The 111621-nt window shown below is 72.0% G+C and carries 106 protein-coding genes and 7 tRNA genes (1 of these 113 only partly in view); 40 read left to right on the top strand and 73 right to left on the bottom strand.

The genetic code is table 11. The features are described 5' to 3' along the window. Nucleotides 1–37: the end of a TetR/AcrR family transcriptional regulator gene (locus ACIP89_RS32555; RefSeq protein WP_401930138.1), read on the top strand. 572 nt of this gene lie to the left of the window's left edge; the window shows 37 of its 609 coding nt (coding positions 573–609); its start codon lies off the left edge, out of view; its stop codon occupies nt 35–37. Nucleotides 38–338: 301 nt separating this feature from the next. Then, nucleotides 339–578 carry a hypothetical protein gene (locus tag ACIP89_RS32550; protein ID WP_401930136.1) on the top strand — a complete coding sequence of 80 codons (240 nt, stop codon included), beginning with the start codon at nt 339–341 and terminating at the stop codon, nt 576–578. Nucleotides 579–702: 124 nt separating this feature from the next. On the opposite strand, the gene ACIP89_RS32545 is transcribed toward ACIP89_RS32550, so the two are convergent. From ACIP89_RS32545 to pgsA, 3 genes are read right to left on the bottom strand one after another with little or no spacing between them, the layout of a single operon-like run. Further along, nucleotides 703–1863 carry a glycosyltransferase family 4 protein gene (locus ACIP89_RS32545; protein WP_401930364.1) on the bottom strand — a complete coding sequence of 387 codons (1161 nt, stop codon included), beginning with the start codon at nt 1861–1863 and terminating at the stop codon, nt 703–705. Between the two features lies 1 nt (nt 1864). Next, nucleotides 1865–2794: a phosphatidylinositol mannoside acyltransferase gene (locus ACIP89_RS32540; RefSeq protein ID WP_401930132.1), complete on the bottom strand. Its 930-nt coding sequence runs from the start codon at nt 2792–2794 to the stop codon at nt 1865–1867. Further along, entirely contained in the window at nt 2794–3444 is a 651-nt protein-coding gene (gene pgsA / locus ACIP89_RS32535; protein WP_401930130.1) for a phosphatidylinositol phosphate synthase, read from the bottom strand. The genes ACIP89_RS32540 and pgsA overlap by 1 nt, the downstream gene beginning before the upstream one ends. Before the next feature lie 290 nt (nt 3445–3734). Between pgsA and ACIP89_RS32530 the strand changes: the two genes are divergently transcribed. Both ACIP89_RS32530 and ACIP89_RS32525 read left to right on the top strand, forming a co-directional pair. Next, entirely contained in the window at nt 3735–5975 is a 2241-nt protein-coding gene (locus ACIP89_RS32530) for an elongation factor G-like protein EF-G2 (protein ID WP_402117987.1), read from the top strand. 142 nt (nt 5976–6117) lie between these two features. Then, a complete protein-coding gene (locus ACIP89_RS32525) occupies nt 6118–7788 on the top strand; it encodes a hypothetical protein (protein ID WP_401930126.1) in 1671 nt (556 codons plus the stop codon). Nucleotides 7789–7842: 54 nt separating this feature from the next. Here ACIP89_RS32525 and ACIP89_RS32520 read toward each other — a convergent pair whose 3' ends face one another. After that, a complete protein-coding gene (locus ACIP89_RS32520; protein ID WP_311306748.1) occupies nt 7843–8400 on the bottom strand; it encodes an HIT domain-containing protein in 558 nt (185 codons plus the stop codon). A gap of 66 nt (nt 8401–8466) precedes the next feature. Between ACIP89_RS32520 and ACIP89_RS32515 the strand changes: the two genes are divergently transcribed. Next, the gene (locus tag ACIP89_RS32515; protein ID WP_401930124.1) at nt 8467–9156 is read left to right on the top strand and encodes a potassium channel family protein; all 690 of its coding nucleotides are present in this window, start codon (nt 8467–8469) and stop codon (nt 9154–9156) included. A gap of 28 nt (nt 9157–9184) precedes the next feature. Here the strand turns inward: ACIP89_RS32515 and thrS are convergent, their stop codons facing one another. From thrS to ACIP89_RS32500, 3 genes are all read right to left on the bottom strand, one after another. Further along, nucleotides 9185–11161, bottom strand: coding sequence for a threonine--tRNA ligase (thrS, locus tag ACIP89_RS32510; RefSeq protein ID WP_401930122.1), 1977 nt, complete (start codon nt 11159–11161; stop codon nt 9185–9187). A gap of 104 nt (nt 11162–11265) precedes the next feature. Continuing rightward, a complete protein-coding gene (locus ACIP89_RS32505) occupies nt 11266–12540 on the bottom strand; it encodes a hypothetical protein (protein ID WP_402117985.1) in 1275 nt (424 codons plus the stop codon). Continuing rightward, entirely contained in the window at nt 12540–13106 is a 567-nt protein-coding gene (locus ACIP89_RS32500) for a DUF4365 domain-containing protein (protein WP_401930361.1), read from the bottom strand. The genes ACIP89_RS32505 and ACIP89_RS32500 overlap by 1 nt, the downstream gene beginning before the upstream one ends. 191 nt (nt 13107–13297) lie before the next feature. On the opposite strand from ACIP89_RS32500, the gene ACIP89_RS32495 reads away from it, so the two are divergent. Next, a complete protein-coding gene (locus tag ACIP89_RS32495; RefSeq protein WP_401930117.1) occupies nt 13298–14023 on the top strand; it encodes a 3'-5' exonuclease in 726 nt (241 codons plus the stop codon). A gap of 67 nt (nt 14024–14090) precedes the next feature. Here the strand turns inward: ACIP89_RS32495 and ACIP89_RS32490 are convergent. Beyond that, nucleotides 14091–14162 (bottom strand) — tRNA-Val (locus tag ACIP89_RS32490). Between the two features lie 39 nt (nt 14163–14201). Beyond that, complete coding sequence (locus ACIP89_RS32485; protein WP_402117983.1) at nt 14202–14648, bottom strand: SRPBCC family protein; 447 nt, start codon at nt 14646–14648, stop codon at nt 14202–14204. A gap of 83 nt (nt 14649–14731) precedes the next feature. Between ACIP89_RS32485 and ACIP89_RS32480 the strand changes: the two genes are divergently transcribed. Then, complete coding sequence (locus ACIP89_RS32480; RefSeq protein ID WP_402118008.1) at nt 14732–17263, top strand: SCO7613 C-terminal domain-containing membrane protein; 2532 nt, start codon at nt 14732–14734, stop codon at nt 17261–17263. Between the two features lie 74 nt (nt 17264–17337). Here the strand turns inward: ACIP89_RS32480 and ACIP89_RS32475 are convergent, their stop codons facing one another. Next, a complete protein-coding gene (locus tag ACIP89_RS32475; RefSeq protein WP_402117981.1) occupies nt 17338–18366 on the bottom strand; it encodes a hypothetical protein in 1029 nt (342 codons plus the stop codon). Nucleotides 18367–18460: 94 nt separating this feature from the next. On the opposite strand from ACIP89_RS32475, the gene ACIP89_RS32470 reads away from it, so the two are divergent. Further along, on the top strand, nt 18461–19147 hold the full coding sequence (locus ACIP89_RS32470; protein ID WP_402117979.1) for a TetR/AcrR family transcriptional regulator: 687 nt from the start codon (nt 18461–18463) through the stop codon (nt 19145–19147). A 202-nt stretch (nt 19148–19349) separates the two neighbouring features. On the opposite strand, the gene ACIP89_RS32465 is transcribed toward ACIP89_RS32470, so the two are convergent. Both ACIP89_RS32465 and ACIP89_RS32460 read right to left on the bottom strand, forming a co-directional pair. Next, nucleotides 19350–19421, bottom strand: a tRNA-Val gene (locus tag ACIP89_RS32465). Nucleotides 19422–19476: 55 nt separating this feature from the next. Then, complete coding sequence (locus ACIP89_RS32460) at nt 19477–19968, bottom strand: TIGR02611 family protein (protein WP_401930109.1); 492 nt, start codon at nt 19966–19968, stop codon at nt 19477–19479. A 190-nt stretch (nt 19969–20158) separates the two neighbouring features. Here ACIP89_RS32460 and ACIP89_RS32455 point away from each other — a divergent pair, with 190 nt between their 5' ends. After that, the gene (locus ACIP89_RS32455) at nt 20159–20572 is read left to right on the top strand and encodes an SsgA family sporulation/cell division regulator (RefSeq protein WP_003959770.1); all 414 of its coding nucleotides are present in this window, start codon (nt 20159–20161) and stop codon (nt 20570–20572) included. Nucleotides 20573–20783: 211 nt separating this feature from the next. After that, nucleotides 20784–21359 carry a CGNR zinc finger domain-containing protein gene (locus tag ACIP89_RS32450; protein ID WP_401930107.1) on the top strand — a complete coding sequence of 192 codons (576 nt, stop codon included), beginning with the start codon at nt 20784–20786 and terminating at the stop codon, nt 21357–21359. 4 nt (nt 21360–21363) lie between these two features. Here the strand turns inward: ACIP89_RS32450 and ACIP89_RS32445 are convergent, their stop codons facing one another. The 4 genes from ACIP89_RS32445 to ACIP89_RS32430 all read right to left on the bottom strand — a co-directional run bounded on the left by ACIP89_RS32445 (nt 21364) and on the right by ACIP89_RS32430 (nt 24438). Further along, nucleotides 21364–21564, bottom strand: coding sequence for a hypothetical protein (locus ACIP89_RS32445; RefSeq protein WP_401930422.1), 201 nt, complete (start codon nt 21562–21564; stop codon nt 21364–21366). Nucleotides 21565–21673: 109 nt separating this feature from the next. Further along, nucleotides 21674–22645 (bottom strand): acetylxylan esterase, encoded by a 972-nt coding sequence (locus ACIP89_RS32440; RefSeq protein WP_402117978.1) that lies wholly within the window; start codon nt 22643–22645, stop codon nt 21674–21676. 102 nt (nt 22646–22747) lie between these two features. Then, nucleotides 22748–23764: a LacI family DNA-binding transcriptional regulator gene (locus ACIP89_RS32435; protein ID WP_024490670.1), complete on the bottom strand. Its 1017-nt coding sequence runs from the start codon at nt 23762–23764 to the stop codon at nt 22748–22750. Nucleotides 23765–23976: 212 nt separating this feature from the next. After that, complete coding sequence (locus tag ACIP89_RS32430) at nt 23977–24438, bottom strand: hypothetical protein (protein WP_401930103.1); 462 nt, start codon at nt 24436–24438, stop codon at nt 23977–23979. A 192-nt stretch (nt 24439–24630) separates the two neighbouring features. Between ACIP89_RS32430 and ACIP89_RS32425 the strand changes: the two genes are divergently transcribed. Beyond that, nucleotides 24631–25146, top strand: a complete 516-nt coding sequence (locus ACIP89_RS32425) for a DsbA family protein (RefSeq protein WP_401930101.1) — start codon at nt 24631–24633, stop codon at nt 25144–25146. A gap of 127 nt (nt 25147–25273) precedes the next feature. Here ACIP89_RS32425 and ACIP89_RS32420 read toward each other — a convergent pair whose 3' ends face one another. The 3 genes from ACIP89_RS32420 to ACIP89_RS32410 all read right to left on the bottom strand — a co-directional run bounded on the left by ACIP89_RS32420 (nt 25274) and on the right by ACIP89_RS32410 (nt 28078). Then, complete coding sequence (locus ACIP89_RS32420) at nt 25274–26110, bottom strand: GNAT family N-acetyltransferase (protein WP_401930350.1); 837 nt, start codon at nt 26108–26110, stop codon at nt 25274–25276. Between the two features lie 112 nt (nt 26111–26222). Then, nucleotides 26223–27044: an aminotransferase class IV gene (locus ACIP89_RS32415; RefSeq protein ID WP_402117976.1), complete on the bottom strand. Its 822-nt coding sequence runs from the start codon at nt 27042–27044 to the stop codon at nt 26223–26225. Continuing rightward, nucleotides 27041–28078 (bottom strand): chorismate-binding protein, encoded by a 1038-nt coding sequence (locus ACIP89_RS32410; RefSeq protein WP_402118007.1) that lies wholly within the window; start codon nt 28076–28078, stop codon nt 27041–27043. Before ACIP89_RS32410 ends, ACIP89_RS32415 begins: the two co-directional genes overlap by 4 nt. A gap of 162 nt (nt 28079–28240) precedes the next feature. On the opposite strand from ACIP89_RS32410, the gene ACIP89_RS32405 reads away from it, so the two are divergent. The 5 genes from ACIP89_RS32405 to ACIP89_RS32385 all read left to right on the top strand — a co-directional run bounded on the left by ACIP89_RS32405 (nt 28241) and on the right by ACIP89_RS32385 (nt 28683). Beyond that, nucleotides 28241–28313: transfer RNA gene (locus tag ACIP89_RS32405), tRNA-Gly, on the top strand. A gap of 37 nt (nt 28314–28350) precedes the next feature. Further along, nucleotides 28351–28424: transfer RNA gene (locus ACIP89_RS32400), tRNA-Cys, on the top strand. Between the two features lies 1 nt (nt 28425). Continuing rightward, a tRNA-Val gene (locus ACIP89_RS32395) sits at nt 28426–28497 on the top strand. Between the two features lie 19 nt (nt 28498–28516). After that, nucleotides 28517–28588: transfer RNA gene (locus ACIP89_RS32390), tRNA-Val, on the top strand. Between the two features lie 23 nt (nt 28589–28611). Continuing rightward, nucleotides 28612–28683: transfer RNA gene (locus ACIP89_RS32385), tRNA-Val, on the top strand. Nucleotides 28684–28793: 110 nt separating this feature from the next. Here ACIP89_RS32385 and ACIP89_RS32380 read toward each other — a convergent pair. The 4 genes from ACIP89_RS32380 to ACIP89_RS32365 all read right to left on the bottom strand — a co-directional run bounded on the left by ACIP89_RS32380 (nt 28794) and on the right by ACIP89_RS32365 (nt 31144). Continuing rightward, nucleotides 28794–29081: a zf-TFIIB domain-containing protein gene (locus ACIP89_RS32380; RefSeq protein ID WP_024490664.1), complete on the bottom strand. Its 288-nt coding sequence runs from the start codon at nt 29079–29081 to the stop codon at nt 28794–28796. 68 nt (nt 29082–29149) lie between these two features. Then, a complete protein-coding gene (locus ACIP89_RS32375) occupies nt 29150–30208 on the bottom strand; it encodes an aminoglycoside phosphotransferase family protein (protein ID WP_402117975.1) in 1059 nt (352 codons plus the stop codon). A 280-nt stretch (nt 30209–30488) separates the two neighbouring features. After that, nucleotides 30489–30698 carry a hypothetical protein gene (locus ACIP89_RS32370; protein WP_073737491.1) on the bottom strand — a complete coding sequence of 70 codons (210 nt, stop codon included), beginning with the start codon at nt 30696–30698 and terminating at the stop codon, nt 30489–30491. Between the two features lie 161 nt (nt 30699–30859). Then, nucleotides 30860–31144: a hypothetical protein gene (locus ACIP89_RS32365; RefSeq protein WP_402117973.1), complete on the bottom strand. Its 285-nt coding sequence runs from the start codon at nt 31142–31144 to the stop codon at nt 30860–30862. Between the two features lie 205 nt (nt 31145–31349). Between ACIP89_RS32365 and ACIP89_RS32360 the strand changes: the two genes are divergently transcribed. Further along, a complete protein-coding gene (locus ACIP89_RS32360; protein ID WP_402117972.1) occupies nt 31350–32636 on the top strand; it encodes a serine/threonine-protein kinase in 1287 nt (428 codons plus the stop codon). Nucleotides 32637–32707: 71 nt separating this feature from the next. On the opposite strand, the gene ACIP89_RS32355 is transcribed toward ACIP89_RS32360, so the two are convergent. The 8 genes from ACIP89_RS32355 to ACIP89_RS32320 all read right to left on the bottom strand — a co-directional run bounded on the left by ACIP89_RS32355 (nt 32708) and on the right by ACIP89_RS32320 (nt 43692). After that, on the bottom strand, nt 32708–33526 hold the full coding sequence (locus tag ACIP89_RS32355; RefSeq protein WP_401930088.1) for a TrmH family RNA methyltransferase: 819 nt from the start codon (nt 33524–33526) through the stop codon (nt 32708–32710). A gap of 64 nt (nt 33527–33590) precedes the next feature. After that, a complete protein-coding gene (cobA, locus tag ACIP89_RS32350; protein WP_401930086.1) occupies nt 33591–34847 on the bottom strand; it encodes a uroporphyrinogen-III C-methyltransferase in 1257 nt (418 codons plus the stop codon). A gap of 233 nt (nt 34848–35080) precedes the next feature. Further along, on the bottom strand, nt 35081–38572 hold the full coding sequence (gene cobT / locus ACIP89_RS32345; protein WP_402117970.1) for a nicotinate-nucleotide--dimethylbenzimidazole phosphoribosyltransferase: 3492 nt from the start codon (nt 38570–38572) through the stop codon (nt 35081–35083). A gap of 333 nt (nt 38573–38905) precedes the next feature. Next, nucleotides 38906–40144 (bottom strand): precorrin-6y C5,15-methyltransferase (decarboxylating) subunit CbiE, encoded by a 1239-nt coding sequence (gene cbiE, locus ACIP89_RS32340; RefSeq protein WP_402117969.1) that lies wholly within the window; start codon nt 40142–40144, stop codon nt 38906–38908. Between the two features lie 104 nt (nt 40145–40248). After that, nucleotides 40249–40926 (bottom strand): GNAT family N-acetyltransferase, encoded by a 678-nt coding sequence (locus ACIP89_RS32335; protein WP_401930080.1) that lies wholly within the window; start codon nt 40924–40926, stop codon nt 40249–40251. A 101-nt stretch (nt 40927–41027) separates the two neighbouring features. Beyond that, nucleotides 41028–41894, bottom strand: coding sequence for a MetQ/NlpA family ABC transporter substrate-binding protein (locus ACIP89_RS32330; protein WP_401930078.1), 867 nt, complete (start codon nt 41892–41894; stop codon nt 41028–41030). A 71-nt stretch (nt 41895–41965) separates the two neighbouring features. Beyond that, the gene (locus ACIP89_RS32325) at nt 41966–42637 is read right to left on the bottom strand and encodes a methionine ABC transporter permease (protein WP_024488849.1); all 672 of its coding nucleotides are present in this window, start codon (nt 42635–42637) and stop codon (nt 41966–41968) included. Beyond that, on the bottom strand, nt 42634–43692 hold the full coding sequence (locus tag ACIP89_RS32320; RefSeq protein WP_402117967.1) for a methionine ABC transporter ATP-binding protein: 1059 nt from the start codon (nt 43690–43692) through the stop codon (nt 42634–42636). Before ACIP89_RS32320 ends, ACIP89_RS32325 begins: the two co-directional genes overlap by 4 nt. Nucleotides 43693–44266: 574 nt before the next feature. Between ACIP89_RS32320 and ACIP89_RS32315 the strand changes: the two genes are divergently transcribed. Then, nucleotides 44267–44626, top strand: a complete 360-nt coding sequence (locus ACIP89_RS32315; RefSeq protein WP_073737483.1) for a hypothetical protein — start codon at nt 44267–44269, stop codon at nt 44624–44626. Between the two features lie 2 nt (nt 44627–44628). Further along, nucleotides 44629–45066, top strand: coding sequence for a hypothetical protein (locus tag ACIP89_RS32310; protein WP_024488852.1), 438 nt, complete (start codon nt 44629–44631; stop codon nt 45064–45066). A 34-nt stretch (nt 45067–45100) separates the two neighbouring features. Here ACIP89_RS32310 and ACIP89_RS32305 read toward each other — a convergent pair whose 3' ends face one another. The 3 genes from ACIP89_RS32305 to ACIP89_RS32295 form a co-directional block, all read right to left on the bottom strand. Continuing rightward, on the bottom strand, nt 45101–45604 hold the full coding sequence (locus tag ACIP89_RS32305) for a GNAT family N-acetyltransferase (RefSeq protein ID WP_401930270.1): 504 nt from the start codon (nt 45602–45604) through the stop codon (nt 45101–45103). A 37-nt stretch (nt 45605–45641) separates the two neighbouring features. Further along, nucleotides 45642–46208, bottom strand: coding sequence for a sigma-70 family RNA polymerase sigma factor (locus tag ACIP89_RS32300; protein WP_401930336.1), 567 nt, complete (start codon nt 46206–46208; stop codon nt 45642–45644). A 129-nt stretch (nt 46209–46337) separates the two neighbouring features. After that, nucleotides 46338–47510, bottom strand: a complete 1173-nt coding sequence (locus ACIP89_RS32295) for a glycerophosphodiester phosphodiesterase (protein WP_402117965.1) — start codon at nt 47508–47510, stop codon at nt 46338–46340. A gap of 232 nt (nt 47511–47742) precedes the next feature. Between ACIP89_RS32295 and ACIP89_RS32290 the strand changes: the two genes are divergently transcribed. Next, nucleotides 47743–48414, top strand: coding sequence for a lysophospholipid acyltransferase family protein (locus ACIP89_RS32290; protein ID WP_311306720.1), 672 nt, complete (start codon nt 47743–47745; stop codon nt 48412–48414). A 131-nt stretch (nt 48415–48545) separates the two neighbouring features. On the opposite strand, the gene ACIP89_RS32285 is transcribed toward ACIP89_RS32290, so the two are convergent. Both ACIP89_RS32285 and ACIP89_RS32280 read right to left on the bottom strand, forming a co-directional pair. Beyond that, nucleotides 48546–50090, bottom strand: a complete 1545-nt coding sequence (locus ACIP89_RS32285; protein ID WP_401930069.1) for an MFS transporter — start codon at nt 50088–50090, stop codon at nt 48546–48548. After that, entirely contained in the window at nt 50087–50638 is a 552-nt protein-coding gene (locus ACIP89_RS32280) for a TetR/AcrR family transcriptional regulator (protein WP_401930067.1), read from the bottom strand. The genes ACIP89_RS32285 and ACIP89_RS32280 overlap by 4 nt, the downstream gene beginning before the upstream one ends. A gap of 545 nt (nt 50639–51183) precedes the next feature. On the opposite strand from ACIP89_RS32280, the gene helR reads away from it, so the two are divergent. Next, complete coding sequence (gene helR, locus ACIP89_RS32275) at nt 51184–53331, top strand: RNA polymerase recycling motor ATPase HelR (RefSeq protein WP_402117963.1); 2148 nt, start codon at nt 51184–51186, stop codon at nt 53329–53331. 48 nt (nt 53332–53379) lie between these two features. On the opposite strand, the gene ACIP89_RS32270 is transcribed toward helR, so the two are convergent. From ACIP89_RS32270 to ACIP89_RS32255, 4 genes are all read right to left on the bottom strand, one after another. Then, nucleotides 53380–54270 (bottom strand): sigma-70 family RNA polymerase sigma factor, encoded by an 891-nt coding sequence (locus ACIP89_RS32270; RefSeq protein WP_402117962.1) that lies wholly within the window; start codon nt 54268–54270, stop codon nt 53380–53382. 125 nt (nt 54271–54395) lie between these two features. Further along, complete coding sequence (locus tag ACIP89_RS32265; protein WP_401930061.1) at nt 54396–55367, bottom strand: aldo/keto reductase; 972 nt, start codon at nt 55365–55367, stop codon at nt 54396–54398. 141 nt (nt 55368–55508) lie between these two features. Beyond that, the gene (gene argH, locus ACIP89_RS32260) at nt 55509–56942 is read right to left on the bottom strand and encodes an argininosuccinate lyase (protein ID WP_401930059.1); all 1434 of its coding nucleotides are present in this window, start codon (nt 56940–56942) and stop codon (nt 55509–55511) included. Between the two features lie 88 nt (nt 56943–57030). Next, nucleotides 57031–58224, bottom strand: a complete 1194-nt coding sequence (locus tag ACIP89_RS32255; RefSeq protein ID WP_402117961.1) for an argininosuccinate synthase — start codon at nt 58222–58224, stop codon at nt 57031–57033. Between the two features lie 58 nt (nt 58225–58282). Between ACIP89_RS32255 and ACIP89_RS32250 the strand changes: the two genes are divergently transcribed. The 3 genes from ACIP89_RS32250 to ACIP89_RS32240 all read left to right on the top strand — a co-directional run bounded on the left by ACIP89_RS32250 (nt 58283) and on the right by ACIP89_RS32240 (nt 59949). Next, nucleotides 58283–58546 carry a hypothetical protein gene (locus tag ACIP89_RS32250; protein WP_402117959.1) on the top strand — a complete coding sequence of 88 codons (264 nt, stop codon included), beginning with the start codon at nt 58283–58285 and terminating at the stop codon, nt 58544–58546. Nucleotides 58547–58589: 43 nt separating this feature from the next. Then, nucleotides 58590–59183 (top strand): pyridoxamine 5'-phosphate oxidase family protein, encoded by a 594-nt coding sequence (locus ACIP89_RS32245; RefSeq protein WP_401930053.1) that lies wholly within the window; start codon nt 58590–58592, stop codon nt 59181–59183. A gap of 64 nt (nt 59184–59247) precedes the next feature. Continuing rightward, nucleotides 59248–59949: a L,D-transpeptidase gene (locus ACIP89_RS32240; RefSeq protein ID WP_402117958.1), complete on the top strand. Its 702-nt coding sequence runs from the start codon at nt 59248–59250 to the stop codon at nt 59947–59949. A 3-nt stretch (nt 59950–59952) separates the two neighbouring features. Here the strand turns inward: ACIP89_RS32240 and ACIP89_RS32235 are convergent, their stop codons facing one another. From ACIP89_RS32235 to ACIP89_RS32210, 6 genes are all read right to left on the bottom strand, one after another. After that, complete coding sequence (locus tag ACIP89_RS32235) at nt 59953–60489, bottom strand: arginine repressor (RefSeq protein ID WP_311306710.1); 537 nt, start codon at nt 60487–60489, stop codon at nt 59953–59955. A 25-nt stretch (nt 60490–60514) separates the two neighbouring features. Then, a complete protein-coding gene (locus tag ACIP89_RS32230; RefSeq protein WP_402117956.1) occupies nt 60515–61705 on the bottom strand; it encodes an acetylornithine transaminase in 1191 nt (396 codons plus the stop codon). Further along, nucleotides 61702–62604, bottom strand: a complete 903-nt coding sequence (gene argB, locus ACIP89_RS32225; RefSeq protein WP_401930047.1) for an acetylglutamate kinase — start codon at nt 62602–62604, stop codon at nt 61702–61704. Before argB ends, ACIP89_RS32230 begins: the two co-directional genes overlap by 4 nt. Further along, nucleotides 62601–63755: a bifunctional glutamate N-acetyltransferase/amino-acid acetyltransferase ArgJ gene (gene argJ / locus ACIP89_RS32220; RefSeq protein WP_401930045.1), complete on the bottom strand. Its 1155-nt coding sequence runs from the start codon at nt 63753–63755 to the stop codon at nt 62601–62603. The genes argB and argJ overlap by 4 nt, the downstream gene beginning before the upstream one ends. Continuing rightward, complete coding sequence (gene argC, locus ACIP89_RS32215) at nt 63752–64780, bottom strand: N-acetyl-gamma-glutamyl-phosphate reductase (protein WP_401930316.1); 1029 nt, start codon at nt 64778–64780, stop codon at nt 63752–63754. Before argC ends, argJ begins: the two co-directional genes overlap by 4 nt. 168 nt (nt 64781–64948) lie before the next feature. Further along, on the bottom strand, nt 64949–65779 hold the full coding sequence (locus tag ACIP89_RS32210; protein ID WP_402117954.1) for a helix-turn-helix transcriptional regulator: 831 nt from the start codon (nt 65777–65779) through the stop codon (nt 64949–64951). Between the two features lie 172 nt (nt 65780–65951). Between ACIP89_RS32210 and ACIP89_RS32205 the strand changes: the two genes are divergently transcribed. Next, complete coding sequence (locus ACIP89_RS32205) at nt 65952–66731, top strand: SDR family NAD(P)-dependent oxidoreductase (RefSeq protein ID WP_401930039.1); 780 nt, start codon at nt 65952–65954, stop codon at nt 66729–66731. A 54-nt stretch (nt 66732–66785) separates the two neighbouring features. Here the strand turns inward: ACIP89_RS32205 and ACIP89_RS32200 are convergent, their stop codons facing one another. Then, complete coding sequence (locus ACIP89_RS32200) at nt 66786–67700, bottom strand: GNAT family N-acetyltransferase (RefSeq protein ID WP_402117953.1); 915 nt, start codon at nt 67698–67700, stop codon at nt 66786–66788. A gap of 9 nt (nt 67701–67709) precedes the next feature. Then, nucleotides 67710–68108 carry a winged helix-turn-helix transcriptional regulator gene (locus ACIP89_RS32195; protein WP_402117951.1) on the bottom strand — a complete coding sequence of 133 codons (399 nt, stop codon included), beginning with the start codon at nt 68106–68108 and terminating at the stop codon, nt 67710–67712. A 75-nt stretch (nt 68109–68183) separates the two neighbouring features. On the opposite strand from ACIP89_RS32195, the gene ACIP89_RS32190 reads away from it, so the two are divergent. The 3 genes from ACIP89_RS32190 (at nt 68184) to gap (ending at nt 71309) form a co-directional block, all read left to right on the top strand. Then, the gene (locus ACIP89_RS32190; RefSeq protein WP_402117950.1) at nt 68184–69140 is read left to right on the top strand and encodes an alpha/beta fold hydrolase; all 957 of its coding nucleotides are present in this window, start codon (nt 68184–68186) and stop codon (nt 69138–69140) included. Between the two features lie 84 nt (nt 69141–69224). After that, nucleotides 69225–70181 carry a GlxA family transcriptional regulator gene (locus ACIP89_RS32185; protein WP_401930031.1) on the top strand — a complete coding sequence of 319 codons (957 nt, stop codon included), beginning with the start codon at nt 69225–69227 and terminating at the stop codon, nt 70179–70181. A gap of 129 nt (nt 70182–70310) precedes the next feature. Next, nucleotides 70311–71309 (top strand): type I glyceraldehyde-3-phosphate dehydrogenase, encoded by a 999-nt coding sequence (gene gap, locus ACIP89_RS32180; protein ID WP_401930029.1) that lies wholly within the window; start codon nt 70311–70313, stop codon nt 71307–71309. Nucleotides 71310–71421: 112 nt separating this feature from the next. Here the strand turns inward: gap and ACIP89_RS32175 are convergent, their stop codons facing one another. Continuing rightward, the gene (locus ACIP89_RS32175; protein WP_402117949.1) at nt 71422–71823 is read right to left on the bottom strand and encodes a DUF5997 family protein; all 402 of its coding nucleotides are present in this window, start codon (nt 71821–71823) and stop codon (nt 71422–71424) included. 58 nt (nt 71824–71881) lie between these two features. Between ACIP89_RS32175 and ACIP89_RS32170 the strand changes: the two genes are divergently transcribed. The 4 genes from ACIP89_RS32170 (at nt 71882) to ACIP89_RS32155 (ending at nt 74804) form a co-directional block, all read left to right on the top strand. Next, complete coding sequence (locus tag ACIP89_RS32170; protein WP_402117947.1) at nt 71882–72685, top strand: LysR family substrate-binding domain-containing protein; 804 nt, start codon at nt 71882–71884, stop codon at nt 72683–72685. A gap of 39 nt (nt 72686–72724) precedes the next feature. Then, nucleotides 72725–73237 (top strand): DinB family protein, encoded by a 513-nt coding sequence (locus ACIP89_RS32165; protein WP_402117946.1) that lies wholly within the window; start codon nt 72725–72727, stop codon nt 73235–73237. 142 nt (nt 73238–73379) lie between these two features. Then, nucleotides 73380–73877: a peptidylprolyl isomerase gene (locus ACIP89_RS32160; RefSeq protein WP_390091572.1), complete on the top strand. Its 498-nt coding sequence runs from the start codon at nt 73380–73382 to the stop codon at nt 73875–73877. A gap of 183 nt (nt 73878–74060) precedes the next feature. Then, entirely contained in the window at nt 74061–74804 is a 744-nt protein-coding gene (locus ACIP89_RS32155) for a Clp protease N-terminal domain-containing protein (protein ID WP_402117945.1), read from the top strand. Nucleotides 74805–74949: 145 nt separating this feature from the next. Here the strand turns inward: ACIP89_RS32155 and ACIP89_RS32150 are convergent, their stop codons facing one another. From ACIP89_RS32150 to ACIP89_RS32135, 4 genes are all read right to left on the bottom strand, one after another. Then, complete coding sequence (locus ACIP89_RS32150; protein ID WP_401930297.1) at nt 74950–76101, bottom strand: serine hydrolase domain-containing protein; 1152 nt, start codon at nt 76099–76101, stop codon at nt 74950–74952. 118 nt (nt 76102–76219) lie between these two features. Continuing rightward, a complete protein-coding gene (locus tag ACIP89_RS32145) occupies nt 76220–76795 on the bottom strand; it encodes a histidine phosphatase family protein (protein WP_401930017.1) in 576 nt (191 codons plus the stop codon). Between the two features lie 61 nt (nt 76796–76856). After that, nucleotides 76857–77288, bottom strand: coding sequence for a GNAT family N-acetyltransferase (locus ACIP89_RS32140; RefSeq protein WP_401930295.1), 432 nt, complete (start codon nt 77286–77288; stop codon nt 76857–76859). After that, a complete protein-coding gene (locus ACIP89_RS32135; RefSeq protein ID WP_402117944.1) occupies nt 77285–78754 on the bottom strand; it encodes a PLP-dependent aminotransferase family protein in 1470 nt (489 codons plus the stop codon). The genes ACIP89_RS32140 and ACIP89_RS32135 overlap by 4 nt, the downstream gene beginning before the upstream one ends. On the opposite strand from ACIP89_RS32135, the gene ACIP89_RS32130 reads away from it, so the two are divergent. Both ACIP89_RS32130 and ACIP89_RS32125 read left to right on the top strand, forming a co-directional pair. After that, nucleotides 78753–79742, top strand: a complete 990-nt coding sequence (locus ACIP89_RS32130) for a DMT family transporter (protein WP_402117942.1) — start codon at nt 78753–78755, stop codon at nt 79740–79742. The two genes, ACIP89_RS32135 and ACIP89_RS32130, sit on opposite strands and share 2 nt — an antisense overlap. A gap of 85 nt (nt 79743–79827) precedes the next feature. Continuing rightward, the gene (locus ACIP89_RS32125) at nt 79828–80049 is read left to right on the top strand and encodes a DUF1918 domain-containing protein (RefSeq protein WP_402117940.1); all 222 of its coding nucleotides are present in this window, start codon (nt 79828–79830) and stop codon (nt 80047–80049) included. A 1-nt stretch (nt 80050) separates the two neighbouring features. Here the strand turns inward: ACIP89_RS32125 and ACIP89_RS32120 are convergent, their stop codons facing one another. Then, a complete protein-coding gene (locus ACIP89_RS32120; RefSeq protein ID WP_401930268.1) occupies nt 80051–81292 on the bottom strand; it encodes a glycoside hydrolase family 10 protein in 1242 nt (413 codons plus the stop codon). A 214-nt stretch (nt 81293–81506) separates the two neighbouring features. Here ACIP89_RS32120 and ACIP89_RS32115 point away from each other — a divergent pair, with 214 nt between their 5' ends. Both ACIP89_RS32115 and ACIP89_RS32110 read left to right on the top strand, forming a co-directional pair. Next, on the top strand, nt 81507–82364 hold the full coding sequence (locus ACIP89_RS32115) for a 3-hydroxybutyryl-CoA dehydrogenase (protein ID WP_401930007.1): 858 nt from the start codon (nt 81507–81509) through the stop codon (nt 82362–82364). A 320-nt stretch (nt 82365–82684) separates the two neighbouring features. Next, complete coding sequence (locus ACIP89_RS32110; protein ID WP_401930265.1) at nt 82685–83515, top strand: SigB/SigF/SigG family RNA polymerase sigma factor; 831 nt, start codon at nt 82685–82687, stop codon at nt 83513–83515. Nucleotides 83516–83891: 376 nt separating this feature from the next. On the opposite strand, the gene ACIP89_RS32105 is transcribed toward ACIP89_RS32110, so the two are convergent. Both ACIP89_RS32105 and ACIP89_RS32100 read right to left on the bottom strand, forming a co-directional pair. Further along, entirely contained in the window at nt 83892–86639 is a 2748-nt protein-coding gene (locus ACIP89_RS32105; RefSeq protein WP_401930287.1) for a CDP-glycerol glycerophosphotransferase family protein, read from the bottom strand. A 1083-nt stretch (nt 86640–87722) separates the two neighbouring features. After that, nucleotides 87723–88913 carry an MFS transporter gene (locus ACIP89_RS32100; RefSeq protein ID WP_402117938.1) on the bottom strand — a complete coding sequence of 397 codons (1191 nt, stop codon included), beginning with the start codon at nt 88911–88913 and terminating at the stop codon, nt 87723–87725. Nucleotides 88914–88990: 77 nt separating this feature from the next. On the opposite strand from ACIP89_RS32100, the gene ACIP89_RS32095 reads away from it, so the two are divergent. Beyond that, complete coding sequence (locus ACIP89_RS32095; RefSeq protein ID WP_401929966.1) at nt 88991–89380, top strand: MerR family transcriptional regulator; 390 nt, start codon at nt 88991–88993, stop codon at nt 89378–89380. Between the two features lie 363 nt (nt 89381–89743). On the opposite strand, the gene ACIP89_RS32090 is transcribed toward ACIP89_RS32095, so the two are convergent. The 9 genes from ACIP89_RS32090 to infC form a co-directional block, all read right to left on the bottom strand. After that, nucleotides 89744–90274, bottom strand: coding sequence for an NUDIX domain-containing protein (locus ACIP89_RS32090; protein ID WP_073737434.1), 531 nt, complete (start codon nt 90272–90274; stop codon nt 89744–89746). A gap of 51 nt (nt 90275–90325) precedes the next feature. Further along, nucleotides 90326–91666, bottom strand: a complete 1341-nt coding sequence (locus ACIP89_RS32085; protein ID WP_402117937.1) for a transcriptional regulator — start codon at nt 91664–91666, stop codon at nt 90326–90328. Nucleotides 91667–92095: 429 nt separating this feature from the next. Beyond that, nucleotides 92096–94606: a phenylalanine--tRNA ligase subunit beta gene (gene pheT, locus ACIP89_RS32080; RefSeq protein WP_402117936.1), complete on the bottom strand. Its 2511-nt coding sequence runs from the start codon at nt 94604–94606 to the stop codon at nt 92096–92098. Continuing rightward, nucleotides 94606–95733, bottom strand: a complete 1128-nt coding sequence (gene pheS / locus ACIP89_RS32075; RefSeq protein ID WP_401929960.1) for a phenylalanine--tRNA ligase subunit alpha — start codon at nt 95731–95733, stop codon at nt 94606–94608. Before pheS ends, pheT begins: the two co-directional genes overlap by 1 nt. Before the next feature lie 123 nt (nt 95734–95856). Continuing rightward, on the bottom strand, nt 95857–96978 hold the full coding sequence (locus ACIP89_RS32070) for an ATP-binding protein (protein ID WP_401929958.1): 1122 nt from the start codon (nt 96976–96978) through the stop codon (nt 95857–95859). Between the two features lie 124 nt (nt 96979–97102). Next, entirely contained in the window at nt 97103–97945 is an 843-nt protein-coding gene (locus ACIP89_RS32065; protein ID WP_401929956.1) for a TrmH family RNA methyltransferase, read from the bottom strand. A gap of 130 nt (nt 97946–98075) precedes the next feature. After that, nucleotides 98076–98459: a 50S ribosomal protein L20 gene (gene rplT, locus ACIP89_RS32060; protein ID WP_073737428.1), complete on the bottom strand. Its 384-nt coding sequence runs from the start codon at nt 98457–98459 to the stop codon at nt 98076–98078. A gap of 108 nt (nt 98460–98567) precedes the next feature. Further along, on the bottom strand, nt 98568–98762 hold the full coding sequence (gene rpmI / locus ACIP89_RS32055; RefSeq protein WP_003970213.1) for a 50S ribosomal protein L35: 195 nt from the start codon (nt 98760–98762) through the stop codon (nt 98568–98570). Between the two features lie 120 nt (nt 98763–98882). Continuing rightward, nucleotides 98883–99596 carry a translation initiation factor IF-3 gene (gene infC, locus ACIP89_RS32050; RefSeq protein ID WP_389213882.1) on the bottom strand — a complete coding sequence of 238 codons (714 nt, stop codon included), beginning with the start codon at nt 99594–99596 and terminating at the stop codon, nt 98883–98885. 366 nt (nt 99597–99962) lie between these two features. Between infC and ACIP89_RS32045 the strand changes: the two genes are divergently transcribed. Then, nucleotides 99963–100325: a DUF1844 domain-containing protein gene (locus ACIP89_RS32045; RefSeq protein WP_401929953.1), complete on the top strand. Its 363-nt coding sequence runs from the start codon at nt 99963–99965 to the stop codon at nt 100323–100325. An 80-nt stretch (nt 100326–100405) separates the two neighbouring features. Here ACIP89_RS32045 and ACIP89_RS32040 read toward each other — a convergent pair whose 3' ends face one another. From ACIP89_RS32040 to ACIP89_RS32025, 4 genes are all read right to left on the bottom strand, one after another. Then, nucleotides 100406–101122, bottom strand: coding sequence for an MIP family channel protein (locus tag ACIP89_RS32040; protein ID WP_402117934.1), 717 nt, complete (start codon nt 101120–101122; stop codon nt 100406–100408). Between the two features lie 83 nt (nt 101123–101205). Continuing rightward, nucleotides 101206–101934 carry an SseB family protein gene (locus ACIP89_RS32035; RefSeq protein WP_401930277.1) on the bottom strand — a complete coding sequence of 243 codons (729 nt, stop codon included), beginning with the start codon at nt 101932–101934 and terminating at the stop codon, nt 101206–101208. Nucleotides 101935–102006: 72 nt separating this feature from the next. Beyond that, nucleotides 102007–103212 carry a type VII secretion-associated serine protease mycosin gene (gene mycP, locus ACIP89_RS32030; protein ID WP_402117932.1) on the bottom strand — a complete coding sequence of 402 codons (1206 nt, stop codon included), beginning with the start codon at nt 103210–103212 and terminating at the stop codon, nt 102007–102009. A 23-nt stretch (nt 103213–103235) separates the two neighbouring features. Continuing rightward, nucleotides 103236–104147, bottom strand: coding sequence for a hypothetical protein (locus tag ACIP89_RS32025; protein ID WP_402117931.1), 912 nt, complete (start codon nt 104145–104147; stop codon nt 103236–103238). A gap of 668 nt (nt 104148–104815) precedes the next feature. Here ACIP89_RS32025 and ACIP89_RS32020 point away from each other — a divergent pair. Beyond that, nucleotides 104816–106018 carry an amino acid deaminase/aldolase gene (locus tag ACIP89_RS32020; protein WP_401929944.1) on the top strand — a complete coding sequence of 401 codons (1203 nt, stop codon included), beginning with the start codon at nt 104816–104818 and terminating at the stop codon, nt 106016–106018. Nucleotides 106019–106031: 13 nt separating this feature from the next. Here ACIP89_RS32020 and ACIP89_RS32015 read toward each other — a convergent pair whose 3' ends face one another. The 4 genes from ACIP89_RS32015 to ACIP89_RS32000 form a co-directional block, all read right to left on the bottom strand. Continuing rightward, nucleotides 106032–106973, bottom strand: coding sequence for a DUF2510 domain-containing protein (locus ACIP89_RS32015; protein WP_402117929.1), 942 nt, complete (start codon nt 106971–106973; stop codon nt 106032–106034). Between the two features lie 91 nt (nt 106974–107064). Next, nucleotides 107065–107853 carry a 3-oxoacyl-ACP reductase gene (locus ACIP89_RS32010; RefSeq protein WP_401929940.1) on the bottom strand — a complete coding sequence of 263 codons (789 nt, stop codon included), beginning with the start codon at nt 107851–107853 and terminating at the stop codon, nt 107065–107067. Between the two features lie 6 nt (nt 107854–107859). Beyond that, nucleotides 107860–109224, bottom strand: a complete 1365-nt coding sequence (locus ACIP89_RS32005; RefSeq protein ID WP_402117928.1) for an aldehyde dehydrogenase family protein — start codon at nt 109222–109224, stop codon at nt 107860–107862. Nucleotides 109225–109232: 8 nt separating this feature from the next. Then, nucleotides 109233–110600: a glutamine synthetase family protein gene (locus ACIP89_RS32000; RefSeq protein WP_402117926.1), complete on the bottom strand. Its 1368-nt coding sequence runs from the start codon at nt 110598–110600 to the stop codon at nt 109233–109235. 130 nt (nt 110601–110730) lie between these two features. On the opposite strand from ACIP89_RS32000, the gene ACIP89_RS31995 reads away from it, so the two are divergent. Next, nucleotides 110731–111465, top strand: coding sequence for a gamma-glutamyl-gamma-aminobutyrate hydrolase family protein (locus ACIP89_RS31995; RefSeq protein ID WP_401929934.1), 735 nt, complete (start codon nt 110731–110733; stop codon nt 111463–111465). Nucleotides 111466–111621 lie beyond the last annotated feature (156 nt).

The following is a 111621-nucleotide window of genomic DNA, read 5'->3' as shown; positions in this document are numbered from 1 at the left end:
CACGACGACACCCCGGAACGCCGGCCCCCTGCGGTAGGTCCCTGCGGTAGACCCCTGCGTTCACCTGCCCCGGAGCCGCGGCGCCGAGCGCGGTAGCGCGGACCGGGTCGGGAGCGGCGCCTGCGGGCGGCCCCGGACGGCGTGTCGCGCGGACAGGATCGGAGGGCGGCCTCTCCGACCGCCAAACTCATTGGCCTAGACCTGTTGTGCGAGCGGTGGGTGGCCGCTAGGTTCGTCCCGGCTGCGCAGCCGGTATCACCGGAAAGGCCAGCACGACCCGTACATCACGAAGCGACATGCTCTGCGTCGGAAGTCCGGCGCCTTTAGGAGGGCTTGCCATGTACCGTCGTATCGCCGCAGCCGCCGCCACCGTAGTGGCCGCATCCGCGCTCGCGCTCGGGGGCGCGGCCACCGCGGAAGCCGCCCCGCCCGGGTTCTACGCCCGCAGCCACCACGCCTCCCTCGCCGAGTGCAACGCGGCAGGCCAGGCGGGCCACAACGTCTGGGGCGCCCTCTACTTCTGCGAGCCGTTCGGCCCGTCGCGTCCGGACGTCTACGTCCTGTGGGTCCGCCCCTGACGTCCGGTCCCGCGCGCACCCGGAGTCCGCGAGGCGGGCTCCGGGTCCCGGACCGGCCGGTGAGCCGTCAGCAGGTGCGGCGAGAGCGCGTGCACGGCGTCGCCCGGCAGACGGCAGTTCGACGCTAGTCCCGCGCCAGCCCGAACCTGGCCCGCAGCCCCGTGCGTTCGTCCGCGGCCACCGACGCCGCGCCGTCCGCCACCGTCTCGTACACCGCGAGGATGTCCGCGCCCACCGTCGACCAGTCGAAGCGCCGCACGTGCGCGCTGCCGCGCTCCCGCAGCTCCGCGCGCCGCTCCGGGTTGCCCAGCAGCCGGACCGCCGCCTCCGCCAGCGCGTCCGCGTCCTCGTTGGCGAACAGTTCGCCGGCCCCACCCAGGTCCAGGACCTGCGCGAACGCGTCCAGGTCGCTGGCCAGGACCGGCGCGCCCGCCGACATGGCCTCGACCAGGATGATGCCGAAGCTCTCGCCGCCGGTGTTGGGCGCGATGTACACGTCGACGCTGCGCAGCAGCCGCGCCTTGTCCTCGTCGCTGACCATGCCGAGGAACTCGACGCGCTCGCGCATCTCCTTCGGCAGCGAGGCGACGGCCTCCTCCTCGTCGCCCCGGCCGGCCACCAGGAGCCTGGTGTCCGGGCGGGCGGCCAGGATCGCAGGCAGCGCCCGCATCAGGACGGGCAGGCCCTTGCGGGGCTCGTCGATGCGCCCGATGAAACCGATCGTGCCGCCCTGCCACTCGGGCCTGGGCTCGGCCGAGGCGAAGAAGTCGACGTCGACACCGTTGGGAATGACCACCGCGTCGCCGCCCAGGTGCTCGACCAGGGTGCGGCGCGCGTACTCGCTGACCGCGATGCGCGCGCTGATCTTCTCCAGCGCCGGCTGGAGGATCGGGTACGCGGCGATCATCGCCCGGGAGCGCGGATTGGACGTGTGGAAGGTGGCGACGATCGGCCCCTGCGCCGCCCAGCAGGTCAGCAGCCCCAGCGACGGGGAGGTCGGCTCGTGGATGTGGATCACGTCGAACGTGCCGTCGTGCAGCCACCGCCGCACCCGTGCCGCGGACAGGAACCCGAAGTTCAGCCGGGCCACCGAGCCGTTGTACCGGACGGGCACGGCCCGGCCGGCGGAGACCACGTACGGAGGGAGCGGGGTCTCGTCGTCCGCCGGGGCGAGCACGGACACCTGGTGGCCGAGCCGGATCAGATGCTCGGCCAGATCGCGGATGTGGAACTGCACGCCGCCCGGTACGTCCCAGGAGTACGGGCAGACGATGCCGATTTTCACCCTATTCTCCAAGGGGTTCGAGGTCGGCGAGCCAGAGTCGTTGCAGCATGTGCCAGTCCTCCGGGTGCTCGGCGATGCCCAGGGCGAACGCGTCGGCCAGGGCCTGTGTCATCACAGACGTCCTTTCCGCGCGGTTGCCTGAGCCCGGAACCTCGACGGGCGGATGGATCCGCGCCTTCATCACCGGCGTGTCGTCGTAGTTGAGCGTGACCGGCAGCAGCAGCGCCCCGGTCTGCTGGGCGAGAAGCGCCGGGCCGGCCGGCATCCGGGCCGTGTCACCGAAGAACGAGACCTCGACGCCGGAGGCCGACAGATCGCGGTCCGCGACCAGGCAGACCAGGCCGCCCGCCCGCAGCCGCTGGGCCAGCGTGCCGAAGGCGGTCCCGCCGTTGTGCGCCAGGACCTCCATACCCAGCCCCTCGCGGTACGCGACGAACCGGTCGTACAGCGACTCCGGCTTGAGCCGTTCCGCGACCGTGGTGAACGGGACCTTCAGATCCGTGGTGACCCAGGCGCCCGCCAGGTCCCAGTTCCCCAGGTGCGGCAGGGCGAGGATGACGCCGCGGCCGGCGTCGAGCCCCTCGGTCAGCCGGTGGGCGTCCGTCACGTCGATGGAGTCCTTGATCCGCCGCGCACTCCAGGTGGGCAGCCGGAACGACTCCATCCAGTACCGCATGTACGAGCGCATCCCGGCCTTGGACAGTGCGGCGAGGCGGGCGGGGCTCGCGTCCGGCACGACCCGCGCCAGATTCGACTCCAGCCGCAGCACGCTCTTGCCACGACGCTTCCACACCTGGTCCGCGATGGTCCGGAAGAGGGCCCGTGCGGCCGGTTCCGGAAGCGTCTTGACCGCGGTCCAGCCGAGTCCGTACAGGGCGTCGCTGACCCGCTCCCCGGCGCCGGGCTTCGGGTCCCCGGTGGCGCGGCTCACTAAACGGCCTCGCTCCCGGCCGCGTCGGCGGCCGCGGACTCGCGGCGCACCGTGACCACCCGCTGCACCAGCGTCACCAGGCTGCCCGCCGCGACGATCCACAGCGCGATCGGCAGGAGTACCTGGATGCCGGGCACCCCGAACGTGTGCAGACCCGCCAGACCGGCCGCCACCAGCGAGATCACCAGCCGCTCCGCACGTTCCACGAGCCCGTTGACCGCGACCGGCAGACCGATCGACTCACCGCGCGCCTTGGTGTACGAGACGACCTGGCCGCTCGCGAGACAGAAGATCGCGACGGCGCACAGGACGTTGTCGTCGCCGCTGCCCGCGTACCAGAGGGCGAAGCCGGCGAAGATCGCGCCGTCGGCCACCCGGTCGAGCGTCGAGTCGAGGAACGCGCCCCACCGGCTGGAGATGCCGGCCTGCCGCGCCATGTTCCCGTCGACGAGGTCGGAGAAGACGAAGATCGTGATGACGATCGTGCCCCAGAAGAACTCCCCCATCGGGAAGAAGACCAGCGCACCTGCCATCACCCCGGCCGTGCCGATCAGAGTGACCGCGTCCGGGCTCACGCCGAGACGGAGCAGCAGTGCGGCGAACGGTGTGAGGACACGCGTGAAGAATGCACGCGCGTACTTGTTCAGCATGGCCTTCCCGAGGGTTCGGTGGGCCGAGCGGCCCCATCGGCCACCGGCTGACCCATCGTAGTCACGACCGCCGCCCTCCACCGTCCGGGCACCCCCGGCCTCCCGCGGCGGGCCGCCCCGGTCGTGGAGCGGCGCCCGACGTATGGACGGGACCCGGACACAGTGGAAAGCTCGGAAGTACCGCGGGCGTCGCCGAAGCCGTCGCGGCGGCTCCCCTCCGCCCGTGCACACTCCCCACCCCGCGCCCGGCGGTTCTCCCGCCCCGCGCCATCATCCGGGAGGCACGCACCATGGGCGACAAGGCACACGCACACACCGGGGCCGCCGGAGGAGTACCGACGGCCGGCCACCCCTCCTCCATACGGAACGTGGTGCTGGTCGGCCACAGCGGCTCCGGCAAGACCACCCTCGTCGAGGCCCTGGCACAGACCGCGGGCGCGGTGAACCGGGCGGGCCGGGTCGAGGACGGCAGTACGGTCTCCGACCACGACGGGATCGAGCACCGCTCGCAACGCTCCGTACAGCTCTCGCTGATCCCGGTCGAATGGGGCGGGGTCAAGATCAATCTGCTGGACACCCCGGGATACGCGGATTTCGTCGGGGAGCTGAGGGCCGGTCTGCGCGCGGCGGACGCGGCCCTCTTCGTCGTCTCGGCGGCCCAGGAGGCCGAGGCGGTGGCCGGCGCCACCCGCGCCGTCTGGGAGGAGTGCGCCGCCGTCGGCATGCCGCGCGCCATCGTCGTCACCCACCTCGACACGGCCCGGACCCCGTTCGACGCCATGACGCGGATCTGCGGGGAGACGTTCGGCGGCGCACTCCGGCCGGACGGCGGGGGTGACGCCGTGCTCCCGCTCTACCTGCCCGTGCACGGGCCCGAGGGCTCCGACGGACACGCGCCGCTGACCGGACTGACCGGGCTGCTCTCCCAGCGGGTCCTCGACTACTCCGGCGGCGAACGCACCGAGAACCCGCCCGCCGAGGACCAGCGGGCCGCGCTCACCGAAGCCCGCAACCGGCTCATCGAGGGGATCATCGCCGAGAGCGAGGACGAGACCCTGATGGACCGCTACCTCGCCGGCGCGGACATCGACATCAGGACACTCGTCGACGACCTGGAGCGCGCCGTCGCACGCGGCACCTTCCACCCCGTCCTGGCCGCCGCCCCCGCCGCCGACGGCGCCCGCCAGGGCATCGGCACCGTCGAACTCCTCGACCTGATCACCGGCGGCTTCCCGACCCCGCTCGAACACCCGCTGCCCGCCGTCACCACGCTGCGCGGCGCCCCGCTTCCCGCCCTCGGCTGCGACGCCGGGGGCCCGCTGCTGGCCGAGATCGTGAAGACGTCCTCCGACCCCTATGCCGGCCGGCTCTCCCTGGTGCGCGTGTTCTCCGGCACGCTGCGCGCCGACGACACCGTGCACGTGTTCGGCCACGGGCTCACCGGCCCCGGCCGGGAGGACCGCCCCTTCCACGAGGCCGAGGCCCGCGTCGGGGCGCTCTCCGCACCGTTCGGGAAGCAGCAGCGCCCCCTCAGCGAGGCCATCGCCGGGGATCTCGCCTGCGTCGCCCGGCTGGGTACCGCGGAGACCGGCGACACCCTGTCGGACCCGGACCGCCCCCTGCTGATGGAGCCCTGGACGATGCCCGATCCGCTGCTGCCGCTCGCCATCGAGGCACACGGCAAGGCGGACGAGGACAAGCTCTCCGAGGGCCTGGCCCGGCTCGTCGCCGAGGACCCCACGATGCGCCTGGAGCAGAACCCGGACACCCGTCAGATGGTCCTGTGGTGCCTCGGGGAAGCCCATCTGGACGTGGCCCTCGACCGGCTGCGCAGCCGGTACGCGGTCCAGGTCGACGCCGTCCCGCTCCGCGTCGCCCTGCGCGAGACGTTCGCGGGGCCCTCCACCGGACGCGGCCGGCACGTCAAGCAGTCCGGCGGGCACGGCCAGTACGCCATCTGCGAGATCGACGTCGAGCCGCTTCCGCCGGGTTCCGGCATCGAGTTCGTCGACAAGGTGGTCGGCGGCTCCGTACCGCGCCAGTTCATCCCGTCCGTCGAGAAGGGGGTCCGCGCGCAGGCCGCCCGGGGCGTCGCCACCGGGCACCCGCTGGTCGACCTGCGGATCACGCTGCGGGACGGGAAGTCCCACTCCGTGGACTCCTCCGACGCCGCCTTCCAGACCGCCGGCGCCCTGGCCCTGCGCGAGGCGGCCTCCGACACCCGCATCCAGCTGCTCGAACCCGTCGCGCGGATCAGCGTCCTGGTCCCCGACGACTGCGTCGGCCCGGTGATGAGCGACCTGTCGGGCCGCCGCGGCCGGGTGGTCGGCACCGAGCAGTCCGGGCCCGGACGCACCCTCGTACGGGCGGAGGTACCGGAGCTGGAGATCGGCCGGTACGCGGTCGACCTGCGCTCCCTGTCGCACGGCACTGGCCGGTTCGACCGCGTGTACGCCCGCCACGAGGCCATGCCCGCCCACCTGTCGGACCGGATGCGCGAGCAGCGGGTCGACGCCGCGGGCGATCCGTAGCTCCCCCGCACGGTTGTCCACAGGGCCGGACACCGTACCGATCCGGACGATACGCTGTGGTTCCAGCTCAGAAAGTGTGCCGGGCACGGCAGTTGGGAAACAGCCGCAGGAGCGGTTCCTCGGCAGGCGAGTGGGGGCGACAGTGGCCAACGACGGATTCGATTTCTCTCCTGGAGCGCAGATTCCACTCCAGGGTTCGGCGGGAGCGGCGGTGGCGACCAATGCCCTCGCCTCCGCGGCGTACCGCGACACCCCGGTGGACGAGATCCTCAAGGCCAACAGCGAGTGGCACAAGTCAGAGGTGAAGACCGGCCGGTCCAAGTTCTTCAAGTCGGACTACTTCAAGCCCAACTTCGGCGAGGCCTTCTCCCGCGCCGTCCAGGAACGCACGCTGGGCGGCGCCCGCAAGGCGCTCATCCAGTCCTTCGGCAGCGATCCGCAGACCATCGTCGAGCACTGCCTGTCCGCCTCGCGGCTCCGCAAGGCGCGCGACACCAAACTCACCGCCGTGACCGCCATTTTCGGCTTCCTCTTCCTGCCCGGAATGCTGCTGTGGGTCATCGCCTTCCGGCTGCGCGACATCCTCGCCAAGACCAAGGACAAGGCGCTTTCCGCCCTGGGCGTCATCCTGTTGCCGGTCATCGGGATCGCCGCCGTGTACTTCCTGATCAAGATGCCCCTCACCGGATTCCTGGGGCTCTACCTGCGGGCGGCGGCAATCGCCCCGGTCATCGGATGGCTGATCGCCAAGCGGATCGCGGAGACCTCCGCCCAGGACCTGCGCGTCCGCTGGGAAGGGCTCCTCTCCGGCGGCGGTGTCATCGCCAAGATCCCCGAAGCCGTGCCGAAGAACCCGAGCGAGACCGCCCGGGAGGCACTCCGCCAGGGCCTGGAGAAGCTCTCGGCCGAGCAGCAGTCCAACTCGGTCTTCTACGCGGGCCCCAAGGGCATCCTCGGCATGGGCACCCGCTGGGGCAGCTGGCAGCTCGCCGAGGATCTGGTGGCCAAGGATCCCGGCAAGGAGTTCCACCAGTTCCGCAGCTGGGACCTGATCCGCGTCATCCACGACCAGCTCAAGATGCTGGAGCGCGGCCCGCTGAACACCGGCGGCTTCCCCAAGCCCTCGGTCACCCACTGGATCGTGTCGCCCGTCGGTGAGAACGCCGACTCGGTCTCCCGCCCCGAGGGCGAGGACGTCGCCACCTTCCAGGTGAAGCCCCACGAGATACAGCGGATCTGCAACCACCAGCAGTTCGGCGGCGGCGACCGTCACTATCTGGGCGTCCAGTTCACCCTCTGGGACGGCCAGCTGGTCATCACCATGATGATCACCGTCACCGTGCTCTTCGAGACCCTGCGCATCGAGGTCACTGGGCACGCCCTCGGCCCGGTCCACTCGCTGTTCACCAGCAAGCCCTCCGCCAAGAAGAAGACGGTCAACAAGACCGTCAAGTTCTGGGAGACCCGCGACATCACGCTGGCGCTGGTCGAGTCCAGCGAGGTGGTCCGCCTCGCGCTGCGCGCCCCGTTCACCTGGTACCCGCCGCTGCTCGACTACCTCGGCGGCAAGATCGCGCTGCCGGAACCCTTCGGGCTGCGGCACGCCTGGGCCGAGAAGCCGTGGCGCCACCGCTTCATGGCGGACGACGCGATGCGCGCGGCCACACCCGTCCTGCGCGTGGTGCACAGCGCCGTCATCAAGGTGCTCGACGAGAACGGCGTCGACACCGAGCGCTTCGGTAACCGCTCCTCGGTACTGAGCGGGATGGTCCAGGACCCCTCGCCGCGCAAGGCCGATCTGTACGACGCGTAGCACGCGGGCGGGGCGCCCCGGTTCGCCCGGAGCGCCCCAGCCGGACCAGCCCGGTCAGACCGGCCAGGCGTCGGCCAGCATCTTCCGGGTGTCCGCCAGCAGCTGCGGCAGCACCTTGGTGTGGCCCACCACCGGCATGAAGTTGGTGTCACCGCCCCAGCGGGGCACCAGATGCTGGTGCAGGTGCGCGGCGATACCGGCACCGGCCACCGCACCCTGGTTCATCCCGATATTGAAGCCGTGCGCGCCGGAGGCCGCGCGCAGCGCGGTCATCGCTCGCTTGGTGAAATCAGCCAGCTCGGCCGTCTCCGGCCCGTCCAGCTCGGTGTAGTCCGCGACGTGCCGGTACGGCACCACCATCAGGTGCCCGCCGGTGTACGGGTACAGATTCAGCACGGCGTAGACCTGCTCGCCCCGCGCGACGACGAGCCCGTCCTCGTCCGACATCGGCGGAATCGCACAGAACGGACAGCCGTCGCCGGCCTCCGGACCGGTCGGCTTGTTCTCACCCTGGATGTACGCCATCCGGTGGGGCGTCCACAGGCGCTGGAACGCGTCGGGCGTCCCCACTCCGATCTGCTGCTCCGGCTCACTCGTCATGCCGATCAGCATATTGCTTACCCCGCGCGGCGCGTGTCGCCGGGGCCGGACCGCTTCCCGCACCGCGATGCTTGGCCGATGAGCGACCGCACACGGGCCCAGGTCCCGCCCGCCCTGACCCGCTGGGAGCGGCGCACCGAGGTGCCTCTCTTCGCCGCGTCCCTGCTGTTCCTGCTCGGCTACGCGGTACGCGTCCTCGCCCCGCACGACGCCCAGCCGTGGCGCGACATCGGCCTGGTCCTGGTGGGCGCCACCTGGCTGGTCTTCGCCGTCGACTACGCCGTCCGCGTCAGGCTCAGCGGTCTCGGCCACCGCTTCGTCCGGGTGCGCTGGCTCGACACGATCGTGCTGCTGCTGCCGCTGCTGCGGCCGCTGCGCCTGGTCAAGGTCTACTCCGCCGTCCAGCAGCGCCACGACGAACCCCGGCTGGGTCTGTACGCCCGCGTGATGACGTATGCCGGCCTGACGTCGATGCTGCTGGGCTTCTCGGCGTCGCTCGCCGTCTACCGGGTGGAACACGACGCGCCGGGCGCCTCGATCCGGACCTTCGGCGACGCGGTGTGGTGGGCCTGCGCCACGCTCACGACGGTGGGGTACGGGGACGCCGCGCCGGTGACGCCGACCGGCCGGGTCGTGGCGGCGGGCCTGATGGCCTGCGGACTGGGCCTGCTGGGTGCGGTCACGGGTTCGTTCTCGTCGTGGCTGATCCAGATGTTCCGGCGCGAGGACGAGCGCGAGGACGAGAAGGGGCCCCCGGCGGGCGGATAGCCCGCCGGGGGCCCGTTTACCCGACCGGTCAGACCTGGACGCGGTCCTCGACGGCCTTCGCGATCTTGGCGATGGCGTCCTCGACCGGGATGCCGTTCTCCTGCGAACCGTCGCGGTAGCGGAAGGAGACGGCACCGTTGGCCATGTCCTCGTCACCAGCGATGATCATGAAGGGCACCTTGGCCTTCTGCTGGTTGCGGATCTTCTTCTGCATCCGGTCCGAGGAGGCGTCCACATCGACCCGCAGCCCCTGCTTGCGGGCCTTGGCGGCGAACTCCTGGAGGTACGGGATGTGCGCGTCGCCGATCGGGATGCCGACCGCCTGGACGGGCGCCAGCCACACCGGGAAGGCACCCGCGTAGTGCTCGAGCAGCACCGCGAAGAAGCGCTCGATGGAGCCGAACAGGGCGCGGTGGATCATGACCGGGCGCTGCTTGGTGCCGTCGGGCCCGGTGTACTCCAGGTCGAAGCGCTCCGGCAGGTTGAAGTCGAGCTGCACGGTCGACATCTGCCAGGTCCTGCCGATGGCGTCCTTGCACTGCACGGAGATCTTCGGGCCGTAGAAGGCGGCGCCGCCCGGGTCCGGGACCAGCGGCAGGCCCTGCTTCTCGGCGACCTGCTGCAGCGTCGCCGTGGCCTCTTCCCAGGCCTCGTCCGAGCCGACGAACTTCTCCGGGTCCTTGGTGGACAGTTCCAGGTAGAAGTCGGTGAGGCCGTAGTCGCGGAGCAGGTTCAGGACGAAGGTCAGCGTCCGGTCCAGCTCCTCGGCCATCTGCTCCCGGGTGCAGTAGATGTGCGCGTCGTCCTGCGTGAAGCCGCGCGAGCGGGTCAGGCCGTGCACGACGCCCGACTTCTCGTACCGGTACACCGTGCCGAACTCGAAGAGGCGCAGCGGCAGTTCACGGTAGGAGCGGCCGCGGGCGTCGAAGATCAGGTTGTGCATCGGGCAGTTCATCGGCTTGAGGTAGTAGTCCACCCCGTCGTCGAGCTGCATGGGCGGGTACATGCCGTCGGCGTACCAGTCCAGGTGGCCGGACTTCTCGAAGAGCTTGCCCTTGGTGGCGTGCGGCGAGTAGACGAACTCGTAGCCCTCCTCCTCGTGGCGGCGGCGCGAGTAGTCCTCCATGGCCCGGCGGATCACGCCGCCCTTGGGGTGGAAGACGGCGAGGCCGGGGCCGATCTCGTCCGGGAAGGAGAAGAGGTCCAGCTCGTTGCCGAGCTTGCGGTGGTCGCGCTTGGCGGCCTCCTCAAGGAACTCCAGGTGCGCCTTCAGCTCGTCCTTGGTGGGCCAGGCGGTGCCGTAGATGCGCTGGAGCATGGGGTTCTTCTCGCTGCCGCGCCAGTAGGCGGCTGCGTTGCGCATCAGCTTGAACGCCGGGATGAACCGGGTGGTCGGCAGGTGCGGGCCCCGGCAGAGGTCCTTCCAGCAGAGGTCCCCGGTCTTCGGGTCGAGGTTGTCGTAGATGGTCAGCTCGCCGCCGCCCACCTCGACGTCCGCGCCGTCGTCCGTGGAGGCGGAGCCCTTGATGCCGATGAGCTCCAGCTTGTACGGCTCGTCGGCCAGCTCCTCGCGGGCCGCCTCGTCCGTCACGACCCGGCGGGAGAACTTCTGGCCCCGCTTCTGGATCTCCTGCATCTTCTTCTCGATGGCCTTGAGGTCCTCGGGCGTGAACGGCTTCTCTACGTCGAAGTCGTAGTAGAAGCCGTCCTTGACCGGCGGGCCGATGCCGAGCTTGGCCTCGGGGTGCAGCTCCTGCACGGCCTGTGCCATGACGTGCGCGGTGGAGTGCCGGAGGATGTTGAGGCCGTCCTCGGACGAGATCAGGACGGGCTCGACGGTCTCGCCGTCCTGGAGCTCGTACGCGAGGTCCTTCAGTTCACCGGCGACGCGGGCGGCGACGACGGTGCGCTCGCCGGGGAAGAGCTCGGCTGCCGTAGTGCCCGTCGTCACCACGCGCTCTTCCCGCTCGGAATCGCGTTGGATGGCCACACGGACGTCTGACACCGGTCTCTCCTGACTCAGGGGGTGCGCCGCATTCCCATGACGGACGCAAGGGGAATCGTACCGAGCCGACGGCCCCCATAGCGAAATGGGCCGCGTCCGCCCCGCTACTCCCCCGTGCACGCCTCCTCGAAAGAGTCGACGTTCTCCTGGAGCGACTTCATCAGCCGGTCCCGTTCCGCGTCGTCGACCTGCACCGGAACCACCTGCGAGGTCCTGGTCAGCCGCCGGAATCCGCCCCGGCTCTCCAGTCTGCCCGCCACCCGTACCGGCAGCCCCACCAGGTGGGCGTGGCCCGCGATCCGGTACGCCTCCTCGTCGAGCTCCAGCCGCACGTGCGGCACCTCGGCGCCCGCCAGCACCCGCAGCCGTACGATTCCGGCGCCCGCCGGCCCCGAGCGGCGCATGCGGACGACCGCTCCGGTGATCCGTACCGGCACCGCGGGCTCGTCGCGGAGGTAGCGGGCGCCCGCCCTGCGCAGCGCGGGCAGGTCGCCCGGGGAGAACTCCACCGGCTCTGGGCGCGCCGGGCAACCGTCGGGGGTGCCGGCTGCCGGCGCCCACTCCAGCGCGATCCCGGCCCCCTCCGAGCCGCGGACGAGCGCGACGACGGCCTCGGTCAGCTCGCGGCTGACGCCTGCCGCGACGGCACTGTCGAACGCCTCCATGCCGCCGGTGGCCCGCTGGTAGTCCACCGCCTCCCGGGTGGCGTGCAGGGCGTGGTGGAGCCGTACGGCGACGGGCCTGCCGGTCTCGACCGGGACGAACGCGGTGAGGTCGCGGCCGCCGGGTGCGGGCCCGACGAGGACACCGTCGAGGGCCGAGAGGGCCCGTCGCCGGTGCCGGGCACCGTGGTAGCCGGCCCGGCCCCGGACGGCGAGGGCGCCGGCGAGCAGGATCTGCCTGGCTGCGCCGTGCAGCCGCTCCGCCCCGGTCCAGCTGGCCGCTCCGGCGACGGCGGCGGGTTCGGGGGCCTCGCGCCACCAGCGGATCTCGTCGCTGGGAACGGCGAGGGACACCAGGATGTCGCGGGCGGAGGGGGCCGCGCTGCGGGCCAGCGCGGTCAGCGCCTCGCCCAGCAGTTCCTCGCTGTCCGGAAAAGCGCCGGTGCCGGGTACGAGCAGGCTGGTGGTGCCACCGGCCGCGGCGGGCGGTCCGGGCGGGGTCCAGCGGCTGTAGCGTCCGGCGGCCCCGCCGCGCCGCCGCCAGCCGTGCCGGGCGAGCAGCGCGGCGAGCACCACGGGGTCCACCCGGGCGGGGTCCGGCAGGTTCCCGGCGGCCTCGGCGGGGCCGCCGGGCCGGAGTCCGGGTGGTCCGGAGGGGCGGGCTCGTACGGCTGACGGGATGGCTCCGTCGGCGGGCTCGTCCATCGGCCGGTGCATCAGGGTCTCCCTCCCGCTCCGACACGGGTCATGATCTCGCAGAGCGCCCGGTCGTCGAAGACGCGCGAGGTCGGGATCCGCACGGTGGTCCGGTGGCGGCCGGTCACCGGGTGGCCGGCCAGGTTGGTCCAGTAACAGCAGTGCCGCAGGTCGAGGCGGTCGGGGCCGGCCCGCAGCCAGTCGTCCTGGCTGCGGGGCACGATCATCACGACCAGGATCCTGTGCACGGAGACGGGCGTCCGGGCGAGCTTCACGAGGTGTGCGTTGTCGAGCGTGAAGGCGAACGTCGCGCCGGGCGGGCGGGCCGGTATCTGATAGGTGCACTTCAGCTGGACCTTGATGGTCACCTCGTCGTCGACGAGATGGCCGGGGGCGCCGTGGCTGACGTGCCAGTCGATGCCGTTGTCCGGGAAGGGCTGCGACAGGGAGCAACCCGCCGCGGCCGCGACCGCGTGCAGGTAGCCCACCTGGAGGGTCTCCATGCAGGCGGTGGTGGCGAGTGTGCCGCGCAGCGGTGCGATCCGCCGGGGCAGCAGCCCGCTCGGTTCGGGCTGCGCGAGTGCCATGGCTCCGTGTGCCTTCCGGGCCGTGCCGATGGGATCGGGGACGCGGAGGTTCTGCCAACTGCCTCCCCCGTCCTATGTGTTGTCACCGCAGAGGAGGAGCCGCAAACGGCGTATCAGGCAAAGGGCGCGGGTATCACCGAACCGGGCAGAGGAATCACGCCATCTGCCGCTCGGGCGCGAGGAGTTCGGGGATGACTCATTGGTACGAGGGGCCACTGGCCGCTTTTGACACCGAGACGACGGGAGTGGATGTCGAGGGGGACCGGATCGTGTCGGCCGCCCTCGTCGTCCAGGACAGCGCCGGCGGGCGGATGCGCGTCACCCGCTGGCTGGTGAATCCGGGGGTGCCGGTGCCCGCGGGGGCGACGGAGATCCACGGCCTGACCGATGACCACCTCCAGCGCAACGGGCGCTGGCCCGCGCCGGTGGTGGAGGAGATAGCGAGGGCGCTCGCCGAGCAGGGCGCGGCGGGGCGGCCGCTGGTGGTGATGAACGCGCCGTTCGACCTGACGCTGCTGGACCGGGAGCTGAAGCGGCACCGGGCGTCGTCGCTGGCCGGGTATCTGGGGAACGCGTCGTTGTGCGTGCTCGACCCCCGGGTGCTCGACAAGCATCTGGACCGCTATCGCAAGGGCCGGCGCACGCTCACGGATCTGTGCGAGCTGTACGGGGTGGTGCTGGACGGCGCGCATGACGCGGCGGCCGACGCGTCCGCCTCGCTGGAGCTGGTCCGGGCGGTGGCGCGGCGGTTCGCCACCAGGCTGGAGCGGCTGACCCCGGCGGAGCTGCACACGCTTCAGACGGTGTGGCACGCCGCCCAGGCTCGCGGTCTGCAGGCCTGGTTCGCCAGGAGCGGCACTCCGGAGACGGTGGACCCGGCGTGGCCGGTCCGTCCGGAGCTGCGCGCGGCCGCCTGAGCGGACCGGTCGGGGACACGCAGAGGCCGGTCCGTCGGTGCTCCTGACGGACCGGCCTCTCCCGGGGTGGGCGATACTGGGTTCGAACCAGTGACCTCTTCGGTGTGAACGAAGCGCTCTCCCACTGAGCTAATCGCCCGGGAACGGGTTGAACCATACAGGGCCCCGCGGGTGTGGTTCAAACCGCTTCCAGCCGCGCCGCGAACCCGCGCCGCCCGGCCCGCATCATCAGGGCGTGATTGGCCCGGAACACCGGGCGTCCCGGCACCGCGAACACCCGCAGCAGCCTCTTGCGCACCTCGACCTCCTGCTCGTACACGGCCCGGCTCCCGGCGCCGTGCGGGGTGACGGTCCAGCGGGCCCAGCCTTCGAGGTCGTCGGTGATGGTCACTTCGAGGACCCCGGCGTGCGGATCGCGGCGTCGTTCGCGGACCGTGATGACGAGGTCGTACGGGATCAGGGAGCGGATCCGGGTGGTGCCGGAAGTGCCGTCGGCGGGGGTGACCTCACGGACCTGTGGCCACCATCGCGGGTACTGCTCCACCTGTTCCAGCAGCCGGTACACGGCGGCGGGCGGGGCAGCGAGTTCCCAGACGGTGACAAATCGGTAGTGGCTCCAGTCCATGCGTCCAGGATGCGCATACTCAGCCGGTGAAGTGAGTATCCGTGCGCATGCCCCCGCGCGTGACCGCCACCACACTCGCGGTCATGGAACATCTGCCGCCGCCCGCCGAGGAATTGGCACTCCTCGACCGTGAGCTCGCCGGGCTGGACCTGCGCCGGTCCCAACTGCTGCACCGCCGTGCCTGGCTGCTGAACGCCCTGCGGACACCGGGCCCGCCGATCACCGCACCTCCCGCGTCCGCGTTCGCGGCGCCGTTCGCGGCTCCGGCCCGGCCGGCCGCCGCCGGCGTTCGCACCGGGGGTGCGCAGAACGTGCTGCTCACCCTCGGCGGACTGCTGCTGACGGTCGCGGCGATCGCCTTCACCCTGGTCAGCTGGGGCCAGATGGGGATCAGCGGCCGCACGGCGGTGCTGGCGACCCTGACGCTCGCGGCGCTGGCCGCACCGGCGGCGCTGCTGCGCCGGGGACTGGCCTCGACGGCCGAGGCGCTCGCCGCCCTCGCGTCGGTGCTGATGGTGCTGGACGCCTTCGCGCTGCATGAGCTGGCCGCGCCGGGGACGGGTGCTCTGGGCTTCGCCGCGACCGCTGCCGCGGTGCTGTCCGTGCTGTGGGCGGCGTACGGGCTGTTGCTCGGGGGGCTGCGGCTGCCGTTGCCCGCCTCGGTGCTCTGCGCGCAGCTGCCGTTGCTGCTGTGGGCCTGCGCGGAACGGGCGGACGCGCTGGTGTTCTCCGCCGCGCTGCTGGCGACGGCGGCACTGGACTGTGCGATCGCGGTGCGGGGCAAGCGAGTCGCGGTACGGGTCACGGCCTGCGCCGCGCTCTGTGCGACCGGTGGCGCGGGGCTGCTGATCGCGCTGGGGAAGTCGCTGGCGGCCGATGCGCCGTCAGGTGCGGTGCCGTCGGGGGCGCTGCTGCTGGCGGGGGCGGCGATCGCGCTGTCCGGGGCCCGCCGGGCGCCGGCGGCGGCCGCGGTGGCCGGGGGCCTGGTGGCCGGTCTGGCAGCGGTTGCGGCCGTCGCCTCCGTGGTGGCCGCGGGGGTGCCCGGCGGCTGGGTGGTGCCGGTGTATCTGCTGTGCGGCGGAGCGCTGCTGGCGGCTGTACGGGCTCCGCTGGGGCGTCCGGCCGGGCGGGGACTGGCCTGGGCGTCGGGGGCGGTGACGGCGGCTTCCGTGCTGTTCTCGCTGCCGCCGGTCGCGGTGTCGCTGGTGGGTCCGGTGTCGCGGCTGGGCCGGGTGTGGACGGATGCGCCGCGGGACGGCGCCCGGGGTGCGCTGGGTGCGACCGGGCTGCCGTGGACGGATCTGGGCGCGGCCCCCGTCATCCTGCTCGTGGTGGCCGGGGCGCTCGCGGCGGCGTACCGGTGGTGGGAGGCCGCGCTGCGGTGGGCCGGGCCCGCCCTCTCCCCCGGCCCTTCGGTTCGGGGAGCGGTCGGGGCCGTGGCGGCGGTGCTCGGCTGGGCGGGGATCACCGTGCTGCCCGCGGCACTGGATGTCTCGTACGCGGCGACTGTCGCCGTACAACTGGTCCTGGCCGTGGGCGTGTTCGCGGTGGCGGTGGGCGGTCTGCGGCAGAGCACGACGGGCGTGTCGGTGGGCGGTCTGCGGCACGGGACTACGGGTGTGGCACTGACGGCGTCGGTGTGCGGGGCGGTGGGCGCGGTGGACGTGGCGCTGCTCTCGCTCGCCTCGGAGGCGGCCACCTACACGGTGTTGGGAGCGCTGCTGGTGCTGTGCGCGGTCGCGGCGGTCGCCCTGGACGCCTCCGTGGCAGGGGGCCCGCGGCCGGGCCGGGTCGTGCGGGCCGCGCAGGCGGTGGCGGCGTGCGCGGCGGTGGGCTGCGCCGTGGTGCTGACGGTCGCGTGCGGTGCCTCGCTGGGGCTGGCCGCGCACCGGGCGGCTCCACTGGTGCTGGCGGCCCCCGCGTTGACCGTGCTGCTGGGCGCCCGGCTGAAGGCGCACGCGGTCGCGCTGCCGGTGGAGCTGGCCGGCGGCGCGGCGGCGGTACCGGCCATCGGCATGGCGGCGGGCGATCTGCCGTTCCTCGCCCTGGTGCTGTCCCTGTGCGCGGTGCAGGCGGCGGGCACGGCGTTGCGTCCCGAGCGGCGGCCGGTGGCCGGATACCTGGCCACGGGGCTGTTCCTGGCGGCCGCCTGGGTGCGGCTGTCCGCCTCCGGGGTGTCCTCCCCGGAGGCGTACACCCTGCCGGTGACCGTCGCGGCGCTGGTGATCGGCGCGCTGCGCCGCCGCCGCGATCCGGCCGCGTCGTCGTGGACGGCGCACGGAGCGGGCCTGGCGGCGACGCTGGTGCCGTCGCTCTTCGCCGCCTGGGCCGATCCGCACTGGCTGCGGCCGCTGCTGCTCGGCGCGGCGGCTCTCGTGATCACGCTGGCGGGGGCGCGGTGGCGGCTCCAGGCGCTGCTGGTGCTGGGCGGCGCGGCGCTGGCGCTGGACGCCGTGCACGAACTCGCGCCGTACGTGGTCCAGGTGGTCGGCGCGCTGCCGCGCTGGGTGGCTCCGGCGCTGGCCGGGGTGGTGCTGCTGGCGGTCGGTGCGACGTACGAGAAGCGGCTGCGCGATGCCCGGCGGCTGCGGAGCGTCCTGGGCCGGATGCGGTGACGTGACCGCGGAGCGCGAACCGGCCGTGGACGGGGACGCCGGGAACCAGGCGTGAGTCCCCGGCGCGGCGGGCGTCAGCCGCCGCGGTAGTGGTCGGCGACCGCGGCGAAGGCGGCCTTGGGCTCCCAGGGCAGATCCGGGTACGTGTCGCCGTGGCGGCCTTCGAGGATCCTGACGATGCCGAGGCTGGCGAGATCGAGGTCGTCGCGGGGATCGCCGTCAGGTCGGTGCGGCAGGTTGTAGAGAGCGAAGAGGAACACGAAGGCGCTGTCGACGCCCTCGCTCTCGAAGATCTCCAGCAGCTCGCTCAGGTAGGCCGCTTGGCCGGCTTCGTCCCGCTCGTACTGCCCGTTCAGCCGGAGCGGAGCGCCGGTGGCTTCGTCGGTTTCGAGGATTTCCATGCTGCGGGGCGCGACGTCGCCCGCGCCGCGCCAGGTGGCGGTGCCGAAGCCGGTGATGGCGACCGGTTTGGGCTGCGCGACGAGGCTGCGCACGGCGTCCCGGAACCGGTCCGCCACCTCCGCGGACCGGATGAGTTCGAAGGTGGTGAAGTCGAACAGGTCCCAGTCGACGGCTTCGAACTGGATGGCGGCGTACGTGACCTTGCCGTGGAAGCTCTCACGGACCAGCGCCACGGCCTCGCGGAGGAAGGCGTTGAGGCGGGTGCCGACCACGGCGAATCGCTCCGGCCTCCGGGCCGGGTCACCCAGCAGCCAGCCGATCCGCTCCTCGGTGCTGTCGCCTTCGAGGAAGCCGTGGTTCATGACGCTCAGCTCAGCGCCTGTGACGAACACGACCTCTGCCCCCCGCGACCGGAGCCGCTCGGCCCGCTCCGCGCAGTCGGCGAGCAGGGTCAGGATCTCATCGGGCGCCAGCTCCAGCGGGTACGGCGAGAACCAGATCTCCAGGCCGAGTCCGGCCGCGAGGCGAGCGGCGAGGTCCAGGCGATCCGGGTCGCCGCCGGTGATGTGGACGGCGGTGCAGTGGAGATCGTCACGGATGACGGTCAGCTCTTTTCTGACCAGCTCGGGATCGAAGCACTCCCGGGAGTTGCCGCCGTTGCGGATGAATCCGGTGTCGTAGCAGATGCCTTTGGCTCGCATATGTCTGGCCTCTCAGTAGGGAATCCGAGAGTAGGAGCTAATAGTGCGTGCACGCAAGTTTGCGTGCACGCACCTCGACTGGGATAGTGCTGGGGTGACAACAGGGCAGAACGGACTGCGCGAGCAGAAGAAACAGGCCACCCGGGTGGCCTTGCGTGAGGCGGCGCTGCGGCTGGCGCTCACCCATGGGCCCGGCAACGTCCGCGTCGACGACATCGCCGAGGCGGCCGGAGTCTCGCCGAGGACCTACAACAACTACTTCTCCAGCCGTGAACAGGCGATCGTCGCCGCCGTCACCGCCGAGCGGGAATCGCGGGTCGTCGCGGCGGTGGCGGCCACACCCGCCGGCGTCCGCCTCGCCGACACCCTGACCGAAGCGGTCCTGGAGCAGTACACCGAACCGCGCGACCGCGACGGTCTGCTGATGATCATCGCCAGCCCCGCGCTGCGCGAGACCTTCCTCGACACCACCGCGGCAATCGAACACCCCCTCGCCACCGCAATCGGCCGGCGCCTCGGCGACACCGGCACACCCACCGCCGGCGTGCTCGCGGCGAGCGTGGCCGCCGCCGTCCGGATCGCACTGCGGGAGTGGCTCCAGCCTCCGGCCGCACCCCCCTCGCCCGGTGGGCTCGTCGTGCCGTCCGGCTCACTGAGCGAACTGCTCCGCTCCGCACTCGCCGTACTCGCACCCGCGCTTGACGCCGCGGAGGAAGAGGCGCGACCACGCACGCGTCAGTCAGCCCGCGCCACCGATGACACGGCTTCGACGTCGCAGTGAATCCCGCACGAGCCACCAGCCGCGAAGCGGCGAGGTCTGGGGCACGGGCATCGGCCCGCACCGGAAAGCGCTCGCGGATCAGGCCGGGAGCGCCATGGGCGCCAACAGTCGGGGCCAAGAATCGGCGAGGCACACGAACGGCGCGGGCGAAAACGCCGATGACCCGGAAGCTTCGGAAAGCTTCCGGGCCATCGGTCCGGGGTGGGCGATACTGGGTTCGAACCAGTGACCTCTTCGGTGTGAACGAAGCGCTCTCCCACTGAGCTAATCGCCCCGGGCGCACGCCAAACATTACCCCATGTCAGTGGCGTCCCCCGACCAGCTCCGGGTCACTCGTGGATCTTCCACGGCATGACGATTCCGAACTTCCACACATAGACCCCCACCAGCACCGCGACGATCACCAGGCCGATCACAGTGAGCGCGATGTTGCGCCGCCGGACCTTGGGATCGAGGGCCCGCTTGGCGGCCTCCGTGACCTTCCGCCGCGTCCAGCGCAGCACCAGCTGGGCCCAGACGAACTCGGTCGCCCAGATCGCCATGCCGCCGAAGATCACCAGCCAGCCGGGGCCCGGCAGCGGCAGCATGATGACGCCCGCCACCACCACGGCGAGGCCGACCAGGAACACGCCCACCTGCCAGCTCAGGTGCAGCGCTCTGGACGCCTTGATGAACCCGGGCGCCCTGGAGCCGAGCTCCGGCCCCTCCTCCGCCACATCCCGCGCGACGTCCCCCGTCACGTCTTCCGTCACGTCCCCCGTCGCGAGCGCCGGATCCGCCGATGCGGCGACCCCGCCCCGCTCGTCACTCTCCGCATTCATGGTGGCCAACCTACCGGAACGGCTCCTGTCACTGGAATGGCCGCATAACCCAAAGTTACACACCGCTGTACGAGCTACCTGAAGGATCACAAAACGGTCAGAGGGGTTTACAACGCCACCGTAGGTGGCATGTCGATTTCGCCGACGTGCGAATCCCCGAGCGCACACTGAGCGAAAGGCCCTGGCGCTTATGAACACCACGGTCAGCTGCGAGCTGCACCTGCGCCTCGTTGTGTCGAGCGAGTCCTCACTGCCTGTACCCGCGGGCCTGCGGTATGACACGGCCGATCCGTATGCCGTGCACGCCACCTTCCACACCGGAGCGGAGGAAACGGTCGAGTGGGTTTTCGCCCGTGACCTCCTTGCCGAGGGGCTGCACAGGCCCACCGGCACCGGAGACGTCCGCGTCTGGCCATCCCGTAGTCACGGCCAGGGCGTCGTCTGTATCGCACTGAGCTCCCCAGAGGGCGAAGCCCTGCTGGAGGCCCCGGCACGGGCCCTGGAGTCGTTCCTGAAGAGGACCGACGCCGCGGTTCCGCCGGGTACCGAGCATCGTCACTTCGATCTCGATACGGAGCTCTCACACATCCTGGCGGAAAGCTGAGCCAGGCCGAGAACTGCACGACGCCGTCCGACTCGGGGAGACGGCGTCGCGCGGACAACCTCATACGGCGGAAACCGGCGCCGTCACCACGGAAACCACCGTGGTGACGGCGCCGGTCCGTGCGCACACGCCCCCGCACACCACGGCCGTGCCAGTAGAGTCGTCCGGCATCGGCGGGCGCCCCGCCCGCCGGAGGCCAGGGAGCGAATGCGTGCTGATCCCACACGACACCCGGATCGCCCTCGAAACGGTGGTCGATCTGGTGAACACCGCGCCCGAGAGCGCGCAGCCGCAGGAGGGGGCGCCGGCCGACGGGCTCGCCGGCATCCCGGCGCTCCACGCGTTCGCCGCCCGCCACCGCATGAGCGGGGTGACCGAGCTGGACGAGAAGGACCTGCGGGCCGTGCACGACGTACGGGCCCGGTTCGCGGCGGTCTTCGCGGCGCCCGATGCCCGGACCGCCGCCTCGCTCGTCAACTCCCTGGTCGCCGCCGCGGGCACCACGCCGCAGCTCAGCGACCACGACGGCTACGACTGGCACGTGCACTACTTCGCGCCGGACGCCTCGATCGCCGACCACCTGGCCGCCGACTGCGGGATGGCCCTCGCGTTCATCATCGTGGCGGGCGAGACGGAGCGGCTGCGGCGCTGCGAGGCGCCGGACTGCCGGCACGCCTTCGTCGACCTCTCCCGCAACCGTTCCCGCCGCTACTGCTCCAGCCGTACCTGCGGTAACCGCTTGCACGTCGCCGCGTACCGGGCGCGCCGCCGGGAAGCGGCCGACTGACCGTTCACAGCACTAAGAGATCGTGCAACGCGGCCATCAGCAGCAGGCCGCCGATCACCGTGAGGAAGATCATCAGAGGGGGCTGGGAAAGCGCGAAGAGGCAGCCACGCGGCTCTTCGGCGGGGGGTGCGGGGGCATCGCCCCGGGAGGTGTCCACCATCTCGGGACGATCATGACGCAGGCCGGCCCCGTTGGCGATCAACACTCGTTTTTATGAGGGTAGTTCACCCCTCACGTGGTGGCCGGAATCGCTCCGGCGTCCGATCCCCCATCACACATTCGGAACGCCCCCGCACTCCCCCGCTGCTTCGCCGTCAGTCCAGATCCCGCAGCATCCGCAGCTGCACCGCCCGGTGGGGCGAGCCGCCGCCCTCGTGGCCGTTCCAGGGGTAGACCTCGATCTGCTTGGGCCCGGCCCAGTGGTTGTAGGCGGCGAAGACGGTGGACGGCGGGCAGACGGCGTCCATCAGGGCCACCGAGTACAGCGCGGGCACCGTCGCCCGAGCGGCGAAGCTGACGCCGTCGAAGTACGAGAGGGTCCGGAACACCTGCTCGGAGAAGCCGTTCTGGGCGGACAGGAAGCGGACGATCTCCTGGTACGGGTCCCGGTCCGTGAGCTCCACGGCGCGCCGGTAGTGCGTCAGGAACGGTACGTCGATGAGGGCCGCCCTGACGTGGGGGCTGAGCCCCGCCACCGCCTGGGCGATGCCGCCGCCCTGACTGCCGCCGTGCACGACGATCCGGTCCGCGTCGACGGCAGGGTGGGTACGGGCCACCTCGACGGCGCGCACCGCGTCGGTGAACACCCGGCGGTAGTAGTACTCGTCGGGGTCGAGGATGCCTCGGGTCATGAAGCCGGGCGACTGCGGGTTGCCGCCGCCGTGCGGGTCGCCGGTGGAGCCCGGCGAGCTGTTGTTGACGGCGCCCTGCCCCCGGGTGTCCACGAGCAGCGTGGCCCATCCTGCCGCGGGCCACACCAGGTGGTCGTGCGGCAGCCCGCGCCCGCCGCCGTATCCCAGGTAGTGGACGACGGTGGGCAGGGGGCCCTCGGCTCCGGCGGGCACGTTCAGCCAGGCGCGTATGCGGTGGCCGCCCCAGCCGGCGAACGACACGTCGTGGGACACGACATTGCTCAACGCCCCGTCGTACAAGGTGAATTCCGCGTCCAGCGGGTGGGCGGACGCCTCTTCGAGGGTGCACTGCCAGAAGGCGTCGAAATCGTCGGGTTCGGCGACCTCGGGGCGGTAGGAGCGGAGTTGGTCCAGGGGCAGGTCGAACAGGGGCACGGCGTCTCCGTTTCGGGCAGGCTGAGGAAAGCGGCACATGCGAACGGCGCATGTGAACGGATCAAGGAAACAGCACCGGGAACCACGGGCCGCGCGGGGGCCTCAGCGCGGGGTGGAGCTCGACGCGCGTACGACGAGTTCCGGCTGGAGCACCACGCTGCGGTGCTCGTGGCGGCCGTCGTCATCGGCCTCCTCCAGCAGGAGTTCGGCGGCCATCCGGCCCATCACGACGGCGGGCTGGCGCACCGAGGTGAGCGGCACGGCAGCGGCGGCGGCGAACTCGATGTCGTCGTATCCGACGATGGCGATGTCCTGCGGGACCCGCACCCCGGCCGCGTAGAGGGACTGCAGCACACCGAGGGCGAGCAGGTCGTTGGCGCAGAACACGGCGGTGGGGCGCGGCACCAGGCCGAGCAGCCTGGCTCCGGCGTCCCGCCCCGCCGCCACGTCGAGCCGGTCGGAGGGGATCTCGACCAGGGCCTCGGGCTCCAGCCCCGCCTCGGCCAGTGCGGACAGCGCGCCGGTGCGGCGGTCCCTGATCTGGTGCAGGTCGCCCGGTCCGCTGACGTAGGCCACGGAGCGGTGCCCGGCCGAGATCAGGTGCCCGACGGCCAGGGCGCCGCCCCGCACGTCGTCGACGGAGACCGCGCAGGTCCCGGTGCCGGACGCGACCCGGTCCACCAGGACATAGGGAATCCGGTGGCGGCTGAAGGACTCCAGGTTGCGGCCGGTCGCGTCGGCCGGTGTGACCAGGACGCCGCAGACCCGCTGTTCCGCGAAGAGGCCGAGGTATTCGGCCTCTTCCGCGGGGCTCTGGCCGCTGTTGCAGACCATCACGCCCAGGCCCGCCTGCCGGGCGGCGCGCTCGGCCCCCCGGGCGACGTCGACGAAGAAGGGGTTGCCCATGTCCAGGACGAGGAGGGCCATGATCCGGCTGCGTCCCGCCCTGAGCTGGCGGGCGGACTCGCTGCGGACGTAACCGAGGTCCTCGATGGCCGCCAGCACCCGCGCCCGCGTCTCGGGGAGTACGGTCTCCGGCCGGTTGATCACATTGGAGACCGTGCCCACGGAGACCCCGGCCTGCCGGGCCACATCCTTGATCCCTGCCACACGCGCCACTTGCCCTGCCCCACTGGTGCCCTTGGCCGCACTGGTCCAGCGGCGGCGTCACCCCATCGTACGGACGGCGTGAGTGAATTGATTCAAACCGTTCGGGACGCTAGTCCTGATCCCCGAATACCGTCAAGGATCATGCGTGAATCGATTCAGGGAGCACGGAACCCCGCGCGTTGCGGGCGCCCGGCAGTGGGCGGGGGCGGACGTGACGCGCCTCAGATGCCGTGCTTCTTCAGGATCGCCTCGATGTCGCTGAAGTCCTCGCCCGATCCGCTCGCGGCGGCCTGCTTCTTCGGCCTCTCCCGCTGCTGCGGCTGGGCCGCCGGGACACCTGCGCCCAGCGACGGCGCCGAGGCGGCCGGCCCCACCGCGCCCTCCCTCGCGGCACGGGCGGCGGCCCTGCGTTCCTTACGGGTGCCGCCCCCGCGCCGTTCAACCGCGCGGGTCGTGATGAACAGCAGCCAGGCCACTCCCAGCAGGCCGAAGCCCAGCCAGACGCTCGGCTTGAAGGCGATGTCCGACACCCACTGGACGACACCGGTCAGCACCAGGCCGATCGGGACCAGGGAATAGGCCGCGATCCTGGTCGCCGCGAGGAAGCGCTTCCGGTACGCGGTGACGGCGGCGATGCCCAGGCCCGCCGCGGACACCGCGGAACAAATGGTCTCGGCAAGCATCGGTGCCTCCAGGCGCAGGGGAAACGTCCCTTCCATCCTGCACCTGCCCAGGGGCCCGGGGCCACGCCCGGAGCGCACTTCAGGGACATATCAGGGCCGGGATCCTCCGCAGGTGCCGTGCGGGCGGGCAACCGGGGCCGTACCCGCCGGTGCCGGTCGGGACTCTCCCCCGCACCCTGGGAGACTGGCCCCATGAGTGATTCCACCCCCGCAGCGCCGGTCGTTCTCGACATCTGGTGCGAGCTCCAGTGCCCCGACTGCCACCACGCCCTCACCGATGTGCACGCCCTGCGGGCGCGGTACGGCGACCGGATCGAGGTGCGGCTGCGGCACTTCCCGCTGGAGAAGCACAAGCACGCCTACGCCGCCGCACAGGCCGCGGAGGAGGCCGCGGCGCAGGGCAAGGACTGGCCGTACATCGAGGCGGTCCTCGCCCGCACCGCGGAGCTCGGCCGGACCGGTGAGCCGCTGCTGATCGAAGTGGCGGAGGAACTCGGCCTGGACGCGGAGGAGTTCGACACCGCCCTGATCGACGGCCGGCACCTGCTGATCGTCGACGCCGACCAGGCGGAGGGCAAGGCGATCGGGGTCACCGGCACCCCGACCTATGTGATCGGCGGAGAGCGGCTGGACGGCGGCAGGAGCCAGGAGGGTCTGCGCGAGCGGATCGAGGAGATCGCCGACCGGCTGCTCGCCGGACAGGACTGAGCCCCCGGGGCCGCGAAACCGGCAGCAGCCGCAGAAGCCACCGGAACCGGCAGCGGCGCCACCGGAAGCGGCAGCGCCACTGGCAGCGGCTCCGGAACCGGAGGCAGCCTCAGGGGCAGGCGAGGGGCTACAGCTGCTTGGCCAGGTTGTACCGGGTCGGCTCGTAGCCCAGCGACTCGTACAGCCGGACCGCCGGGATGTTGGCCGTGACCACGTGCAGGCCCAGTCGCCCGTGTCCCGCCGCGAGGGCGATCCGCTCCGCCTGGAGCATCAGCGCCCGCCCGTGCCCCCGGCCCCGGAACTCCTCGTGGACCTCCACGTCGAACACGTAGCCGACGAGCACGCCGGGGTGCATCTCGAACGGGGCCACCCAGACATACCCCACGGTCCCGCCCTCGTGGATCAGGAAGTGCAGCCGGGCACCCTCGGTGTCCAGGCCGTCCGGAAGGTGCCCGGCGTGGGAGGCGCGGGCGGCCCGCAGCGCGGTCTCCTCCGGCATTCCGCGGGTGACCAGGCTTTCCGCGTAGCCCGCGATGGCCCCGTCCTCCCACCGGGCGAACTCGCCGGGCGTCATCGGGCGTGCGGTCAGCCCGTCCGGCAGGGCCGGGGCGACCGGCGGCAGCGACTTGATCATGTTCCTGCTGCGCTCGGTGTACCCGAGCGCGGCGGCGAGCCGCTGCGCCGCGATGTCTCCGGCGTCGACCGACGTACGCACCTGGGCGCAGCCCCAGCCGCGCAGTACCTCTTCGGCCGCCAGCACGGCGATGGTCCCGCGTCCGCGCCTGCGGACGGGTTCGTCGATCCGCAGGGAGCCCAGGAGGCCCGCGCCGCCGGCCGACTCCGGCTCGACGGCGATCTCAAGGGCGCCGACGGGACGCCCGTTGTCGCACACGTCGTACGCGCGCTCCCGTGCGCCGTCGGCGCCTTGCTGTATCGGCCCGGAAGGCCGGAGTGTCGTGGTCATCAGGGGATTTCTATCCCCCGCGCACGATGCCGTCATCCGCTTTTACGGGCATCCCCGCTGATTTTCACGGCCGGGCAGCCGTGAAAGCGGCCGTGAAACCCGCCGGCACCGGCTACGGGTCCAGGTCGTCGCCGGCCCGCTCGCCGAAGACGCTCATGGCCTTCGCGGTCACCGGGCCGGGGGCACCGGGCAGTTCCCTGCCGTCGACCCGGTGGACCGCCTGGATGTCGCGGAGCGTGGAGGTGAGGAAGATCTCCTCGGCCCGCTCCAGTACGTCGAAGGGCAGTTCCGTCTCCTGCGCCCCCGTCCACTCCACCGCCAGGGCCCGGGTGATCCCGGCCAGGCAGCCGGAGGCGACCGGCGGGGTGTGCAACTGTCCGTCGAGGACGACGAAGACGTTGGACCCGGTGCCCTCGCAGAGCTGTCCGACGGTGTTGGCGAAGAGCGCCTCGGTGGCGCCGCGCTCGTGGGCGCGGGCGAGCGCGACGACGTTCTCGGCGTACGAGGTGGTCTTGAGCCCGGTCAGCGCGCCGCGTTCGTTGCGCGTCCAGGGGACGGTGATGACCGCCGTGGTGTCCGGGCGGCGCCGCGCCTCCCCGAGCGCGACGACCAGACCGGGTCCGGCGGTGCCCCGGTCGGAGCCGAGCGGCGAGATGCCTCCGGTGTACGTGATCCGGAGCCGGCCGAGGACGGCGGGGTTGGCCTCGATGACGGCGGCGCAGGCCCGGCGCACCTCGTCTAGGTCGGGCACCGGCAGGCCGAGGCCGCGGGCGGAACGGGCCAGCCTGTCGAGGTGCCGGGTGAGCGCGAAGGGCCTGCCGCCGGCCGTCCTGACCGTCTCGAAGACGCCGTCGCCCACGGTGAGCCCGTGGTCGAGCACGGACACCCGTGCGTCATCGGCGTCGCGCAGTGCGCCGTTGACCCAGATCCTCATGGTGCGGTCCTTCCGGTTGCTTCGTATGCGCCCGACGCTACCGCGAGCAGCCTGGACGCCTTGAGTTCGGTCTCGTCCCACTCCCGTTCCGGATCCGACCCCCAGGTGATGCCGGCGCCGGTGCCGAAGCGCAGGACGGGGGCGGCCCCGGTGCGGTCGGTCCAGAAGGTGCGGATGCCCACGGCGAGCGAGGCGGTGGCGCGGTCGGCGTCCACCCAGCCGATGCCGCCGCAGTACGGGCCGCGCGGGGCGGTCTCCAGTTCGCCGATGATCCTCAGCGCACTGGTCTTGGGGGCGCCGGTGACCGAACCGGGCGGGAAGGCCGCGGCGAGGAGCTCGGGCCAGCCGGCTCCCTCGGCCAGCAGTCCGCGCACCGTGGAGACCAGGTGGACGAGGCCCGGGTGCTTCTCGACCGCGCACAGACCGGGAACGGTGACCGATCCGGTGGCGCAGACCCGTCCGAGGTCGTTGCGGACCAGGTCGACGATCATCACGTTCTCGGCGTGGTCCTTCTCCAGCAGATCGTCCTCCGTGCGGCCGGTGCCCTTGATCGGTCCGGACTCCACCGTGCGGCCGTCCCTGCGGAGGAACAGTTCGGGCGAGGCGGTCGCTATCTCCACGCCGTACGCGGGCAGCCGGATCGTTCCCGCGTACGGGGCGGGATTGCCACGCGCCAGCAGCGCGGTGAGGGCGTCCACGTCGGCCGCGGACGGGTCGGGCAGCCGGGCCGTCATCACCCGGCAGAGGTTGGCCTGGTAGACCTCCCCCTCCGCTATGTACGCGCGGATCCGGCGCACGGCGGAGATGTACGCGGCGCGGTCCAGCGACGAGTTCCAGTCTCCGGCGGCGGGCCCGTGCCAGCCGCCCGGCACCGGGGCGGGCACGGCGGAGGTGCGTACGGTGGCGAAGCGGGCGCAGATGAGCCGGCCCTCGAAACCGGCGGACACGGCCCAGAAGCCCGACGAGTCGAGGGCTGCTGGGTCACTGGTCACATCCCGCAGATCGGAGGCGACGAGGCCGCCGAAGCGGGCCATTGGGGCAAGGTCGTGCACGTCGGTGAGTCTAGGACGCCCCGCGGTGACCTGCGCCGGGGCGAGGCACCCCAGCACGCTGCACAAACGCGTTTTTGTACTGGCCCCGGAATCCGCTAGAGTTCATCACGTCGCCGGGACGCGCAAGTGAACCGGAACCGACAAGCGGACGTAGCTCAGTTGGTAGAGCGCAACCTTGCCAAGGTTGAGGTCGCCAGTTCGAACCTGGTCGTCCGCTCGCAGTAGGTGGGGGATCTTCCCGAACCCCCATCCCTGGTGGAGTGGCCGAGAGGCGAGGCAACGGCCTGCAAAGCCGTCTACACGGGTTCAAATCCCGTCTCCACCTCCAAGGACGATTAGCTCAGCGGGAGAGCACTTCCCTGACACGGAAGGGGTCACTGGTTCAATCCCAGTATCGTCCACCGGTCCGCAAGGACCCCCGCGCGATTAGCTCAGCGGGAGAGCGCTTCCCTGACACGGAAGAGGTCACTGGTTCAATCCCAGTATCGCGCACGCAGTACACGCAGGGTCACCCCGCGCGATTAGCTCAGCGGGAGAGCGCTTCCCTGACACGGAAGAGGTCACTGGTTCAATCCCAGTATCGCGCACAGCCCGAAGCCCCGGTCGTCCCGACGACCGGGGCTTCGTCGTTGCCGTGAGCGGCCGTGTCGTGGTCCGGACGGAATCCGTCCGGACCACGACACGGGGGCGCGCCGGGTCAGGACGAGAAGAGCATCCGGCCGAAGCTCTTCTGCCGGTAGTGCCCGTGGTGACCGCCGCCGTGGTGCTGCTGCGGGGCGCCCCAGGCGGGCGCGGGGGCGGCCGGGTAGGCCTGCGGCGCGGGCGGCGGGGGCGGAGCCTGCTGCGTCCACTGCGCTTCCATGCGGGTCAGCGACTCCAGCTCGCCGTAGTCCAGGAATATCCCCCGGCAGCCGCTGCACTGCTCGATCTGAATGCCGTTGCGGTTGTACGTGTGCATCGGTGCGTGGCACTTGGGACACTGCATGTTCGGGCTCACTCCTCGCCGTCGGTTAGCCGTCGCCGGAATGCGTGCCCGTCGACGGTCGGTTCACCCTACGACGCGCTCCCGGCGGCCAACTCGGGCGGGAGAGCAGCAATTCGGGCACAGCTCCCGATCATCATCTGTTCCACCTCATCCGGATCCCGGCCCTCCGCCGCGGACTTGGCGAGCGCCAGTGCCGCGGTCTGTACGGTCAGGGCGCGGGCGGCGACGTCCAACTCCGGCCAGGGGTCGCCGACCGCGGGCAGCGCGGGCCCGCCGGCGGCCCGGTAGGCGTCCACGAACCGGAGCCAGACGTCGGGCGGCAGCAGTCCGGCCGCGTACCAGGCGGCGGGCCTGGCCAGGTCCCAGGTGGCGTCACCGATGCCCGCGTCGTCGACGTCGATCAGCAGCCAGCCGCCGCGCGGAGCGGGGTGCCGGACGAGCTGGCCCAGGTGCAGATCACCGTGGCAGAGGAAGCGGGCGCGGTCCGCGGGGGCGGGGGCCTCGTCACGCGCCCAGCCCGGCAGCCGCTGCCAGGCCGCGAGCACGGGCCCGGTGGACGGGTCACCGGGACGTGCCGCCCGCATCCGGTCCACGGCGAGCGCCGCCTTCGCGGGCCCCCGCATGACCGGGAGCGCGGGAGCCGGGAGCGCGGTGTTGTGGAGGCGGGCCGGGAGCGCGGAAGCCGGGAGCGCGGTGTTGTGGAGGCGGGCCAGGAGCGCGGCGGCCTCCTCCCACGGCGCCGCGTCCGGGTCACCCGGGTCCACGGGCTCTCCGTAGGGCCACAGGGTGACCGGGCGGCCGTGGAGCTCGGCGAGGTAGGGCGACGGCTGGGCGGGACGCCCGATGGCCGTCACGGGGGCTGCCGGCGGCCGTGCGGGCACGGGGAGGGGTGCGAGCAGGACGTCCGCCAGGGCGGGGCGGGCCGGCAGCCAGAGGCGCGCCGCCAGGGCGGCGGTGTCAGTACCGGGAGCATGGGCCTTGGCGACGACCGCGCCGCTGCGGACCACGGTGCCGTCCGCCCGGTCCGCGAGGACGACGGGCGGCGGGCAGTCGCAGCCTGCCGGGGCGGGGGCGTGGGCCGCTTCGTGGGCGAGGGAGCCCAGGGCACGTATGACTGCGGTGGTCACGGTCTCCCCCGGAGGCGCAGGATCTGCGGGTCCGGCCGGCGCCGCACCCGCAGGGGAGCGTACGCGGACCGCCCGGACCGGCCGCGTCCCGGGCTCCTCCCCCTGTGGAAAGGCCCCGGTGACTCGAAGGCCGCGGCCCCTGAAGGACCCCGGACAGCGCGATGTCCGGTCAGCTCCCCAGCTGACCGGACAAACGCTGCCGTCCGCCGCACCCCCGTCCCCACGGGGTTGTTGGCCGGATGTCCCGGTCCGAACCGCTCTTCCGGACCCGGGGCGCCGCTCAGCGCCCCAGCATCACGCCCACGGACGACGCCTGTGTGACCACCGCGTCCCAGCCGCCGAAGACGACTACGAGCAGGGCCGCCAGAGGAAGAACCATGGCCGTCGCCACCAGCGGGTGGCGCTTGCCGGACGACGGACGGCTGCCGAACGAGGCGTACGCCTTGCGTCCCTGCGTGCGGATCATGGTCCGCGCTGCCGTGTCCGCCATGGTTCCTCTCCTGACCTGATGTGGAGCGGCGGGCGTTCGGCCTCGGGGGACGAGTGCGACGCCCGCCGCACCACTCCAACATTAGGGATTCGGCCGACGGGCGGCGTCATGCCCGCGTACCGAATGCCGGGCCTCCCGGAGGATGAGCCACGGGTAGCCGGCTACTCCCCTGGGTGGAGACCGGCCCGGCGGACCTTGGGGTCATCCCCGAGGGAGCGCTCCGAAGCGTCCTCCCTGGGTACCGGTTGTTCGACCAGGGCGAGCACCCTGGTCGCCATGAAGCGGGCGGTGCGCACGACTGATCCGTTTCTGGTGACTTCACTCACTTCGACCACCCCCCGACGGACCGCTGTCTCCACCCGGCGACCCGCTCTGGAGGCCACCACTTCGTAGGTACGGGTCGTGTCCCCGGCGTCCACGACTATCTCGACTCGATCGCCCTTCACTGATCCAATCCCCCTTCTGCGACGGACCTTTGAGATCTCGCACGGGCCGGGAAGCCTGGATCCGCCGCTCCCTGACCACTCCTCAAGTTTCCCACCCGGCACTGACAATCGATTCGACGGCGAGGGCGCGGCCTCTGAGCACCCCGGGCGGCGGGTACGTAAGCTGTGCCTCGTCAGGCGGACCAGGCAGCGGGGATGGGCAGACATGGCGATGATGCGGCTCCGGCGCGAGGACCCGCGTGTCGTCGGTTCGTTCAGGCTGCACCGGCGGCTCGGGGCGGGCGGCATGGGTGTCGTCTACCTCGGTTCCGACCGGCGCGGCCAGCGGGTGGCGCTGAAGGTGATCCGCCCGGATCTGGCCGAGGACCAGGAGTTCCGCTCGCGGTTCGCCCGTGAGGTGTCCGCCGCCCGGCGGATCCGCGGCGGCTGTACGGCCCGGCTGGTGGCCGCCGATCTGGAGGCGGAGCGCCCGTGGTTCGCCACGCAGTACGTGCCGGGGCCCTCGCTGCACGACAAGGTGGCCGAGGAGGGCCCCCTGTCGGCCGCGGAGGTGGCCTCGATCGGGGCGGCGCTCTCCGAGGGGCTGGTGGCCGTTCACGAGGCCGGGGTCGTCCACCGTGACCTGAAGCCGTCGAACATCCTCCTCTCCCCCAAGGGCCCTCGGATCATCGACTTCGGGATCGCCTGGGCGACCGGTGCCTCCACCCTCACCCACGTCGGTACGGCGGTCGGATCGCCCGGCTTCCTCGCCCCGGAGCAGGTGCGCGGCGCGGCGGTGACGCCCGCGACGGACGTCTTCTCGCTCGGCGCCACGCTGGCGTACGCGGCGATGGCCGATTCACCGTTCGGGCACGGCAGTTCCGAGGTGATGCTCTACCGCGTGGTGCACGAGGAGCCGCAGCTGTACGACGTGCACGACGCGCTCGCCCCGCTGGTGAGCGCGTGTCTGGCGAAGGACCCGGAGGAGCGGCCGAGCACGCTCCAACTCTCCATGCGGCTGAAGGAGATCGCCGCGCGGGAGGCGCAGGGTCTGCACGAGAGCCGGCCCCCGGCCCAGCGCTCCGCGCAGGAGGCGGACCGGCCGACCGGCCGGCTCGACGGCCCGTACACGGAGCAGCAGACCCGCCGCGCACCCGGTCCCGCCCCGGTGTCGCGTCCGCAGAACCGGCAGACCGCGCCGCCGCGTCCCTCCTCGCCGCGCACCGGGGGTTCGCGCCCGGAGCGGCCGCGCGGCACGACGGGTTCCGGCAAGCGGCCGCAGGGCGCGAACGGGACGAAGGGCAGGCAGGGCACCCGGCCCGGGACGCGTTCGACCTCGACCGGACGGCGGCCGGCCAATCCCCGGCTGCTGCGGCAGCGGCTCGTGGTCTTCGTCGTGGTGACGCTGCTGGTGGCGCTGGGCATCGCGGCGGCCCAGGGCTGCCAGGGACCGGCGCGTGGCCTCGGTGCGGGCCAGCACCAGGGACAGAGCCAGAGCCAGAGCGAGCAGTAGCCGCGGCTCTCCGGGCCTCAGTTCTTCGGCGTCGGTCCCTCGGTCAGTTCTGCGGCGTCGGTCCCTCGGCGTCAGTTCTCCGGGCGGCCGGTGGCCACCGCGTAGAAGGCGACCGCGGCCGCCGCGCCCACGTTCAGCGAATCGACGCCGTGGGCCATCGGGATCCGTACCCATTCGTCGGCGGCGACGAGGGCCTGGGTGGACAGTCCGTCCCCCTCGGCCCCGAGCATCAGAGCCACCTGGTCCATCCGGTGCGGCGCCGCCTCCTCGATGCTGCTGGCCTTCTCGTCGGGCGTCAGGGCGAGCAGCTTGAAGCCCGCCTCCCGCACGCTCTCCAGCGCCTTGGGCCAGGTGTCGAGCCGGGCGTACGGGACGGAGAAGACCGCGCCCATCGAGACCTTGACCGAGCGCCGGTACAGCGGGTCGGCGCAGTCCGGCGAGAGCAGGACCGCGTCCATGCCGAGAGCGGCGGCGCTGCGGAAGATCGCCCCGATGTTCGTGTGGTCGTTGACGGCCTCCATCACGACCACACGGTGGGTGGTACGCAGCAGCTCGTCGGCGGCCGGCAGCGGTTTGCGCTGCATGGAGGCCAGGGCGCCCCGGTGCACGTGGTAGCCGGTGACGCGCTCGGCCAGCTCCGGGCTGACCGCGTAGACGGGGGCCGGCACCTCGTCGATGACGTCGCGCATCAGGTCGACCCACTTCGCCGAGAGCAGCATGGACCGCATCTCGTACCCGGCCTGCCTGGCGCGTCTGATCACCTTCTCGCCCTCGGCGATGAAGAGGCCCTCCGCGGGCTCTCGCCTGCGCCGGAGCTCGACGTCCGTCAGGCCGGTGTAGTCGCGCAGTCGGGGGTCGTCGGGGTCGTCGACGGTGATGAGATCAGCCACAGGTTGATACTGCCTTGTCCGGTGTGTGGTGCCAACGGTCTGGAGGAAGATCCGTTACCGATGGTTACTCGGCGGAACGTCCCGTGGTGGCCGTCCCGACCGCGACGACGTCGCCGATGACGATGACGGCGGGCGGGCGCACGTCTTCCGCCTCGGCCCGCTCGCCGACGGTGGCGAGCGTCGCGTCGACGCGGCGCTGGGCGGCCGTGGTCCCTTCCTGGATCAGGGCGACCGGGGTCTCGGGGTCCTTGCCGTGGGCGACGAGCGCGCGGGCGATGGCGCCGATCTTGTCGACGGCCATCAGGAGGACCAGGGTGCCGCGCAGCCGGGCGACGGCCGACCAGTCCACCAGCGAACGTTCGTCGTCGGGGGCGACGTGGCCGCTGACCACGGTGAACTCATGGGCGACGCCGCGGTGCGTGACCGGGATACCGGCCGCGCCCGGCACCGAGATCGAGCTGGAGATGCCGGGGACGACGGTGCAGGCGATGCCCTCCGCGGCGAGCGCCTGGGCCTCCTCCATGCCGCGCCCGAAGACGAACGGGTCGCCGCCCTTGAGCCGGACGACCGCCTTGCCGGCCTTCGCGTGCTCGATCAGCGCGTTGTTGATCGCTTCCTGCGCCATGTAGCGGCCGTACGGGATCTTGGCGGCGTCGATCACCTCGACGTGCGGGGGGAGTTCGTCCAGCAGGTCGCGCGGGCCGAGCCGGTCCGCTATGACGACGTCGGCCTCGGCCAGCAGCCGGCGGCCTCTGACGGTGATCAGGTCGGGGTCGCCGGGACCGCCGCCGACCAGGGCGACGCCGGGGGTCCGGGTGCGGTGGTGGGGCGCGGCGAGGGTGCCGTCGCGCAGGCCCTCGACGATGGCGTCGCGGACGGCGGCGGAGTGGCGCGGGTCGCGGCCGCCCTGCCCGTCCGTGGTGAGCACGGCGACGGTGATGTCCTCGCTGCGGCCGGTGGCGGGGGTCCAGGCGGTGGCGGCGTCCGCGTCGTCGCTGCGGACGCACCAGGTGCGGGTGCGCTCGGCCTCGGCGGAGGCGGCGTCGTTGGCCGCGGTGTCGTCGGACGCGATGAGTGCGTACCAGGTGTCCGTCAGGTCCCCGTCGGCGTATACCCGGCGCTCCCAGCGGATCTCGCCCGCGTCCGCCATCGCCTCGACGGACGCGGTGGCGGACGGCGACACGAGGACGATGTCCGCGCCGGCCGCGATGAGGGCGGGGAGGCGGCGCTGAGCGACCTGGCCGCCACCGACGACGACTACGCGGCGCCCGCTCAGGCGCAGTCCGACGGGGTACGCGGGGTGAACGGCGTGCTCGGCCATGGTGGTGCGGGCTCCTCGTGCGGTGCGGTCTGCGGGCCGCTGCGGCGGTGGAGCGGCTGGTGGTGCGGGTTCACGATACGGGGCCGGGTGGGACGCCGGGTCCGGCCCCGGGGCTCCGCGCCGGACCCGACGCCTCGGACGCCGGCGGGGCTGGATCTCGCGGACGGGGTCCGGGGAGATCGAGAAGCGGGGGTCCGGGGGCAGCGCGCCCCCGGACCCGCGCGGGCGGCGTCCTACTTCTCCGTGACGCCCGCCGAGTCGAACGTCGCCACCTCGTGCATCGCGCGGGCCGCGCTCTGCACGATCGGCAGCGCGAGCAGTGCGCCTGTTCCCTCGCCGAGGCGGAGGTCGAGGTCGACCAGCGGGCGCAGGCCCAGCTTGTTGAGCGCGGCGACGTGGCCGGGCTCGGCGCTGCGATGGCCCGCGATGCAGGCGGCCAGGGCCTCCGGCGCGATGGCACGGGCCACCAGGGCCGCGGCCCCCGCGCTGACACCGTCGAGGATGACCGGCGTACGGAGCGAGGCCCCGCCCAGGAGGAACCCGGCCATCGCCGCGTGCTCCAGGCCTCCGACGGCCGCGAGCACGCCGATCGGATCGGCCGGGTCCGGCCGGTGGAGATCGAGCGCGCGGCGGACCACGTCGACCTTCCGGGCGTGCATCTCGTCGTTGATGCCGGTGCCGCGACCGGTCACCTCCGCCGCGTCCATCCCGGTGTACACGCAGATCAGGGCGGCCGACGCCGTCGTGTTGGCGATGCCCATCTCACCGGTGAGCAGGCCCTTGTTGCCGGCCGCGACCAGGTCGCGGGCGGTCTCGATACCGACCTCGATCGCCGCGAGGACCTCCTCGCGGGTGAGCGCGGGGCCGGTGGTGAAGTCGGCCGTCCCGGCGCGCACCTTGCGGGGCAGCAGTCCGGGCGTCGCGGGCAGCTCCGCGGCCACCCCGACGTCGACCACGCACACCTCGGCGCCGACCTGGGCCGCGAAGGCGTTGCAGACCGCGCCGCCGCCGAGGAAGTTGGCGACCATCTGGCCGGTCACCTCCTGCGGCCACGCCGTGACGCCCTGGGCGTGCACCCCGTGGTCGCCGGCGAAGATCGCGACGGCGGCGGGCTCCGGAATCGGCGGCGGGCACATCCGGGAGAGCCCGGACAGCTGCGCCGAGATGATCTCCAGCATGCCGAGCGCACCGGCCGGCTTGGTCATCCGCTTCTGGCGCTCCCAGGCCTCGCCGAGCGCCTTGGCGTCCAGCGGCCGGATGTTGGAGATGGTCTCCTGCAACAGGTCGTGCGGCTCCTCGCCGGGCAGGGCGCGGCGGCCGTACGTCTCCTCGTGGACGACCCACGACAGCGGGCGGCGCTTGGACCAGCCCGCCTGCATCAGCTCGGGCTCCTCCGGGAACTCGTCCACGTAACCGACACAGAGGTACGCGACGACTTCGAGGTGCTCGGGCAGGCCGAGGGAACGGACCATCTCGCGCTCGTCGAAGAAGCTGACCCAGCCGACGCCGAGCCCCTCGGCCCGTGCGGCGAGCCACAGGTTCTCGACGGCGAGAGCCGAGGAGTACGGGGCCATCTGCGGCTGGGTGTGCCGGCCCAGGGTGTGGCGGCCGCCACGGGTCGGGTCGGCGGTGACGACGATGTTGACCGGGGTGTCGAGGATCGCCTCGATCTTCAGTTCCTTGAACTGCTTCGCCCTGGCCTTGGGGAGCGACTTGGCGTAGGCGTCGCGCTGGCGCTGCGCCAGTTCGTGCATGGAACGCCGGGTCTCCGCGGAACGGATGACGACGAAATCCCAGGGCTGCGAGTGCCCGACACTGGGCGCGGTGTGCGCCGCCTCCAGGACCCGCAGGAGTACCTCGTGCGGGACCGGGTCGCTGCGGAAGCCGTTGCGGATGTCACGGCGCTCACGCATGACGCGCAGGACGGCCTCGCGCTCGGCGTCGTCGTAACCGGGCGCGGGGGGCGAGGTGACGGGCGCCTCCTCGGCCTCCGGCTCGGCTTCGGCCTCCGGAAGGACCTCGGGTGCTTCAGCAGTCGCTTCAGCAGATGCTTCGGGCGCGTCCGCGGTCTGGATGTCGTTCACGGGCTCCGGCTGAGCGGGCTCCGACAGAGCGAGCACCGGCTCGGGGGCGTTCTGCGGTACGACCTGCTCAGGCTGTTCGGCGGCGGGCGCGGCCTCTGTCACCTGCGCAGACGCGGCTTCCGTGCTGTCGGTCAGGTCCGGGGTCTCGATCACCTCGGGACCCGTCTCGGCCTCCGCCACGGGCGTCCCGGCGGCCTCCGCCACCTCTGCCGCCTCGACCGGCACGGGCTCCATGGCGAACGTCCGGACCTCGGGCGCGGCCTCCACGACCGCCTCGGGCTCGACCGGCTGCTCGACGACCGGCGTCGCGGCCGCCGGCTGCGGGGCGGTCGGCAGCGAGTCCTCCGCCGGGACGAACCGGCCCAAGGAGGCACCGTCCGGCACGGGCTCCACCGGCGGCGCGTCGACGACAGCCGCCTGGACCGGAGCCACGTCGGTCTGAGCCGCCTCGGTCTGAGCCGCCTCGGCCTGAGCCACGTCGATGGGCCCCACCTCTGCGGGAGCCACCTCTGCCGGAGCCACCTCTGCCGGAGCCACGTCCACGGATGCCGCGTCCACGGACGCTGCCTCGACCGGTGCCGCCTCGGCAGGCGGCGCGTCGACCACAGCCTCGACCGGTGCCGGTGCGGACCGGGCCTCCGGCTCCGGCTCCGGCGGGGCCTCGACCGGAAGCTCCGCCGGGACCTCCGTCACCGCCGGAGCGGCGGCGGGCTCCTCGGACACGCTCTGCGCGGCCGCGGGTACCGGTGCGGCTTCGACGGGCCGGGCGGCGGGCACGGGCTCTGCGGCCGCCTCCGGGACGACCGTTTCTGCTTCCGGCTGCGGCTCCTGAGCCACCGCCGTTTCTGCTTCCACGGCGACCGGCGCGGCCGCCTGCTGCGGCGGCTGGGCCGCCCACTGGTTCCCCTGCGGCGGGATCTCGCCGAGCTGCGGGCCCGGCAGCGCGGCCGACTCCTCGGCCGTCATCTCGAAGTACTCGGGTTCGGCCGTGACCGGTCCCGCGTGCCGTGCGGGCGCGGGCGCCGGAGCGGGCGCCTGGGCCTGGGCCTGGGCCTGCGGCGCACCCGCCGGGCCCCGGTCCGCGAGCGAGCGGACCACGCCGCCGCCCGACGTGCCGCCGTAGCCCGGCTCGGGCGAGGCCGGTCCGCGGTGCAGCGGCCGGCGCACGGGCGCCTGGGTCTGGGCCACCGGCATCTGGGCCTGCGCCGGCGCCGGAACGGGCGACGGGATGCGGACGCCGCTGAGGTCGACGGAGCCCGAATCACGGCCGCCGGTCTCGTGGGTGCCCCGGCCGGTCCGCGGCAGCGGCTCCGCGGGAGCGTGCATCGCGTACGCGGGCACCTGGACCTGCGCCTGCTCCTGGAGCTGCACGGGGCCCTGCGCCGGAACCGGGCCGTGGTTCTGCTCCGGGTGGTTGTCGCCCGACGGCCGCGACGGGTAACCGCCCTGCTCGGGCAGGGCGGCCTGCGGCTCGCTCCAGGCGCCCTGGGGGCTGGGCATCAGCAGAAGGTCGTCGTCCTCTGGCGCTTGCTCGGAGGGATCGAGGAAGGTGTAGCCGTCCGGGGCGGGGACGCCCGGCTGCTCCACCATGCCTGCGTTCTCCGGCAGTCCCTCGCCCGGGATCCGGCCGGTGTCACTCATGCGTACCCCTCGCCCATCGTCAGTGCTCCTTCGGCCCTTCGCCCGGGTCGCCCGAACACGGCACACAGGCGCTCGTCCAGTGGAACGAGCCGGCGCGCCGCGCGGCACGAAACGGTCGCGGACATACTGCATTCTCGCGGTCGTTCGCCGCCGCGGCAGCTCATTTCGCCACGGCTCGCTGTGGACTGCGCCACGTTGCGCGTCCCCCGGTTCCGCCGTACCACAACGGGGACCAAAACGGTCCCCTTTTCCGGACATTGACCAACGAAGCGACGATGATCCGGGCGCGGTGCAACGATCGGCCAGCCTACCTCCCGCCGTGTGCCGACAGGGTCAGGGGGCGAGATCCGAACGCAGTGCGGACAGCAGGAAGACGACCGAGCGTTCGCGCTCCGACCATGCGGACGTGTCGAGTTCGACGGACTGCAGGAGCGAGCAGGCGACCGTGTATCCGTTCTCGGTGAGGGCGGCGCCCAGCGCCTCGGCCTCGTCCCGGGTCGAGGCGTGGGTCACGATCCGCTCCGGCCTGCGGTCCGCGACAGCGGTGACGACGGGGACGCCGCCGCCCCCGATCCGCACCACGTCGGGCTCGGGCAGCCTCTCCAGCACGTGCGGGGCACGGCCCTCGACCACCTGGAGCTGGACTCCGAAGGCCCGCGCCGCCGCCGCGGTGCGGTCGCAGGCGTCCCGGTCGCTGTCCACGGCGAGGACCGCGGCGCCGAACCGGGCCGCCTCCACCGCCAGGGCGCCGCTGCCCGAGCCGACGTCCCAGACCAGGTCGCCGGTCCGGGGTCCGAGGTGGGCGAGCTGGGCGGCGCGCAGACTGGGGGTCTCGCCCTCGCCGCTCTCCGCCACGGGTTCCGCTCCCTCGCCCCGGTAGGCACCGGCGGGCAGCGCCCAGCCGCGTACGCCCCGGGGGTAGGCGGGATGGCGGCCGGCGATCCACGCTCCGTCAGCCCGCTGTTCGGGGCCGCCGCCGATGACGATGACGACGTTGGGGTCGCGCCAGACGTGGTCGGCGGCCGTGTCCGAGGTGACGACGGTGACCTGTTCGCGGGTGGTGCCGAGCTCCTCGCAGATGACGAACGTGCGGTGGACGCCTTCGAGCAGCAGGGCCAGTTCGGCGGGGCCCGCGCCGGGCGAGGTGAGGACGGCCACCTTGTGGTGCGCACGGCACACGTTCACCGCGCGGCGCAGGGTGCGGGGGTGCGCGACGACGGTCTGGGCGTCCTCCCACGGCATGCCGGCGCGGGCGAACGCCGTGGCGACGGCGGAGACGGCGGGCACCACCTCGACTTCGAGTCCGTGTTCGGGCGCGCGCAGGCTGCGCACGACGCCGAAGAACCCCGGGTCGCCGTCGGCGAGGACCACGGCGCTGCCCCGGTGGCCGGCGATCCGCCGGGCGGCCAGGTCGATCGAACCGAGCCGGATCCGTTCGGCGCCGTGCGGCACTTCGGGCAGTGCGAGGTGGTGGGCGGCGCCGGCGACGAGCGTGGCGGCCGAGAGTGCGGCGGTGGCCGCTCTCGTCAGTGGTGAGCCGTCCCAGCCGATCACTGTGACCCGGTCGGCCATCTGTCGTCAGTCTCCTGGAGTCGGTGCAGGGGGGATGGTCGCCCGGGGGCGGGGCACGGCGGGATCACCCGGTCCGTGCCGGTGCGGTGCGGGCCGGGGAGGGGTCAGTTCCAGTCGTTGTACGTACCGTATCCACCGGCGTCGGCGAGCTGCTCGGCGACTCCCTCCAGGTCCTCGGGGAGCAGGCCCCAGACGATCAGGTCGGTCCTGATGTCGGCCCATCCGCCGTCCTCGGTCTGCGAGCGGGCTATCCGGGCGTTGCGCAGGATGCCCTCGCTGATGCAGCCGAGTTTCTGGGCGACCTGCTGGGAGGCGGTGTTGTCGGCGGCGGTGCGCAGCTCTATGCGCTCGAAGCCCTGGTCGCGGAAGAGCCACTGGGCGAGGGCCAGTACGGACTCGGTGGCGTATCCCTCGCCGCGTGCCCACGGGGCGGTGATGTAGGCGGCCTCCGTGGCCAGCGTCCGCCAGTCGGTGTTGCGCAGCCGGACCGAGCCGACGAGGCGCTGGGTGAGGAACTCGGTGACGGCGAAGACGATGCCGTCGCCCTTGGTGCGCTGCGCGGGGGCGATCCTGCGGACCCAGCGTTCCGCGTCGACCTGGGTGTAGGGGTGGGGTGCCTCGGTCCAGGCCGTGACGAGTTCGTCGTTCATCATCTCGATGTACGCGGGGACGTCAGCCATGTCGAAGGGGCGCAGCACCAACCGATCCGTGCTGATGGAGATGTCCGGAAAGGTGGAAGTCATGCGCAGCTCCATGCCGAAGACCGTGTAAAGGCACAGCATGCAGCATCGGGCCGGGCCCGTGCATGGGCGGGTCCGCACGGCGGAGCCCCGCACACCCGGGCGGGGTGTGCGGGGCTCGTCGGGCAAGTGCCGCGCGGGGGTCAGGACTTGGCCGCGGATCCGAAGGCCGGGATGACCGAGCCCTGGTAGCTGTCCTCGATGAACTTCTTGACCTCGTCGGAGTGCAGGAGCTTCACGAGCTTCTGGACGCGGGCGTCCTTCTCGTCGCCCTTCTTCACGGCGACGATGTTGGCGTACGGGTTGCCGTCGGCCTTCTCGATGGCGAGGGCGTCGGTGGCGGGCTTGAGCTTGGCCTCGATGGCGTAGTTGCCGTTGATGACGGCGGCGTCCACGTCGTTCAGGGCGCGGGGGACGGTCGCGGCCTCCAGCTCCTTGAACTTGAGGCCCTTCTTGTCGGTGATGTCGCTCAGCTTGGCGCTGGTGCCGACGCCGTCCTTGAGGGTGATCAGGCCCTTGTCCGCGAGCAGCTGGAGCGCGCGGCCCTCGTTGGTGGTGTCGTTCGGTACGGCGACGGTCTGGCCGGACTTGATGCCGTCCAGGTCCTTGACCTTGTGGGAGTAGAGGCCGAGGGGCTCCAGGTGCACGGTGCCGACGGAGACCAGGTGGGTGTTGTTCTTCTTGTTGAAGTCGTCGAGGTAGGGCTGGTGCTGGAAGAAGTTGGCGTCGACCTGGCCGGTCTCGGTGGCGGTGTTCGGCAGGACGTAGTCCGTGAACTCCTTGACCTCCAGCTTGAGGCCGGCCTTGTCCGCCAGGTTCTTCTTGACGAAGTTCAGGATGTCGGCGTGCGGCGTCGGGGACGCGGCGACGACGAGGGCCTTGGAGGTGTCGGCCTTGGCGCCGGTCTCGCTCTTGGACGCCGGGTCGGAGTCCGTGCCGCAGGCGGTGAGGCCGAAGGCGAGGGCGGCGGTGGCGGCGGCAGCTGCGGTGATCTTGATGTTCTTGCGCACGAAGAGTGCCTCTTTCGGGTGGTGATGGTGGTACGCCCGGACAAGGAGTGCGGGCTCGGAGGAGGGAAGTCTCAGGAGGTGGTGCGGCCGCGGCGGGCCAGCAGGCGTACGGCGGTGTCGCCGATCAGCTGGATCACGGTCACGATGACGATCAGGAGCGCGACGGTGATGAGCATGAACTGGTTGTCGAAGCGCTGGAATCCGTAGGTGACGGCCTTGGAGCCGAGCCCTTCGCCGCCGACCGCTCCGGCCATCGCGGAGTAGCCGATGAGCACGATGACGGTGGTGGTGACACCGGAGACGAGGGAGGGCAGCGCCTGCGGCAGCAGGACCTTGCGGACGATCGTCGGGATGGAGCCGCCCATGGACTGGACGGCCTCGACGAGCCCGTGGTCGACCTCGCGGACCGCCGTCTCGACGAGCCGGGCGAAGAACGGGATGGCGCCGACGGCCAGCGGCACGATCATCGCGGTCGGGCCGATGAAGGTGCCGACGACCCAGGTGGTGAAGGGGATCAGGGCGATCAGCAGGATGATGAACGGCAGCGAGCGGCCGATGTTCACGATCACGCCGATGACCTTGTTCACCGGGGTGTTCCGCAGCAGCCCGCCCTTGTCGGTGAGGACCAGCAGGACGCCGAGCGGCAGTCCGACCAGGACGGTGACGACCGCCGACCACAGGACCATGTAGAGGGTGTCGACGGTGCCCTGCGTCAGCAGCGGCTGCATTTCGGACCAGGTCACTTCGCCACCTCCTTGGTGAGCGGTGCGGGAGTCGGTACGGGTTCGGCGTCCGTGTTCTCGACGACCTCGGCCTGGAGCCCCTGTTCGCGCAGGAAGCCGATGGGCACGACGTTCTCCTCGAACGGGCCGGGCAGCTCGATCCGCATCCGGCCGATCTGCCTGCCGCCGACGGTGTCCATCGCGGCCCCCAGGATCGATATGTCGATGTTGTACGTACGGGAGAGCTGCGAGATCACCGGCCGGGCGGCGGCATCACCGTGGAAGGTGACGTCGACGACCGTGCTGCCGGGTCCGGAGGCGCTGCCGCCGACCGGGAACAGCTCGTGGGCGAGTTCGGAGCCGGGGGTCGCGAGCAGTCCGCCCACGGTGCCGGACTCGACGAGGCGGCCCCCGCGCATCAGCGCGGCGGAGTCGCAGACGGTCTTGACGACGTCCATCTCGTGCGTGATGAGCAGGACGGTGAGGCCGAGCTGCTGGTTGAGGTCGCGCAGCAGTTGGAGGATGGAGCGGGTGGTCTCCGGGTCAAGGGCCGAGGTCGCCTCGTCGGAGAGCAGCACCTTGGGGTCGCCGGCGAGTGCGCGGGCAATGCCGACGCGCTGCTTCTGGCCGCCGGAGAGCTGGCCCGGGTAGGCCTTGGCCTTGTCGGAGAGGCCGACCAGGTCGAGGAGTTCGAGGGCCTTGCGGGTCCGTTCGCGGCCGGTGACGCCCAGGATCTCCAGCGGGAGCTCGACGTTGTCCCGCACGGTGCGGGAGGCCAGCAGGTTGAAGTGCTGGAAGACCATTCCGATGCGGCTGCGCGCCTCGCGCAGTTCCCGGCCCGCCCGGCGGCCGCGGCCCGCGAGGGCCGTCAGGTCCTGCCCGGCCACGGTCACGGTGCCGGAGGTGGGGCGCTCCAGCAGGTTGACGCAGCGGATGAGGGACGATTTTCCGGCGCCGCTCTGTCCGATGACGCCGTACACCTCGCCCTCGCGGACATGGAGGTCGACGCCGTCCAGAGCGGTGACCTCGCGGTCGCGCGACTGGTAGACCTTCGTGAGGCCCGTAGTGGTGATCACAGGGGTTTCCGTCACTGTCGAGTGCACGGCGCGGTGTCCGCCGGGCACGGGGCATTCGTCCGGTGGGGCTGTTCGGACTTCGATCGGACGTTTCGAGCGGGGTCTCGGCACGGCCCGGCGCGGTGGTGACCGCGGGGCGGCGTGCCGGAGCAGGCTCGTTCCGCTGGGTGCGGACGGCTCGGGCTCGGTCTCGCTTCGGGGCGCGAGGCTCAGGCGGGGGCCCTCAGAAGGCGCGCATTCGACACATACAACGAGCACCGGGCGTCGTGATCGCCTCGGTCGCAAGGGTGCGGCTGCTCGTCGTGGTCATGTCCCAAGTAAAACAGACGTAACGGTCCACCCCGACCGGATGTCCGAATAGCGGACGGCCGTGGATGGCGTACCGGCCGCGCTGCGTCGGGCGTCTCGATTTCCTTCCGCACCGCTGTGACCTGCACAGATACGGGGACCGGGCGACCGGTGACGCGATCGGCCGCCGGAACGGCCCGGCCCTGTCCTGTGGCCAAGGCCACGATCGCCGTGCGGGTGCGGGGGCGCACGCGGCGGGCGGTCCGGCCCGTAATACCCTCGGCTCATGCTTGACGCCCTGACGATCGCGGTCGGCGTGGCCGCCCTCGCCCTCGCCGCCTGGTGCGGATTCGCCGCCTACCGGGACCAGCCGACCAAGGACTGGCACTTCATCGGGATGGCCGTGGTCTCGGTGCTCGCGCTGGCCCAGCTGGTGGTGGGGATCGTGCAGCTGGCCCGCGGTGAGCGGCCGGAGCAGGGCATGACCATCTTCATCGCGTATCTGGTCGGGGCCTTCCTCGCCGTACCGGCGGCGGGGTTCCTGTCGCTGAGCGAGCGGACCCGCTGGGGTTCGGTGACGGTGGCGGCGGGCGCGGTCGTACTGGCCGTTCTCGAAGTACGGCTCTACGACATCTGGGGAAACTGACCGTGACCGACACCGATAGCACCCCCGCGGCGGACACCGGCGAGAAGAAGCCCTTCGACCTGGGCACCGGTCCGGGCCGGGTACTGGTCTGGTTCTACGGCGTGTTCACCGTGGCGGCGGCGTCCCGTTCGATCGTGCAGATGATCCTGGACTTCGGCAAGGCACCGCTGGCCTATGTGCTGTCGGCGGTGGCCGCGCTCGTCTACGGCTTCATCACGTATTCGCTGGTGCGCGGCGGGGAGCGGGCGCGCAGGACGGCGCTGGTGTGCTGCGCCGCCGAGCTCGCCGGGGTGCTGATCGTGGGTACGTGGACGCTGGCCGAGCCGTCCGCGTTCGCGGATGCCACCGTCTGGTCGGACTTCGGCGCGGGCTACCTGCTCATCCCGGTGATCCTGCCGGTCACCGGGATGATCTGGCTGCGCCGCGCGAGGACCGCGTAGGCGCCGGGCACGGACCGCGTAACCGCCGGCCGGGTCAGGCGCTGGTCACGTACGCGGCGGCCGAGGCCTCCTTCTCCAGCAGGATCATCCGGACGCCGTCGTGGCCGGTGGCATTGCCCACGGGGGCGTAGCCGGCCCGGCGGTAGAGCCGCAGGTTGCCTTCACTGAGGTGCCCGGTGTGCAGCTGGAAGCGGGTGGCCGAGCGCTGGTCCGCGAGGCCGGATTCCGCGGCCCGCAGCAGCCGGGCGCCGAGGCCGTGCCCCTGGAGCCTGGGGTGGACGCAGAGCCGTCCGATCAGTCCGACGCCGCCCTGGTCGGCGGAGCCGCGGACCGTGCCGACGACTTCCTCACCGAGCCGGGCCACGAACACCAGGTCCGTGGAGATTTCGGCCCGCAGCGAGTCGAGGGTCTGGACGAGTGGGTCGATCCGGTAGTTCCCGTACAGCTCCGCCTCGCTCTGAAAGCTGAGGTACTGGAGCTTCAAGATCTGTTCGGCGTCCTGTGTGCCCGCCGCCGAGATGATCACGCTCATGCCCATCCGCGCATGCCTCCCGCTCATCTGATCCGCCGGTTGTCTACCGCTCCTTTCCCCGCGGTTCAGGAGCTACAACCTCCGCCGCCAGCATTCTGCGCAGACATCCAAGGCATCGGGAACGGATCGGGCCCAAACTCCCCTGTGACATAGCCAACTCCCCTGCGATCTCCCGGTAGGTGGGATCGTTCGGAGCCAGCAGCGCGGTCAGCAGCCGGGCGCAGCGGGCCGGGAGCCGGTCGACCGCCGCGCGCAGTAACCGGCGCTGGTCGGCGCCGGCGAAGGCCCGTTCCGGGGAGCCGGCCGGATCGGGGGCGGTCTCGTCACGGTAGGGCCGTTCGTGGCGGACGGTGCGGCGGGCCCGGCGGGCCTCCCCGCGCACGGTGTCCCGGACCCAGCGGGCGGCGTCCTTCGGCGGTCCCTGCTCGGGCAGCCGTTCCAGCAGCCTCAGCCAGACGGCCTGTTCGAGATCGGCGCGGTCGACGGCCGCGCCGGTGGCCGAGGCCGCCGCCTCGGCCCCGGCCTCGGCGCTGACCAGCGGGTACAGGGTCCGGACGACGGTTGCCGGAGCGGGCCGGGACGGTGCCGTGGAAAGATCGAGAAGCGTCATGCACCCACCCGACGCGGGTCTGCGGCGGCCGGTTGCCGAACCGGCGCCGCACCACCCGACCGGGGCACACCCGGCCGGATGCTGACGGGCCCGTGCCCCGCCGGGCGGCCAACGGTCGGGGCGGGTCCGCTACTTGCCCGTGAAGTCCGCCGCCGCGAGCAGCGCCGTGTCCGGGTTGTCGGAGAAGATCCCGTCGATGCCCGTCGCGAAGTACGCGGCGAAGGCGCCGAACGCGTCGCCGTACGCGTTCGGGTCGCTGCCGCGCCGGAAGTCCGCGGGCAGGAAGGTGTTCTCGTTGCGCATCGTGTAGGGGTGCAGGATCAGCCCCTTGGCGTGCGCGTCGCGCACCAGGGTGGTGGGCTTCGCGAGCCCGCCGGACGCGTCCTTGGGGATGATCAGGTCCAGGGTCGGCCCGATGCCCTGGGCGAAGGACGCCATCCACTCCAGGCCCGCGGGCTTCACCAGGTCGTCGGTGGTGCGCGGGTCCCCGGTCGCCGTGAAGTCCCAGGGCCGGGTGCCGGTGCCGGAGAGGAGGACGACGCGCGGAGTGGCGACGAGCTTCGACAGCCGCTGGATGCTGCTGGGCTCGAAGGACTGGAGGATGAGCGGCGACTGGGCACGGTGGCGGTCGTAGCGGCGCAGCAGCTTGACGAGGCGTTCCTCAAGACCGAGGCCCAGTCCCCGGAAGTAGGTGGGGTGCTTGGTCTCGACGTACAGCCAGACCGGCTTCCCGCGCTTGCGGCCCTCGCGGTCGGCCCAGCGCAGGACCTCCTCGAAGGTGGGGATCTCCCAGCGGCCGTCGTACAGCGTGTTCTTCTGGCGGTTGCCCGGGATGCGTTCCTTGGCCCGCAGCGTCTTCAGCTCGGCGAGGGTGAAGTCCTCGGTGAACCATCCGGTGAGCGGGATGCCGTCGACCGACTTGGTGGTCTTGCGGCTCGCGAACTCGGGGTGGGCGGAGACGTCGGTGGTGGCGGTGATGTCGTTCTCGTGGCGGCAGATGAGGTGCCCGTCCCGGGTCGGCACCAGGTCCTGCTCGATGACGTGGGCGCCCATGTCGAGGGCCAGCTGGTACGAGCCGAGGGTGTGTTCCGGGCGGTATCCGCTGGTCCCCCGGTGTCCGATGACGGTCGGCACCGGCAGGTCGAGGCGGTGTCCGGAGCCGCCGTGGCCGCCGGAGCGCTCCGTGGTGTTCCCGGCGGCCCGCGCCGTCCCGGACAGGCCGACGGCCGCGGTCCCGAGGACGGCTGCTCCCACGCCCATGACGGTCCGTCGTCCGGGTGTGGCGTGCGCACGCTCTGTCATGAATGCTCCTCGCATATGATGTCCGGCATCTGTCGAGCGGGGCCCGAGCGTAGGCAGCCCGGCCGTCCGGACGGCGGCACCCGGGCCAACGTGGCGCAAACACACGTCAACACCGCGTATCCAATGCGTGAACCCGATGTGCGATCAGCGAGTACCCACGAGTATCGTCCTCACCTGCATGGACCACTCAATCCGTCGCTCGGCCGGCCCGGCCACTACACCGGAGGAACCGTTGTCCCGACTCGCACTCATCAAGGCAGTGCTCGGACCGATCCTGCGCCTGATGTTCCGGCCGCGGGTGGAAGGCATCGAGAACATTCCGGGAACCGGGCCGGTGATCCTGGCGGGAAACCACCTCACGTTCATCGACTCGATGATCATGCCGATCTGCTGCGAACGGCCGGTGTACTTCATCGGCAAGGACGAGTACGTCACGGGCAAGGGCCTCAAGGGCCGCCTGATGGCCTGGTTCTTCACGGGTGTCGGCATGATCCCGGTGGACCGGGACGGCGGCCGCGGCGGTGTCGCGGCGCTGATGACCGGACGCCGGGTGCTGGACGAGGGCAAGGCCTTCGCGATCTACCCGGAGGGGACCCGCTCCCCCGACGGCCGCCTGTACCGGGGCCGGACGGGTATCGCGCGGCTGACGCTGATGACGGGTGCGCCGGTCGTGCCGTTCGCGATGATCGGTACGGACAAGCTCCAGCCGGGCGGCTCGGGTCTGCCCCGGCCGGGCAAGGTCACGGTGCGCTTCGGTGAGCCGATGGAGTTCTCCCGCTACGAGGGCATGGACCGCGACCGCTATGTGCTGCGGGCGGTGACGGACTCCGTGATGGCCGAGGTGATGCGGCTGTCCGGTCAGGAGTACGTCGACATCTACGCGACGAAGGCCAAGGCCGCCTGAGCCCGCTCGGTACGCAGAAGGGTCCGTACCCCGCTCGGGGGTACGGACCCTTCTGCGTACCGGTTCCACCCGCCCGGCCCAGGGGGTTGTTCAGGGCCGGGCCGCGGCCTCCGGGGAGCACCGGACGGCCGTCAGTCGTGCACGATGCCTTCCTCCAGCTCCTGGCCGCGCAGCAGGAACCAGGCCGCGACCGCCGTCGCCAGCAGGACGGCGGCGCCCACGGCGGAGGCGAGCCGCAGCCCGTCGACGAACGCGTCCTGGGCCGCGGAGACCAGGTCCGCCCCCTGCTGCCCGGTGAGCGTCTTGGCCGCCTCGACGGCGCCGCCCAGTGAATCGTGGGCGGCCGACGAGGTGCCGGCCGGTACCCCCGCCGGAGTGGCGAAGCCCTGGTAGACCCCGGTGACGACGGAGCCGAGCAGGGCGATGCCGAGCGCCGCGCCCAGCTCGTACGCCGTCTCGGAGACCGCGGACGCGGAGCCCGCGTGCTCCTTGGGGACACTGGAGAGGATCACGTCGGAGGTCACGGTGAAGGCGAAGCCCGCGCCCACGCCCACGACCAGCAGCAGAGCGCCGATCAGCGGGTACGCGGTCTCCTTGTGGATCGCGGCGACCGCGGCCAGCGACAGTCCGATGGCCCCGAGGCCCCCGGACACCACGGACCGCACCGAGAACCGGCGGGCGGTGGTCCCGGCCAGCAGGCCGGCGGTGACCGCGCCGACGGCGGCGGGCAGTTCGGCCAGCCCCGCCTCCAGCGGTCCCCGGCCCTGGACCAGTTGCAGGAACTGGGAGAGGAAGAAGACCAGCCCGGACAGGCCGAGGATGGTCAGCAGGTCCGCGAGCACGGCGCCGGAGAAGCCCCGGTGGTGGAAGAGCCGCATGTCCAGCAGCGGCGCGGTCAGGCGGAACTGCCGGCGTACGAACCAGACGAGCGCGGCCGCACCGCCGACGCCCGCGAGCGCGACCGGCCAGCTGGTGCCGTGCGCCGCCAGCTCCTTGATGGCGTACACGACTCCGATCATGCCGACCAGCGAGAGGCCGACGCTGACCATGTCCCACGGTCCGGGCGCGGGGTTCTTCGACTCGGGGATGAGCTTGATCCCGACGACGACGAGCACCGCCATGACCGGCAGGTTGATGAGGAAGACCGAGCCCCACCAGAAGTGCTCCAGGAGGAATCCGCCGACGACCGGGCCGACCGCCGCGCCGGCCGAGGCCATCGCGCCCCAGATGCCGATGGCGAGGCTGCGTTCGCGCGCGTCGTGGAAGATGTTGCGGATCAGCGCGAGGGTGGACGGCATCAGGGTGGCGCCGGCGACGCCGAGCAGGGCCCGCGCCAGGATCATCATCTCCGGTGTCATCGCGTAGGCGTTGAGCACCGAGACCGCGCCGAAGGCGGTGGCTCCGCAGAGCAGCAGCTTCTTGCGGCCGATGCGGTCACCGAGGCTGCCCATGGAGACCAGGAGTCCGGCGATGACGAAGGAGTAGACGTCACCGATCCAGAGCAGCTGGGTGCCGGTGGGCTCCAGGTCCTCGCTGAGGAACGGGGTCGCCAGGCCGAGCACGGTCGCGTCGACGGCGACCAGCAGCACGGCGAGCACGAGCACGGACAGCGCGATCCACCGCCCGGGGCGGCGCAGCTCGGTCGGGGGCTCCGGGTGCTGTTCCATGCTGCTCATTGCTCCACGCTCCGGCGTGCGCCGCCGAGCAGCAACTCGACGATCATGTGCTGGAAGTCCTGCGCGGCCACCCGTCCGACCTGGACGGCCCAGGCGCAGCTGCTGATGAGCCCGTAGAGGGCCTCGGTCAGCCAGGCGGGGGTCAGGTCGATGCGGATCTCGCCGCGCTCCTGGCCGCGCCGGAAGAAGGCGGAGACCCGGGCGTCCAGCCGGTCCCAGCCCTCGTTCACCTCGGCACCCTCGAAGAGCTGGTTCTCGGTGACGAGGAAGGAGAGCAGTCCGGCACTCGGCTCGACGGCCGCGACGAACCGGCGCAGCGCCTCCTCCGAGGTGCCCTCGTCGAGCCCGGCCCGGTCGAGCGCCGCCCCGAACTCCTGGATGCCCAGCTCCTCCAAGGCCCTGACCAGGGCGTCCCGTCCGGCGAAGTGCCGGTGCAGGGTGGCGCGTCCGATACCGGCGGCCTTGGCGACCTCGTCCATGGTGGCGGTCGATTTACGGGTCAGCAGGGCGGCGGCGCTGCGCAGCACCTGCTCACGATCGAGAGTCATGAGACGAGACTAGCCCACGTGAGACAGCAGCGTCTCATTCGGGGTACCGACGGGGTACGGGAGCGGTCGCGTGCCGCGAGGGGTCACAGGAGAGCTGCCGCGTGCCGCGGGGAGCCACAGGAGCGGGAACGGCAGCAGGAGGCTGCTGTGCGGGGTCGAGATCGGGTCGTCCGTCATCCGGTCGTCGCGCCGGGCGGTGAGGGGAGCGGGCCACCGGCCCGTATCGTGGTGATCGGTCCCGGAAGTGCCGGGCTCCGGCCGGAGGGTCGTGAGCACGAACCCACTCCTTGCCACTTTTAACTTATAGCGCATGGGGGGGCTTGCCACAAGGCCCCCGTCATGGCGCAGAATCATCGGCCGAAGGCCAGTATTTTGCGGAGACGGGTGAGTCAGGGAGTGCGTGTGCTGTTGTCGGCCTGCGGGTCGCGCGGTGTCACCGGACCGCTGACAGAACTCGTCCCGTCATGGCCACCAGGTACATCCCGCCGGTCCAGGCGCCCCACCGCACGCATCGACTGCGAGCGGTCCAGTTCGGAGCTGATGACGTGAACCCCCTGACCACCAGCGCGTTCGACCTTCCCGACCGCCTCTCCCCCAAGGCCGATCCGGCCCTGATCGCCGGCGACGAGGAGCACTTCGCGGCCATCGCGGAGTGCCTCGACGAGTCGATCTCCGAGCTCACCGAGCGCCTCGCCGCCGAGCGCAGGACGCCCGGCGGCGCCGGCCGGCAGGCGATGGACCGGGACGTGGAGATCCACCGGCTGACCGCCCGCCTGCGCGCGCTGCGCCGCTTCGGCCTGGACCTCTGCCTGGGGCACATGGTCGCGGCGGACGACGGCGAGCCCCTGTTCGTCGGACGGCTCGGCCTCACCGACAGCTCGGGCCGCCGGCTGCTCATCGACTGGCGCTCCCCCGCGGCCGAGCCGTTCTTCGGCGCCACCCACGCCAACCCGATGGGCCTGGCGAGCCGCCGCAGGTACCGCTGGACCCGCGGCCGGATCAGCGACTACTGGGACGAGGTCTTCACCTCGGAGGGGTTCGCCGGGCACGCCGCGCTCGACGACCAGTCCGCGTTCATCGCCAGCCTGGGCAGCAACCGCTCGGCCCGGATGCGGGACGTGCTGGGCACCATCCAGGCCGACCAGGACGCCATCATCCGCGCGGGCTCGCGCGGCGCGCTCGTCGTCGACGGAGGCCCCGGTACCGGCAAGACGGTCGTCGCCCTGCACCGGTCCGCCTACCTCCTCTACTCCGACCCGCGGCTCGGCCACCGGCGGGGCGGCGTCCTGTTCGTCGGACCGCACCAGCCCTACCTGGGCTACGTGGCCGACGTGCTGCCGAGCCTGGGCGAGGAGGGCGTGCAGACGTGCACCCTGCGGGACCTGGTGGCCGAGGGAGCCGCCGCGGGGCCGGAGGCCGACCCGGAGGTGGCCCGCCTGAAGTCCTCCGGAAAGCTGGTGGCGGCGGTCGACGCGGCCGCCAGGTTCTACGAGGAGCCGCCCGCGAAGGGGATGACGGTCACCACCCACTGGTCGGACATCGAGCTGACCGCCGCCGACTGGGCCGTGGCGTTCGACGCGGCGGAACCCGGCACTCCGCACAACGAGGCGCGCGACCAGGTCCGCGACGAGCTGCTCACGATCCTGGTCGAGAAGCACGAGGGCGACGTCTCGGACGCCGTACTGCGCAAGTCGCTGCTGAAGAACCGGGAGCTGCTCACCACCTTCGACCGCGCCTGGCCGCTGCTGGAGGCGGCCGACGTCGTCGGGGACCTCTGGTCGGTCCCCGCCTACCTGCGCAGATGCGCCCCCTGGCTCAGCCGCGACGAGGTGTCCCGGCTCCAGCGGGAGGACGCCCAGGCGTGGACGGTGTCCGACCTGCCGTTCCTGGACGCGGCCCGGCAGCGGCTGGGCGACCCGGAGGCGTCCCGCCGCAGCCGCCGGCACCGAGCGGCGCTCGCCGCCGACCGCGAGCACATGGACAAGGTCATCGACACCCTGCTCCAGGCGGACGACGACGGTGAGGGCGCCGTGACGATGCTGCACGGGAAGGACCTCCAGGAGGCCCTGGTCGACGACAGCGGGGTGCCCGGCACCGAACCGGACCAGCTCGCCGGACCGTTCGCGCACGTCGTCGTGGACGAGGCCCAGGAACTGACCGACGCGGAGTGGCAGATGCTGCTGCTCCGGTGCCCGTCCGGGAGCTTCACCATCGTCGGGGACCGCGCCCAGGCCCGGCACGGGTTCACCGAGTCGTGGCAGGAACGGCTGAGGCGGGTCGGGCTGGACCGGATCAGCCTGGCTTCCCTGAGCATCAACTACCGGACGCCGGAGGAGATCATGGCGGAGGCCGAGCCGGTCATCCGGGCCGTGCTCCCGGACGCCAACGTGCCCGCCTCCGTCCGCAGCGGCGGGCTCCCCGTCACGCACGGCTCCACGGCGGACCTGGGCCCGGTCCTCGACACCTGGCTCGCCGCCAATACCGACGGGATCGCCTGCGTCGTCGGCGATCCCGGGTTCGAGCCGACGGCCCGGGTCCGGTCGCTGGCCCCGGAGCTGACCAAGGGGCTCGAATTCGACCTGGTCGTCCTCATCGACCCGCAGACGTTCGGTGAGGGCATCGAAGGAGCAGTCGACCGCTATGTCGCGATGACCCGGGCGACCCGGCAGCTCGTCATCCTCACCAGCCCCTGACGCCGGGAGCGCACGCCCGCCCCGGCGTCGGGGGGCGGGCGCGGCGCCTCACCCGTCGAGGAGGACCAGATCGCGGCCGGCCAGCCCGGCCGGGTCGGTGATGACGAACAGCTCGACGACCTTCCCGCGCTCGATCGTGAACCGCATGACGGAGAAGGCCTCTCCCTCGCGCGCCGCGATGACCGCCGGGGCGCCGTCGAGCAGCGCGAACCGCACCGACCTGGCGTACGGCGCGAACATGATCGCCCGCCGTGCCACGTTCGCGGCCCCGCGCACCACCGCGGGGGCCTCGGCGGCACCGCCGCTGGACCGGGACACGACATCGGGGTCGAGCACGGCGACGAGTGCCTCGAAGTCCCCGCCCCCGGCGGCCGCCAGGAAGGCGTCCACGACCTCGCGGCGGACCGCCCCGGGGCCCGGCTCCGGGGCGACACCCCGCACCCGGCGGCGGGCCCGGCTGGCGAGCTGCCGGGTGGCGGCCGGGGTGCGGTCCACGATGCGGGCGATCTCGTCGAACGGCACCGCGAACATGTCGTGCAGTACGAAGGCGAGCCGCTCGGCCGGGTCGAGCGTTTCGAGGACCACCAGCAGCGCGAGCCCCACCGAGTCGGCGGTCAGCGCCTGCTGCTCCGGGTCCCCGCCGGGCTCGGGGACCGACGCCGGGCCGGGCTCCGGCCCGTCGGACACCGCCGTCTCCAGGGGCTCCTCGCGGCGGACCCGGCGCGAGCGGAGCATGTCCAGGCAGACCCGTCCGACCACGGTCGTCAGCCAGCCGCCCAGATTCTCGATCGCCGCGCTGTCCGACCGGCAGAGCCGGATCCAGGCCTCCTGGACCGCGTCCTCCGCCTCGTTCGACGAGCCGAGCATCCGATGGGCCACGGCCTTCAGACGGGTGCGGTTCTCCTCGAACCGTGCCGCCAGGAACTCGATCTCATCCACAGCCGTCCTCCCGTGTCAGGTGTTCTCACCAGGTTGACGCGGCAGGCCCGCCGGATGTGACCACCGTGCCCGGAGCCGTTGCGCGGGAAGCCGTGGCGGGGGAAGCGGTGGTGCGGGCGGAAGGCTCAGCTCCACGGCAGCGACGCGCGGTGGCGCCAGTACGCCTCCGGCTCCTCCACCAGCGCGTCCAGCCGGGCGCGCCGCTCCTCGTCCAGGTCGAGGACGGCGGCGTGCAGGTTGCCGGCGAGCTGGGTGACGGTCGCGGCGCCGGAGAGCACGACCCCGGCCCACGGCTGGTGCAGCACCAGAGCCAGGGCCACCGCGTCGCTGCCCAGCCCCTCCTCCGCGGCGATCTCCCGGACCACGGCCGGGGCCTCCGTACCCGCCAGCCGGCCGTTGGCCATGGCCTCCTTGACGATCACCGTGAGTCCGGCGGCGTGCGCGTCGGCCAGGGCCGGTCCGGCCGAGGTCTCCAGTGCGTTGTAGGTGGCCTGGACGGTGCGGAAGAGGGGCTCGCCGTCGACCGTGACGGCGAGGGCGGCCCGGATGGCGTCGGCCTGCGCGGGCCCGCTGGTGGAGAGGCCGACGCTGACGCCTTCCGCGGCGAGCGCGGCGAGGCGCGCGTGCAGCTCCTTGTCGGTCAGGGCCGGGCTGTCCGCGGTGACGGAGTGGATCTGGTAGAGGTCGAGCCGGTCGCCGAGCAGCCCGGCGGTCTCGGCGCGCTGGCGCTCGTACGCGGCGAGGCTGTGGTCCTTGACCTCGTGCGCCTCGGCGTCGACGGTCCAGTCGGCGGTGTAGGTGTAGCCCCACTTGCTCCCGATGACGACGTCGCGCACCTCGGGCCTGGCCGTCAGCCACTCCCCGAGGAACTCCTCGGCGCGGCCGTAGGAGCGGGCCGCGTCGAAGTAGCGGACGCCCTGGGCGTAGGCGGCGTCGAGCAGTTCGCGGGTGCGGGCGCGCAGCGCGTCGGCGGTGCGCTCGTCCGGCAGGTCGCGGTCACGGTGGAGGTTGATGTAGCCGGGCCTGCCGACCGCTGCCAGGCCGAGTCCGATGTGGGCGGTCGGCGTGGTGCTTTCGGCCAGTCGGGCGAAGGGCATCGCGGGCTCCTCGTGTTCGGTGGGGCAACGCGGCCGGGGCCGTCCTGCCCCGGCCTGCCGCACAGGTCATGGGTGTTCACCTGCCCGGACCCGGCCCGGACAGACCCCACCCGGCCAACGTAGCCCGCGATGCCCGTCCGGCTACTTGCGGGCCGCGGCCCAGGCGTGCTGTGTCGCGAGGTCCTCCTTGACCTCGGCCAGCTGGACGGCGACCGCGGAGGGCGCCGTGCCGCCCCGGCCGTCGCGGGAGGCCAGCGCGCCGGCCACGTCGAGGACGGTGCGGACCTCGGGGGTGAGGTGCTCGGAGATCTTCGCGAACTGTTCGTCGGTCAGCTCGTCGAGCTCGATGCCGTGCCGCTCGCACTCCTTGACGCAACCGCCGGCGACCTCGTGGGCGACGCGGAACGGCACCCCCTGCTTGACCAGCCACTCCGCGATGTCGGTGGCGAGCGAGAAGCCGGCCGGGGCCAGCTCCTCCATGCGCGCGCGGTTGACGGTGAGCGTGGCCATCATGCCGGTGAAGGCGGGCAGCAGGACTTCGAGCTGGTCGCAGGAGTCGAAGACCGGCTCCTTGTCCTCCTGGAGGTCGCGGTTGTACGCGAGCGGCAGGGCCTTCAGCGTGGCCATCAGCCCGGTGAGGTTGCCGATGAGCCGTCCCGACTTGCCCCGGGCCAGTTCCGCGATGTCGGGGTTCTTCTTCTGCGGCATGATCGACGAGCCGGTGGAGAAGGCGTCGTGGAGGGTGACGAAGGAGAACTCCTTCGTGTTCCAGATGATGATCTCCTCCGCGATCCGGGAGAGATTGACGCCGATCATCGCGGTGATGAACGCGAATTCGGCGACGAAGTCCCGCGAGGCCGTGCCGTCGATGGAGTTGGCCACCGAGCCGCGCTCGAAGCCGAGGTCGGCCGCGACCGCCTCCGGGTCGAGGCCGAGCGAGGAGCCGGCGAGTGCGCCGGAGCCGTACGGGGAGACGGCGGTCCGCTCGTCCCACTGGCGCAGCCGCTCGGCGTCCCGGGACAGGGGCTGCACATGGGCCAGGATGTGGTGGGCGAAGAGCACCGGCTGGGCGTGCTGGAGGTGCGTGCGGCCGGGCATGGCCACGTCCGGGTGGGCCTCGGCGAGGCCGACCAGGGCGTCCTGCAGCTCGGCGAGGAGACCGCCGATGATCCGGGCGTGGTCGCGCAGGTACATCCGGAAGAGCGTGGCGATCTGGTCGTTGCGGGAGCGTCCGGCACGCAGCTTGCCGCCGAGGTCCGGGCCGAGCCGCTCCAGCAGGCCGCGCTCCAGGGCCGTGTGGACGTCCTCGTCGGCGATGGTGCCGGTGAACGAGCCGTCCGCGACGTCCGCCTCCAGCTGGTCGAGGCCGGCGGTCATCCGCTTCAGCTCGTCCTCGGTGAGCAGCCCCGCCCTGTTGAGTACCCGCGCGTGGGCGCGGGAGCCGGCGATGTCGTACGGCGCGAGGCGCCAGTCGAAGTGGACGGACGCGGACAGCCTGGCCAGCGCCTCGGCCGGGCCGTCCGCGAACCGGGCGCCCCAGAGGCGTACGTCGCTGTTGCCGTTGCCGTTGCTCACTGCGTGCTCCTCGGAAGAACAAGGGGGTGGATGTGCGACCGCCTCCCCGCACGGGCGGCCGGGGAGGCGGTGACGTAACGGGGTGGGGTCAGTTCAGGTCACGTTGGGCGGCGATCTTCGACGAGAGGCCGAAGATCTCGATGAAGCCCTGTGCCCCGGACTGGTCGAAGGTGTCGCCGGAGTCGTAGGTGGCGAGGTTGAAGTCGTACAGCGACTCGCTGGACCGGCGGCCGGTGACGACGGCGCGGCCGGCGTGCAGGGTCATCCGGATGTCGCCGGTGACGTGCTGGTTGGCCTCTTGGATGAAGCCGTCCAGGGCGCGCTTGAGCGGGGAGAACCACAGGCCGTCGTAGACCATCTCGCCCCAGCGCTGTTCGATCTGCCGCTTGTACCGGGCCAGTTCGCGCTCGACGGTGACGCTCTCCAGCTCCTGGTGGGCGGTGATCAGCGCGATCGCTCCCGGCGCCTCGTACACCTCGCGGGACTTGATGCCGACGAGCCGGTCCTCGACCATGTCGATCCGGCCGATGCCCTGGGCGCCGGCCCGTTCGTTGAGCCGCTGGATGGCCTGGAGCACGGTGACCGGCTCGCCGTCGAGGGCGACCGGCACGCCCTCCTTGAAGGAGATGACGACCGCGTCGGCCTCGCGCGGAACGGCCGGGTTGGCGGTGTACTCGTAGATGTCCTCGATCGGCGCGTTCCAGATGTCCTCCAGGAAGCCCGTCTCGACCGCGCGCCCGAAGACGTTCTGGTCGATGGAGTACGGGGACTTCCTGGTGGTCGCGATCGGGAGGTTCTTCTCCTCGCAGAAGGCGATCGCCCTGTCCCGGGTCATCGCGTAGTCGCGGACCGGGGCGATGCACTTCAGGCCGGGGCCGAGCGCCGCGATGCCGGCCTCGAAGCGGACCTGGTCGTTGCCCTTGCCGGTGCAGCCGTGCGCGACGACTCCGGCGCCGTGCTTCTCCGCGGCGGCCACCAGGTGCTTGACGATGGCAGGCCGGGAGAGCGCCGAGACCAGCGGGTAGCGGTCCATGTAGAGGGCGTTGGCCTTGATCGCCGGGAGGCAGTACTCGTCTGCGAACTCGTCCCTGGCGTCAGCGACCTCGGCCTCGACCGCACCGCAGGCGAGCGCCCGCTTGCGGATGACGTCGAGGTCCTCGCCGCCCTGGCCGACGTCCACCGCGACGGCGATGACCTCGGCACCCGTCTCCTCGGCGATCCAGCCGATGGCGACGGAGGTGTCCAGGCCGCCCGAGTAGGCGAGTACGACGCGCTCGGTCACGGGCTTCTCCTCACGGTGCGGTCACTGGTAGGTATAACTATGCGTTCCTCCGTATGGTTTGTCAAAGTCGCTTCACACCGTCGCCGGTCTGCGGGCCCTCGGCGCCGTGACCCGCGAGCGGCTGACTCCCCTGCTCGACGACCCGTCATCCGGCGTCGTCCGCGCAGCCACTCCGGGGAGCACCCGGGCGCTGCGGCCGGACGCGGCCGGGTGCACCCCGGAGCGGCTGCGCGACCGGGCGGCGGCGGACCGGCCGCGTCCGGTGCGGGTGGCGGCGCGCAGGCTGCTGCGCGTGGCCGGCCACCGCGGTCCCACCGGTTGAAATCCCCCTGCCCGCGCGGGATCCGGGGAAGATAATCGACCGCATGGGAAAGACATACGAACGCATCGACGGGCGGCTGCGGACCTTCATCGAGGAGCAGCACATCTTCTTCACCGCGACAGCCCCACTGGACGGCGACGGCACGGTCAACCTCTCCCCCAAGGGCGTCAGCGGCTCCTTCGTGGTGCTCGACGAACAGCGCGTGGCGTACCTGGACTTCGCCGGGAGCAACGCGGAGACCGTGGCCCACCTGCGCGAGAACGGCCGGATCACGCTGATGTGGTGCGCGTTCCAGGGCCCGCCCACCATCGTGCGGGTGCACGGCCGCGGCGAGCCGGTCTTCCGCGACGACCCCCGGTTCCCGGATCTGCTCGGCAGGTTCCACGGGGTGGACGCCTCGTCGCACGGGCTGCGGGCGATCATCGTGGTGACCGCCGAGCTGATCCGGGACACCTGCGGGTTCGCCATCCCCTTCATGTCGTACGACGAGGACCGGCCACTGCACGCGCAGCGGTTCGCACGGGAGGACGACGCCTCGCTCAGCGCCTACTTCGAGAAGAAGGAGCACGTCGCCACCAGCATCGACGGGCTGCCGGGGCTGCCGCTCCCGCTGCCGGTCATGCCGCCCGCGCCGTGAGCGGTTGGGCCGTACGGAGCAGGCGCGCGGGTGGTGGCGCGCGGGCCGGACTACGGTCCGGGACATGCGCAGATGTCTGGTCACCGGTTCGGTACTGCTCGCCCTCACCGCCCTCATCGGGGCCCGCCCGCAGTCGGAGCCACCGCTGCCTGCGCGGCTGTCGGACACCGGCGGGGGCTCCCAGCTCATCACCGCCGAGGCCTCCGCCACCGGGGCCACCACGGGCACGGTCACCTGGTGGAGCAGGCGTTCCGGGCAGTGGGTGGCGGCCGGATCCGCACCCGCCCGCTTCGGGGCCAACGGGCTGGCCGAGGGCGCCACGCGGAAGCAGGGTACGAACACCACGCCCACCGGCCTCTACGGCCTGCCGTACGCCTTCGGGGTGGCGGCGGCCCCGCCGAGTACCCGCTATCCCTACCGCCGGGTCCACCACGGGTCCTGGTGGTGCCAGGACAACGCGGCGCGGGCGTACAACCGGTGGGTGGAGCCGCGGCCCGCCGACTGCCGGGCGTCCGAGGCCGAACACCTGATCACGTATCCCGCGCAGTACGCCCGTGCGCTCCTGGTCGGCTTCAACTACGAACGTCCGGTGCGCGGGCGCGGAGCCGGAATCTTCCTGCACGTCAACGGGCGCGGCGCGACCGCCGGTTGTGTCTCCGTACCGGCGGCCGCGATGGACCGGATCCTGGCCTGGGCCGATCCCGCCCGCCATCCGCACCTCGCGATCGGGACCCGTTCGGGCCCGACCGCGATCACCCGCTACTGAGCCTCAGCGGTCGTTCTGCGCGAGCCGCAGCAGGTGGTCGGCCAGCGCCTGTCCGCCCGCCGGGTCGCGGCTGATCAGCATCAGCGTGTCGTCCCCTGCGATGGTGCCGAGGATGTCGTGCAGTTCGGCCTGGTCGATGGAGGAGGCCAGGAACTGGGCGGCGCCCGGAGGCGTGCGCAGCACCACGAGGTTGGCCGAGGCCTCCGCCGAGATGAGCAGTTCGGCGGAGAGGCGGCGCATCCGCTCCTCCTTCGCGGAGCCGCCCAGCGGGGCGTGCGGGGTGCGGAAACCGCCCTCGCTCGGCACCGCGTAGATCAGCTCGCCACCGGTGTTGCGGATCTTCACCGCGCCCAGTTCGTCCAGGTCCCGGGAGAGCGTCGCCTGGGTGACGCTCAGTCCGTCGTCGCTGAGGAGCTTGGCCAGCTGGCTCTGCGAGCGCACCGGCAGCCGGTTCAGGATGTCCACGATCCGGCGGTGGCGTGCCGTGCGGGTCTGCGGCACGGACGGCCCGCCGTGCTCGGATTCCTGCGCCTCGGTCATCGTCGTCGCCTCATTCTCCGGAAGGTCATTCTCCGGATCGTCCGTGTGCCGCGTCGAGTACGCCGGGAAGTGCCCGGAGGAACGTGTCCACCTCCGCGTCACCGATGATCAGGGGCGGCATCAGCCGTACGACATCGGGTGCGGGTGCGTTCACCAGGAGTCCGGCTCCCTGAGCCGCCTGCTGCACCTGGGGTGCGAGGGGCTCGGTGAGCACGATACCCAGCAGCAGCCCCGAGCCCCGGACATGGGAGACCAGGGGGTGTCCCAGGCCCTCCACGCCCTCCCGGATCCGCTCGCCGAGCCGCTTCACGTGGTCCAGCGCGCCGTCGGCGGCCAGGGTGTCCAGGACCGCGAGTCCGGCGGCGCAGGCGACCGGGTTGCCGCCGAACGTCGTGCCGTGCTGGCCGGGCGCCAGCAGCTCCGCGGCCGCGCCGAACGCCACCGTGGCGCCGATCGGCAGTCCGCCGCCGAGCCCCTTGGCGAGCGTGACCAGGTCGGGCTCGACGCCCTGGTGCTGCTGGTGCTCGAACCAGGTGCCGCACCGGCCGATGCCCGTCTGCACCTCGTCGAGGACGAGCAGGGTGCCGGTGGCCCGGGTGATCTCCCGGGCCACCTCCAGGTAGCCCTTGGGCGGGACGACGACGCCGTTCTCGCCCTGGACCGGCTCGATGATCAGCAGCGCGGTCTCGGTGGTCACCGCGGCCCGCAGCGCCTCGGCGTCCCCGTACGGGACGTGCGTGACATCGCCGGGCAGCGGGACGAACGCCTCACGCTTCTTGGGCTGGCCGGTGAGCGCGAGGGCGCCCATCGTCCGGCCGTGGAAGGCGCCGTCGGTGGCGACCATGTGGGTGCGCCCGGTCAGCCGGCCGATCTTGAACGCGGCCTCGTTGGCCTCGGCGCCCGAGTTGGAGAAGTAGACCTTGCCGGTGCGGCCGAAGAGCTGGAGCAGCCGCTCGGCGAGCGCGACGGGCGGTTCGGCGATGAAGAGGTTGGAGACGTGGCCGAGGGAGGCGATCTGGGCGGAGACCGCCTCGACGATCGCGGGGTGGGCGTGGCCCAGCGCGTTCACCGCGATGCCGCCGACGAAGTCGAGGTACCGGGTGCCGTCGGCGTCCCACACCTGCGCGCCCTCGCCGCGTACGAGGGACAGCTTCGGGGTGCCGTAGTTGTCCATCAGCGCGGTCTGCCAGCGCTGCGAGAGCTCGGCGTTGCTCATGCTTCCCCCTGTGCGTCGGGCACGACCATCGTGCCGATTCCCTCGTCGGTGAAGATCTCCAGCAGGATCGAGTGCTGGACCCGTCCGTCGATGACCCGGGCGGTCTCGACGCCGTTGCGCACGGCGTGCAGGCAGCCCTGCATCTTGGGCACCATTCCGCTGGAGAGTTCCGGCAGGAGCCTCTCCAGCTCGGTGGCGGTGAGGCGGCTGATCACGTCGTCGCTGTTCGGCCAGTCCTCGTAGAGGCCCTCGACATCGGTGAGGACCATCAGCGTCTCGGCGTTCAGCGCGGCGGCGAGCGCGGCGGCCGCGGTGTCGGCGTTGACGTTGTAGACGTGGTTGTCCTCCGCCGAGCGGGCGATGGAGGAGATGACCGGGATACGGCCGTCGTCCAGGAGCGCCTCGATGGCCCCGGTGTCGATCGCGGTGATCTCCCCGACCCGGCCGATGTCCACGGCCTCGCCGTCGATGACGGGCCGGTGCTGGGTGGCGGTGATGGTGTGGGCGTCCTCGCCGGTCATGCCGACGGCGAGCGGCCCGTGCTGGTTGAGCAGGCCCACCAGCTCGCGCTGGACCTGTCCGGCGAGCACCATCCGTACGACGTCCATCGCCTCGGGCGTGGTGACGCGCAGACCGGCCTTGAACTCGCTGACCAGGCCCTGCTTGTCGAGCTGGGCGCTGATCTGCGGACCGCCGCCGTGCACGACGACCGGCTTGAGGCCGGCGTGCCGCAGGAAGACGACGTCCTGCGCGAAGGCGGCCTTCAGATCCTCGTCGATCATGGCGTTGCCGCCGAACTTGATGACGACGGTCTTGCCGTTGTGCCGGGTCAGCCAGGGCAGCGCCTCGATGAGGATCTGCGCCTTCGGGAGTGCGGTGTGCTTCCGCGCGGTGGTCATGAGCTGTACGCGCTGTTCTCGTGGACGTAGTCCGCGGTGAGGTCGTTGGCCCAGATGACGGCCGACTCGGTGCCCGCGGCGAGGTCGGCGGTGATCCTGACCTCCCGGTAGCGCATGTCGACGAGGTCGCGGTCCTCGCCCACCCCACCGTTCTTGCAGACCCAGACGTCGTTGATGGCGACGTTCAGCTCGTCCGGCTCGAAGGCGGCCTTCGTCGTGCCGATGGCGGACAGCACCCGGCCCCAGTTGGGGTCCTCGCCGTGGATGGCGCACTTGAGGAGGTTGTTGCGGGCGATGGAACGGCCCACCTCGACGGCGTCGTCCTCGGTCGCGGCGTTGACGACCTCGATCCGGATGTCCTTCGACGCCCCTTCGGCGTCCCCGATCAGCTGCCGGGCCAGGTCGTCGCAGACGGTCCGCACGGCCTCGGCGAACTCCGCCTGCTCCGGGGTGATTCCGGAGGCCCCGGAGGCCAGCAGCAGCACGGTGTCGTTGGTGGACATGCAGCCGTCGGAGTCGACCCGGTCGAAGGTGGTGCGGGTCGCGTCGCGCAGCGCGGCGTCCAGTCCGGCGGTGTCCACGTCGGCGTCGGTGGTGAGCACGACGAGCATGGTGGCGAGGCCGGGGGCCAGCATGCCGGCGCCCTTGGCCATTCCGCCGACGGTCCAGCCCTCGCCGCCCGCGACGGCGGTCTTGTGCACGGTGTCGGTGGTCTTGATGGCGATGGCGGCCTTCTCGCCGCCGTGCTCGCTCAGGGCCGCCGCGGCCTTCTCGATGCCCGGCAGGAGCTTGTCCATGGGGAGCAGCAGCCCGATGAGACCGGTCGAGGCGACGGCGATCTCGCCGGCGCTGTGGCCCTTGAGGACCTCGGCGGCCTTCTCGGCGGTGGTGTGGGTGTCCTGGAAGCCCTGCGGGCCCGTACAGGCGTTGGCGCCGCCGGAGTTGAGGACGACCGCGGTCACCGCGCCGCCCTTGAGGACCTGCTCCGACCAGCGGACGGGGGCGGCCTTGACACGGTTGGAGGTGAAGACGCCCGCGGCGGCGCGACGCGGACCGTTGTTGACCACGAGGGCCAGGTCCGGGTTACCGCTGTCCTTGATTCCGGCGGCGATGCCCGCCGCCGAGAATCCCTGTGCTGCCGTGACGCTCACGGTGCGACTCCGATCGTGGAAAGACCTGTGTCCTCGGGGAGTCCGAGGGCGATGTTCATGCTCTGCAGGGCGCCGCCCGCGGTGCCCTTGGCGAGGTTGTCGATGGCGCTGATCACGATGACGCGGCCCGCCGCCTCGTCGTACGCGACCTGGATCTGGACGGCGTTGGAGCCGTACACGGCGGCGGTCGCGGGCCACTGCCCCTCGGGCAGCAGATCGACGAACGGCTCGTCCGCGAAGGCCTTCTCGTACGCGGCGCGCAGGGACTCGGCGCTCACGCCCGGCTTCGCCCTGGCGCTGCACGTGGCGAGGATGCCGCGGGGCATCGGCGCGAGGGTCGGCGTGAACGACACGGTGACCGGCTCGCCGGCCGCCGCGCTGAGGTTCTGGATCATCTCGGGGGTGTGCCGGTGGACGCCGCCGACGCCGTACGGCGACATGTTGCCCATCACCTCCGACCCGAGCAGATGGGGCTTGGCCGCCTTGCCCGCGCCGGAGGTGCCGGAGGCGGCGACGATCACGGCCTCGGGCTCGGCGAGCTGGGCCGCGTACGCCGGGAAGAGCGCGAGCGACACGGCGGTGGGGTAGCAGCCGGGCACCGCGATACGCTTGGTGCCCGCCAGCCCGGCCCGCCCGCCGGGCAGCTCGGGCAGGCCGTACGGCCAGGTCCCGGCGTGCGGCGAGGCGTAGAACTTCTCCCAGTCCGCGGCGTCCTTGAGCCGGAAGTCGGCCCCCATGTCCACCACGAGCACGTCGTCACCGAGCTGCTCCGCCACGGCGGCGGACTGCCCGTGCGGCAGCGCGAGAAAGACCACGTCGTGCCCGGCGAGCACCTCGGGCGTGGTCGGCTGAAGCACCCGCCCGGCGAGCGGCCGCAGGTGAGGCTGCAGCGCCCCGAGCGGCTGTCCCGCGTTGGAGTTCGCGGTGAGGGCCCCGATCTCGACCTCCGGGTGGACCAGGAGAAGACGCAGCAGTTCCCCGCCGGCGTATCCGCTCGCCCCTGCCACCGCTGCACGTACCACCATCGAAATCCTCCTCGTCGATGGCATGACTATACGCAGTGTCGCACTTTTATGCAAAGAAATGGGCGGGGCAGCGGATTCACCGGTGGGGCCTGGCGCTTCGGCCGGCGCGTGGCCCCGGCCGAAGCCTCCTGAGCCGCTCAGCTCGCGTACGACCGCCGGCGGGCCCCGCTACTCGGTGAGGCTCTGGGTTCCCACGACGGACAGGAAGTCGAGGCGCTCCGCGTCACGGGTTGCGGGCTGTGCGGTGTAGACCATGACGCGCAGGCCGCTGCCCGCGACGCTGAGGACGTCGCAGTCGAGGGTGAGGGGGCCGACGTGGGGGTGATCGATGGTTTTGCGGCCGGCTTCGTGTTCTGCGGCCGTGCCGCTTTCCCAGAGTCCGGCGAATTGCGTACTGCGCGTGCGGAGTTTCCCGATGAGCGATTTCAGCGCGGGGTCGTGGGGGTATTGGCCGCTGGTGCGTTTCAGGTCGGCGGCCAGGAGTTCCCGGAGCTCTCCGTTCGACCGCGGGGTATGGCGGACGCGGGTTCTGGAACTGACGAATGCGCGCCAGGCGGCGTTCAGGTCCTCGCCGTGCCATTCGCCCATGAGGGCCGTGTAGAGGGGGTTGGCGAGGAGCTGGGTCCAGGCCGCGTCGTACACGGCGACGGGGGTGGTGACGAGCCGGTCGAGGATGCGGTGGATGCCGGGTGTGAGGTGGCGGGGGATGAGGCCGGCGCCCGGCGGCGCCAGTCCGGCCAGGCGGAACAGGTGCTCCCGCTCTGCCGGGGCGAGGCGGAGGGCGCGGGCGAGGGCCTCGACCACCTGGGAGGAGGGGCGGGTGGCCCGTCCCTGTTCGAGGCGGACGATGTAGTCGGCGGAGATGCCGGCGAGCTGGGAGAGCTCTTCCCGGCGCAGACCGGGGGCGCGTCTACGGCTCGTGGCGGACAGGCCGGCCGTTTCCGGGGCGACACGGTCGCGCCAGGCACGCAGGGCTCCGCCCAGTTCTGTATGAGCCATGTCGGCCATTGTGGCAAACCCGGACCGGCTCCTTCCTGGTACCGCGAGTCCCAGGAAAACGCGTCCACTGTCTGACAGCCGGAGAATGCCGCAGGCTGGTGGCACGACGGAAAGGCCGGCGGCGGAGAGCGAATCCTGAGCCGGCGGCCGCAGAGCGAAAGGAAACACCCCCATGAGCAGACTCGCTCTCGTCACCGGCGCGACCTCCGGCATCGGCAGGGCATTCGCCGAGCGCTTCGCCGCCGACGGCTACGACCTGATCGTCGTCGGCCGCCGCCGGGACCGTCTCGCGGCGTTCGCCTCCGGCCATCCCGGAGTGAAGGTGCGCACGGTCGCCGCGGACCTGTCCACGGAGGAGGGCATCGACACCGTCGCGGAGTACTGCGCGGATGAGCCGCTGGACGTCCTGGTCAACAACGCCGGTGTCTCCCACTACATGCCGCTGGCCGAGCTGCCCGCCGCCAAGGCCCGCGAACTGATCAACGTCAAGGTTCTCGCCCCCACCCTGCTGATGCGCGCCGCCGTCGGCGGCATGCTGCGGCGCGGTACCGGCACCCTCATCAACGTCGCCGGAATGATCGCCTTCTCCGGACCCGCCGACCCGTCGGTGATGCCGCGCCGCGCCGCGTACGCGGGTACCCTCGCCCACCTCGTGGCCATGACCCAGGCGCTCAGCGCCGAGCTGGCGGGCACGGGTGTCAGGGCCCATGTGGTCTGCCCCGGCGTCGTCGCCACCGAGTTCCACTCCTCCCAGGGCCTGGACATGAGCGCCGTGCCCCGCATGAGCGCCGAGGACCTCGTCACCGGCACACTGCGCGGCCTGGAGCTCGGAGAGGTCGTCAGCGCCCCCGGCGTCGAGGATCCCGGGCTCCTCCAGGACGTCTTCACCGCGGACCTGGCGGCCTTCGGCGGCCAGAGCCCGCAGCTGGCCACCCGGTACCGGAGCAGCTGATCCAGCACCCCGTCCGAGGGGCGCGCCACGGCCCCCGGCGGCCTCCGGGCCCCGTCAGGCCGCGGAACGGGGGAGGTCGACGGACCGGTACTCCTCCACGATCCGGTAGCCGACGCTGGTGTACAGGTTCATCGCCACCTCGTTGCCGCCCCACACGGTGAACATCAGCACCGAGTCACCGGCCGCGAGGGTCGCCTGCTCGCCGGCCGCCATCGCGGCCCGGCCGTACCCCTTGCCCCGGTACCGCTCGTCGATGTGGAGCGAGTAGCCGTACGTGGTTCCCGGGAGGTGCCCGTGCTTCAGCCAGCCGGTGCCGATCGGCTCACCCGCCACCTCAAGGACCAGGAGCGTGGTCCCGGGCGTCGCGAGGCCCTCGGGAATCAGCTTGGCGAAGTCGTCGTCGGACTTGCGCGCGGCGTCCTCGGGACTCTTGGCCCCCGACCGGACGATGTCGCCGACGTAGGCGAGCTTCTCGGCGGCCAGCCACCCGGGGTATTCGTCCGGCGTCATCGGCCGCGCGGTGACGCCCTCGACCGGCTCCGGCGGGGAGGCGAGGTGCCGCGCCCTGAGCTGGCCCCGGACGCCGTACCCGTCGAACAGCGCGCCGACCGGGTCGGTGATCCGTATGTCCATCCGGCCCGCGCCGCGCTCCGCGCACCATTCCTCGGCCCAGTCCCGGGCGGCTTCCTCGTACCCCTGGCCCGCGTGGTCCGACTCGACGCGGAGGTCGCCTATGCGTCCGGTGGGCACCCCGTCGTCGTCCTCCACGGACACCGCGACGTATCCCACCCTGGTCCCGGCGTCGGTGATCCCGGCGACGGTCCAGTTGCCGAGCCTGCCGCGCGTCTCCTCGATGGTGCGCTGCGCCGCGGCGTCACCGAGCCCGGCCGCCAGAAGCGACGCGGTCAGCCGCCGCTCGAAGTCGTTCTGCCAATCCCCGCTGTCACCAAGGGCGTTGAATTCTGTCACCCGGTCACACTAAGGCCTGTCCTCGCTCTCCCGGTTGGCGCGGTCGATCTCGGCCATGTGCTCCTCGGCCCAGGCGCGCACCATGGCCAGCGGTTCCTCCAGGGACAGGCCGAGCGGGGTGAGCCGGTAGTGGACGCGCGGCGGCACCGTCGGCTCCACCCGGCGTTCGGCCAGGCCGTCGCGGGTCAGCCCCTGGAGGGTGGTGGACAGCATCTTCTGCGAGATACCGGGCATCCCGCGCCGCAGTTCCGCGAAGCGCACCTCCCCCGGGGACGCCTCCGCCAGCACTTTGACGGCCATCGACATCCACTTCGTGCCGATCCGGTCGAGCAGGCCGCGGGTCGGGCACTTCGGGTCGAAGAGGTCTCCGCGACCGCCCTGCGGGGACCGTCGCGCCGTAGAGGTCACCTGGAGCTCACCACCTGAGGCGGAAGTGCCGTCTTGGCACCCCCGTAGTAGTTACCTATCGTTTTGTAGTCACCAATGGTAACCACCGCGCGTGGCCGCGAGCCGCTCGCCCGAACCGATCCGGAGTCCACCGTGCCCGTACCGTCGAGTCCCCCCGGCCACCCCGAGCTACGGCGGGTCACGGCAAACGGCATCGAGATCAACGTGGCCGTCGCGGGTCACGGGCCGGCCGTCCTGCTGCTGCACGGCTTCCCGCACACCTGGCGGCTGTGGACCCACGTCATGGACGGCCTGTCGGACCGGTTCCGGGTCATCGCGCCGGACCTACGGGGGTTCGGCGCGAGCACCCGGGCCGTGGACGGCTACGACGCGGGCACGCTCGCGGCGGACGCCGAGGCCCTGCTCCACGCGCTGGGGGAGGGTTCCGCGGCGGTCGTCGGCATCGACGCGGGCGCGCCGCCGGCCTTCCTGCTGGCCATGCGCCGCCCCGGTCTCGTCCGGCGGCTGGTGGTCATGGAGTCGCTGCTGGGCCCGCTTCCGGGCGCCGAGGAGTTCCTTGCCCAGGGGCCACCGTGGTGGTTCGGCTTCCACCGCGAGCCCGGTCTCGCGGAATCTGTACTCGGCGGGAACGAGGACCGGTACATCGACTGGTTCCTGGACGAGGGCACGCTCGGGCAGGGCGTGGAGCCCGCCCTGCGTGCGGCCTTCCTCGACGCCTTCAGCGGAGGCGAGGCCCTGCGGTGCGCGTTCTCGTACTACCGCGCGCTGCCGTCGAGCGCCGGGCAGATCCTGGACGCCACCCGCGGGGGCCGGCTGACCGTGCCCACCATGGCCATCGGCGCCCGGCCCGTCGGCAGAGCGCTCGAACAGCAGCTGCGGCCGGTGACCGACCGCCTGGTCGGCCGCCTCGTCGAGGACTGCGGGCACATCATCCCGCTGCACCGGCCGGACGAGCTGCTGCGCCTTCTGGATCCGTTCCTCACGTCGGCCGCTGCGCCGGCGGGGGTACCGGTGGACACGACACGTCGCTGAGCCGTGGCCCCGTACCCGTGGACACGACACGTCGCTGGGTCGTGCCTCCTTACCCGTGCGGTCCGCCGCGTACCCTCGTTTCCCATGCCAGCCCCCCGCCTGCACCACGTCGCGGTGCTCGTCCTCGACGGCGCGAAGCCACTGGATGTCGGCATTCCCACCCAGGTGTTCACGACCCGCGCGAGCATGCCGTACGAGGTGCGGGTATGCGGTGCGGCGCCCGGTCTCGTGGCCGGTGGCGACGGCCTGTCGTACTACGTCACCCACGGGCTCGACGCGCTCGGCTGGGCCGACATCGTCTTCGTGCCCGGCTACCGGCTCCCCGACCGTGACGACCCGCCGCAGCCGGTCATCGACGCGCTGATCGCCGCCCACGACCGGGGCGCGCGCCTCGCCGCCATCTCGACCGGGGCGTTCGCGCTCGCCGCCACCGGCCTCCTCGACGGCCGGCGCGCCACGACGCACTGGCACTACACGCGGGCGCTCGCCGCGAAGTACCCGCTCGTCCGGGTCGACGAGAACGTCCTGTTCGTCGACGAGGGCGGGGTGCTGACCTCAGCGGGCGCCGCCTCCGGCATCGACCTGTGCCTGCACGTGCTGCGCGGCGACCTCGGGGTGGCCGCGTCCAACCACGCGGCCCGGCGGCTGGTCGCGGCGCCCTATCGCAGCGGCGGCCAGGCCCAGTACGTGCCGCGCAGCGTGCCGGAGCCGCTCGGGGAACGGTTCGCCGCCACCCGTGAGTGGGCGCTGCACCGGCTGGGCGAACCCCTCACCCTCGACGCGCTGGCCCGGCACGCGGCGGTGTCGCCCCGGACGTTCTCGCGGCGTTTCACCGAGGACACCGGGTACACCCCGATGCAGTGGGTCATGCGCGCCCGGATCGATGTGGCCCGCGAGCTGCTGGAGCGTTCGGAGCGGGGTGTCGAGCAGATCGCGGCCGATGTCGGGCTCGGCACCGGCGCGAATCTGCGGCTGCACTTCCAGCGCATCCTCGGCACCACTCCGAGCGAGTACCGGCGCACCTTCGCCCAGGGCGAATAACCAGGGCGGGAAGCCGGGGCGGGAAACCGGGGCGGGTGTGGCGGGATCCTTACGGACCATGGCGATCACGCCGCTGTCAGGGGGATGCGGCGAGCGCGATGCTGGAGGCGAGGAGAAAGGGACTCTCACATGACTCGCATCGCCATCAACGGATTCGGCCGCATCGGACGCAACGTGCTGCGCGCGCTGCTGGAACGCGAAAGCGACCTCGAAATCGTCGCCGTCAACGACCTCGCGGAGCCCGCCGCGCTGGCCCGGCTGCTCGCGTTCGACAGCACCGCCGGCCGGCTCGGACGTCCGGTGAGCGTGGACGGGGACACCCTCGTCGTCGACGGCCGCCGCATCAAGGTGCTCGCCGAGCGCGAACCGGGACAGCTCCCGTGGACCGAGCTCGGCGTCGACATCGCGCTGGAGGCCACCGGCCGCTTCACCTCCGCCAAGGCCGCCCGCGCCCATCTCGACGCGGGTGCGAAGAGGGTGCTCGTCGCCGCGCCGTCGGACGGCGCGGACGTCACGCTCGCCTACGGCGTCAACACCGACGCGTACGACCCGGCCCTGCACACCGTCGTCTCGAACGCCTCCTGCACCACCAACGCCCTCGCGCCGCTGGCCGCCGTGCTGGACGAGCTGGCCGGCATCGAGCACGCCTTCATGACGACGGTGCACGCCTACACCCAGGAGCAGAACCTCCAGGACGGCCCGCACCGCGACGCCCGTCGCGCCCGAGCCGCCGGGATCAACATCGTGCCGACGACGACGGGCGCCGCCAAGGCGATCGGCCTGGTGCTGCCCAACCTCGACGGCAAGCTGTCCGGCGACTCCATCCGCGTACCGGTTCCGGTGGGCTCGATCGTCGAGCTGAACACCACCGTGGCCCGCGATGTGACGCGCGAAGAGGTGCTGGAGGCGTACCGGGCCGCCGCGCGGGGACCGCTGGCAGGGGTGCTCGAATACTCGGAGGACGCGCTGGTGTCGTCCGACATCACCGGCAACCCGGCCTCGTCCATCTTCGACTCGGCCCTCACCCGGGTCGAAGGCCGCCACATCAAGGTGTCCGCCTGGTACGACAACGAGTGGGGCTTCTCGAACCGCGTGATCGACACGCTGACACTGCTCGCCACTCGCTGAGCGGGCGCGGGGGCGATGCCGGGGGCAGGGGTCAGGCCGGGGGGCGGCTTCTGCCGCCCCCGCCGGTGCCTCGTACGGTGCCTCTTGCCGTGCCGCGTGACCGCGGCCGGCGTCAGGACCGGTCCTGCTCCTTGCCGCTGCGCTCCGCGTTCCGCTCCTTGATGCGCACCGTCTCCTTGCGGACCTCGGCCTGGGTGGCGCGCTCCTTGCGCAGCCACCCGGGGTCGTCCTGCTTCAGGGCTTCGATCTGCTCCGTGGTGAGCGCGTCCGTGACGCCACCGCGTGCGAGACCGGAGATGGAGACGCCGAGCTTGGCGGCGACCACCGGCCGGGGGTGCGGGCCATTGCGTCGCAGTTCCCGCAGCCACTCGGGCGGATCGGACTGGAGTGCCGCCAGCTCGGCGCGCGAGACGACACCCTCCTGGAACTCGGCGGGTGTGGCTTCGAGGTACACACCCAGTTTCTTCGCCGCGGTCGCGGGCTTCATTGTCTGGGTGGTCTGGTGCGACGTCATGGGGTCAAGAGTATCGAGCGTGTGCGCCACCGCTGACCACGACCGGTAACCTGGCGGGGTGACAGGCTCGGAAGCAACCCCCTCGTTCCGGCTCGCGTACGTCCCCGGGGTGACCCCCACCAAGTGGGTGCGGATCTGGAACGAGCGCCTGCCCGACGTCCCCCTCTCCCTCGTCGCGGTACCCGCGGCGGAGGGCTCTGCCCTGCTGCTCGACGGCGGCGCCGACGCGGGTTTCGTACGGCTGCCGGTGGACCGGGCGGACCTCAGCGCGATCCCCCTCTACACCGAGGCGACCGTGGTCGTGATCCCCAAGGACCACGTGGTGGCGGCGGTGGACGAGATCTCCGTCGAGGACCTGGCCGACGAGATCGTGCTGCACCCGCTGGACGACGTCCTCGGCTGGGAGCAGCTGCCCGGACGGCCCGCGATCGAGCGTCCCGCCACGACGGCGGACGCGATCGAGCTGGTGGCGGCCGGGGTGGGCGTCCTCGCCGTTCCGCAGTCGCTCGCCCGCCTGCACCACCGCAAGGACCTGACGTACCGGCCGCTCTCCGGCGCCCCCGAGTCACGCATCGCGCTGTCGTGGCCGGAGGACCGGACCACCGACCTGGTGGAGGACTTCATCGGGATCGTCCGGGGCCGGACGGTGAACAGCACCAGGGGCCGCGGTACGCCGCCCGCGGAGAGGCCGAAGCGCAAGGCCCCGGAGACCGGTGGCCCCCGGCGCAAGCCCGCGGCCGGCGCGGGAGCGGGGAAGGGCGCCCGGGGCGGTTCCGGTGGCGCGAAGGGGGCCAAGGGCGGCTCCCGGGGCGCGAAGGGCGCTGCGGGTGCCAAGCGCGGAAAGCCCCGCAAGCGGCCGTAACACCCCGGTTGTCGGACCCGGCTGGCACGATCGGTGATCGTGACACACACCGAACGCGCGATGCCGCCCATGAACGCCGACGAGCACACCAGTCTGGAGAGCTGGCTCGACTTCTACCGGGCCACCGTGGCAGTGAAATGCGAGGGCCTGGCCGACGAGCAGGTCCGGGAGGCCTCCGTCTCGCCGTCCTCCCTGACGCTGCTGGGGCTGGTCCAGCACCTGACCGAGGTAGAGCGGAACTGGTTCCGCCGGGTGCTCGCCGCCGAGGACGCCCCGCCCACGCACCCCGCACCGGCCGGTTCCGGTGGGCACGACGGCGGTTTCGAGGTCTCCGCCGACGCCTCCTTCGCGCAGACCCTCGCGGCGTGGCGGGACGAGGTCGCCCTGTCCCGCGCCAACTGTGCCGCGCGGTCGCCGGAGGACACCGTTCCCTTCATGGGCGGCGAGGTGAGCCTGCGGTGGATCTACACGCACATGATCGGTGAGTACGCCCGCCACAGCGGCCACGCCGACCTGCTGCGCGAGCGGATCGACGGCAGCACCGGAGTCTGACGGCAAGGACGCGAGGGCGGGGCCGGGGCCGCCGCCGCGTGCGCCGTACGCGGGGACCACGCGCACCCGGCCCGTCACCTGTGAGCGGCCTTTGACCGCGCCCGCCCGTCGGGGCCGCGCGGCCGGATGTCAGGATGGTTCCATGACGAGCAAGGTTTACTTCGACATCACCATCAACGACGAGCCCGCCGGGCGGATCGTCTTCAACCTGTACGACGAGGTCGTTCCCAAGACCGCGGAGAACTTCCGCCAGCTGGCGACCGGCGAGCACGGCTTCGGCTACAAGGGTTCGTCCTTCCACCGGGTCATACCGGAGTTCATGCTCCAGGGCGGCGACTTCACCCGGGGCGACGGCACCGGCGGCAAGAGCATCTACGGCGCGAAGTTCGACGACGAGAACTTCAAGCTGGCGCACACCAAGCCCGGTCTGCTCTCCATGGCGAACAGCGGCCCGAACTCGAACGGTTCGCAGTTCTTCATCACGACCATCGTGACCTCGTGGCTGGACGGCAAGCACGTGGTGTTCGGCGAGGTCGCCGACCAGGAGAGCATGGACCTGGTCACCAAGATCGAGGGTCTCGGCTCGCAGAGCGGCCGGACCAAGGCGAAGGTCACCATCGCGGACTCCGGAGTTCTCTGATCCCGACCCGCTCGCTGAGCAGCTGACCGGACGCGCCGGCCGACGAACACCGTCGGCCGGCGCGTCCGTCGTATACGGCCTTCGTATCCGGGACCTTCGTATCCGGGCTCCCGTACCAGGCTCTCCAGCCCGACTGTCAACGGAAGGTTGACACCCCCTCCGCTGTCAACCTAAGGTTGACACATGACGAAACCAGTCGGCCCCTCGCAACCGGTCCGCCTCGACGACCTCATCGCAGCCATCAAGAAAGTCCACCCCGACGCCCTGGACCAGCTCCAGGACGCCGTCATCGCCGCCGACCACCTCGGCGACGTCGCAGACCATCTGATCGGCCACTTCGTGGACCAGGCCCGGCGCTCCGGCGCCTCCTGGACCGAGATCGGCAAGAGCATGGGGGTCACCCGGCAGGCGGCACAGAAGCGGTTCGTCGCCAAGAATCCCGGCGAGTCGAACGAACTCGACCCCAGCCAGGGCTTCGGCCGCTTCACCGCACGCGCCAAGAACGTCGTGATGGCCTCCCAGAACGAGGCGCGCGCCGCGGGCAACAGCGAGATCGGCACCGAGCACCTCGTACTCGGGCTGCTCAGCGAGCCGGATGCGCTCGCGGCTGCGTTCATCAAGGCGCAGGTGGTGACCCTGGACACCGTCCGCCAGGCCGCCACGGCCGCGCTCCCGGCGGCCTCGGAGGAGGAGCTGCCCGAGCTCCTCCCCTATAACGCAGACGCCCGCAAGGCGCTCGAACTCACCTTCCGCGAGGCGCTCCGGCTGGGACACAACTACATCGGGACCGAGCACATCCTGCTCGCCCTGCTGGAGCACGAGGACGGCGCGGGGCTGCTGACCGGCCTCGGTGTCGACAAGGCGACCACGGAGACGGCGCTCGTCGAAGCGCTCACGCTCATCGTCGCCGCACAGGACAAGAACTGACCGGCCAGGACTGACCGGCCAGGGCGGGCGGGACCGGGCGGACCCGCCGGGCCGGGCCGCGTCTCCCCGTCGGCCGCGTATACCCGCCGCACCGTGACAAGACCAGGGCAAGGGCCAGGACCGAACCGAGCCGAGCCGGAGCCGGTCACAGCGAGGCGTACACCGCCTCGACCAGCGCCTTCTTGCGCGGGTCGTCGGCGATGAGCGGGCCCATCCGGTTCATGACGTAGCCCAGGGCGATCCCGGCCTCCGGGTCGGCCAGTCCGCAGGAGCCGCCCGCGCCGTCGTGGCCGAAGGCCCGCGGGTTGGGGCCGTACGAGCGGGCGGGGCCGCTCAGCCAGGGCCCGAGCGCGATCTCCGTCTCATGGCCGAGGCCGGCGCCCAGCACCAGGTCGCGGCAGCGCCCCTGACCCTCGCGGACCCGCTCGGCGGCCTTCTCCGACAGGACGCGCCGTCCGTCGGCTCCCGCACCGCCCGCGAGGATGCCGTACAGCGCGGCGACCGCGCGGGCGGTGCCGTGGCCGTTGGCCGCGGGGATCTCGGCCGCCCGCCAGCCGGGGGTGTTGGCGGCGGCCGCACCGGTGGGCGGGTTGAGCAGTGAGGCGACGGCGACCGGCTCCATCCGCGCGAAGAGCGCCGCCTGCCGGGCGCGGTCCGGCTCCGGGGCGACGAGTTCGGCCGCGCGTCCCGCATCGGCTGCCGGGAGCCCGAAGCTGAAGTCGATGCCGAGCGGGCCGGTCACCTCCCGCCGGAGGAACTCCCCCGGCAGCAGCCCGCTCACCCGCCGGACCACCTCACCGACCAGGAAGCCGTAGGTGAGCGCGTGGTAGCCGGACCGGGTGCCGGGCTCCCACCACGGTTCGGTCGCGGCCAGCCGGGCGCAGGTCAGCTCCCAGTCGTAGAGCTCGGCCAGGGTGTGCGGCTCCCGGAGCCCCGCCAGGCCCGCGCGGTGGGAGAGCAGCTGCGTGACGAGCACGCTCTCCTTGCCCGCCGCGGCGAACTCGGGCCAGTAGGCGGCGACCGGGGCGTCGAGGTCGAGCAGGCCCCGGTCGGCGAGGATGTGGGCGCAGAGCGCGGTCGGTCCCTTGCCGGTGGACCAGACGTTGACGAGGGTGTCCCGCTCCCAGGGCCGGGTGCGGGCGCCGTCCGCCCAGCCGCCCCAGAGGTCGGCCACCGGCTGCCCGTCGAGCAGGACGGTGACCGCGGCGCCGAGTTCGCCGCGTTCGCGGAAGTTCGCCTCGAACGCGCCGCGCACCGCGAGGAAGCGCTCGTCGCAGTGGCCGTGGATCAGCGGCACGGTGGCCTCCCTCTGCTGGGGCCCGACCGGAGGACCCGGTTCCCGGACAACGTACCGACTGGTCGGACCGGCGGGAAGACGTAGTGCGCCGCGATCCCGGCGGACCGGCCCGACGCCGTCAGCGGGCCCCGGTTTCGAGGCAGAGGCTCCAGCGCCGGGGCAGTCCGGTCAGCGTGACGGTGGAGAGCGGGCGGACGTCGACGTTCCAGTACGTCGAGGGCGGCGCCCGCAGCGCGTACACCAGGGCGGCCCGGACGACGGCCGGTTCGGCGACGGCGACGATCAGCCCGTCACAGGCGGGCCGGGTGTCGAGCCAGCCGCCTATCCGGGAGATGAACGCGAGCAGCGTCTCACCGCCGTGCGGCGCGGAGCGCGGGTCCGCTAGCCAGGCGTCCACGGCCGCGGGCTCGCGTGCGGTGACGTCGGCGAGCGTGAGTCCGCGCCACCGGCCCATGTCGCAGTCGCGCAGGGCGGGCTGGACCATCGGGGCGAAGCCGAGTGCCCGGCCGGTGGCACGGCTGCGGGCGGTCGGTGAGCAGTAGCGCAGCTCGGCCGCCCCCAGGGGCAACAGGGCGGGGGCGGCGAACTGCACCTCGTGCCAGCCGGTCTCGTCGAGCGGCCGGTCGTCTTCGAAGCGCTCGCCGAGCAGGGAGGAGTTGCGTGCCGCGGCGACGAGTGAGACTCGAACACTCATGGCCGCGATCGTGGAGCCGTTCGTCCCGCAGGTCAAGAGCTCGGCCGGAAGCGCTTCCGGATCAGCCGAGCTTCAGGGACATCCACTTCTCGGGGCTGTCCAGCGGCTTGAAACCGACCTTCTCGTACACGCCGTGGGCGTCGTCCGTGGCGAGCACGATCGTCCGGACGCCGGCCTCGGCGAGGTGGTCGCGCGCCGCGGTGACCATGCTCGCGCCGAGTCCGTGGCCGCGGGCTGCGCGGTCGACGTACACATCGCAGACCCAGCCGAAGGTGGCGTGGTCGGTCACCACTCTGGCGTAGCCGACCTGCTCGCCCGTCGCGAGGTCGTAGGCGCCGAAGTTGAGTGAGCCGGCGATGGCCAGATCCTGGCGCTCACGGGTCCGGCCGAGCGCCCAATAGGCGTCGGTGGAAAGCCAGTTGTGAATCCTGGCCGCGTCCAGCCGGGATGGTTCGGACGATATCTCGTAACGCTGCTGGGGAGTTTCCGTCATCCTCCGAGCGTAGCCTCCGGCGCGTCGAGGGCGCCCTCCCAGGCGGTGCGCAGCCGTCGCACGCCCTCCGTGATCGCGGCCGTCCCGGCGACGGCCGCGTAGCTCAACCGGACGTGGGGAGCCGGTGGTTCGGCGCAGAAGTACGGCCGTCCCGGCGCGATGGCGACGCCGGCCCGCAGGGCCGCCGAGACCATGGCGGACTCGTCGGCACCGGCCCCGGTGGCGGGCAGTCCCACCCAGAGGCTGCCGCCGCCCGCCGGGATGTGCGGGACCGCGAGGGCGGGCAGCTCACTGCGCAGTGCCGCCGTCATCGCGGTGCGGCGGGCCCGCAGCTCGGTGGACAGGGACCTCAGATGACGGCTCCAGGTCGGGGTGCCGACGAGTTCCAGCGCGGCCTCCTGGATCGGCCGGGGGACGAAGAAGCTGTCGACGACCTGGATCGCGCGCAGCCGTTCGAGTACCGGGCCACGGGCGGCGAGGGCGCCCACCCTGAGGCTGGGTGAGGTCACCTTGGTGAGGGAGCAGACGTGGACGACGACTCCGTCGGGGTCGTCCGCGGCCAGCGGCGGCGGCAGCCGTCCGGCGTCGTCGTGGACGAGCCGGCGGGCGAAGTCGTCCTCGATGACGAACGCCCCCGCCTCCCTGGCGATCCGGACGGCCTCGGAGCGCCTGGCAGGGGCGAGGACCGCGCCGGTCGGGTTCTGGAACAGCGGCTGGCAGACGAAGACCCGCGCGCCGGTGGCCCGGAACGCGGCGGCGAGCAGCTCGGGCCGCACACCGTCGGTGTCGGCCGGGACGGGGACGGGCCGCAGTCCGGTGGCCCGCGCCACCGCCAGCATGCCCGGGTAGGTGGGCGATTCGACGAGCACCGGGGCGCCGGGCGGGGCGAGCGCCCGCAGCGCGGTGGCCAGCGCGCTCTGGCCCCCGGCGGTGATCAGCACGTCGGCGGCGGTGAGCGCGGGCCCGATCTCGTGGGCGAACCAGGCGCGCAGTTCGGTCAGCCCGTCGGTGGGCGGGCGGCCCCAGGCGCCGGGGCGCCGGCCGGCCCGTGCGAGGGCGGCGGCGAGGGCGCGTTCCGGCTGGAGCGAACCGTGCAGATAGCCGCCGTTGAACTCGACGACGCCGGTGGCCGGGGCCGCCAGGGTGGCCAGCACGCCGGACGCGTCGACGCTGCGGGGGACGGCCTCGGGGCCGCCGTCGCCGCTGAGCGACACCTCCTGCCACGAGGTGTCGCCGGCCGGCGGCGAGGCCGTGCGGGGCTGCGCCCGGAACGCGCCGGAGCCGGGACGGGTGATGACGAGCCCTTCCGCGGCGAGCTGCGCGATGGCCCTTGAGACGGTCACGGGACTCGCCCGGAAGCGCTCCACCAGGGCACGGCTGGACGGCAGCTTCTCCCCGGGTGAGTAGCGGTTCAGCTCACTCCGCAGAGATCCCGCCAGTTCGGCCACACTGCTACGCTCATGCATGAACGCAGAGGATAGCGCTACTCCCAGCAGCACGATAGCGGTCGGGTCCACGGCGGACGGCACGGACCGCGCCCCCGCACCGGACGCCCCGGGCAGCGGCCCCGTGGTCCGGCGGGCGGGGCTGAACGGCACACTGCTCGCCGGGCTCGGAGTGCTCGCCTTCTCCCTGACCTTCCCCTCGACCGCGTGGGGCCTGGAGAGCTTCGGCCCCTGGTCCCTGGTGGCGTTGCGCAGCCTGCTGGCCGCGGTGATCGCGGGCGGCGTCCTCCTCACGACGCGGGTGCGGGTGCCGGAGCGCCGGCACTGGGCCGGGCTCGCCGTCGTTGCGGGTGGTGTGGTGGTCGGGTTCCCGCTGCTGACCACGCTGGCGCTGCGGACCTCGACGACCTCGCACGCGGCCGTGGTGGTGGGGCTGCTGCCGCTGACCACGGCGGTGTTCTCCTCGCTGCGGACCGGCTCGCGGCCCTCCCGTGCGTTCTGGACCGCGGCGGTGGCCGGCGCCGGTGTGGTGATCGTCTTCACCGTGCTGCAGAGCGGCGGCACGCTCTCGGCCGGGGACGTCTTCCTGTTCGGCGCGCTGCTGGTCTGCGCGGCCGGGTACACGGAGGGGGGCAGGCTGGCGAAGGCCATGCCGGGCTGGCAGGTGATCGGCTGGGCGCTGATCCTCACGCTGCCGCTCGCCGTGGCGGGCACCGCGCTCGCGCTGACGTACGAGCCGGTGCGGCTGACCGCGCACGGGGTGATCGGCGTGGTCTGGGTCGCGGCGTGCTCGACCTTCTTCGGGCTGTACGTCTGGTACCGGGGCATGGCCGAGATCGGGGTGGCCCGGGCCAGCCAGCTCCAGCTCGCGCAGCCGCTGCTGACGCTGGTCTGGTCGTACTTCCTGCTCGGCGAGGAGGTCTCGGCGGCCGCACCGGTGGCGGCCGTCGCGGTACTCCTCTGCATCGCGGCGACCCAGCGCGCGGGGCGCGCCGGGCGCGAGCGGTGACCGCCCCCGGCGAACCGGCCGGCCGCGACCCGTCCGGGCATAGACTTGTCGACATGGACCGCCACTCGTGAGGAGGTCACTCCCGATGGAGGCACACACGGGCGACCGGCTGGTGACGCACGGCAGGACCTTGGGGCAGCAGGACCAGGTCGCGGAGATCGTCGAGGTGCTCGGCACCGGAGGCACTCCCCCGTACCGCGTCCGCTTCGGCGACGGACATGAACATCTCCTGGTTCCCGGCCCCGACAGCGTCGTCCGGCGCTCCGTCGGCCCCGCCCCCGGGCCCCGGGACGGCGGAGCGCCCTGAGTCAGCCGGACGGGCGCACCCGCGAGCGGTAGTGGTCGGCCACCACCCGTGACATCGCGCCGATCCGGTCCGCGACCACGGCCCTCCCCGAGAAGTAGGCGTGGCCCCGGACCTGGTCGTACCCGGCGGCCAGGTCGATGTGCCGGGACAGTTCCGCCGGGTCCCGCCAGGCCGCCGGCTGAGCCGGATCGCCGGCCTTGTAGAGCGCCTCACCGATGAAGAGCTCGACGCCCGTGCCGCGTACCACCTCGTTCCACCAGGGCACCAGCACGGCGTAGTCGGCGGCGGCGAGGCCGATGTTCCAGTAGAGCTGCGGGCAGATGTAGTCGATCCAGCCCTTCTTGATCCAGCCGCGGGTGTCGGCGTACAGATCGTCGTAGGTCTGCACCCCGGCCGCGCTCTTCGAGCCGAGCGGGTCGGTCGAGGCGTTGCGCCACACCCCGAACGGGCTGATGCCGAACCGGACGCCCGGCCGGACCTCCTTGATCCGCCGGGCGGTCTCCTGCACCAGCTTGTCGGTGTTGGAACGCCGCCACGCCGCCTTGCCGGCGAAGCCCGCACCGTACTTCTCGTAGGCGGCCCCGTCCGCGAAGGACTGCCCGGCCACCGGATAGGGGTAGAAGTAGTCGTCCCAGTGGACCGCGTCGATCTCGTAGCGGCGCACCGCGTCCAGCATGGCGTCCTGGACGAAGCTCCGGACCTCGGGCAGGCCCGGGTTGTAGTAGAGCTTCCCGCCGTACGGCAGCGCCCAGTCGGGGTGCACCCTGGCGGGATGGGCGGCGGCCAGCCGGGAGCGGTCGGTGTGGTTGGCGACCCGGTACGGGTTGAACCAGGCGTGCAGTTCCAGGCCGCGGCTGTGCGCCTCGCGCACCGCGGTCCCCAGCGGGTCCCAGCCGGGGTCCTTGCCCTGGACGCCGGTGAGGCACTTGGCCCACGGCTCGTACGGGGAGGGCCACAGCGCGTCGGCGGACGGACGGACCTGGAGGATCACCGCGTTCAGCCGCCGGTCGACGGCCTCGTCGAGGTAGGCGATCAGCTCCGCCTCCTGGGCTGCGGCGGAGAGCCCCGGCTTCGACGGCCAGTCCAGGTTGTCGATCGTGCCCACCCACATGCCTCTGAGCTCAGACCGCAGCACGTCGCGAGGGGCGCCCGGCCGCACCGCGGGCACCGAGGTCGCGGAGGCCGCCGCAACCACGGCGCCCGGGGCCGCCACCGAGGCCACCGTCCCGGCCGCACCGGCCACAAAGCTCCTTCTGGCGATTTGCCGCATTTCCTCGCACCTGCCGTTTCTCTGTCCTCCTCCGGCCCCCGGGATCGCAGGCCAGCGGCGCGCATGCGCGCCCCGGCCTGCGATCCCGCGCTGGGCGCGGAGTAACGTCGTGGGGTCGAGGCGGAGCCCGGAACCGAACGGAAGCCGCCGCACGGAGAACAGTGAAAGGCACGAGGTGACGGACTCTATGGCGGACATCGCACGCGTCGGAGTGGTCGGCTGCGGCCAGATGGGCGCAGGCATCGCGGAGGTGTGCGCCCGCAGCGGCCTCGATGTCAGAGTGGCCGAGACCACCGGCGAGGCACTGGAGATCGGCCGCACCAGGCTCTACAACTCCCTCTCGAAGGCCGCCGAACGCGGCAAGATCACCGAGGAGGAGCGCGACGAGACCCTCGGCCGCCTCACCTTCACCACCGACCTCGGCGAGTTCGCGGACCGCGATCTCGTGATCGAGGCCGTGGTGGAGAACGAGCAGGTGAAGACCGAGATCTTCCAGGTGCTGGACCAGGTGGTGACCCGGCAGGACGCGATCCTCGCCTCCAACACCTCCTCGATCCCGCTGGTGAAGCTGGCCGTCGCGACCTCGCGCCCCGACCAGGTCATCGGGATCCACTTCTTCAACCCGGCCCCGGTGCAGAAGCTCGTCGAGCTGATCCCCGCGCTGACCACGTCGGACGAGACGGTCAAGCGTGCCGAGGCCGTGGTGCAGGACATACTGGGCAAGCACCCGATCCGCGCCCAGGACCGGTCCGGCTTCGTCGTCAACGCGCTGCTGATCCCGTACCTGCTCTCCGCGATCCGGATGTTCGAGTCGGGCATCGCCAGCCGCGAGGACATCGACAACGGCATGGAGATGGGCTGCGCCCACCCGATGGGCCCGCTCAAGCTCGCCGATCTGATCGGCCTGGACACCGTGGCCTCGGTCGCTGACTCGATGTACGACGAGTACAAGGAGCCGCTGTACGCCGCTCCCCCGCTGCTCCAGCGGATGGTGGACGCGGGCCGGCTCGGCCGGAAGACCGGTTCGGGTTTCTACGCCTACTGACCGTCACGCCGACGGGCCCGGCGCTGACGCCGCCGGGCCTGTTGGGACGCGACAACGTCGATCCTGCGGCGGGTGGTCCGTCCTCCCGGCCAGTTCCACATCCCCTTCCCATGTGAGGAAGACACCCCGTAGCACGAGGCCTCCCGGTACGGACCGTGTTCCCGACCGGCCTCGCGCGGTGGAACCCCGGGGAAGGCAATTCGACTGCTTTGCGCGAAGTGGGTGTGGGTTCGGCGGAGAGGGGCACATGCGCGGTTGCCCGTATCTCTTCGAGGAGGACCCCCGTGGCCGTTAAGACTTCCGCTTCGGCAGCTGCTGATATGTCGGTGGCCCTGGACCTGCCCGCGGTGGGGGACCCCTCGCAGGTGGCCCCCAAGGACGCGCGGGCTGTGGGCCGGGTCTTCTTCGACCGGCTGCAGCACCTCGAAGAGGGCACCCACGAGTACGCGTACGTGCGCAACAGCCTGATCGAGATGAACCTGTCGCTGGTGCAGTTCGCCGCGAGCCGGTACAAGAACCGCGGCGGCGGTGACATGGAGGACATCGTCCAGGTCGGCACGATCGGTCTGATCAAGGCCATCGACCGCTTCGAGCTGTCCCGCGAGGTCGAGTTCACCTCCTTCGCGATCCCCTACATCGTGGGGGAGATCAAGAGGTTCTTCCGCGACACGAGCTGGTCGGTGCACGTGCCGCGGCGCCTTCAGGAGCTGCGGGTCAATCTGGCCAAAGCACGTGAGCACCTGGCCACCGAACTCGGACGCGACGCCGGTGTCGCCGAACTCGCCCAGTACATGGAGATCAGCGAGGAAGAAGTCGTCGAAGGCATGATCGCCTCCAACGGCTACACCGCGGGCTCCCTGGACATGCCCATGGAGAGCGCCGGTGAGGGAGCCGACCAGAACAGTCGCAACTACGCGGACGTGATCGGTGGACGCGACCCCGGCATCGAGTTGTTCGAGAACCTCAACACCCTGGCCCCGTTGCTGCGTGAGCAGCTCGACGACCGCGAGCGCACTCTCCTCCGTATGCGCTTCGGACAGGAGATGACGCAGGCCAGCATCGGGAAGGAACTCGGAATCTCCCAGATGCACGTCTCCCGCCTCCTCAACAAGACCCTCGCGAAACTCCGGAGCGGCATGCTCAGCGAGTAACAGCGGCCGGCATGCTCCCCTCCGCGTTGTTGCCCGCTTCTTCCTGCCGGGCGGGCATGGTGGCGCTGGAGGGCCGCATCGATCCCGGCGGGGTTCCGAGACAGGGGCCGGCGGAACGCCGGGAGCGGTCGGCGGCCGTCTGTACGAGCCGGATCGCCGCGTATCCGGGACAGCTCTTACGAGCCCGTACACGGCGGAGACGCCGGTCTCGGCTCAGGGGTTGCTGACCCGTCGCCACCCCGCCGCGGGGGAAGACCGGTTCGGTTCTCCACGCCTACTGACCGTGCCCCCGACGGGCCCGGCGCTGACGCCGCCGGGCCCGTCGGGGGCACGTTGTGCTAGGTCATACCTGGTTCACCCAGGCCGTTTCGCGCCTTCAGCCCACGAGCATGCGGTCCACGACCCGCGCTGTCGCCAGACCGTCCCCTGGCTCGCAGAAGTCCTTCTTGAACTGAGCGTACTTCTCCCGGTACTCCGCTTCGACGGTATCGACGTCGCGCAGGGCCTTGACCAGCTCTTCGGAGGTCTCCAGCAGCGGGCCGGGCGCGCGGGTGGTGAAGTCGAAGTACAAGCCGCGCAGCGAGTCCCGGTAGTGCTCCAGGTCGTAGGTGAAGAACAGCATCGGCTTACTCGAGTGCGCGAAGTCGAAGAGCGCCGAGGAGTAGTCGGTGATCAGGACATCGGCGACGAGGTACAGGTCGGCGATGTCCGGGTAGCGGGTGACATCCCACACGAAGCCCCCGCCGGCACCCGGTACGTTGTCATGGACCCTTGGGTGCTTGCGGAAGAGCAGCACGTGGTCGTGACCGAGTTCCGCCTGGGCCGCGGCCAGATCGATCCGCAGATCGAGTTTGTACAGATTGCTCGCGTGCCGCTGGTCCTCCCGCCAGGTGGGAGCGTAGAGCACCACCTTCTTGCCCTCGGGCAGGCCGAGCCGCTCCCTGACCCGTGCGGCCCGCTCGTCCCGGTCGGGGGCGTGGAAGACGTCGTTGCGCGGATACCCGCTCTCAAGCATGTCGCTCTCGATGGAGTACGCCCTGCGCATGATCTCCGTGGTGTACGCGTTCGGCGACACCACGAACTCGAACTGGCGATAGCTGTGCGGCAGCCCGGCGATATAGGCGGGACTCGACTTGGGAGAGCCGAGCAGGTCCTTACCGATCTTCTTCAGCGGCGTGCCGTGCCAGGTCTGCACGACCCGTTGCCCGGGGCGGGTGACGAACCAGTCGCCTATCGCCGTGTTGACGACGACGTAGCGGCTGCGCGCCAGCGCCTCGTACCACTCGCGGCTGCCCCAGCCCACCACACGCGCTTCCGCCGGCATCTCCGGCAGCCCCGTGTCCTGGGTCCAGATGTGCTCGACCTCGACCCCCCGGCGCACCAGCTCCTCGTAGACCGCCCGCGGGGAGTCCGAGAACTGCTTGCCCCCGAGGCTTATGTAGAGGACCGCGTCGCGCAAGGGGAGCTCGCGCTGCTCGTGGAAGTACGTCTCGCGCAGTATGCGCTGCCGGTAGGCGCCGTGCTCATCGGGGCCGAGCAGGCGTTGCGGCTCGATGAAGATGCGGTCGAAGTAGCGGCGGTCCACGGTGTAGGCACGCTGGGGGCCGCTCAGGGACAGGGGCAGCTCCTGGACCTGCTCCGGACGCAAGGTCACCGGGACGTCCCCGGACTTGTCCCAGGCGTCCGCGTCGCGGAAGAACAGGTACCAGCGACCCGGGCACAGGGGAAGGTCGGGACCGTGTGCCTGGGGGGCCGCCTCAAGCTTGATCCGAAGTGCGAACCGCCCGTCGGTGAGCTGGACCGGCAGCTCCTTCTCCTCGAAGCGGACGCCGTGCCGCAGGATGAACTTCTTCCCGGCCGCCTCCTCACCGGGATACGTGCCCTCGATCAGCAGCTCCCCGGGGCCGGTCACGGTCATCGCGTCGACGACGGGTCGTACGGCTCGCGTTGCCAGCATCAGCCTGCCGGGTCCGTCGCGGTGGATGGCCAGCTCGCGGCCGGGGGTGAGCCCATGCCTTGCGGTCGTGAAGCCCTCGGCGAGGGGGGCCTCCTGGGCCCGCCCGTCGTCTCCGCGGAGGGAAACCTTGAACTGCCGGGTCTTGGTTCCCGACAGGTCGTTCTCGGCCAGCTGGGCAAGGCTGAAGACCGCTTGGTGGCGCCGGAACGCGTCGGGGGAAGCGGACAGGGCGGTGAACGGGCTGTCGAGTCTGTTGTCGCCGTCGACGACGCTCACGGCGGCGGGGGCCGCGGCGCCGCTCCGCACCCTGGTGACGATTCGCAGTTCGCCGTCCGCGACGGTGCAGGACTCGACCTCGACAGCGGGCTGCTGCACCGTGATGCTCACGGCGTTCTTGATGAAGCCGACCACGAGACGTGAGCCGTCCGCCAGGTGACGGACCTGGTTGTGCCCGGCCGTGCCCGCGTCGCGCTGGCGCACCCGGGCGCCGTAGGTCCCGCCCGGTCCCGGTATCCCGATGTAGAGGAACCACTGGCCGGCGCCGAGCCCGGCAAGCTCGTGCAGCCGACGAGCGGGGACGACGACTTCGAAGCCCGACTGGTCGTAGCAGTGCAGCGCCTGTCCGGAGGCGACGGTGGCCTGCTCGTTCGTGGTGCGGCGCATGCGCAGTTTGATGCGGCGGCCGGTCTCGCCGTGCTCCAGCACCGCGAACCGGCCGATGACGCGGCCCGAGGCGCGCGGCAGGTTCGCGACAAACGCGTACCCTCCCCACACCAGATCGTCGCCGCGCCACTCGACCGAGGTGAGCTGCGCCGTCACCGGCAGGTCGCGAGGCTTGAGCGCGGTTATCCGCTCGGGCAGCGCGAGGCTCCGCATCCCCGGCAGCACCAGGCGCGGGCGCCGGACGCCCGCCACGAGAAAGGCGCCCGGGTCCCTGCGCTGGCTCCGGACCACCTCGACGAGGTCTTCCGCACGCCCCTCGGCAGCGAGGTGCCAAATGACGCGCGCAGCCGGACGGAGGCTGGTGAGCGCTCCCTCGCCGTGGGTGTCGAGCAGTTCCCGCGCCTCGGCAGTCAGCTCTTCGCGCTCGGCCTGCGAGCTCTCGGGGAAGAAGCGCAAGATCCTCTGCACTCTTGCCGATGCGAGATCGGCGAGAGACTGCGCCATGAATAACGCCCTTCTTCAATGTGGCAGTTGACTTCAAGGAGTCACGCGTTAACCGAGCTGCCTGCGATTGATGCGGATTTATCGTACGCAACCGATGAGAGGCACTTGCCGGAGTTGCGCGCCGTCGGCCGGGCCCGCAGGCGAGGGTATCCGCCGCTCGGGAGACGTAAAGCCCCCGTACCGTCAACATCAAACCGATTGTCGCGATTGCGCATCATGAGGGCTTTTAGTTAGTTTCGTCCGGATTCGCGTGAGTGGATTGCGACAGGGTGGGCGTTCGGCGCGGCTGCGGGCACTCGCGATTGTGGATAGTTGTACGGATCTTGTAAAAAAAATCTGTGATGTAAATGACACCGTTCTGGACCGAAGGGGCGATTTAAGGCCCGGTTCACTCCCCCTTGGTTTGGCTGTCACACTTCCGGTATCAGGCCTTATTGCCGAAAGATGCGATTTGTCCAAACTTCACGCGCTGCCACGTCGGCATTCCTGGCAATGGAAATCCCCTTGGCGCAGGGCATCCGGACCACAGACGATCCGGTGGAGGCAGCTCGCCGAAAGGCCGATGGCGCATCCGCTGTCATTGATGAACCAGCGGGCACATTCACCGAATACGGCGCCGATAGCGAATCACGCCATAACTCGTCGGATTGCAGATAGTCGCCTTCCTTTCGTGGCGCCGGCCGATTGCACACGGCTCCCGCACGGAACTCGGCCTCGTAGGCCCTGTTCTCGTACGGCTACCGCCAGGCGATGACCTGCTCGGCCCAGGTACCGCGGCCATAGGCGATCTGTGCGGACATCGTGATCGCCTGGTGCCCAGGGACGGTAGCGAGGGTGGTGGGCGGCAGTGACAACTCCGACCGGATCCCACCCCAAGGTGGCGGGGCGTTCGGGCCCAGCCTCCCAGGTGCGCGTTTCCGGTCCCCCGGATGCAGGCTGCTGGCGACGGTACGGATCAGTACTTCGCCGGTTCCTGGAATGGGCTGGAGGACCTCCCGGACAGCCAGGACTTCGGGCCCGCCGTGATGAGCGATTTGGATCGCGTGCCTGTCGATCTCCCTTGCGGGGTGAGTGGACGGGGAATCAGGCGGCGATCGAGGCTTCGTGTCCGGCGTCCTTCGCCGTCGTCCGTGTCCGGGGCAGGACGAGATAGGTCAGGGCCAGCCCGATCAGGCTCAGCACCGCGCCCACCAGGCCGGTCCAGCGCAGATTGCCGGCTGCGACGATCGCGCCGCCGATGACCGAGCCGGCTGCGGCCCCGAGGTTGAAGGCGCCCACGTTGACGGAGACCGCCAGGTTCGGCGCGGCGCCCGCGTGATGCAGGATCAGTCCCTGCAGCGGGGCGATGGTCGCGGTGGCGAGCAGGCCGAGTACCAGGACCGCCGCAACGGCGGTGGGCTGCCACACCACGGCGAACGGGAAGAGCAGGAGCGTCCCCGCCAACCCGCCGAAGACCCCGCGTACGGTGGCGCTCATCGACTTGTCGGTCAGTCTGCCGGCGGTGAGGTTGCCGAGGAAACTGCCCGCGCCGTAGGCGAGCAGCAGACCGGAGACCGCCGCGGCGGAGAAGCCGGAGACGCGGGTCAGCAGCGGGGCGATGTAGGTGAACACCGTGGCGACCCCGGAGAAGCCCACCGCGGTGGTGGCGATGGCGAGCATGACCGGCCGACGTGCCACTACGCGTATCTCGTCACGCAGTCGTGTGGACGGTGCCTCCTGCCGGGGCAGTACGGCGGCCAGGAGCACGGTGCCCACCAGGGACAGAACGGTCAGCACAGCGAAGGGTGCCCGCCATCCGGCGCCCTGCCCGAGCAGTGCCCCCAGGGGCACTCCGAGGAGCGTGGCCACGGTGAAGCCGGAGGCCACGGTGGCGATGGCAGAGCCCGTCTTCTCGGCCGGGACCACCCGAGTCGCCGTCACCAGCGCCAGCGCCAGGAAGCCGGCGTGACTCAGCGAGGACACCACGCGGCCCACCAGGAGCAGTCCGAAGGACGGCGCCACGGCGCTGATCGCGCTGCCCGCCGCGAACAGCAGCATCAGCCCGATGGCGAGCCCCTTGCGCGGCAGCCGCGAGGTCAGCAGGGCCATGAGCGGCCCTCCGACCACGACTCCGAGCGCGTATGCGGTCACCGCTTGTCCAGCGGTGCCCACGGAGACGTTCAGATCCTCGCCGACCTCGGGCAGCAACCCAGCGATCAGATACTCCGAGGTGCCTACGACAAAGACGCTCGCGCACAATGCGGCGAGCGTCGCGAAACCCTTGTTCGTCTTCATGCCGCAGACGCTAAACTCTCACATCGGTATGAGAGTCAAGCCGAACGGGCCATGCCCGCATGACCCAGGAGGTCCATGTGCGTATCGGTGAGTTGTCCCGGCGGACCGACGTGGGCGTGCACCTGCTGCGCTATTACGAGGAGCAGGGGCTGCTCCACCCGCAGCGCCGCCCCAGCGGTTACCGGGAATACGTCGAAGAAGACGTTGCCGTCGTCCGCCGCATCCGCAGCCTGCTGGCTGCCGGCCTGAACACCTCCACGATCACCACGGTCCTGCCGTGCTTGCGGGACACCGGTGACCGTCTCGTCCCCACCTGCTCGGACCTGCTCGCCGACCTCCATCGGGAGCGCGACCGCATCACCCAGGCCATCAGCGACCTTCAGGCTTCCAGGGACGCGCTCAATGACGTCATCGCCGCGGCCCCGGCCGACGTCACGCGCCGGGCGCTGGTCTCACTCGACGTGTAGACGAATTGACTCTCTCGACCCTTTCCCGGAGAAAGATCACGAACGGTCAACGAGAGCGGCCCGGAGACCGCATCCTCGGTCAGCACTCGTTCTCACCGGCAATGTCGGGCGGCACCCTTGCCCTCGCTGTCACGCGTCGTCGGGCTCACCCTGCCGCTCGCGTTCCGGAGCAGTCGCCGGCACTTACCGCACCGGCCGCTTCACGAAGGTGCCCCGACTCGCCAGGCTCCTGCGTGTGCCGACACCCGCTGACCGCGGACCGGGTCAGCCCTGGCGGCCCGTACGCCGCTCCCCCACCGCCCGGTGCGAGGGGCCGGCGGGTCGTCCCTCGCACCGGAGCGGGCCGGCTCGGCCCAGCCGTGGTCAGCCCAGCCGTAAGTGGTGCAGCATCATCAGCCCGGCCGCCATGCCCGCGGCCGGCACCTCACCGCGGGCGATCATGTCCGGCACCAGCTTGAGCGGTATCCACTCCCGGCGCGAGGACTCGAAGGCGTCGCAGGGCTCACCGGTCCATTCGGCCTGTTCGCCCCAGTAGAAGTGGTGCCGGGCGTCGGTGAGCCCGTTCGACGGCTCCACGGTCAGCAGCGGGCGCAGCGGTCCGGGACGCCAGCCGGTCTCCTCCTCCATCTCCCGCGCGGCCGCCGCGGCGAGACCCTCGCCGTCCTCGACGACGCCCGCGGCGAGCTCCCAACCCCAGCTGTCGGTGATGAACCGGTGCCGCCAGAGGAGCAGCACCTCGTTCGCCTCGTTGACGACGGTGGCCGCGGCGACGGGGCGGAGCCGGATGACGTAGTGATCGAGGTGGTCGCCGTCCGGGAGGACGACGTCGGCCAGATTGACCCGGAACCAGCGATTCTCGTACACAGTCTGTTCGTTCAGGTTCGTCCACTGCACAGTTCTGCCACCTTCTGACTAGTAGGTGGCCATATCGCAGCAGACCTACGCTCACAGTGGTACGCGCAGCGATCCGTCGATGAGCTCCGCGGCCCGTTCCGCCTCAGCGCTGCCGCTCGCGACCAGCTGCCCGCGCACGGAGCGCAGCCGGTCGCGCAGCCGCTGCGACTCCATGCCCCTGGCACGGTCCGCCATCTCCGCGGCCGTGACCGCCGCCCGGTCGGCCTCGCCCTGCCGCAGCTCGATGGTGGTCAGCATGGCCAGCCGGTGCACCCGGCCCCGGTCGTGCGCGGGCGTGCGCACCGCTGCCACCGCGTGCTCTCTGGCGGCGGGCAGGTCGCCGAGGCTCAGCAGCGCCTCCGCCACCTGGACGTTGACCAGGCCCGGCTGGACGTACCCCGTCTCGTCCGGCTCCTGGCCCGGCCGGATGCGCTCGGCCTCCGACTCGGCGCGCCGGATGGACTTCAGGGCGCCGCCGCCGTCGCCGAGATGGGCGTACGCCTTGGCCTGCATCGCGTGCAGGTCGGCGGCGAGCGCGGGGGTGATGTCGCGCCCGGCGGCCCGCAGCGCCGCCTCCGCGAACGCGACGGACTGCCGGTAGTCCGCCAGGAACAGCGACTGGTTGACCAGCAGCGCGATCACATAGCCGCCCAGCCCCCGGTCCCCGCTCGCCTTGGCCAGCCGCAGCGCCTGATGGAAGTAGCGCTGGGCGAGCCCGTGCGCGTCGGAGTCGTAGGCGCAGATGCCCGCGACGGCCACCAGCCCGCCCGTCGCCCGGTGCAGCTGACGCCCCATCGCGTCGCTGTAGCCGCCGCGCAGCAGCGGGGCGGTCTCGGCGTTGAGGAAGCCGACGATGCGCGACCGCGTCGCGATGCCGCCCGCCCTGCGGTACATCAGTTCGTAGTGGGCGCGGGCGGCGCGCAGGGTCGCTATGTCGGCCATGCTGACCCGGCTCGTACCCGCGCGGGACACGTCCGCGTCCTCCGGCGGGTTCTCCCACTCCCACACCGGCATCACCGCGGTGGTCCCGGTGACCGCGGGGGCGGCGACGACGTGCGGGCGCTGCTGTTCGTCGGAGCGCCACAGCGCGGTGGCCCGTTCGACGAACCCGGTGAGCGAGGACCCCTGACCGGGAGCGCGCCCGCCGTGGGCCGCCATGCCGATGTCGTCGAGCGAGACCGCCCTGCGCAGGCGGCCGCCGAGCACTTCGCAGATCAGGTCGGGCACCTGGCCGCGGGGGCGCTGGCCCTTCAGCCAGCGGGCGACGGCGGTGTGTTCGTACCGCAGGCACAGGCCCCGGCCGCGGCCTGCCTGGTTGACGTGCGCGGCGAGCCCGGCCCGGGAGACACCCGCCTCGTCGATCAGAGCCTCTAGCAGAGTGTTGGGCTCCATTGCCCCCATTGCCCCCTCCGGTGGGTCGGCACGCCAGGACGTGTCGCCCCAGTGGAGCACGATTCACACGGGGTGTGAACGGAATGCCCGAACCGTCCCGCTGCGCACGCTGTTGCGCGGGCCGGCGAATGGCTTGACTGAATCCCTCGCAAGAGGCGGCCGGGTCGTCTGCTCCCCCTCGTACAGCACGACGACCCACCTCCGCGCCGTCCGCTCTGCCGACCTGCCCGACACTCCGCGGCAGTGCGGGCGGCGCCGGATCGCACGACCCACTGCCCACTGATCGGAGGGTGGCCGCGGGGTCGGCCGGGCGCCGGGTTCCCCCGGACCCGGCCAGGGCCCGTGTGCGGTCCCCCGCCTCCCGGCGAGTACGCGGGAGGGGCGTGTCCGGTGGCCGGACACGCCCCTCCTCGCTGTGCGCCCCAGCCGTTACGCGCCGCGCAGCACCGCGCCCGTGCGCTCGGCGGCCAGTGCCACCGCGGCGTCCCGGGCGGCGGTGGCCTCGTCGACGGTCAGCGTGCGGTCCGCGGCGCGGAACCGCAGCGCGTACGCCAGGGACTTGTGGCCCCCGCCGATCTGCTCACCCGTGAAGACATCGAACAGCCGCAGCGATTCGAGGAGTTCACCCGCGCCCTCGCGCAGCGCCCGCTCCACATCGGCGGCGGGCACGTCCTGCTCAACGACCAGCGCGACGTCCTGGGTCGCCACCGGGAAGGTGGAGATCCTGGGCGCCTGGAGCGCGCCGTCCACGGCCCGCTCCAGTACGTCGAGCTCGACCTCCATGGCGCAGGTGCGCTCGGGCAGGTGGAGCTCCTTGATGACGCGCGGGTGCAGCTCACCGGCGTGCCCGAACAGGGTCTCCTCGCCGTTGACGCTCACGTACAGCTCGGCGCAGCGGCCCGGGTGCCACGGCGCGTACTGCCCGGCGCGGACCGTGAGGCCGACACCGGCCTCACGGGCGATGGTGCGGGCGGCCTCGACGGAGTCCGCCCAGTCGGCCGGGCGGCCCTTGCCCCACCAGCCGGCCTGCTCGCGGGCGCCCGCGAGGACGACGGCGGCGCGGCGCGGCTGACGCGGCAGCGCGGCGTCGAGCGCGGCGATCTCCTCGTCGGAGGGGCGCCGGTCGACGGGCAGCCGGACGGGCTCGGTCTCCTGGCCGGTCGGCACGAAGACGAGACCGGTCTCGAAGAGCGCGAGGTCGTGGCTGCCCCGGCCGTCGTTGCGCCGCAGTGCGCCGAGGAGGCCCGGCAGCAGCGTGGTGCGCAGCGACGGCTCCTCGTCGGAGAGCGGGTTGACGAGCCTGACCGTGCGGCGGCGGTCGTCGTCCGCCGGCAGGCCCAGCTGCTCCAGGACGGCTTCGCCGGTGAACGGGTAGTTCAGCGCCTCGACGTAGCCCGCGCCCGCGAGGGCCCGGCCGACGCGGCGGTGCAGCCGCTGGCGGTCGGTGAGCCCGCGGCCGGAGGGCGGTGTCGGGAGCGTGGACGGGAGGTTCTCGTAACCCTCCAGCCGGATGACCTCTTCCGCCAGGTCGTTCGGCTCGTTCAGGTCGGGCCGCCAGGAGGGGGCCGTGACGAGCAGCTCGTCCTGCCCGTAGACGTCGCAGCCGACCTCCTGGAGGCGCCGCACGACGGTCTCGCGGCCGTAGGCGACACCGGCCACCCTGTCCGGGTGGTCGGCCGCCATCGTGATGGTGCGCGGGCCGGACGGGGCGGTCACCTCGGTGACCCCCGCCTCCGCCGTGCCACCGGCGAGCAGCACCAGCAGGTCGACGGTGCGCTGCGCGGCAGCGGCGGCGGCCTGCGGGTCGACGCCGCGCTCGAAGCGCTTGGACGCCTCGGAGGAGAGCTTGTGGCGGCGCGCGGTGCGGGCGATCGAGATCGCGTCGAAGTGCGCGGCCTCGATGACCACCTCGGTGGTGCGGGTGTCCTCCTCCGCGTCCGCGATCTCCGTGTTGGCCCCGCCCATGACACCGGCCAGACCGATCGGTCCGCGGTTGTCGGTGATGACGAGGTCGGCCGGGTCCAGGACGCGGACGGTGCCGTCGAGGGTGGTGAGCTTCTCGCCCCGCTCGGCGCGGCGCACCCCGATCGGGCCGTCGATCCGGGTCCGGTCGTAGGCGTGCAGCGGCTGGCCGAGTTCGAGCATCACGTAGTTGGTGACGTCGACCGCGAGCGAGATCGGCCGCATCCCGGCCTTCTGGAGCCGGCGCCGCAGCCAGATCGGGGAACGGGCCTCCGGCTGCAGGCCGACCACGGTGCGCGCGGTGAAGCGGGAGCAGCCGATCGGGTCCGCGACCTGGACCGGGTAGCCGTACGCGTTCGGCGCGGGCACGTCCAGGAGGGCCGGGTCGCGCAGCGGCAGGCCGTAGGCGATGGCGGTCTCGCGGGCGACGCCGCGCATCGAGAGGCAGTAGCCGCGGTCGGGGGTGACGGCGATGTCGAGGACCTCGTCGACGAGCTGGAGCAGCTCGATCGCGTCGGTGCCCGCCTCGTGCTCCGGCGGCAGCACGATGATGCCGCCGCTGCCGTCGTCGCCCATGCCCAGCTCGTCGCCGGAGCAGATCATGCCGTGCGAGGTCTTGCCGTAGGTCTTGCGCGAGGCGATCGCGAAGTCACCGGGCAGGACCGCACCGGGCAGGACCACGACGACCTTGTCGCCGACGGCGAAGTTACGGGCGCCGCAGACGATCTCCTGCGGTTCGCCGGTGCCGTTCGCGGCGCCGACGTCCACCGTGCAGAACCGGATGGGCTTCTTGAAGCCCTCCAGCTCCTCGATGGTGAGCACCTTTCCGACGACCAGCGGGCCCTTGAGGCCGGCGCCGGTCTGCTCGACCGTCTCGACCTCAAGGCCGACGGCGACGAGCTTGGCCTGTACGTCACGGCCGGTCTCGGTGGCAGGCAGGTCGACGTACTCCCGCAGCCAGGAAAGCGGGACGCGCATCAGATCTCCATCCCGAAGGGCCGGGTGAACCGGACATCGCCTTCGACCATGTCTCGCATGTCTTCTACGTTGTGGCGGAACATCAGCATCCGCTCGATGCCGAACCCGAAGGCGAATCCGCTGTACTTCTGGGGGTCGACGCCGCAGGCGATGAGCACCTTGGGGTTGACCATGCCGCAGCCGCCGAGCTCGATCCAGCCCTCGCTGCCGCAGGTGCGGCAGGGGCGGTCCGGGTTGCCGACGGACTCGCCGCGGCAGACGTAGCAGACCATGTCCATCTCGGCGGACGGCTCGGTGAACGGGAAGAAGTTCGGCCGCAGCCGGGTCTTCATGTCCGGGCCGAAGAGCGCCTGGACCATGTGGTCGAGGGTGCCCTTCAGATCGGCCATGGTGAGGCCCTCGTCGACGGCGAGCAGCTCGATCTGGTGGAAGACCGGGGTGTGCGTCGCGTCCAGCTCGTCGGTCCGGTAGACCCGGCCGGGGCAGACGACGTAGACGGGGGGCTCGCGGTCGAGCAGCGTGCGGGCCTGGACCGGCGAGGTGTGGGTGCGCAGGACGACACCGGACTCGTCGGTCTTCGCGCCGTCGGCGCCCTCGACGAAGAAGGTGTCCTGCATCTGCCGGGCCGGGTGGTCGGGCACGAAGTTCAAGGCGTCGAAGTTGAACCACTCGGCCTCGGCCTCGGGGCCCTCCGCGACCTCGTAGCCCATGGCCACGAAGACGTCGGCGACGCGCTCCATGATCGTCGTCAGCGGGTGGCGGGCACCGGCCGGGGTGCGGTCGTAGGGCAGCGTGACGTCCACCGCCTCCTCGACCAGGACCCGGGCGTCCCGCTCGGCCTCCAGCTCCGCCTGGCGGGCGGCGAGCGCCCTGCCCACGGCGGCGCGGGCCTGGCCCACGCGCTTGCCCGCCTCGGCCTTGGCCTGCGGCGGCAGCGCGCCGATCTCGCGGTTGGCGAGGGACAGGGGCGAGGTACCACCGGTGTGCGCGGTCTTCGCCTGGGCGAGCGCGTCGAGGTCGCCCGCGGCGGCGAAGGCGGCGAGCGCCTCGTCCCGGATGCGCTCGATCTCTTCCGGTTTCAGTGCCTCGACCTCGACTGGGTCGTACGACTTGTTCGGTGCCGACATCTCTTCCCGTACTTCCGATTGGCTGGTGGCGCGACCCCGCTCGACGACTGGAGGACGCAAAGGTGCCAATGGTCGAGTCTACGGGCCACGAGGTGTGGGAGGCGCCCGTGGGCCGCCCGGCCCCTACTTCATGTAGGCCGGCGTGCTCACGGGCAGGATAAATCGGAATTCGGCGCCGCCGCCGGGGCCGCGGCCGACCGTGATCGTGCCGCCGTGCGCCTCGACGATGCCTTTGACGATGTAGAGGCCCAGGCCCGTGCCACCGCGCTTGCTCCCCCGCCAGAAGCGGGTGAAGACGCGGCCCATCGACTCCTCGGGGATGCCGGTGCCTTCGTCGCTCACGGTGACGGCCGTTCCCTTCTCGTCGCTCTTGGCCGGTGCGGGTGCCACCTCGATGGTGACGGTTCCCTCGCCGTGGCGCACCGCGTTTTCCAGCAGGTTGCCGAGGACCTGGTCGACCTTGTCCGGGTCGGCCCAGACGGCGGGCAGCGGCTGGCAGGTACGGACGAGGAAGCGGTCCGGCTCCTGGCCGTTCGCGGTGAGCGCCTGGACGTGGCGCTCCACGGCCGCCGAGAGGTCCACGGGCTGGCGGCGCAGCTCCAGCCGGCCCGAGTCGATCCGGGAGATGTCGAGCAGTTCCGTGATGAGCCGGGTGACGCGGTTGGCGTCGGCGTAGACCGTCTCCAGCATCAGCCGCTTCTGGTCGTCGGTGAACCGCTCCCACTTGGCCAGCAGCGTGGCGGTGAAGCCCTTGACAGAGGTCAGCGGCGAGCGCAGCTCGTGGGCGACGGTGGCGATCAGCTCGGCGTGGCTGCGCTCGCTGCGGCGGCGGGCCTCGGTGCCGCGCAGGCTGATCACCAGCCGGCGGACGGGCCCGGTGGGGCTCTCGCGTACGTAGCGCGCGGAGACGAGCACCTCGCGGCCGCCGGGCAGCAGCAGATTGCGTTCGGGCTGGCCGACCCGGGTGGCGAGGCCGCCGTAGGGGTCGGTCAGCTCCCACCAGCGGCGGCCCTTGAGGTCCTCCAGCGGCAGCGCGTGCTCCAGCGGGCGGCCGAGGGCGGCGGCCCGGGGCATGGCGGTGATCCGTGCGGCGGCGGCGTTGAAGCAGATCACCCGGCCGGTCTCGTCGGCGACGACGAGCCCGTCGGGAAGGTCGTCGGGGTCCAGCCCCTGGCCGGCGGGGCCGGCGTCCGGGTCCGCGTCGACGCGCACGACAGCGGCGTCCGTCGCCTGCGGTCCGCTCATGCCGACAGCCATATTCCCGTACCCCACCTCTCGAACCGGCGCAGTGGGCCCCCCAGTTCGTCACCCTACTAGGGGTCGGTGACGGAGCGACACCCTGCGTCGCTCCGAGAGACGACCGGGCGGATCAGCCCGTGCTGCGGGGCGGGCGCTGGGCGCGTGCGGAGGCGTACAGGCAGACGGCGGCGGCGGTGGCGAGGTTGAGGCTCTCGGCCTTGCCGTGGATCGGCACCCGCACCACGGCGTCGGCCAGCGCCCGGGTCTCCTCCGGCAGGCCCCAGGCCTCGTTGCCGAAGACCCAGGCGGTGGGGCCGCCCATGGTGCCCGCGTCGAGTTCGTCGTCGAGGTCGTCCTCGCCCGCGCCGTCGGCGGCAAGGATCCGGGAGCCCGCGTCCCGCAGCCCCTGTACGGCCTGCTCGACGGGGACTCCGACGGCGACCGGCAGGTGGAAGAGCGAACCGACCGACGCGCGCACCGACTTGGGGTTGTAGAGGTCGACCGAGGCATCGGTGAGGACGACGGCGTCGGCGCCCGCCGCGTCGGCGCAGCGCAGCACCGTACCGGCGTTCCCGGGGTCCCGGACGTTCGCCAGGACGGCGACGAGCTTCGGCCGCCCGGCGAGGACCGACTCGAACGGCGAGTCGAGGAAGCGGCAGACGCCGATCAGGCCCTGCGGGGTCACGGTCTGCGACACGTCGGCGAGCACCTCGCTGTCGGCCAGGTGCACCCGTGCGCCCGCCGCGAGGGCCGCGTCGATGATGGCCTCGTACCGCTCGGCGGCCTCGACCGTGGCGAACAGCTCGACCAGGGTCGCCTCGCCGTCGCCGCCCCGGTGGCCCGCGGCCTCGCGCACGGCCTGCGGCCCCTCGGCGATGAACCTGCGCTCCTTGCCGCGGAAGTTGCGCCTGGCCAGCCGCCGGGCGGCGGCGACCCGTGGCGATCGCGGGGAGATCAGTTCGGGGATGCCCATGATCGGCGGCGAGCCTCTCTGCGTACGAAGGTGCGGGTCGTGACAGGTGGTGACGGGGGTGCAACGCACCGGACCCGCAGACGGCGAGCGCCTGCGGGTCCGGCTCAGTACCAGGAAGTGCGGCCCTGAATCAGGCGGCCTTCGGGGCGTTGACGTCGCTCGGGAGGGCCTTCTGGGCCACCTCGACGAGGGTCGCGAACGCGTTGGCGTCGTTCACCGCGAGCTCGGCCAGGATCTTGCGGTCCACCTCGATGTTGGCGGCCTTCAGACCCTGGATGAGGCGGTTGTACGTCATGCCGTTCTGGCGGGCAGCGGCGTTGATGCGCTGGATCCACAGCTGACGGAAGTCGCCCTTGCGCTTCTTGCGGTCGTTGTAGTTGTAGACCAGGGAGTGGGTGACCTGCTCCTTGGCCTTGCGGTACAGGCGCGAGCGCTGACCGCGGTAACCGCTGGCGGCCTCGAGAATTGCCCGGCGCTTCTTGTGGGCGTTGACTGCCCGCTTGACGCGTGCCACTTGTTAACTCCTTGTAGCGGGGCCGTGGTCGTACTCACACGGCCCGGAAACGAATTGGTCCCGGTCGGATCGAGGGCGCGCCCCCGGATCTCACCGGGGGCGACGGCCTCACTTGCCGAGAAGCTTCTTGATCTTCTTGGCGTCGGCCGGAGCCACGACGACCGTGCCGGTCAGCGAGCGGGTCTTCTTGGACGACTTGTGCTCAAGAAGGTGGCGCTTGCCGGCCCTCTCGCGGAGCACCTTGCCGGAGCCGGTGATCTTGAAGCGCTTGCTGGCACCGCTGTGCGTCTTGTTCTTCGGCATCGCGCCGTTCTCTCCTCGTCAGTGGCGCCCCTCCCGGTGCGGGCACCGGGCCGCAGGGGCGTCAGATCTTGATGGGATTCCGGGGGGACCCGGGGGCGCCTGGATGGCGGCCCCCGAAGGTCACGCCTCGGAAGGTGTCTCGGCCGGAGCCTCTGAGGACGCCTCGGCCGGAGCCTCGGCAGCCTCGTCCGCGGACTCGGCGTCGTCCGGGGTGTACCCCTGACGCTCCGCCTTGCGGGCGGCCTGGGCCTCGCGGGCCTCGGCCATGGCTTCGGTCTTCTTCTTGTGCGGGCCAAGAACCATGATCATGTTCCGGCCGTCCTGCTTCGGGTTGGACTCGATGAAGCCGAGTTCCTCCACGTCCGAAGCGAGACGCTGGAGCAGTCGGAAGCCCAGCTCGGGGCGGGACTGCTCACGACCACGGAACATGATCGTGATCTTGACCTTGTCGCCCTGCTTGAGGAACCGGACGACGTGACCCTTCTTGGTGTCATAGTCGTGCGGGTCGATCTTCGGCCGGAGCTTCATCTCCTTGATGACCGTGTGCGCCTGGTTCTTGCGCGCCTCACGGGCCTTCATGGCCGACTCGTACTTGAACTTCCCGTAGTCCATGAGCTTGCACACGGGCGGACGGGCGGTAGCCGCCACCTCGACCAGGTCGAGGTCGTACTCCTGTGCAAGTTCCAGGGCCTTGGCAAGCGGGACAATCCCGACCTGCTCGCCGCTGGGACCGACAAGTCGCACCTCGGGTACGCGAATCCGGTCGTTGATGCGGGGCTCGGCGCTGATGGATCCTCCTCGGTAGCACCACGCGGCCGCCTGGCGGACAGCCACGTAACGTCTGTTTCGACAGACCAACCGTTGCGGAGGCAAGAAAAATGCCCCGGACGGGACACAGGCGGGGCTCCTGGAAAACCGGAACACCGCCACGGTCAACCGCGGGGCGCATCGGGCGGCTCCATCGTCCGTACGGAACGATGGGCGCCACCTGACCGGTGACCCGCCGTCCTGAGGACGGTCAGGTGGGAGATCGGAGCCTCCACTTGTGGGCCGGGCACATAGATGCCCAGCCGGTCGTTACACAAGGTTAGCAGCTCCCCCGGGGTAGCGCGAACCTCGCGCGGGGGCCGCGCCCGCCGGGCGCCGGGCGTACGGCTCCCGGGGCCGAGGCCACCTGGCCGTGGGCCTATCGTATGAGGCATGAGCGACGCGACCCCCACCACTGATTCCCCCGGCTTCGACGAAATGGCCCGCGACATCGCGGAGGTGCCGGCGGTCGAGGTCATCGTGACGGTCGCGGTCAACCTGATGAGCGCCGCCGCCGTGAAACTCGGACTGACCGAGGACGGCGACGAGCACAAGGACCTCGACGAGGCCCGCAAGCTGGTCCACGCGCTGGCCGGACTGCTGGACGCGAGCACCACCGAGATCAGCTCCTTCCACGCGGCTCCGCTGCGCGACGGCCTGAAGTCGCTCCAGCTGGCGTTCCGCGAGGCCTCGCTCGTACCGGACGAGCCGGGCCGGGGTCCCGGCGAGAAGTACACCGGACCGGTCTTCGGCTGAGCCGTTACGCCTTCGCCCTTGCGTGACGTGAGCCCCCGCCCTTCGGAAGGGCGGGGGCTCACGTCACGCAAGGGCCGGGATCAGGCCTCCGCGGTCTCCGCGGTCCGCTCGCCCCGTCCGGCGACGGGGTGGGTCACCCGGTGCGCGAGCGCCGCGATGACACCGCCGACCAGTGGCGCCACCAGGAACAGCCAGAGCTGGGAGAGCGCCGCACCGCCCGCGAAGATCGCCGGGCCCAGACTCCGCGCCGGGTTGACCGACGTACCGGTGAGCGGGATGCCGACCAGGTGGATCACCGCGAGGGAGAGACCGATGGGCAGCCCGTCGAAACCGACGACGGCGAGCTTGTGGGTCACCGCGAGCACGACGAACACCAGCAGGAAGGTCAGCACCACCTCGGCCAGGAACGCGCCACCCATGTTGATGTGCACGTCCGACCGGTCCCCGTAGCCGTTGCTGCCGAACTTGCCGCTCGTCTTCAGTCCGGGCACCTGCTTGGCCAGCAGGAACAGCAGGGCGGCACCGGCGATACCACCGAGGAACTGCGCGATCCAGTACGTCACCGCGGTGCGTACGTCGATCCGCCGGGCCGCCAGCATTCCCAGGGTGACCGCCGGATTGAGGTGGCAGCCGGAGATCGGGCCGAGCGCGTAGGCCAGGGCCAGAAGCACGAAGCCGAAGGCCAGCGCGATGCCGACGGTCCCGATGTACTGGACACCGAGCACCGCTGATCCGACGGCGAAGAAGACCAGCAGGAGGGTGCCCAGGAACTCCGATGCCGCCATTCGCGTCTGCATACAACCACCTCGCGAAGATCGTCCGCTTTCTCCGCAATTCTCCGACTCGGCGCCTTGTTGAGCGCGTTGAGCCAGGGAGGTGATCAGCGAGTGAACAAGGCGTCACCCGGTGCGTTCGCGCCGGCCGGGAGCAGCGCGAGGTCCAGGCCGCGCACCAGCCGGGCCCGCAGCACCTCGCTGGCGGCCAGCGACCGCGCGACCCGGCCCGCGGCCTCGGCCGGATCGGCGTCCGCCGCGAGCACCAGGGCGAGGGTGCCGTCGGCGCGGCCCGGACCGAGGTGGGCGCGGAGCACGGCGGGTTCGGCGGCGACGGCGTCGCGTACCGCGGAGGTGACGGCGGGGTCGTCCAGCGGGTCGGCGCTGGTGCGGCCCTCCGCGAGGGCGAGCAGCGCGGAGCCGGTCACCTCGAAGGCCACCGGACCCGCGAGGTCGAGCACCACGGTGTCCGCCTTCTCGTGCACGGCTGCCTGGAGCGCCTGGTGCAGGGGTACGGCGACGGGGCGGGCCTGCGGGTCCCAGCGGGCCAGCGAGGCGGTGGAGGTGAAGGCGGGCAGGGCGCGGCGGTCACCGGCCTGGAGGGTGGGGACGGCCATGTCACTGGTCTTCTCCCGGCGGAGCCCCTTCTCGTCCTTCTCGACCTCACCGAGGACCGCCACCACGGGGACCAGCAGCCGGGCCCCCCTGAGGGCTTCGAGCACCGGTCCGACGGCCTCGCGGTCCTCGGCCCAGGCGGACAGTGCCGAGGTCAGGGCGGGGTCGGCCGTGCCGTCGTCGTCGGAGTATCCGGGGTCCGGAATGTTCTTCTGCGCCACAGGGCGAGCGTAGTGCCTGCCCGTGGCCGTCCTGCCGACAGGTCGGCCACGGCCGCCCGTGCGGTGCGCGGGTCAGCGGCGCGGGAACACCGGCCGCCCGTTGCGGCCGCGCCACAGCACCACGGCCAGTGCGAGCAGGAGTGCGCCGAGACCGCCCGCGACCGGGGCCAGCCAGCCCGCGGGCCCCTCGTCCTCGCGGGGCGGGGTGGGGCCGGATCCGAAGTACTTCCGCCGGTAGCCCGCCGCGGCGGAGTCGGGGCGCAGACCGGCCGGGCGGAGCGTGGCACCCGCCTTGATGGCCGCGGCCGGGTCGGCCATGCCGTAGCCCCGGGAGTCGTCCCGGCCCCCCGCGGGGGAGCTGTGCGCGGTGTCCGTGAGGAGCTTCTTGATCTGGGCGGGCGTGAGACCGGGGTGGGCGGCACGGATCAGGGCCACCGCACCGGAGACGAAGGCGGACGCCGCCGAGGTCCCCCACTCCACGTAGTACTGCCGGTCCGGGGCGGGGACGACGATGTCGTCGCCGGGGGCGCTCACGGCGGCGTACCAGCGGCGGGTGGAGAACGAGGCGTGGGTGCCGTAGCGGTCGACGGCGGCGACCGCGATCACTCCGGGGTAGGCGGCGGGGTACGAGATGTGGTCGCCCTTCTCGCCGCTGTTGCCTGCCGACGCGACGACGACCGCGCCCTTCTTCAGCGCGTACTGGACGGCCGCGTCCTCGCCCGGCTCCGGGTGGGCGGACTCGCTGTCGTCGCCCAGCGAGAGGTTGATGACGTCGGCGCCGTGGTCGGCGGCCCAGCGGATGCCGTCCGCGAGGGCCGTGCCGCGGGACTTGCGGGCCTTGGCCCGGTCCGGGTCGCTCGCCTCCAGGATGACCCGGACCGGGAGGATCTTCGCCTGCGGCGCGATGCCGAGCACCCCGTCGGCGTTCGAGGCCCCGTGGCCCCGGCCCGCGATGATCGCGGCCATCGCGGTGCCGTGCCGTGCCCAGGACCGGTCGCCCCGTCCGGCGCCGAAGCCGATCATGTCCTTGCCCGGCAGTACCTGGCCCGCCAGGTCGGGCAGGCTGCCGTCCACCCCGGTGTCGACGACGGCGACGGTGATCCCCTTGCCCCGGGTGGTCTGCCAGGCCTCGTCGGTGTGGAGGGCGTCCAGGCCCCACTGCTGGGCCCGGATGGTGTCCGCCCGCGCCGGTGACGCGGGCAGCAGCGCGAGCGCGGTGGCGGCGCAGACCGCGCCGAGGGCACGGCGACGGCGGGCACGGCGGGTTGCTCCGGACACTCGGGTCACTACAGGCACTCGGGTCACTCCGGCTTCTCCGTGCGCTCTGCGACGGTCCTGCGCAGACCGCGTTCGACCAGGTCCGCCAGCCCCTTGGCCTCGTGGCCGAGCCCGGCCTGGGCGGCGGCGGTGGTGGCGTTCCGGACCATGGCCCTGGCAGCCGGCTGCGGGGTGGCGACCGCCCGCCCGTCGGCGAAACCGGAGACCGCGAACACCACGACGGGGACCTCGGTCAGGACGTGCACGCTCCAGCTGGCGCGCTGCCTGTCACCGAATCCGGCGGCGGGGGTGCCCTTGACGGGATACGCGCGGGGCATCAGATCGGTGCGCGCGTCCAGGTGCTGATCGGTGAACCGGGTGCTGAGCGCCCGCATGGCGTCGGTGTCGCCCTCGGTGAAGAGCAGGCCGACGGTGGTGACACTGCTGGACGTCGCGTCCGTGTAGGTGGCGCGCAGCAGCCGGGCGCAGCCGGCCGGGCGCACCGTCTTGAGCAGCAACGGGTCCAGAGCCGTCGCGCAGCCGCTGTCCGGGGCGACGGCGAGCCTGGTCCAGACCCGGTCCGAGCCGCCGGGCCCGGCGCCGTCCCCTTTGAGGGTGCGCGGGAAGAGGGTGTCCACGGGCACGCTGTGCCAGGCGGCACGGCCCACGGTGTAGGTGCTGTGGGCCGCAGGATCGGCCGAGGAGTCGCTGATCAGCCAACTGCCGGTGGCCGCGCCGCCGATCAGCCCGAGCCCGAGCACGACGCAGACGGCGGCGGCCGCGGCCCTGAAGGGGCTCCGGCTCCGTACCGGGCGGAGCCGGGTGGTGGTCTCGGAGGGCGTCTCGGCCGGGAAGGGGTGCGGCGGGTAGGGGTGCGGGGGCCGGTGGCCGGGCGGAGCGGCGGGGCCGCCGCCCTCGGGCCACCAGGGCGGTGCGCCGAGATCCACGGCGCCCACCGGGCGGCGCCGGGTCGCCGCGGGCGGCATCGCGGGGCGCGGCGGGAAGGCCGGTGCGGCGGGGGGCCCGGCGGATCGCGGCGGAGCCGGCGGCACGGGCCGGAGCCGGGCGGTCGACTCCGCGGCGGGCGGTGCGGCGCCGGACGGCTCTGCGGCGGGCGTGTTGGCGGGGGCCGTGGCCTGGGCCGGGGCTGGGGTTGGGGCTGGGGTTGTCTCGGGTGCAGGCGGTGCGGGTGTGGCGGCCGGTGCGGGTGCGGCAGGCGCTGCGGGTGCGGCAGGCACTGCCGGGGCGGCAGACGGTGCGGATGCGGCAAACGGTGCGGGTGCGGCAGGCGCTGCCGGGGCGGCGGACGGTACGGGTGCGGCAGCCGATGTAGACGGGGCAGGCGGTGCGGGTGCGGCGGGTCCCGGGGGCGTGGGCACCCTGCCGTCCGGCGGGGTGGCCGGGCGTGGCGGGACGGGAGCGCGCTGCGCCTCGGTACTCATCAGCCCCCCTGGTCCGTCCGTACCGCACGCAGATCGCCGCCACAGGCAGGCCTGTTGCGCGCCACGTGCCCGTCACTCTACGGGCTGCGGCGCCCCTGATGGGAGCGGGCCGCCGGGCGCCGGACCGATCTGCGCAGATCATCCCCCTACCCAGCGGTACAGGTGTCTGGCAAGCTGCGGCCATGACTGCCCGCGCCGCTGACCGGACCCGTTACAACCGGGCCACCGCCCATCTCGATGCCCCGATCGCCGTCGTCGATCTGGAGGCGTTCGACGCCAACGCCGACGACCTGGTACGCCGTGCGGCCGGAAAGCCGGTCCGGGTGGCGAGCAAATCGGTGCGCTGCCGCGCCCTGCTGGAACGGGTGCTCGCGCGGCCCGGCTTCGCCGGAATCATGTCGTTCACCCTGGCCGAGTCGCTGTGGCTGGCCCGCGCCGGGTTCGAGGACGTACTGCTGGCCTATCCGTCGGCCGACCGCCCCGCTTTCGCGGAACTCGCCGCGGACCCGAAGCTGGCCGCCGCCGTGACCGTGATGGTGGACGACCACGCACAGCTGGAGCTGATCGACGCGGCGCGTGCCGGGGGCGGCGAGGAGATCCGGGTCTGCCTGGAGCTGGACACCTCGCTGCGGATGCTCGGCGGCCGGGTCAGGATCGGGGCGCTCCGTTCACCGCTGCGCTCCCCCGCCCAACTGGCCGAACTGGCCCGGTCCGTGGCCCGCAGGCCCGGTTTCCGGCTGGTGGGGCTGATGGCGTACGAGGGCCATATCGCCGGGGTCGGTGACTCGGTCGCGGGGCGGCCGCTGCGGTCCCGGGCGATCCGGCTGATGCAGGCCTCCGCCCGCCGGGAACTGGCGGTCCGGCGGGCCGAGGTGGTGCGGGCGGTACGGGCCGTCGCGCCGGACCTGGAGTTCGTGAACGGCGGCGGCACCGGCAGTGTGCAGCACACCGCCGCGGAGCACGCGGTGACGGAGATCGCGGCCGGCTCCGGACTGTACGTGCCTCGGCTGTTCGACAACTACACCTCGTTCACGGCCCGTCCGGCGGCCCTGTTCGCCCAGCCGGTGGTGCGCAGGCCCGGAGTGGGCGTGGTGACGGTGCTCGGTGGCGGTTACCCGGCGTCCGGGGCGGCCGGTCCCGACCGGCTGCCGGTCCCGTACCTGCCGGAAGGGCTGCGCTACGACCCGCAGGAGGGTCCTGGCGAGGTGCAGACCCCGCTGCTCGGCGCCCCGGCCGACGATCTGCTGATCGGTGACAAGGTGTGGTTCCGGCACGCCAAGGCCGGTGAACTGTGCGAGCGTTTCGACGAGTTGCAGCTGATCGAGGGAGACCGGATCACGGCGACCGTGCCGACGTACCGGGGTGAGGGCCGCACCTTCCTCTGAGCCCGGGGCGGCGTCAGGGGGCCACGGAGCTGCCGACGCCGCCGTTCGTCGCGCTGTCGCCGATCGGCCGGATGCCCTTGGTGAGCGTGTCCATGAGGGAGAGCGGGGGCCCGTCGGGGCCGGCGTCGAAGGCGTAGCGCACGACGACGAGCGACTCGCTGCCGACGCTCGACGGGAAGACGAGCGACTGCGCGTAGCCGCCGGGGCCCTTGCCGGTCACGACCTTCCAGCGCACCAGGTATCCGGTGCGTCCCGCCACGCTCACCGAGGCGGCGGCGAGCTGCTTGTGGGACATGATGCCGCCGTGGATACGGGTGCCGACGGCGTTCTCCTCGTACGCGGCGTCCGCCGCGTCGGCTATGTCCTCCCTGGCCAGCTTCTCCGGGGTGTCGGCGTCGGCGGCGTTGGGTGTCCGCGTGGTCACCGTGCCGTGGTAGCAGAAGTCCGCAGAGCTGCCGGGGCAGCTGTAGGAGCGGGTGGTGCGCATGGTGAGCACCTCCTCCACGGTGTCTTCCGGCTTCTCCCAGCCGTCGGGGACCGGGAGGGTGATGCCGTTGAGCTGGTCCACGAGCACGGCCGGGTCTCCGCCGTCGGCCGGGGCGTCCGGCGAGGGGCTGTCGCCGGGGCCGTCGTGGGTGGCGGTGTCCGCGGGCGGGGTGCTGCTCGGCCGGGCCACCGGCAACGTACCGTCGTCGTCCCTGCCGAGCAGCACCGCTCCAGTCACCGCCGCGCCGACGACGACCGCGCCGGCCACCACCATGGCGATGATCCGGCCGCTTCCGCCGCCGCTCCCCCGGCCGGGCGGGGCGGGGGAAGCGGACGGCGCGGGGACGTACGGCTGTGCCGCGGCGGCGTACGGGCGGGTGTGGGCGGTCCACACCGCACCGTCCCACCACCGCTCGTGGCCCGGTGCGGCCGAGTCCGGATACCAGCCGGGCGGGGTCGCGTTGCTCATCGCCCCACTCTAGGTTCCGGACGCGTGCGGCGTCCGGGGCCTGTCGTCGAACCGTCTCCGCCGGGCGACGACGACGGTTCGACGTTCCGCCCTAGAGAGGCGTGACGTAGGCGCCGGAGATGCCGCCGTCGACGAGGAAGTCCGTGGCGTTGACGAAGGAGGAGTCGTCGCTCGCCAGGAAGGCGACGGCGGCCGCGATCTCGGTGGCCTCCGCGAACCGGCCGAGCGGGATGTGTACCAGCCGGCGGGCGGCGCGCTCCGGGTCCTTGGCGAACAGCTCCCGGAGCAGCGGGGTGTTGACCGGCCCCGGGCACAGCGCGTTGACCCGGATGCCCTCGCGGGCGAACTGGACGCCCAGTTCACGGGAGATCGCGAGCACCCCGCCCTTGGACGCGGTGTAGGAGATCTGCGAGGTGGCCGCGCCCATCCTGGCGACGAACGAGGCGGTGTTGATGATCGAGCCACGCCCCTGGCGCCGCATGTAGGGCAGGGCCGCCTTGCAGCAGAGGTAGACGGAGGTGAGGTTGACGTCCTGGACGCGTTTCCAGGCCTCCAGGCCCGTGGTGAGGATGGAGTCGTCGTCGGGCGGTGAGATGCCGGCGTTGTTGAAGGCGACGTCGACGGAGCCGTAGGTGTCGTGCGCCGCCGCGAACAGCGCCTCGACCTGTCCCGGGTCGGTGACGTCGACCCGTACGAAGGTGCCGCCGACCGCTTCGGCGGCCGCCTTGCCCGCCGTCTCGTCGATGTCGCCGCAGACCACGTGCGCGCCCTCGGAGGCGAGCCGGTGGGCGGTGGCGAGGCCGATGCCGCTGGCGGCGCCGGTGATGACGGCGGTGCGGCCGACGAGGCGGCGGCAGATGTTCCCGTTGTCCGTGGTCATACCGGTTCAACCCTCCGTGCTGAGGAAGACGTTCTTGGTTTCGGTGAAGGCGGTGAGGGCGTCGGGCCCCAGTTCGCGGCCGAGGCCGGACTGCTTGAACCCGCCGAACGGGGTCCAGTAGCGGACCGCGGAGTGGGAGTTGACGGAGAGGTTTCCCGCCCGGACGGCCTGCGAGACGCGCAGCGCGCGCCCCACGTCACGGGTCCAGAGGGAGCCCGCGAGGCCGTAGCGCGTCGCGTTGGCGAGCCGGACGGCGTCCGCCTCGTCGTCGAAGGGCAGCACGACAGCGACCGGCCCGAACACCTCCTCCGTGGCGACGGGCGAGTCCGCGGCGGCGTCGGTGAGGACGGTCGGCGGGAACCAGAAACCGGCGCCGCCGGGTGCGCTGCCCCGGATGGCGGCCGCGTCCTCGGGGACGTATCCGCGCACCCGGTCCAGCTGGGTGCGTGAGATGAGCGGGCCCATCTGCGTCTTCTCGTCGGACGGGTCGCCCACGACGACGCCGGCGACGGCCGGGGCGAGCAGCTCCAGGAAGCGGTCGTAGGCGGAGCGCTGGACCAGGATCCGGGTGCGGGCGCAGCAGTCCTGGCCCGCGTTGTCCAGGAAGGACATGGGGGCGGCGGCCGCGGCGGCTTCGAGGTCGGCGTCGGCGAAGACGATGCTGGGGCTCTTGCCGCCGAGTTCGAGGGTGACCCGCTTCACCTGCTCGGCGCACTTGGCCATGATCTGCTTGCCGACCCGGGTGGAGCCGGTGAAGACGATCTTGGCGACGCCCGGGTGCTCGACCAGGGCGTCGCCCGCTTCGTCGCCCGCGCCGGGCAGCACCTGGAAGAGGTGTTCGGGCAGTCCGGCCTCCAGGGCGAGGGCGGCGAGCCGGAGCGCGGTCAGCGGGGTGGTCTCTGCGGGTTTGAGGACGACGGCGTTGCCCGCCGCGAGGGCGGGGGCCAGGCCCCAGGCGGCGATCGGCATGGGGAAGTTCCAGGGTGCGATCACACCGATGACGCCGAGGGGTTCGAGCAGGGTGATGTCGATGCCGCCGGGTACGGGGATCTGGCGGCCGTTCAGCCGTTCCACTCCCCCGGCGGCGTAGTCGAGCAGATCGCGGACGTTGCCGGCCTCCCAGCGGGCGTTGCCGATGGTGTGGCCCGCCTCGCGGACCTCCAGCCGGGCCAGCTCCTCGGTCCGGCCGTCCACGGCGGCGGCGAACCGGCGCAGCAGCCGGGCCCGGTCGGCGGGGGCGAGCGCGGCCCAGGTCCGCTGGGCGGCCGCGGCGCGGGTGACGGCGGCGTCCACCCCGGCCGCGGTGGTGGCCGGCACGGTGGCGACGATCTCCTCCGTCGCCGGGTTCAGTACTTGGTGCTCGCGGGTCAAGGAAGTCCTCACAGACGTTCGAAGGAGCGCTTGATCTCCCAGTCGGTCACCGCCGCGTCGAAGGCTTCGAGCTCGACGCGGGCCATGTTGGCGTAGTGCGCGACGACCTCGGCCCCGAAGGCGGCTTCGGCGATCTCGCTGCGCTCCCAGCGCCCGGCGGCCTCGCGCAGACTGGTGGGGACGTGGTCGTACTCGGCGGTGTAGGCGTTTCCGGCGCAGGGTTCGGGGAGTTCGAGTCCGTGCTCGATGCCGTACAGGCCCGCGGCGACGAGTCCGGCGACGGCGAGGTACGGGTTGACGTCGCCGCCGGGGAGCCGGTTCTCGAAGCGCAGCGACTGGCCGTGCCCGACGACCCGGAGCGCACAGGTGCGGTTGTCGGCGCCCCAGGCGACGGCGGTCGGGGCGAAGGAGCCGGGCTGGAACCGCTTGTAGGAGTTGATGTTCGGCGCGTAGAGGAGGGAGAAGTCGCGCAGGGCCGCGAGCTGGCCGGCGAGGAAGCGCCGCATCACCGGGGACATCGCGCCGTCCCCGTCCGCCATGACGCTGCGGCCGGGCTCTTCGGTGGAGCGGAGCGAGAGGTGGATGTGGCAGGAGTTGCCCTCGCGCTCGTTGAACTTGGCCATGAAGGTGAGCGCGACGCCCTCCTGGGCGGCGATCTCCTTGGCGCCGGTCTTGTAGACGGCGTGCTGGTCGCAGGTGACCAGGGCCTCGTCGTAGCGGAACACGATCTCGTGCTGGCCGGGGTTGCACTCGCCCTTGGCGGATTCGACGGTGAGGCCCGCGCCCGCCATCTCGTTGCGGATGCGGCGCAGCAGGGGTTCGACACGGCCGGTGCCGAGGACGGAGTAGTCGACGTTGTACTGGTTGACCGGGGTCAGGCCTCGGTAGCCGCGGTCCCAGGCCTGTTCGTAGGTGTCCTTGAAGACGATGAATTCGAGTTCGGTGCCCGCGTGGGCGGTGTAGCCGTGCCCGGCGAGCCGGTCCAGCTGGCGGCGCAGTATCTGGCGGGGCGCGGCGACGACGGGTGCGCCGTCGCTCCACGCGAGGTCGGCGGTGACCATCGCGGTGCTCTCGTTCCAGGGCACCCGGCGCAGTGTGGCGAGGTCGGGGAGCATGGCGAAGTCGCCGTAACCGCGTTCCCAGGACGACATGGCGTAGCCGTCCACGGTGTTCATGTCGGTGTCGACGGCGAGCAGGTAGTTGCAGCCCTCCGTGCCGTGCGGCACGACCTCGTCGAGGAAGAAGCCGGCGGCGAAGCGCTTTCCCTGGAGCCGCCCCTGCATGTCGGGGAAGGCCAGGACCACGGTGTCGATCTCGCCGCTGCCGACGAGCACGCGGAGTTCCTCCACGGCGAGCGGGGCTGTTCGGTCGGACACGGATGGATCCTCTCCTCGCGGGCCGACAGATGATCCGGATCTATGGACAGCTGATCCAAATCTATGGGCAGGGCAAGGGATTTGGATACGGTGCCGATGCGTTCCGCGTGCCGTGCGAGAGGGAGATCCGATGAACAGCCCGCTGATCGGGATCAGTACGTATCTGGTGGACTCGGCGCGCTGGGACCTCTGGGACCTGCCCGCCACCCTGCTGCCCGCCGGTTACAGCCGGCTGGTCCGGGAGGCGGGCGGTCTGGCCGTACTGCTGCCGCCGGACTCCCCGGAGGCGGCCGCGTCGGTCGTGGCACGGCTGGACGCGGTGGTGGTCGCGGGCGGCCCGGATGTGGATCCGGCGCGGTACGGGGCCGGGCGTGATCCGCGGACCGGGCCGCCCGCGCCGGAGCGGGACGGCTGGGAGGCGGCGCTGATCGGGGCGGCGCTGGAGTCCGGCACCCCGCTGCTCGGCATCTGCCGGGGGATGCAGCTCCTCAACGTGGTCCTCGGCGGGACGCTGACGCAGCACATGGACGGGCATACCGGGCCCGAGGGGGCGACTGGCAGGTTCGGCTCCCATACGGTGACGCCGGTGCCGGGGACCAGGTACGCCTCCGTGGTGCCCGGCGACTGTGCCGTGCCCACCTACCACCACCAGGCGGTGGACCGGCTCGGCGCGGGCCTGGTGGCCTCCGCGCACGCGGCGGACGGCACGGTGGAGGCGGTCGAACGGCCGGGGCCCGGCTGGGTGCTCGGGGTGCAGTGGCATCCGGAGATGGGCGACGACGTGCGGGTGATGGCGGCGCTGGTGGCGGCGGCGCGGCCACCGGCGCCGATGGATTCCGGGCCTGTTCCGGCCGGCAGGTCCTAGGTCGTGTCTGACAAATGATCTCTGAGAAGCTTCGTTGTCCGAGGCCGAAGGAGGGGTCATCGGGATTGAGCTGGAACTGCACTCGGGGCGACCCACGCGAAAGGGTGCGTCCCGGGACACCTTGCTGCGGGGCTCTTACGAGCACGGTGAGGCGTT

Source organism: Streptomyces sp. NPDC088730 (assembly GCF_044751215.1).
Classification (GTDB): Bacteria; Actinomycetota; Actinomycetes; order Streptomycetales; family Streptomycetaceae; genus Streptomyces.
The sequence above is the reverse complement of the archived record's forward strand: the minus strand, read 5'-3'. Positions and strand labels throughout refer to the sequence as shown.

Bases quoted from the DNA above. Each gene is read 5' to 3' on its own strand.
- ACIP89_RS32240 (WP_402117958.1), top strand. From the start codon at position 59,248: ATGCGCAGATGTCTGGTCACCGGTTCGGTACTGCTCGCCCTCACCGCC.
- ACIP89_RS32110 (WP_401930265.1), top strand. From the start codon at position 82,685: ATGTCGGTGGCCCTGGACCTGCCCGCGGTGGGGGACCCCTCGCAGGTG.
- pheT (WP_402117936.1), bottom strand. From the start codon at position 94,606: ATGCGCGTCCCGCTTTCCTGGCTGCGGGAGTACGTCGACCTGCCTGCC.
- ACIP89_RS32295 (WP_402117965.1), bottom strand. From the start codon at position 47,510: ATGACAGAGCGTGCGCACGCCACACCCGGACGACGGACCGTCATGGGC.
- argC (WP_401930316.1), bottom strand. From the start codon at position 64,780: ATGGTGGTACGTGCAGCGGTGGCAGGGGCGAGCGGATACGCCGGCGGG.
- ACIP89_RS32285 (WP_401930069.1), bottom strand. From the start codon at position 50,090: ATGAGCAGCATGGAACAGCACCCGGAGCCCCCGACCGAGCTGCGCCGC.
- ACIP89_RS32415 (WP_402117976.1), bottom strand. From the start codon at position 27,044: ATGAGGATCTGGGTCAACGGCGCACTGCGCGACGCCGATGACGCACGG.
- ACIP89_RS32455 (WP_003959770.1), top strand. From the start codon at position 20,159: ATGAACACCACGGTCAGCTGCGAGCTGCACCTGCGCCTCGTTGTGTCG.
- ACIP89_RS32370 (WP_073737491.1), bottom strand. From the start codon at position 30,698: ATGGCGGACACGGCAGCGCGGACCATGATCCGCACGCAGGGACGCAAG.
- ACIP89_RS32475 (WP_402117981.1), bottom strand. From the start codon at position 18,366: ATGCGAGCCAAAGGCATCTGCTACGACACCGGATTCATCCGCAACGGC.
- ACIP89_RS32015 (WP_402117929.1), bottom strand. From the start codon at position 106,973: ATGAGCAACGCGACCCCGCCCGGCTGGTATCCGGACTCGGCCGCACCG.
- ACIP89_RS32020 (WP_401929944.1), top strand. From the start codon at position 104,816: ATGACTGCCCGCGCCGCTGACCGGACCCGTTACAACCGGGCCACCGCC.
- ACIP89_RS32505 (WP_402117985.1), bottom strand. From the start codon at position 12,540: ATGCACCGGCCGATGGACGAGCCCGCCGACGGAGCCATCCCGTCAGCC.
- ACIP89_RS32210 (WP_402117954.1), bottom strand. From the start codon at position 65,779: ATGGCTCATACAGAACTGGGCGGAGCCCTGCGTGCCTGGCGCGACCGT.
- ACIP89_RS32040 (WP_402117934.1), bottom strand. From the start codon at position 101,122: ATGCAGACGCGAATGGCGGCATCGGAGTTCCTGGGCACCCTCCTGCTG.
- pgsA (WP_401930130.1), bottom strand. From the start codon at position 3,444: ATGCTGAACAAGTACGCGCGTGCATTCTTCACGCGTGTCCTCACACCG.
- ACIP89_RS32380 (WP_024490664.1), bottom strand. From the start codon at position 29,081: ATGCAGTGTCCCAAGTGCCACGCACCGATGCACACGTACAACCGCAAC.
- cobA (WP_401930086.1), bottom strand. From the start codon at position 34,847: ATGGCCGAGCACGCCGTTCACCCCGCGTACCCCGTCGGACTGCGCCTG.
- ACIP89_RS32115 (WP_401930007.1), top strand. From the start codon at position 81,507: ATGGCGGACATCGCACGCGTCGGAGTGGTCGGCTGCGGCCAGATGGGC.
- ACIP89_RS32430 (WP_401930103.1), bottom strand. From the start codon at position 24,438: ATGCTTGCCGAGACCATTTGTTCCGCGGTGTCCGCGGCGGGCCTGGGC.
- ACIP89_RS32140 (WP_401930295.1), bottom strand. From the start codon at position 77,288: ATGACGGAAACTCCCCAGCAGCGTTACGAGATATCGTCCGAACCATCC.
- ACIP89_RS32190 (WP_402117950.1), top strand. From the start codon at position 68,184: ATGGTAACCACCGCGCGTGGCCGCGAGCCGCTCGCCCGAACCGATCCG.
- ACIP89_RS32230 (WP_402117956.1), bottom strand. From the start codon at position 61,705: ATGAGCAACGCCGAGCTCTCGCAGCGCTGGCAGACCGCGCTGATGGAC.
- ACIP89_RS32130 (WP_402117942.1), top strand. From the start codon at position 78,753: ATGAACGCAGAGGATAGCGCTACTCCCAGCAGCACGATAGCGGTCGGG.
- ACIP89_RS32070 (WP_401929958.1), bottom strand. From the start codon at position 96,978: ATGAGCGGACCGCAGGCGACGGACGCCGCTGTCGTGCGCGTCGACGCG.
- ACIP89_RS32125 (WP_402117940.1), top strand. From the start codon at position 79,828: ATGGAGGCACACACGGGCGACCGGCTGGTGACGCACGGCAGGACCTTG.
- ACIP89_RS32500 (WP_401930361.1), bottom strand. From the start codon at position 13,106: ATGGCACTCGCGCAGCCCGAACCGAGCGGGCTGCTGCCCCGGCGGATC.
- ACIP89_RS32085 (WP_402117937.1), bottom strand. From the start codon at position 91,666: ATGGAGCCCAACACTCTGCTAGAGGCTCTGATCGACGAGGCGGGTGTC.
- ACIP89_RS32360 (WP_402117972.1), top strand. From the start codon at position 31,350: ATGGCGATGATGCGGCTCCGGCGCGAGGACCCGCGTGTCGTCGGTTCG.
- cobT (WP_402117970.1), bottom strand. From the start codon at position 38,572: ATGAGTGACACCGGCCGGATCCCGGGCGAGGGACTGCCGGAGAACGCA.
- ACIP89_RS32530 (WP_402117987.1), top strand. From the start codon at position 3,735: ATGGGCGACAAGGCACACGCACACACCGGGGCCGCCGGAGGAGTACCG.
- ACIP89_RS32185 (WP_401930031.1), top strand. From the start codon at position 69,225: ATGCCAGCCCCCCGCCTGCACCACGTCGCGGTGCTCGTCCTCGACGGC.
- ACIP89_RS32265 (WP_401930061.1), bottom strand. From the start codon at position 55,367: ATGCCCTTCGCCCGACTGGCCGAAAGCACCACGCCGACCGCCCACATC.
- cbiE (WP_402117969.1), bottom strand. From the start codon at position 40,144: ATGGCCGACCGGGTCACAGTGATCGGCTGGGACGGCTCACCACTGACG.
- ACIP89_RS32175 (WP_402117949.1), bottom strand. From the start codon at position 71,823: ATGACGTCGCACCAGACCACCCAGACAATGAAGCCCGCGACCGCGGCG.
- ACIP89_RS32485 (WP_402117983.1), bottom strand. From the start codon at position 14,648: ATGGACTGGAGCCACTACCGATTTGTCACCGTCTGGGAACTCGCTGCC.
- ACIP89_RS32315 (WP_073737483.1), top strand. From the start codon at position 44,267: ATGCTTGACGCCCTGACGATCGCGGTCGGCGTGGCCGCCCTCGCCCTC.
- ACIP89_RS32235 (WP_311306710.1), bottom strand. From the start codon at position 60,489: ATGACCGAGGCGCAGGAATCCGAGCACGGCGGGCCGTCCGTGCCGCAG.
- ACIP89_RS32205 (WP_401930039.1), top strand. From the start codon at position 65,952: ATGAGCAGACTCGCTCTCGTCACCGGCGCGACCTCCGGCATCGGCAGG.
- ACIP89_RS32155 (WP_402117945.1), top strand. From the start codon at position 74,061: ATGACGAAACCAGTCGGCCCCTCGCAACCGGTCCGCCTCGACGACCTC.
- ACIP89_RS32425 (WP_401930101.1), top strand. From the start codon at position 24,631: ATGAGTGATTCCACCCCCGCAGCGCCGGTCGTTCTCGACATCTGGTGC.
- gap (WP_401930029.1), top strand. From the start codon at position 70,311: ATGACTCGCATCGCCATCAACGGATTCGGCCGCATCGGACGCAACGTG.
- ACIP89_RS32280 (WP_401930067.1), bottom strand. From the start codon at position 50,638: ATGACTCTCGATCGTGAGCAGGTGCTGCGCAGCGCCGCCGCCCTGCTG.
- ACIP89_RS32045 (WP_401929953.1), top strand. From the start codon at position 99,963: ATGAGCGACGCGACCCCCACCACTGATTCCCCCGGCTTCGACGAAATG.
- ACIP89_RS32410 (WP_402118007.1), bottom strand. From the start codon at position 28,078: ATGGCCCGCTTCGGCGGCCTCGTCGCCTCCGATCTGCGGGATGTGACC.
- ACIP89_RS32245 (WP_401930053.1), top strand. From the start codon at position 58,590: ATGGGAAAGACATACGAACGCATCGACGGGCGGCTGCGGACCTTCATC.
- ACIP89_RS32520 (WP_311306748.1), bottom strand. From the start codon at position 8,400: ATGCTGATCGGCATGACGAGTGAGCCGGAGCAGCAGATCGGAGTGGGG.
- ACIP89_RS32460 (WP_401930109.1), bottom strand. From the start codon at position 19,968: ATGAATGCGGAGAGTGACGAGCGGGGCGGGGTCGCCGCATCGGCGGAT.
- ACIP89_RS32065 (WP_401929956.1), bottom strand. From the start codon at position 97,945: ATGGGCATCCCCGAACTGATCTCCCCGCGATCGCCACGGGTCGCCGCC.
- ACIP89_RS32515 (WP_401930124.1), top strand. From the start codon at position 8,467: ATGAGCGACCGCACACGGGCCCAGGTCCCGCCCGCCCTGACCCGCTGG.
- ACIP89_RS32300 (WP_401930336.1), bottom strand. From the start codon at position 46,208: ATGACGCTTCTCGATCTTTCCACGGCACCGTCCCGGCCCGCTCCGGCA.
- ACIP89_RS32420 (WP_401930350.1), bottom strand. From the start codon at position 26,110: ATGACCACGACACTCCGGCCTTCCGGGCCGATACAGCAAGGCGCCGAC.
- rpmI (WP_003970213.1), bottom strand. From the start codon at position 98,762: ATGCCGAAGAACAAGACGCACAGCGGTGCCAGCAAGCGCTTCAAGATC.
- ACIP89_RS32335 (WP_401930080.1), bottom strand. From the start codon at position 40,926: ATGCTGTGCCTTTACACGGTCTTCGGCATGGAGCTGCGCATGACTTCC.
- ACIP89_RS32100 (WP_402117938.1), bottom strand. From the start codon at position 88,913: ATGAAGACGAACAAGGGTTTCGCGACGCTCGCCGCATTGTGCGCGAGC.
- ACIP89_RS32305 (WP_401930270.1), bottom strand. From the start codon at position 45,604: ATGGGCATGAGCGTGATCATCTCGGCGGCGGGCACACAGGACGCCGAA.
- pheS (WP_401929960.1), bottom strand. From the start codon at position 95,733: ATGTCGGCACCGAACAAGTCGTACGACCCAGTCGAGGTCGAGGCACTG.
- ACIP89_RS32145 (WP_401930017.1), bottom strand. From the start codon at position 76,795: ATGAGTGTTCGAGTCTCACTCGTCGCCGCGGCACGCAACTCCTCCCTG.
- ACIP89_RS32495 (WP_401930117.1), top strand. From the start codon at position 13,298: ATGACTCATTGGTACGAGGGGCCACTGGCCGCTTTTGACACCGAGACG.
- ACIP89_RS32550 (WP_401930136.1), top strand. From the start codon at position 339: ATGTACCGTCGTATCGCCGCAGCCGCCGCCACCGTAGTGGCCGCATCC.
- argB (WP_401930047.1), bottom strand. From the start codon at position 62,604: ATGACCACCGCGCGGAAGCACACCGCACTCCCGAAGGCGCAGATCCTC.
- ACIP89_RS32135 (WP_402117944.1), bottom strand. From the start codon at position 78,754: ATGCATGAGCGTAGCAGTGTGGCCGAACTGGCGGGATCTCTGCGGAGT.
- ACIP89_RS31995 (WP_401929934.1), top strand. From the start codon at position 110,731: ATGAACAGCCCGCTGATCGGGATCAGTACGTATCTGGTGGACTCGGCG.
- ACIP89_RS32105 (WP_401930287.1), bottom strand. From the start codon at position 86,639: ATGGCGCAGTCTCTCGCCGATCTCGCATCGGCAAGAGTGCAGAGGATC.
- ACIP89_RS32160 (WP_390091572.1), top strand. From the start codon at position 73,380: ATGACGAGCAAGGTTTACTTCGACATCACCATCAACGACGAGCCCGCC.
- ACIP89_RS32480 (WP_402118008.1), top strand. From the start codon at position 14,732: ATGGAACATCTGCCGCCGCCCGCCGAGGAATTGGCACTCCTCGACCGT.
- ACIP89_RS32010 (WP_401929940.1), bottom strand. From the start codon at position 107,853: ATGACCACGGACAACGGGAACATCTGCCGCCGCCTCGTCGGCCGCACC.